The organism is Streptomyces sp. NPDC111520 (genome assembly GCF_055635295.1).
On sequence record NZ_JBVKBW010000004.1, the window covers coordinates 169,052 to 284,394 of the forward strand.

The following is a 115,343-nucleotide window of genomic DNA, read 5'->3' on the forward strand; positions in this document are numbered from 1 at the left end:
TGCTGGAGGCGTTCCTCAGCACCTCGGAGGTGACCGCCGACGCGTCGTGGGCGGCGAGCCTGCGCCGCGTCCTCAGCAGTGGCGAGGCCCTGCCGGGCGCCGCCGCCGCGCGCTGGCAGGCGCTCACCGGAGTGCCGCTGCACAACCTCTACGGGCCCACCGAGGCCGCCGTCGACGTCACCCACCACCCCTTCGACGGCGCCCCCGGCACCACCGTGCCCATCGGCCGCCCCGTGTGGAACACGGGCCTGCGGGTCCTGGACGCCTGCCTGCACCCGGTGCCGGACGGCGTGCCCGGCGAGCTCTACCTGACCGGTGTGCAGCTCGCCCGCGGCTACCACGGGCGTTCCGCGCTCACCGCGGAGCGCTTCGTCGCCGACCCGTTCGGCGCGCCCGGAACCCGCATGTACCGCACCGGCGACCTGGTCCGCCGGCGTGCCGACGGGGTCGTGGAGTACCTGGGCCGCACCGACCGCCAGGTCAAGCTGCGCGGCAACCGCATCGAGCCCGGCGAGACCGAGGCCGCGCTCGTCCGCCTCCCGGACGTCGCCCAGGCCGCGGTGACGGTGCGCGAGCAGCGCCTCGTCGCGTACGTCGTGCCGACGCGCGGCGCCCGCCCCGACACCGGCGCCCTGCGTGCCGCCGTGGCCGAGGTGCTGCCCGCGCCGCTCGTCCCGGACGCCTTCGTCGTGCTGGACGCGCTGCCGCTGACCCCCAGCGGCAAGCTCGACCGTTCGGCGCTGCCCGCGCCCGAGGCGGAGCGGGCCCCCGCCCGTGCCCCGCGCACCGACCGCGAGCGGACGCTGACGGAGGTCTTCGCGGCCGTCCTGGGCCTACCCGACGCCGGTCCCGACGACGACTTCTTCCTCCTCGGCGGCGACAGCATCAGCTCCATCGGCGTGGCCAGCCGCGCCCGCGCCGCCGGACTCGAACTGACCCCGCGCGACGTCTTCGAGCACCGCACCCCCGCCGCCCTCGCCCTGGCCGCCCGCACCGGCGCCGCGACCACGGAGCGCACCGGCCCCGTCCGCCCCGAGCTGACCCCCGAGGAGACCGGGCGCGTCCAGCGGACCGCCGGGGGAGCGGTCGCCGAGATCTGGCCGCTCGCCCCGCTCCAGGAAGGCCTGTTCTTCCACTCCGCCTACGACGGCGGCGCCCTCGACGTCTACACCGTCCACGAGACCTTCGACTTCGCCGAGCGCCTGGACGAGGACCGGCTGCGGGCCGCCGCCCGCACCCTGCTCGCCCGCAACCCCGGACTGCGCGCCGGGTTCACCAGCGAAGGACTGCGCCAGCCCGTGCAGTTCATCGTCGACGAGCCCGAGGTGCCGCTGGAGACGGTGGACCTGTCGGCGCTCCCCGCCGACGAGCAGGAGGCGCGGCTGCGCGCCCTGATGGACGCCGAGCGCACCCGCCGCTTCGACCTGTCCGCGCCGCCCCTGTTCCGCATGCTGCTCGTGCGCCTCGGCGCCGAGCGCGGCGACCGCCTCGTCATCGGCCGTCACCTGATCCTTTGGGACGGCTGGTCCGCCTGGCTCTTCCTCGACCAGCTCTTCGCCCTCTACGCGACCGGCGGCGAGGACACCGGCCTGCCGCGCCCCGGCAGTTACGGGGACTACCTGGCCTGGCTGGGCACCCAGGACGACGCCGCGGCGACCGCCGCATGGCGTGCCGCCCTGGACGGCCTGGAGGAGCCCACCCTGCTCGTCCCGGCCGTCGCCGACGCGGGCCTGGAACCCGTCATCCCCGAGCAACTGGACGCGCTGCTGCCCGCGCAGCTCGGCGACTCGCTGCGTGACCGGGCACGGGCCCACGGCCTCACCCTCAACACGGTGCTCAACGCCGCCTGGGGCCTGACCCTGGCCTCCGCCACCGGCCGCACCGACGTCGTCTTCGGCACCACCGTCGCGGGCCGGCCCACCGAAGTCCCGGACGTCGAGAACGTCATCGGCATGTTCCTCAACACCGTCCCCGCCCGCGTCGCCCTCGACCCGGCGGAGACCGTCCTCGACCTGCTGCGGCGCATCCAGGGCGAACGGCTGGAACTCATGCCGTACGAGTACCTGGGCCTCGGGGTGCTGCAGGCCGAGACCGGCCACCGGCGGCTGTTCGACACCCTCTTCGTGCTGCGCAACAACGACACCGAGGACCGGCTGGAGCGGCTGCGCACCGAGCACGGCGCCACCGCCGTCGCCAACGTCGACGCCACGCACTACCCCGTCAACCTGATCGTGACGCCGGGGCAGCGTGTCCTGGTCACCCTCGCGCACCGCCCCGACGTCGTCCCGCACGAGGCCGCCCGCGCGCTGCTGGACCGCTTCACCCTGCTGCTGGAGGGCATGGCCGAGGACCTGACGGCCCCCGTCGGCCGTCTCGACCCGCTGCTGCCCGCCGAACACGCCGCGCTGGAGCGGGAGTGGGCCGGCAGCAGGGTGCCGGAGCCCACCGAGACCATCGCCGACCTGCTCGCCGCGCAGGCCGCCCGCACCCCGGACGCCACCGCCCTGGTCTTCGGCGACCGCACCCTGGACTACGCGGAGCTGGACGCCGCCGTGAACCGCACGGCCCGGCTGCTGCTCGCCCGCGGCGCGGGACCGGAGAAGGTCGTCGCGCTGGGACTGCCGCGCTCCGCGGAGATGGTCGTGGCCCTGTTCGCGGTGCTGCGCACCGGTGCCGCCTACCTGCCGCTGGAGCTCGACCACCCGGCCGACCGGCTCTCCCTGATGCTGGAGGACGCCCGGCCGCTGCTGCTCCTCACGAACGCCGCCGTCTCCGCGACCCTCGAAGCGGACACCCCGCGGGTGCTCCTCGACGACCCCGCCGTCGCCGCCGAGTTGGCGGAGCTGTCCGACGCCCCGGTCGTCGCGGACTTCAGCCTGGAGCACCCCGCGTACGTCATCTACACCTCCGGCTCCACCGGCCGCCCCAAGGGCGTCGTCACCCCCTACCGGGGCCTGACGAACATGCAGCTCAACCATCAGAAGGAGATCTTCGCCCCGGCCATCGCGTCGGCGGGCGGACGGCGGCTGCGCGTGGCGCACACCGTCTCCTTCGCCTTCGACATGTCGTGGGAGGAACTGCTGTGGCTGGTCGAGGGCCACGAGGTCCACGTCTGCGACGAGGAGCTGCGCCGTGACGCCCACGCCCTGACCGCCTACTGCGAGCGGCACCGCATCGACGTCGTCAACGTCACCCCGACCTACGCCCGTCTGCTCATCGAGGAGGGGCTGCTCGAAGGGCACGTCCCGCCGCTGGTGCTGCTCGGCGGCGAGGCCGTCCCCGAGACGGTCTGGACGCGGCTGCGCGACACCGAGGGCAGTTACGGCTACAACCTGTACGGCCCGACCGAGTACACCATCAACACCCTCGGCGGCGGCACCCACGACAGCGCCACCCCAACCGTCGGCCGCCCCATCCGCGGCACCCGCGCCCACATCCTCGACGCCTGGCTGCGGCCGGTGCCGGACGGCGTGCCCGGCGAGCTGTACATCGCGGGCGTCGGGCTGGCCCGCGGCTACCTGGACCGGCCGGGCCTGACCGCCGAGCGGTTCGTGGCCGACCCCTTCGGGGAGCCGGGCGAGCGCATGTACCGCACCGGCGACCTCGTACGCCGTAACTGGGGGTCCCCCCGGCCGGAGGCTGGGGGAGGCAACCTGGACTTCCTCGGCCGCACCGACGACCAGGTCAAGATCCGCGGCTACCGCGTCGAGCCCGGCGAGATCGAGACCGCCCTCAGCCGGCACCCGCGCGTCTCCCAGGCCGCCGTCGTCGTCCGCGACGACCGGCTGGTCGGCTACGTCGTCCCGGCCCCCGCTGATGCCGACGAACGCGCGTCCACCGAGCGCGCCCAGGTGGGCGAGTGGCAGGAGATCTACTCCGACGAGTACGAGGAGATCTCCACCGCCGTCTTCACCGAGGAGTACGCGGGCTGGGACAGCTCCTACGACGGGCAGCCCATCCCCTTCGACGACATGCACGAGTGGCGCGAGGCCACCCTCGCCCGCATCCGCGAACTGCGGCCCCGCCGCGTCCTGGAGATCGGCGTCGGCTCCGGCCTGCTGCTGTCCCGGCTGGCCCCGGACGCCGAGTCCTACTGGGCCACCGACTTCGCCGCCCCCGTCATCCGCAAGATCGGCGAGGAGCTGCGGCGCGACCCCGCCCTCGCCGCCAAGGTGGAGCTGCGCTGCCGTCCCGCGGACGACCTGGAGGGGCTGCCCACCGGGTACTTCGACACGGTCGTCATCAACTCCGTGATCCAGTACTTCCCGAGCGCGGCCTACCTGGAGTCGGTCGTGCGCGGCGCCATGGAACTGCTCGCCCCCGGCGGCGCGCTCTTCGTCGGCGACGTCCGCAACCTGCGGCTCGCCCGCACCTTCCACACCGAGATCCAGCACGCCCGCGGCACGGCCGGGGCCGGGTTCGAGCGGGCCGTGGAACGCGGCCTGCGCCTGGAGAAGGAACTCCTGGTCGACCCCGACTTCTTCGCGCGGCTCGGCTACGGACTCGACCTGCGCACCAAGCGCGGACGCCGCCACAACGAGCTGACCCGGCACCGCTACGACGCCGTGCTCTACCACGGCGAGCCCGCCGTGCGGCTGGGCGACGAGCCCCGTGCCGCGTGGTCGCCGGACCTCGCCGCGCACCTGCGCGAGCAGCGGCCGGAGCGGCTGCGCGTCACGGGCGTGCCGGACGGCCGGGTGAGGCCGGACGGCGTCGACCCGGAGACCCTGCACGACCTGGCCGCCGGTCTCGGCTACCGCGTGCTCACCACCTGGGGCGCCGAGACGGGCACCTGCGAGGCCGTGTTCGTCCCCGCCGGCACGGCGGGCACGACCGCCGGGCTCTACCGGCCGGGGGGCGGCACCGCCCCCTACGCCAACGACCCGGGCGCGGGCCGCGACGCGAGCGCCCTGGTCCGCGTGCTGCGCGAGGACCTCAAGCGCGAGCTGCCCGAGTACATGGTCCCGGCGGCCTTCGTCACCCTCGACCGGCTGCCGATGAACGCCAACGGCAAGCTCGACGTCAGGGCGCTGCCCGACGCCGAGCCCGCCGTGGCCCTCGGCGGCGGACGCGGACCGCGCACCCCCCAGGAAGAGGTGCTGTGCCGCCTCTTCGCGGAGGTCCTGGCCCTGCCGTCGGTCGGCGCCGAGGACGACTTCTTCGACCTGGGCGGCCACTCCCTGCTCGCCACCCGTCTGGTCAGCCGGGCCCGCACCGAGCTCGGCGCCGAACTCGCCATCCGCGACCTCTTCGAGGCCCCGACGCCCGCGCTGCTCGCGGGCCGCGCGGACGCCGGACGGCCCGTCCGCCCCGCGCTCACCGCGGCGGCGGAACGACCCGGCCGCGTCCCGCTCTCCGCCGCGCAGCGCCGCCTGTGGCTGGTGGAACGGCTCACCGGCGGCGGAGCCGCCTACAACTTCCCGCTCGTCTTCCGGCTGCGCGGCGCCCTCGACACCGACGCGCTGCGGCAGGCCCTGGCCGACGTCGCGGGCCGCCACGAGGCGCTGCGCACCCTCGTCGGCGAACAGGACGGCGAGCCCCACCAGCGCATCGTCCCCGCGGACGACGCCCGGCCCGGGTTCACGGTGGCCGACGCCGCCGAGTCCGACCTCCCCGGGCTCATCGAGGCGGCCCAGCGCCGTCCCTTCGACCTGACGGAGCAACTGCCCCTGCGCTGCGAGGTGTTCCGGGTCGGCGGCGACGACCACGTGGTGGCCGTCGTACTGCACCACATCACCACCGACGAATGGTCCGACCGCACCTTCATGGCGGATCTGACGACCGCCTACACCGCCCGCGCCGTGGGCTCCGCCCCGGCGTGGCGGCCGCTGCCCGTCCAGTACGCCGACTACACCCTCTGGCAGGAACGCCTCCTCGGCGCCGTGGGCGACACCCAACTCGCCTACTGGACCCGCCGGTTGCGCGACCTGCCCGAGGAGCTGCCGCTGCCCCTGGACCGGCCGCGTCCCGCCGCGCCCACCGGCGCCGGCGCCATCGTGCGCGGCGAGGTACCGGCCGTCCTCGGGCGGGAGCTGCGGGAGCTGTCCACGGCGACCGGCACCAGCATGTTCATGCTGTTCCAGGCCGCCACCGCCGCGCTGCTGCACCGCCTCGGCGCGGGCGAGGACGTCCCGCTGGGCGCGCCCATCGCCGGCCGCACCGACAGCGGCCTGGACGACCTCGTCGGCTTCTTCGTCAACACCCTCGTCCTGCGCACCGACCTGTCCGGCAATGCTTTGACGTTCCGTCAGTTGCTGCTTCGGGTCCGTGAGTCCGCCCTGGAGGCCTTCGAGCACCAGGACCTGCCCTTCGACCGGGTCGTGGAGGCGGTGAACCCGCCGCGCGCGGCGGGCCGCAACCCGCTCTTCCAGGTCATGCTCGGCTACCACCACCGCCCGGACGGCGACCCCGACGTCTTCGGACTGCCCACCGAGTGGTTCGACATGGACACCGGCACGGCCAAGTTCGACCTCGACTTCACCTTCGTCGACCACGGCGAGGCACGCCCGCTGGCGCTGCTGCTGGAGTACGCCACCGACCTGGCCGACGAGGCCACGGCCGCGCTGCTCGTCGCCCGGCTGGTCCTGCTGCTGCGGCAGGCCGCGGCCCACCCGGACCTCCCGCTGGCCGAGTTCGACCTGCTCACGCCCGCCGAGCACGAGGCCGCGGCCGTCGCCTGGAACGACACCGCGCGGTACGGCGCCGAGACCCGTGCCGTACCGGAGATCCTCGCCGACACCGTCCGGGCCCACCCGGAGCGGACGGCGCTGGTGACCGCCGAGGGCGCGCTGACCTTCGCCGGGCTGGGCGAGCGGGTCGACGCCCTCGCCGCCCTGCTGCGCCGGCACGGCGCGGCCGAGGGCAGCGTGGTCGGCCTCGCACTGCCGCGGCACGCCATGGTCCCGGCGATCCTCGGCGTCCTCGCCTCCGGCGCCGCCTACCTGCCGCTCGACCCCGCACTGCCCGCCGAACGCCTCGAGTTCATGCTCCGCGACGCAGGCCCGGTCTGCCTGCTGACCACCGCCGACCTCGCCGAACGCCTCCCGGCCGTGCCGGGCGCCGCGCGACTGCTGTACGACGCCCCGCTGCCCGCGGCCGAGCCCGCCGGCCCGGTCGTCCACCGGGCGGCGAGCGCCGCGTACACGATCTACACCTCGGGCTCCACCGGCACTCCCAAGGGCGTCATCGGCACCCACCAGGGCCTGTCCAACCTCTTCGGCGCGCACCTGCGCGACATGATCGAACCCGCCGTCCGCGCCACGGGCCGCGAGGTCCTGAAGGCCGCGCACACCGCCTCGTTCAGCTTCGACGCCTCCTGGGACCCGCTGCTGTGGCTGCTGGCGGGCCACGAACTGCACGTCGTCGACGAGACGACGATGACCGACCCGGCCGCCCTCCTGGCATACCTGGAGGCCTGCGCCGCCGACTACGTCGACCTCACCCCCACCTTCCTGGCCGAGCTCACGCACCACGGCTTCCTCACCCCGGGCGGATACGCGCCCGCCGTCCTCACCGTCGGCGGCGAGGCCACCCCGCCCGCCCTGTGGCAGCGGCTGTCCGCGCTCCCCGCCACGCGGGTCCACGACCTGTACGGGCCCACAGAGGCCTCCGTCGACGCCTACGGCCGACACAGCGGCGCCCCCGAGTGGGCGGCGCCGCTGGACAACCTGCGCGTGTACGTCCTCGACGAGCGGCTGCGCCCGACACCGCTCGGCGTGCCCGGCGAACTCCACCTCGCGGGCGCCGGCCTGGCCCGCGGCTACCTCGGCCGGCCCGGCCTGACGGCCGAGCGGTTCGTCGCCGACCCCTTCGGCGAACCCGGGAGCCGCATGTACCGCACCGGCGACCTGGCACGCCGCAGGGCCGATTCCTCACTGGAGTACCTGGGCCGCACCGACGACCAGGTCAAGATCCGCGGCTTCCGCGTGGAGCCGGGCGAGATCGAGTCCGTCCTCACCGCCGGCCCCGGTGTGTCGGCCGCTGCCGTCCTCGTCCGCGAGGACACCCCCGGCGTGCCGCGCCTCGTCGCGTACGTCGTCCCCGCCGCCGGCCACGACCCCGACCCGGCCGCGCTGCGCGCCCACGCCGCCGCCGCGCTGCCCGAGCACATGGTCCCCGCGGCGTTCGTCGCCCTGGCCGCCCTGCCGCGCACCGTCAACGGCAAGCTCGACCGGGCCGCGCTGCCCGCGCCCGACCTGTCGGCGGCCGTCGGGGGACGGCTGCCCCGCACCCCGCGCGAGGAACTGCTCGCCGGGCAGTTCGCCGCCGTGCTGGGCCTGGAACGGGTCGGCATCGACGACGACTTCTTCGCGCTCGGCGGCCACTCGCTGCTCGCGATGCGCCTGATCAGCCGTGTCCGCACCGCGCTCGGTGCCGAGGTCACGCTGCGGGCCGTCTTCGACGCGCCCACCGTCGCCCGGCTCGCCGCCCTGCTGGAAGGGGAGGGGGCCGCCGCACGCCCCGCCCTGACCGCCGGGAACGTCCTGCCCGAGCGGCTGCCGCTCTCCTCCGCCCAGCACCGGCTGTGGCTGCTGCACCAGGTCGACGCCGACGACCCCACCTACAACCTCCCCGCCGCCTGGCGCCTGACCGGGGCCCTCGACCGCGCCGCACTGGAGGCGGCGCTGAACGACCTCGTCGCCCGCCACTCCACCCTGCGCACGGTCTTCCCCGTCGTGGACGGCGTGGCCCACCAGCACGTACTGGCCCCGGAGCAGGCGCGCGTGACGCTCGACGCCGCCACCCCGGAGGAACTGCCCCGGATCGCGGCGCGCCCCTTCGACCTGGAGCGCGAACTGCCGCTGCGCGCCGCCCTGTCCGCGACCGGGCCGGACGAGCACGTACTGCAGCTGGTACTGCACCACATCGCCACCGACGAATGGTCGGACCGGGCCCTGCTCGCCGACCTCGGCGCCGCCTACGCCGCCCGCACCGCCGGCCGCGCCCCCGACCGGGCCCCGCTGCCGGTGAGCTACGCCGACTACACCCTCTGGCAGCGCGAACTGCTGGAGCACTCCGGCGACGACCTGCTCGCGTACTGGACCACCACCCTGCGGGGCCTGCCCGAGGAACTGACGCTGCCCACCGACCGGCCGCGCCCCCAGGAGTCCTCGCACACCGGCGGCACCGTCGGCTTCACGGTCCCGCCCGAGCTGGAACGCGCCCTGCGCGCGCTCGCCCGCCGCGAGGGCGCCAGCATGTTCATGGTCTCCCAGGCCGCCGTCGCCACCCTGCTGCACCGGCTCGGCGCCGGCGACGACATCCCGCTCGGCGCCCCCGTGTCCGGACGCGCGGACGAACGCCTGGAGGACCTGGTCGGCTTCTTCGTCAACTCCCTCGTGCTGCGCACCGACCTGTCCGGCGACCCGGGCTTCGCGGAGCTGCTGCGCCGCGTACGGGCGGCCGACCTCGCCGCGTACGAGCACCAGGACCTGCCCTTCGAGCGGCTCGTCGAAGCCCTCAACCCGGGCCGCTCGCTCGCCCGTCACCCACTGTTCCAGGTGATGGTCGTCCACCTCGCCGAGCGCGCCGGCACGCCCGCGCTGCCCGGCCTGACGGTGCGGCCGGAGCCGGTCGCCCAGGACACCGCCAAGTTCGACCTCAGCTTCGACTTCGTCGAGGAGGGCGAGGGCAACGGCATCCAGGGCTGGATCGAGTACAGCGCCGACCTCTTCGACCGGCCGACCGCCGAACTCCTCGCCCGCCGCATGGGACGGCTGCTGGAGCAGGTGGCCGCCGAACCCGGGCGGCCGGTCGGGCAGATCGACGTACTGGACGACGACGAGCGCGCCCGTGTCCTGACGGAGTGGAACGCCACCGGCCGCGCCGTGCCCGGCCTCACCCTCCCGGAGCTGTTCCGCGCCCAGGCCGCGGCCACCCCGTCCGCGACCGCCCTCGTGGTCGAGGACGCCGTCGTCACCTACGCGGAGCTCGACGCCCGCGTCGAACGCCTGGCCCACGTCCTCGCGGGCGCCGGCGTCGGCCCGGAGTCCACCGTGGCGGTCGCGCTGCCCCGTTCGGCCGCCCTGGTCGTCACCCTGCTCGCCGTCCACCGCGCGGGCGGCGCCTACCTGCCGCTGGACACCGGCTACCCGGCGGAGCGGCTGGCGTTCATGCTCGGCGACGCCCGCCCGGCGTGCGCCGTCACCACCGACGGCGTGGCCCTACCCGGCACCGGCGTCCCGCGCCTGACCGTCGACGCCGACGGCGCCCCCGCGGCGGGCGCCCCCACCGGCCCGCTCCCGCAGGCCCACGACCCGCGCCACCCGGCGTACGTCATCTACACCTCCGGCTCGACCGGCCGCCCCAAGGGCGTCGTCGTACCGCAGGAAGGCATCGTCAACCGCCTGCTGTGGATGCAGGACGCCTACGGCCTCACCCCCGGCGACCGCGTGCTGCAGAAGACGCCGGCCGGCTTCGACGTGTCGGTGTGGGAGTTCTTCTGGCCGCTGGTCACCGGCGCCGCGCTGGTCGTGGCCCGACCCGAGGGCCACAAGGACCCGGCGTACCTGGCCGGGTTGATCCAGCGGGCCGGCGTCACCACGGCGCACTTCGTGCCGTCGATGCTCCGCGCCTTCCTCGACGAGCCGGCCACCGCGGGCTGCACCGGCCTGCGCCGCGTGATCTGCAGCGGCGAGGCGCTGCCCGCCCCGCTCGCCGCCCGCTTCCACGAGGTGCTGGGCACGGCCGGGCTGCACAACCTGTACGGCCCGACGGAGGCCTCCGTCGACGTCACCGCCCACCAAGTCGCGCCGGGAGCCGGCACCGTCCCGATCGGCCGCCCCGTGTGGAACACCCGCACCCTCGTGCTGGACGCCTCGCTGCGTCCGGTCGCCCCGGGCGTGCCCGGTGAGCTGTACCTCGCCGGCGTCCAGCTGGCGCGCGGCTACCTCGGCCGCTCCGCACTGACCTCCGAGCGCTTCGTGGCCGACCCGTACGGGGAGCCCGGGAGCCGCATGTACCGCACCGGCGACCTGGCCCGCTGGACCCGCGACGGGGAGCTGGAGTACCTCGGCCGCGTCGACGACCAGGTCAAGCTGCGCGGCTTCCGCGTGGAACCGGGCGAGATCGAGGCCGTGCTGACCCGGCAACCCGCGGTCGCCTCGGCCACCGTCGTGCCGCGTGACGAGCGCCTGGTGGCCTACGTCGTCCCCGTCCCGGGGCAGGAGCCCGGCACCGCGGCCCTGCGCGCGGCAGCGGCGGCCGCGCTCCCCGAGCACATGGTGCCCGCCGCCTTCGTGGTTCTGGACGCGCTGCCGCTCACGCCGAACGGCAAGCTCGACCGCGCGGCCCTGCCCGCACCGGACTTCGCCGCCCAGGTCACCGCGACAGCGCCGCGCACCCCGCGCGAGGAGCGCATGTGCGAACTGGTCGCCGCCGTCCTCGGCCTCGAACGCGTCGGCGCGGACGACGACTTCTTCACCCTGGGCGGCGACAGCATCGTCGCCATGCAGCTCGTCGTCCGGGCGCGTGCCGCCGGGCTGACGATCACCCCGCGCGACGTCTTCCGCCACAAGACCCCCTCGGGTCTGGCGGCGGTCGCCACCGACACCGTCCACCAGGGCGGGGACACGGACACCGGAGCCGAGCTGCTGCCCGGCCTCACCGACGCCGAACGCGCCGAACTCTCCGGCGCCGGAACGGCCGAGCCACTGCCGCTCTCGCCGCTCCAGGCGGGCCTGCTCTTCCACGCCTCCTTCGACTCCGGCGACCAGGGCCCCGACGTCTACACCGTCCAGGTGTCGTACGACATCGACGGGGAACTCGACCCCGAGCGGCTGCGCGCCGCCGGGCAAGCCCTGCTCGACCGGCACGAGAGCCTGCGCGCGGGCTTCCGCTACCTCTCCTCCGGCCGTCCGGTGGCCCTGGTGCCGCGCTCGGTGCCGCTGCCCTGGCGCCACGTCGACCTCACGGCCGCCCCGGACGCCGAGGCGGAGTGGGAGCGCCTGCTGCTGCAGGAACGCCGCCGCTTCGACCCCGCAGAACCCCCGCTGCTGCGCCTGCTGCTGGCCAGTACGGGCGACGGCGGCCACCGCCTCGTCCTGTCCCACCAGCACCTGCTGCTGGACGGCTGGTCGGTGCCCCGGCTGATGGCGGAACTCACCGCCCTCCACGACGGGACCACCCCGCCCGCCACCGCCCCCTACCGCGACTACCTGCGCTGGCTCGCCGCGCAGGACCAGCCGGCCTCGGCGGCCGCCTGGGCCGCGGCCCTGGACGGCCTGGAGGAGCCCACCCACCTCGTGCCCGCCGACGCCAACCGGGCGCCGGCCGTGCCGCGCACCCGCACCGTCGAGGCCGGCGAGGAGCTGACGCGCGAGCTCGGCGCGCTCGCCCGGCACCGCGGGCTCACCGTCAACACGCTGGTGCAGGCGGCCTGGGGGGTCGTGCTGTCCCGGCTGACCGGCCGCGACGACGTGGTGTTCGGCGCCACCGTGGCCGGGCGCCCGCCGGAGCTGGACGGCGTCGAGTCCATGATCGGCCTGTTCATCAACACCGTGCCCGTGCGTGTCCGGCTGCGGCCGCAGGAGCCGGTCGGCGCCCTGCTGGACCGCCTCCAGGACGAGCAGTCGCGCCTGCTCCCGCACCAGCACCTGGGCCTGGCCGACATCCAGCGCGGCGCCGGGCTCGGCGACCTCTTCGACACGCTGGTGGTCTTCGAGTCCTACCCGGTGGCCGAGGAGGCGGACGCGGGCCTGCGCCTGTCCGTCCGCGAGCACGAGGACTCCACCCACTACCCCTTCGCCTGGGCCGTCGAGCCCGGCGAACGCCTCCGCCTCACGGCGGAGTTCCGCCCCGACCTGTTCACCCCGGCCGCCGCCGGGCGGATCGCCTCGGCCCTGCTCTCCGTGCTGGCGGCGATGGCCGCCGACCCGGACGTCGCGGTCGGACGGCTCGGCATCCTCACCGACGCCGACCGCCGGCTGCTGCTGGAGACCTGGAACGACACGGCCCTGCTCCCGCGGACCGGCGACGCCACCGTCCCCGCCCTGTTCGCCGCGCAGGCCGCCGCGTCACCTGACGCCGTGGCCGTCACCGACGGCTTTGTGACGTGGACGTTCGCCGAACTGGCCGCACGCACCGGCCGGCTGGCCCGCGTGCTGGCCGGCGCCGGTGCGGGCCCCGAGGGCATCGTGGCGCTGGCGCTGCCGCGCACCGCCGACCACATCACGGCGATCCTGGCCGTCATGACGGCGGGCGCCGCCTATCTGCCGCTCGACCCCGACCTGCCCGCCGACCGGGTGCTCGGCATGCTCGCCGACGCCCGCCCGCGGCTGATCCTCACCACGGACGCCCTCGCCGCGTCCCTCCCCGGCACCGACGTCCCGGTGCTCAGCCTGGACGCACTCGACGGGCTGCCGGAGGCCGCGCCGCAGGCACCGGCCCCCGACCACCCGGCGTACGTCATCTACACCTCGGGCTCGACGGGCCGCCCCAAGGGCGTCGTCGTCACCCAGCGCAGCCTCGCCAACCTCTTCCACAGCCACCGGCACGACCTGCACGACCGCGCCAAGGAACTGACCGGCCGCCGCCACCTGAGGGTCGGCCACGCCTGGTCGTTCTCCTTCGACGCCTCGTGGCAGCCGCAGCTGTGGCTGCTGGACGGCCACGCGCTGCACATCGTGGACGACGAGACGCGCCGCGACGCGGAACTGCTCGCCGAGCGGATCCGCGCCGAGGGGCTGGACTTCATCGAGGTCACCCCCTCGCTGCTCACGCAGATGGCCGACGCGGGCCTGGTCCAGGGCGGCCACTGCCCGCTGGCCGTGGTCGGCGTCGGCGGCGAGGCCGTGCCCGACGCCCTCTGGTCACGCCTGGCCGCGCTGGAGTCGACCGAGGCGTTCAACCTGTACGGGCCCACCGAGGCCACCGTCGACGCCCTCGTCGGCCGCGTCGCCGACAGCGACCGCCCCGTCGTCGGGCGCGCCGTGCACAACGCGCGCGCCTACGTCCTGGACGCCTCGCTGCGCCTGCTCCCGCCCGGCGTCACCGGCGAGCTGTACCTGTCCGGCGCCGGACTCGCCCGCGGCTACCTCGGGCGCCCCGACCTGACCGCGGAGCGCTTCGTCGCCGACCCGTACGGCCCGCCCGGCGCCCGCATGTACCGCACCGGCGACCTCGCCCGGTGGACCGAGGAGGGGCAGCTGGAGTACGCCGGACGCTCCGACGACCAGGTCAAGATCCGCGGCTACCGGGTCGAGCTCGCCGAGGTCGAGACCGCCCTCGCCGCGCACGACACCGTGGCCCAGGTGGTCGTCACCGCCCGCGAGGACCGGCCCCGCGTCCGGCAGCTCGTCGGCTACGTCGTCCCCGCCGAGGGCCGCGACGCCGACCCGGCCGCCCTGCGGGCCCACGTCGCCGCGAGCCTGCCGGAGTACATGGTCCCCGCGGCCGTGGTCGTCCTGGAGCGGCTGCCCCTGCTGTCCAACGGCAAGCTGGACCGCAAGGCGCTGCCCGCCCCGGACTTCACCGCGGGCACCGGCGGCCGCAGGCCAGGCAACGCCACCGAACGCACCCTGTGCGGCATCGTCGCCGAGGTGCTGGGACTGCCCGCGGAGGCCGTCGGCACCGACGACGACTTCTTCGCCCTCGGCGGCGACAGCATCGTCGCGATGCAGTTCGTCAGCCGGGCCCGCGCCGCGGGACTGCGGATCACCCCGCGCCAGGTCTTCCAGCACCGCGACGTGGCCTCCCTCGCCGAGGCCGCCGTCCCGCTCGCCGGCGACGAGTTGGTGCGCACCCACGACGACGGCACCGGCCTCGTCCCGCTCACCCCGATCATGCACGCCCTGCGCGAGCGCGGCGGCCCGATCTGGGGCTACCACCAGGCCGCCCTCCTGCAGACCCCGGCGGCCATGGACGGGGACGGACTGCTGTCGGTCCTGCGCGCCGTCGCCGGCCGGCACGACATGCTCCGCGCCCGGCTGGAACGCACCCGCACCCGGCCGTGCTCCGAGGGCGAGCGCGGCGAGCAGTGGGCGCTGCGCGTGCCCGCCCCGGGCACCGTCGACGTGACGTCCTGGCTCACCCGGGCCGACGTCGCCGGCGCGGACGACACCGCGCTGCGGGAGGCGGTCTCCGCCCACGCGGTCACCGCGCGCGCCGGACTCGACCCGGACACCGGCGACATGGTGCGCGCCGTCTGGTTCGACGCCGGGCCCGGGAAGCCGGGACGGCTGCTGCTGCTCCTGCACCACCTCGTCGTCGACGGCGTGACCTGGCGCATCCTCCTGCCCGACCTGGAGACCGCCTGGGCTGCCGTGGCGGCGGGACGCACGCCGGAACTGCCGCCCGTGGACGTCTCCTTCCGCCGCTGGTCCGAACTGCTCACCGCCCGGGCGCAGGACCCGTCCCGCGAGGACGAACTGCCCCGGTGGACCTCGGTCCTCGCGGACGGCGCCGGCCTGCCCCTGGCCCGGCCGCTGGACACGGCACGCGACACCGTCGAGAGCACCCGCTACCTGTCGCTGACCCTGCCCGCCGAGGTCACCGGCCCCCTGCTCGGGCGGGTGCCCGCCGCGTACGGGGCGAGCGTCAACGACGTGCTGCTGACCGCGTTCGCGCAGGCCGTCGCCGACTGGCGGACCCGGGTGCTCGGCGCCGGGCCCGGCAGCGCCGTCCTCGTCGACCTGGAGGGGCACGGCCGCGAGGAGGAACTCGCCGGCAACGCCGACCTGTCCCGCACCGTCGGCTGGTTCACCAGCGTCGTCCCGGTCCGTCTCGACCCGGGCCCCGCGGGCCTGGACCCCGACGAGGCCGTCGCCCGCGTCCGCGAGCACCTGACCGCCCCGCCCACCGGCGGCGTCGGACACGGCTTGCTGCGCCACCTCAACCCGGTCACCGGCCCCGAACTGGCCCGGCTCGCCGAACCGCAGATCGAGTTCAACTACATGGGCCGCTTCGACGTCCCCGAGGCCGCCGACTGGTCGTACGCGCCCGAGGGCGACGCCGCCGACCTCGACGCGGACCCCGGGATGCCCATGTCCCACGCCCTCACCCTCAACGCCCTCACCGAGGACCGCCCCGGCGGCCCCGAACTGAGCGCCCACTGGGCCTATGCCGGCGAACTCCTCACCGAGGAGGCCGTCCGGGATCTGGCGCAGACCTGGTTCCGGGCCCTTGCGGCCCTGGTCACACGGAAGGAATCCACCCGATGAGCAGCAACCCCTTCGAGAACCCCGACGGCGTCTACTCCGTCCTGGTCAACGCCGAGGGCCAGCACAGCCTGTGGCCCGACTTCGTCGACGTCCCGGCCGGCTGGACGGTCGCCCACGGCCCGGCGAGCCGCCAGGAGTGCCTGGAGTACGTGGAGACCCACTGGACGGACCTCCGCCCGAAGAGCCTCGTCGAGGGCTGCTGACCGCGACCGCCCACGCCGCAGGGGCCGTCCCGCACCGTGCGGGGCGGCCCCTGCGGCGTCCTGCGGAGGTCCTTCGGCGTCCGGGCCCTGGCGCCGGCGCACCGGCTCCGGAATGCCGCGCCGGCCCGGCCGTCCGTCCCATACGTTGCCCCCGTCCGCCCAGGTCCACAGCCACTGCCGCAGCGAGGGCGCCGCGTACCGCAGGCCGTCGTGAGGATCCTGGCCCCACTCCGGTACCCAGCCGTCGGCATCCCGGAGCAGTACCGGGTGGTCGACCGGTCAGTGACGCCGGGCCGCCTGCGGGCCCTTCGGCCTCGGCCATCGTGATCGGCGGGAAGGGCCGCTCCGGGAGGAGGCCGGGCGATGCAGGCACCTGCTCCGCGCCCCATGCGAGGGCGTGCAGCCGTTCGAGGAGCGCGTCGTCATCGGCGGCGGTCGGGCGGCGTCGGTCACGGGCCCGCACTGGAGTACGCGGGGGCGACAACCCCGGGCAACGGAACAGGCGGTGTGCGCCCGCGCGCACACCGCCTGCCTCCTTGACCGGCGCCATTGGCGCCGGGTGCCGTACGACGTCCGCTCAGGACGCGGGCTGCTCCACCTTCGTGGCCGGGTCGCCGTCCACCGCGGCGGCGAGCTGCGGGACGAGGCGGTCCAGGACGTAGGGGATGCTGAGCACGGTCGACAGGGAGACCGCGTTGCCGTAGTCGTCGGTCTCCTTGACGAAGACCTCGCGGCCCTCCTTCACGACCTTCAGGTCGGCGTACAGCTTGTCCTTGTGCAGCTTGGCGACGGCCGCCGTGGTGTCGGGCAGGATCCACACGGCGACGCCCTGGTCGAGCAGGTCGGTGCGCTCCTTGCTGATGTTGGCGCCGAACTGGTCGCCGATCACCTTGTCCAGGTCGGCGGGGAGCTTCAGCCCGAGGTCGGCCAGCAGGCGCGAACGCGCGTCCTGGCTGCCGTAGACGAAGGTGCCCTCGTACGGGGTGGCCATCACCGCGGTGGAGCCGGCGAAGGCCGGGTTGGCCTTCTTGGCTTCGGCGAACTTCGCCTCGACGCCCTCGACCAGCTTGGTGGCCTCCTCGGGCTTGCCCAGCGCCTTGCCGATCGTCTCGGTCTGCTTCTGCCACGGGATGCCGTAGTCGCTGAACTCCTTGGGCTGGGCCACGACCGGCGCGAACTTCGACAGCGTGTCGTACTGCGCCTTGGTCAGGCCCGAGTACAGGGCGAGGATCAGATCGGGCTTGAGGGCGGCGATCTTCTCGACCTGCGGCCCGGTGCCGGTGTCCTTCAGGACGGTCGGGACCGCGGCGGAACCCAGCTTGTCCTGGGCCCAGGGGCCGACGGCACCCTTGTAGCCGCCGATCCACTCGGTCGTGCCGACCGGGACGGTGCCGAGCGCGAGGACGGCGTCCTGGTCGGTGAGGCCCACGGTGACCACGCGCTTGGGCTCGGACGTGACGGTCGTGCTGCCGTACTTGTGGGCGATCGTGACGGGGAAGGCGCTGCTCGCCGACGCCTTGGTGGAGCCGGCGCCAGGCTTCGACGCGTCGGAGGAGGAGTCGGAGGAGCCGCAGGCGGCTACCGCGCCGACGAGCACGAGTACGGAGGCGAGCAGTCCGGCGAACCGGGTGGCTCTGTTGGCGCGGGGCATCGGGTGTTCCTTCTGTTCGTTCCGGTTGTGGAAGGGTTGGTCCGGGCGGTGGCCGGGCTACGGCCGGGGGGTGCTGCGGTGCTCCGCCCACGCCCGCCACAGGGCGGCGTACGGCCCCCCTGCGGCGCGCAGTTCGTCATGGGTGCCGCTCTCGGCGACGCGGCCGTCCTCCATCACCACCACACGGTCGGCGGCGGCGGCCTGGCTGAGCCGGTGCGCGACGACCAGGGCCGTACGGCCCTCCAGCGCGCGCTCAGCGGCCTCCTCCAGCAGCCCGGCGCCGGAGCTTCCGGCCTCCGCCGTCGCCTCGTCGAGGACGGCGACCGGCGGGTCGGCCAGCACCAGCCGGGCGAGGGCGAGTTGCTGCGAGCGGTCCGGGGTCAGCCGGTGGCCGCCCTCGCCGACGACGGTGTCCAGGCCCTCGGGCAGTGCCTGCGCCCAGCCGAGCGCGCCGACCCGCTCCAGGGCCTCGCGCAGTTCCTCGTCGGTGGCGTCGGGACGGGCCAGCCGCAGGTCGTCCGCGAGCGGGCCGGAGAAGACGTGCACCTCCTGCGTGACCAGCGCGACCGTGCGGCCGGTCGCCGCGGGTCCTGCCCCGCCGACGTCGACCCGGCCCGAGGACGGCCGGTGGATACCGACGACGATCTTGGCCAGCGTGGTCTTGCCGGCGCCGCTGGCACCGACGAGCGCGACCTTCTCCTTGGGCCGCAGCACCAGGTCCACGTCGCTGAGCACCGGCCGCCCCGGCACGTAGGCGTGGCCCACGCCCTCCACGGTCACGGCCGGGACACCGGGGACGTCCCGCGGTAGCGCCTCCTCCGGGGCGGCGGGCGCCGGCTCGTCGACGACGCCGACCAGCCGGGCCAGGGCGGCGGTGGCGGACTGGGCGTCGTCCAGCAGCACCAGCGCGGTGTTCACCGGGCCGAACAGGCTGTGGAAGTACAGGGCCGCCGCCGTCGCCGTGCCGATCGACGCGGAACCGCCGCGCACCAGCAGGAACCCGGTGACCAGCACGGCCGCCAGCCCGGTGTACTCGGCCACGTGCAGCCGGCTGTAGAAGCGCAGCACCAGCTGCACCCCGCGCAGCGTCAGGTCGACGGCGGCGCGGGAGCGTTCGGTGACCCGCCCGGTGTGCGCGTCCTCGGCCCGGTAGGCCCGTACGGTCGCCGCGCCGCCGATCGTGTCGAGCAGCTGCTGCTGCTGGGCGCCGGTGGCGATGCGCTCCTTCGCGTACAGCGGGGTGGCGTTGCGGACGTACCAGCGGGCGGTGTGCGCCTGCACCGGCACCGCGAGCAGCGCCGCCAGCAGGAACCGCCAGTCCAGCACCGCGAGGGCGGCCAGCGTCAGGACGATGGACAGCGCCGACCGCACCAGCTCCGGCAGCGCGCTCCGCACGGCCTCGGCCACGCGGGACACGTCGCGCGTCACCCGGGAGTTGAGGTCCCCGGAGCCGGCCCGCTCCAGCCGCTCCAGCGGCAGCGACAGCGCCCGTTCGACGAAGCGCTCGCGCAGCCCGGCCAGCACGGTCTCACCCAGCCGTGAGACCAGCGACATGCCGAAGGCGGTGGTCGCGCCCTGTGCCACGGCGACCAGCACCAGCAGCACCACGGGCAGCGTGAGGGCACCGGCCGGCCGCCGGTCGGTCACCAGGTCGACGACGTACCCCAGCAGCGGCTGCGTCAGCAGACCGACCGTGGTCGCCGCGACCATCACCACGGCTCCGCCCACGGCCAGGGCCCGGTGCGGTCGCAGCAGTTCGAGGACCGCGGCCCTGGTCCGGGCGGGCGTCGCGGTGGGCAGCAGCTCGCGTGCCGCGGGTGCCGTCGCCGTCGTCATGCCAGTACCGCCGTCCGGTAGGTCGGGTCGCCGTGCACGAGGTCGCCGTGCAGGCCGTCGGCGGCCACCCGGCCGCCGTCGAGGAGGACGACGCGGTCGGCCACGGACAGCAGCGCCGGGCTGTTGGTGACCAGGAGCGTGGTGCGGCCGCGGCGGTGCTCGCGCAGTCCGCCGGCGATGCGGGCCTCGGTGACCGCGTCGACCGCCGTCGTGGGGTCGTGGACGACGAGCACGGAGCGGTCGGCGACCAGGGCGCGGGCGAGCGCGACGCGCTGGCGCTGGCCGCCGGAGAGCGAGCGGCCGCCCTCGGTGACCTCGGTCGCGGTGCCCTGCGGCAGGGCCCGGGCCACCTCGTCGGCGCCGGCGGCGGCCAGCGCCGGGCCGGTGTCCCCGGTGCCGCCCAGGTTGTCGGTGAGGGTGCCCTCGAAGAGGTCGGCGTCGTGCGCCGCGACGAGGACGGCGGTGCGCAGCAGCGCGGGGTCGAGCTCCGGCAGGGGCACGCCGTCGAGTTCGACCACGCCGGCCTCGGGGTCCGCGGTGCGGCCGAGGCAGGCGAGCAGCGCCTGCGCGGCGGCCGGGTCGGTGGTGGCCACGCCGAGCAGCTCGCCCGGCCGTACGTCGAGTTCGGCCTCGCGCAGGGCGCCGAGGGTGACGCCGCGCAGCCGCAGGCCCCCGAGGACCGGTTCCGGCAGGGCGCGCCCGCCGGGCAGGACGTCGGGCTCCGCGGCGAGCACGGCCGCGATGCGTCCTGCGGAGGCCCGGCCCTGGGCGAACTCGGCGTTGACCCAGGCGAAGACCTCCAGCGGGCCGAGCAGGAAGAACGCCAGGCCGACCGCCGACACGAGCTGACCCAGCGTGATGTCGCCCGCCGTGGCGAGCCGTCCGCCGATCAGCGCGACCAGTGCGATGAAGACACCGGTGAGGGTGAGCACCACCCCGCTCTGCCACGCCTCGGCGCGCGCCGCCCGCACCGTCGCGCCGAGCGAGGCGCGGCTGGTGCGGCGGTAGCGTTCGACGGCGGCGGCCTGCGCCCCGATGCCCTTGAGCACCCGCAGTCCGGCCACCAGGTCGGCGGCGATCCCGGAGGCGTACGCGGCGCGTTCCTGCTCGGCCTCGCTGCGCCGCTCCAGGGGCTTGCTCAGCAGGTGCCCGAGCCAGAGCAGCACCGGCGTGCCGAGGAGGACGACCAGGCCGAGCGGCACGGAGATGCGCAGCAGCGCCACGGCGCTGACCAGGAGTCCGGTCAGGGCCGAGACCCCGGTCATGACGGCCATGTTGACGGCGCCGACGCGCTTGGCGTCCTCGGTGGCGATGTTCGCCAGCTCGCCGGGCAAGTGGCCGCGTTCGGCGCCGCCGCGGGGGTCCAGGATCCGGCGTACGAGGCCGATCCGCAGGTCGTGCGCGGCCTGTTCGGCGGCGCGTTCGCCGGCGCGGGCGCCGAAGCGGAAGCTGAAGGAGAGTCCCACGTAGACCACGGCGAGCACCGCGAGCCAGCCCAACAAGGCCCGTCCGTCGCCGTCGGAGACGGCCCGGTCGATGACGATGCCGATGAGGACGGGGACGAGCGCCTCCCCGAACTGGTGGCCGGCGCCGAGCACGGCGCCCACGGCGACGTCCCTCCGCCGGCTCCTGACCGTCCGTAGCAGCACATCCCGCCCCGACGGCGCCTTCGTTCCCACCCCGCGAACCCTTCCGGTACCCAGCCGACGGCGATCAGCACCCCATGTCTGGAGTTTAGGTAAGGCTACACTAAGTCGCCTTCGGGGGTAGGCCCCCCGCACACCCCCGGGACCGTGACCCGCGACGCGCCGGAGCCGGGGCGAAGTGACCCCGGGCACGTCCGCACCCCACGCTTGACCTCAAGCGCTTGAGGTTCCGGAGACTGAGGACGTGGCAATGACGGAAGCCCCGCCGGTGTCGATCCAGGAGGTGTCGCGACGCAGCGGCCTCTCGGAGCCGACACTGCGCTACTACGAGAAGATCGGCCTCATCGGGCCCGTGCCCCGCGACGAGAGCAGCGGCCACCGCCGCTACGGCGCTCGTGCGGTGGAGCGGATCGAGGCCCTGAGCTGTCTGAAGGCGACCGGGATGAGCGTGCACGACATGCGCGCCTACCTGCGGCACCTCGACGCCGAGGCGGACGCCGACCGGGCCGTGCGGCTGCGCGAGTTGTTCCGGCGCAACGCCGAACGGGCGGCGGACGAACTCGGCAGGATGCGCGTCCGCCTGCGGTACCTGCAGCTCAAGACCGACCTGTGGGACGCGCGGGAGCGGGGCGACGACGAGGCGGAGCAGCGTGCCGTGGACGAACTCACGCGCACGGTGCCCGAACTGAGACAGGGAAAGAGAGCACCATGCACGACCTGACCCCCGGCTCCGCACCCGTCCTCGTGACGGGAGGCAGCGGCTACCTCGGCTCGCACGTCGTCGACGCGCTGCTGAAGGCCGGCCACCGCGTACGCACCACCGTCCGGTCGGCCGACCGCGCGGACGGCGTCCGCGCGACGGCCGCCCGGGCGGGCGCCGACCCCGGCGGACGGCTGGAGGTCGTCCTGGCCGACCTGGCCTCGGACGACGGCTGGGACGAGGCGGTGAAGGGCAGCGCGTACGTCCTGCACGTCGCCTCGCCGTTCCCGGCCCGGCAGCCCCGCGACGAGGACGAGGTCGTCGTCCCGGCCCGGGACGGCGCGCTGCGCGTCCTGCGGGCGGCGCGGGACCACGGCGTCCGCCGCGTGGTCCTGACCTCGTCCTTCGCCGCCGTCGGCTACAGCCGCGGCAGCGACGGCGGCGCCTACGACGAGAGCGACTGGACCGACCCCGCGGACGACCTGGCCCCCTACGTCAGGTCCAAGGCCGTCGCCGAGCGCGCCGCCTGGGACTTCGTCGCGGCCGAGGGGGAGGGGCTCGAACTGTCCGTGATCAATCCGCCGGGGATCTTCGGCCCCGTGCTGGGCCGGCAGATCTCCGCCTCGGTGGCGCTGGTCAAGGCGATGCTGGAAGGAGCCCTGCCGGTGGTCCTGCCGCAGTGGTTCGACCTGGCCGACGTGCGCGACGTGGCACGGGCCCATCTGCGGGCCATGACGGAACCGGCCGCCGCGGGCGAGCGGTTCCTGGTCGGCAGCGGCACGCCGACGAGTTTCCTCGGGATGGCCCGCGTGCTGGCGGAAGGGCTGGGCGAGCGCGCCGCGAAGGTGCCGGCCCGGGAGCTGAGCGCCGAGGAGGTGCGCGCGGGCGCGCGGACCGATCCCGCGCTGCGGGAGGCGGCGAGCCGCCTGAACGAGATGCCGGTGCTGCGCACGGACAAGGCGCGCGCGGTGCTGGGCTGGGCGCCGCGCCCGGTGCGCACGACCGTCCTCGAGACCGCCGAGAGCCTGTTCCGGCTGGGACTGGTCGAGGCCTGAAGGCCCCGTACGGGTCACGTCTCCCAGTGGTACCCGAGGGTGAAGTTGACCACCACGGCGAAGGTCAGGTACAGCAGCCAGACGGCGGTCAGCAGGCGGAACAGCCCCATCACGCGTTCGGCGAGCGGCACCCCGAGGGACATCGCGAACTTGCTGAGGTAGACGGCGAACAGGCCGACGAAGACCAGCCCCACGGGCCAGTCGTCAACGGCGAAGAACACCGTCGCGCCGAGGGCCGACAGGACCATGTAGGCCACGCCGACACCGGCGTTGACGCGTGCGTCGTTGCCGCGGTACCGGTCCCAGCCGAGCGCGAACCAGTGGATGCCGTAGGCCGAGAAGGCGAGGGCGGCCATGTAGAGCGGCGGTTCCTTGAAGACCTCGAACCAGGTGAGGCCCACGAAGAGGATGATGCCGGCCAGGAGCTGGCAGAGGCCCGGCAGCCAGATGCCCCAGACGCCCATCGCCCGGTCGACCTTCTCGTCCCTCTTGGGCCAGCCGAACAGTTCCTGGGATCCCCAGATCAGATAGCCGGTCGCCAGACCGAAGAAGCCGAGTGCGAGCGGTGGGTACACCGAAGGTTCAAACATCACGTCCATTAGTCCAGTATTCACCCAAATGGGTCATATTGCACATTCCACCCATAGGGTCTGACCTGCGGATTCTGCGAGGATGCGGTGACGTTCCGGCCCCGCCGCGCTACCGGCCGTCACCCTCCGTCGCGGGGCGCCGCCGTACTGGCAGCGCGGCGTTCACCTGCACCGCTCCCTGACCACCGCCCCGGCGGAAGGCCGCTCTCCGCCGCCTTCCGCCGGGGCAGCTCAGGGTCGGTCAAAAGACGTTGCCGAGGCTCACCGGGGTGGAGAAGGATCTCCTCCCGGGTCGCGTGAGAGGCCGAAGCCCGGCCTCCCGCGGACCGCTCGACCGCCCCCAGGCGTTCAAGCGGTGTGCCCGGCAACGAGGGAGGACGTCATGGAGCCGTCGCAACTCCGCCGCGCGGTCGAGGCGGCACGGTCGACCGCTTCGGAGCTGGGCCTGGAGGTCGACGACGTGGTCGTTGTCCACGACTCGGACCGCGTCGCGCTGCACCTCGTCCCGTGCGGTGTACTGGCCAGGGTCGCCCCCTCGGGGCAGCTGGCCGATTCCGCGTTCGAAGTGGCGGTCGCCCGCCTCCTCGCCGACGTCGGCGCCCCCGTGGCCGAGCTCGACCCCAGGGTCGCCCCCCGCGTCCATGTGCGTGACGCCTTCGCCGTCTCGCTCTGGACGTACTACGAAACCGTGGGCTCGCGGATCGCGCCGGCCGACTACGCGGACGCGCTCCTGCGGCACCATGCCGCCCTGCGCCGGATCGACCTGGCCGCACCGCACGTCACCGACCGGGTCGCCGTGGCACTGGGAGAGGTCGGCGACCGGGAGCGGTCCCCGGAGCTGTCCGACGCCGACCGGGAACTCCTCCGCGGCACACTGGCCGGTCTGAGCGCGGCGGTCGGCACCGGCAGGGCCGGCGAGCAGCTGCTGCACGGCGAACCGCATCCGGGCAATCTCCTCAACACGAGGAGGGGCCCGCTCTTCGTGGACCTCGCCACGTGCTGCCGCGGTCCCGTCGAGTTCGACCTCGCCCACGCGCCGGAAGAAGTGGCAGCGCACTACGCGGGGGCCGACCACGAGCTGATCCACCGGTGCCGCGCCCTGAACTGGGCGATGTTCTCGGCCTGGCGCTGGCGCCGGGACGACCGGATGCCCGACCGGGACCACTGGAGGGCGGAGGGGCTCCGCAGGGTTCGTGCCGCACTCGACCGCTGCGGACCGGGCTGAACCCGGCACGCGGGGTCCCGCTCACACCTGCCGCGCCGGGGTACCGTCCGGTCGGCCCCCCTCCATGCCGAACGAGTCGTGGACGGGCCGCACCTCGACCGCCACGACATGGAAATCGACGACGCGCCCGGCGATCTCCAGCGCGCGCTCCGGGCTCGCGCAGTCGATGACGTAGTAGGCGGTCACCTGCTCGGTCGCCGTGGAGAGCGGCCCGGGCGTCGTCGCCGGGCGCGCTCCGTCCCCGTGCCCGCGGACCGTCGTGGTGTCCCTGGGGAGGGCGAGTCCGGCGCCGTTCAGCATCTCGCCGGTGCCCGCGAGGTCCTCGTGGAGCCGGTCGTGCCTGCGGAACACCTCGGCGCGCTCCTCGGCCGTCATCGCCTCGGTCGCCGCGGGGTCGGCGTACATCAGCACCATGTACTTCATGCCACCACCCTGGCAGAGGGCCGCTCACCGCGGCCCCCTGCCGGGGCACGTCACCCCGCCGTGATCCGGAGCCCGATCGTGCGGGCCTGCGGGCGCAGCGCGAACTCCGGCGACACGTCCGGCCCGCAGGCCCGGGAGCCGAGGCCGTGCTGGGCCGCGTCGACGAAGAGGTGGCTGGTCGCCGACCGGGGGAGCTCGAACGGGTGCGCCGCACGGGCGATCTGCTGCGGCGTGTGACGGCTGAGCGTGAAGCCGGGGAGCCGGCCCCGCACGTCCGGGACGGCCACGAGGCGCAGCACCGCGGCGCCGCCGCTGGTCAGCGCCAGCTCCCGCCACTGGGAACGGTGCCCCGTCTCCTGCGGGCGCGCGTAGTCGACGGAGAGTTCGCCGACGCCCGCGGAGAACCGGCCGGTGCGCGCCGCGCGCAGGCTGTCCGGGTAGGACTCGTGCGGTCCGAGGCCGAACCACTCGGCGCCGTCGACCGGGGCGCCGGCGTCGGGCAGGTCGAAACGGAGGCCGATCCGCGGCCACACCGTTCCCCAGCCACGGGACGGCTCGATCTCCACCCGCAGTTCGAGTTCCTCCCCCCGCAGGGACCAGACGGTCTCCACGGTCACCGACGACGCGGAGTCCGCCGCGGAGACCCTGGCGACGGTCCGCAGGGCGTCCGCCGCGGTCTCCACCGACACCAGACGCGAGGTCAGCCGGTCCAGGCCGTCGCCCCGCCACAGCTCGGCGTTGGAGACCCCGGGGACGTGGGCGTCGCTCTCCGCGGCCACCCCCGAGGTGCCCTCGTCGTTGTCGGTCGGGGCACGGAACAGCTCCAGCCGCGGGCCCGTCACGGCGCGGCCGGCGAGCCGCACCAGGGCTCCGCCGGCGAACTCGGCGATGCCGAGAGTCAGCGTCCCGTCGCTCCGCCGCCAGTCGGCGGGGAGCCGGACGGTGGGCACGGTGCGCCGCGCCGAACGGTCCAGCTGGGCGGTCGCCACCACGTGGCCCTCGTCCGCCCACGCCGTGCCGGCCGCCAGGACCGCGTCCAGGGTGAGCCAGGTCTCCGCGTCCGGCGACACCGTGATCGGCGGCAGCGGCACGCGCGCCGAGCCGCCGGCCGCGATGACCGGCACCTCCAAGTCCCCGGAGGCCACGGGCCTGCCGTCGTGCTCGACGCGCCAGCGGAAGCGCAGGTCGGAGGTGTCCGCCGAGTGCCGCAGACTGGTGACCTCGACCGTTCCGTCGTCACCGCCACCGTCGCCGCCGTCACCGTCGTGGAAGGTGAAGCGGATCGGCTGGACGACGGCCTTGAACTCGTGGAGGCCGGGGGTCGGCACGCCGTCGCTGAGCACCATCCCGTCCATCACGAAGTTGCCGTCGTGCACGACCTCCCCGAAGTCGCCGCCGTAGGCGTAGTAGGACGCGCCGTCCGGGGCGGCCGCCAGGATGCCGTGGTCGCGCCACTCCCACACGAAGCCGCCGTGCAGACGCGGGTGCCGGTGCACCAGGTCCTCGTACTGGTCGAGGGCACCGGGTCCGTTGCCCATCGCGTGGGCGTACTCGCACAGCAGGAAGGGCTTGGTGCGCTGCCGTGCCCCCTGCGCGGGGGTGCACCCCTGCAGCGGGGCGCGCGAGCCGTCGGTCCCGATCTGCTCGGTCTCCGCCACCGAGGCGTACATGCGGGAGTAGACGTCCGTGTACTCGCCGGTGTGGTCGCCCTCGTAGTGCACCGGACGTCCCGCGTCCCGGGCGTGGACCCAGGCCGACATCGCGGCGAGGTTGGCGCCGGTGCCCGCCTCGTTGCCGAGCGACCACAGCACGACGCTGGGGTGGTTCTTGTCCCGCTCGACGGTGCGCTCGACGCGGTCCAGGTACGCCTCGCGCCACGCCGGGTCGTCGCTGGGGTTGCCGGCCCAACTGCCGTCCTTGTCGAAGCCGTGCGTCTCCAGGTCGCACTCGAGCACGACCCAGAACCCGAGTTCGTCGGCGAGGTCGAGCAGCCGCGGGTGCGGCGGGTAGTGGCTGGTGCGGATCGCGTTGACGTTGAACCGCTTCATCAGGGCCAGGTCCTCGCGCGCGTGCGCCTCGTCGAAGACACGGCCGCGCTCGGGGTGGGTCTCGTGGCGGTTCATCCCGTGGAAGACGACGCGGCGGCCGTTGACCAGGAACCGGTCGCCGCGGATCTCGACGGTACGGAAGCCCGTCCGCACGGTGACGGTCTCGGCGGCCGAGGCCACCGTGACCTCGTACAGCCGCGGGACCTCGGCCGACCAGGGCTGCACGCCGTCCACCTCGAACGGGGCCACCTCGGCGGGGGAGTCCCAGACCCGTTCCACGCCGAGTTCGGGGATGCGGAGGGTGACCGGGAACGCCGCCGCGTCCGCGGTGACCTCCGGGTCGATCCGTCCGCGACCCGCATCGAATCCGGTGCGCAGCCAGACGTCCTCGATGCCGCCGGCCGGCCGCGCGATCAGGGTGACGTCGCGGAAGATGCCCGGCAGCCACCACTGGTCCTGGTCCTCGAGGTAGCTCCCCGCCGACCACTGGTGCACCCGTACGGCGACCACGTTGTCGCCGGCGCGCACGGACGAGGTCACGTCGAACTCGTGGGCGAGCCTGCTGCCGGAGGCGCCGCCGACCTCGTCGCCGTTCACCCAGACCCTGAAGAGCGACTCGACCCCGTCGAACCGCAGCACGACCCGCTCGGCCTCCGTCCACCGCTCGGGCAGTTCGAAGTGGCGGCGGTAGTCGCCGGTCGGGTTCTCGTCCGGCACGTGGGGCGGGTCGAGGGGGAAGGGGTACCGGATGTTGGTGTAGATCGGCCGGCCGTGGGCCCCGTCCCCCTGGAGCACCCAGTGGGAGGGCACCGGGATGTCGTCCCACCCGCCGTCGTCGAATCCTTCGGCCGCGAAGTCCTCTGGTGCCGTCGCGGTGGGCGACAGCCGGAACCGCCACTGCCCGTCGAGCGAGCGGGAGGGGGCGTCGGAGTGCAGCCACGAGCGCGCCGGGCGCAGCGCGCCACGCCCTGGGGTGGTGTCCGAAACATACGCGGAGAGCTGGGAGAGCTGGGAGGGCAAGAGGTCACAACTCTTTCTTGGTAGCGGTGGGGGGATCCGGGGTGCGGTGGCGGTCGGTTCCGCGACCGCTACCGGAGCACGACCGTCCGGATCTCCCACGGGCCGAGGGCGAGTTCGAGGCCGCCCTCCGCGGGTTCGGTGGTCAGCGGCCGGCCGAGCAGGTCGACCGTGGTCACCCGGGTGAAGTCACCGGTGACGCGGGCCGTGGCGCCCGTGTCGCCCATCGCCACCAGCCGCACCTCGGTGCCGGGAGCGGGGTCGTCGCCGGTGACGCGGCGGACGCTCGAGACGAACACGTCCGTGCCGTCGACCCGCACCCCCGACGCGTCGGGCGGCAGGTCGCCCCCGGCGGGCGCGGTGCCCCGGGCGACCAGCACGTCGTTGCGGAACTCCTCGGCGAGGGCGACCGCGTCCGCGGCCTGCCAGCCGCCCGCCGAGGGCAGGACGGCGAACCGGTTCTCCACGCGGACCCCGAGGTCCTGCGCGCCCGGCGTGGGGATCTCGCTCGCCGCCGGCTCGTCGCGCAGCGGATGGATGTTGACGCTGATCGAGCCGATCGCCCGCAGCAGGGTCACGGCCAGTTCGGCGCCCCCGTCGGTGAGTTCGTACTCGGTGGCGTGGTCGAGCAGCACGGTGGCCGCGCCGGCCGAGACGAAGGTGCTCGCCGGGAAGGTCGGGATCGGGTACTCGCCCCAGCCGCCCTCGGCGGTGAGCCCGCGCTCGGTGACGGCGAACTGCCCGGCCGACGCCGAGACGTCCACGGGCCGGGGGAGCGGGACGTGGAAGCGCAGCCGGTGGTCGGCGGCCTGGTTCAGGAAGGACGTCGTGACGCGTACGAAGGGCTCGCCCGCGCGCACCTCCACCAGGGTCTCCACGGGCGTCGCGACGGTCCGGCCGGCGCGCACGTCGCGGTCGGGGGAGAGGGCGGCCGGCCACGCGTACACCCGGGTGATGCGCACCCGCGACCGCAGCGGGCCGTTCTCGGCGAGTTCGACGGTGACCTCCGCCGGCTCCGAGACCAGCAGATCCCGCGCCGGGGGGCCGTAGTTGTAGCTGTCGCCGCGGTCACCGCCGTCGACCAGACGGCCGACCCCGCGCAGCACGGTGCCGTCCGCGCCGGTCACCTCCAGGGTGCCGTCGGCGGCGATGACGACCTCGACCAGCCCGTTCGACAGCGTCCCGGCGGTCGCCGTCGCCGGCGCGAACGCCGTGCCCGGCGCGGCCGCCCGGTCGGCGGGTGCCACCGTGAAGCTCGCGAGCCCGGAGGCGGGGACGGCGACCGGCACCAGCGCGGTCGCCCGTGCCTCCTCCAGTGTCAGGACCCGCCACTCGCCCGGGTGCGCGGCCGCCGCGTCGGCGACCTCGCGGCGCAGGATCAGCAGGTCGAACGGTCCGCTGGTGGGCACCTCGGCCAGGTGGAAGACGAGGGAGCCCGCGGTGAGTTCGTAGTGGTCGATCTGCCGGCCGAACAGCTCGCGGCGGTGGATGCGGCGCAGCACGCGTTCGAGCTGCGAGGCGTCCATGCGCTCGTCGCTGAGCACGGTCGGCGCCTGCGCGACCAGCTGTACGGGGTGCTCCGAGCCGTCGGCCGCGGTCGCGACCAGCACGGTGCCCTCGGGCGGGGCCATGACGTCGACCTCGACCAGCGCCGTGCGCGGGGTGGCGAGCGGGTTGGCGACCAGGTGGCCGTCGCTCGGGACACGGGCCGCCGGTCCGGCCAGGGCCGCGTCCCGGACGGCGCGTGCGGCGTGCGCGGCCTCGGCGAGCCGTGCCTCGACCTGGTCGGCGGTCTCGTCCGTACCGGAGCCGACGACCGAGTCGTGGGCGCTCGACTCGATGATCTTGTGCCAGGCGAGCGCGAGGAACGGCGAGTCGTCCCGCGTGGACCACAGCGCGTTCATCCGCTCGGCGTGGTCGACGATGCGCTCGGCCACCGCCATCCGGCGCTTGAGCCCGCGCCGCACCGAGAGCACGCCCGGCAGGATGTTGCCGCGCACATGGCTGCGCAGCTCGCCGGTGACGACCGCCGTGACCTCGTCCCGTGCGTGCTCGCGGATGTACTCGCCGAGCGTGGCGATGGTGATGGCGCCCCCCTCACCGGAGGCCTGCCGAAGCCACTCCGCCAGCCGCGGGTCCGGCGCGTTGTGGTCGGTGCCCGCCATCGCGAGCACCGGGTCGCCGCCCCACCGCCCGGCCGTCATCTCCGCGTACTCGCCGAGCGCGCGGCCGATCTGGTCGGGCACCAGCAGGACGTCCAGGCCGTTGTCGTAGCCGTCGAAGAGGAACTCGGTGCGCACCTCGGAGCCGTCGGGGGCACGCCAGCGGAAGGCGTGGCCGTCGACGGAGCCCGGCACGCCGCGCCACAGCGCCGCGTGCTCGATGCCGGCGCGGGCCAGGATCTGCGGCATCTGGGCGACGTGGCCGAACATGTCCGGCAGGTAGCCGACGGTCATGGAGCCGCCCAGCTCCGCCGCGGCCGCCCACCCCATCTGCAGGTTGCGGACGATGGTCTCGCCCGAGCAGAGGAACTCGTCGAGCAGGATCAGCCAGGGGCCGATCGCCAGCCGGCCCTCGGTGACCAGCGCGGTGACGCGCTCGCGGTTCTCCGGCCGCATCTCCAGGTAGTCCTCGACCGCGGCCATCTGCCCGTCGACGGTGAAGCGGAAGTCCGGGTTCGTCTCGGCGGTCTCCAGCACGGTGTCGAGGGCGGTGACGAGCCGGTGCCGGAACACCTGGAAGGGCTCGTACCATTCGCGGTCCCAGTGGAAGTGGGGCACGAAGACGGCGGAACGGCGCATGGGAACGGGACCTTCTGTGCTGTGGGGCGGCGGGGAAGGGAACACGGGAGGACGCGTGGACAGGGGTGGGCGCGGCTAGCGCAGCGAGCCGGCGGCGAGTCCGGTGCGCCAGAACCGCTGGAGCAGGATGAACACGACGATCACCGGCACGATCGAGACCAGCGAACCGGTGATCACCGACTCCTGCAGCAGCGGGGCGCGGGCGGTCTGGCCGTTCCACTGGTAGAGGCCGAGCGTGATCGGGAAGAGCGACTCCTTCTGCAGCATCACCATCGGCAGGAAGAAGTTGTTCCAGATGGCGACGAACTGGAACAGGAAGATGGTCACCAGGGAGGGCGTCATCAGCTTGAACGCCACCGAGAAGAACGTCCGGAACTCCCCGGCCCCGTCCAGCCGCGCCGACTCCAGGATCTCCTGGGGGACGGCGGACGCGGCGAAGATCCGCGCCAGGTAGACGCCGAACGGACTGACGATGCTGGGCAGGAACACCGCCAGGTAGGTGTTGACCAGCCCAGTCGCCGAGAACAGCAGGAACAGCGGCAGCGCGAGCGCGGTGGTGGGCACCAGGATCCCGCCGAGGATGACGGAGAACAGGAACTCACGGCCCCGGAAGCGGAACTTGGCGAGCGCGTAGCCGCACAGCGCCGAGATCAACGTGCCCACGGCCGCGCCGACCACCGCGTACAGCACGCTGTTGAGCGCCCAGCGCCCGAAGATGCCGTCGCTGCGGGTGAAGAGGGTGTCGAGGTTGCCGAACAGGTCGAAGTGCGAGAACGCCAGGCCGTTCGTGGAGGCCAGGTCGCCCTGCGGCTTGGTCGCCGCGACGACCAGGAAGTACACCGGCAGCAGGAAGTAGACCGCCAGCAGGAACATCAGGCCCATGGCCGCCGTGCGGCTGATCCGGCTCTCGCGGACGGGGGTTCGGTCGTCGCTCACAGTCCCGCCTTCCTGGAGGTCAGTCGCATGAACCCGAAGCTCAGGACGAAGGTGATGACGGCGATGACCACGGAGATCGCGGCCGCCTGCTGGTAGTTGTTCCCGGAGGCCACCGTGTACGCGAGCATGTTCGGGGTGTAGGTGCTGGAGATGTTCGAGGAGATCTGCCGCAGCACCGCCGGCTCGGCGTACAACTGCAGGGTGCCGATGATGGAGAACACCGTCGTGAGGACGACCGACGGGGCGATGATCGGCACCTTGATGCGCCACGCGATGGCCCAGTTGCTCGCACCGTCGAGCTTGGCCGCCTCGTAGAGCTCCTGCGGTATCGACTGCAGCGCCGAGAACATGATCAGCATGTTGTAGCCGGTCCACAGCCAGGTCGACACGTTCGCCGTCGACCACAGCACGGCACCCGGGCCGAGGAAGTCGGGCTGCAGACCGACGCCCTTGAGTACGTCGACGACCGGGCTGATCTGCGGCGAGTAGAGGTACGACCACATGATCGCGGCGATGACGCCGGGCACGGCGTACGGCATGAACGCCGCGATCCGGAAGAAGGACTTGAGCTTGAGCAGCGGGGTGTCGAGCAGCAGCGCCATGGCCAGGGCGAGGAAGAGCATCACCGGCACCTGCACGACGCCGAACAGCCCGATGCGCCCGATGCTGCCCCAGAACTCGGTGTTCCGGAAGACCTGCGCGTACTGCTCCAGGCCGCCGAAGGTCGTGTACGACGTGCCGTACTGGCCGCCGGTGCGGCGCACCACGAGCAGGCTCTGCCAGAGCGCGTAGCCGATCGGCACCAGGTAGAAGAGGACGAACGGCAGGAAGAACGGGGTCACGAACGCGGCGATGGTGCCCGCCCGGGGGCCGCCGCCGTTGTGCCGGCGGCGGCGGCCCTCGGTGGTCGCCACCCCACGCGTCGCGCGGGTTGCGAGGTCGGTCATGCGACGGTCACTTGCCCGCCGTGGCCGGGATCGCCTGGTCCTTCATGGACTTCAGCGCGGAGTCCTGAGCGGCCGTCAGGGCGTCGGAGACCGTGCCGTCACCGGCGGCCGCCTTGGCCATCGCGTCCTGGAGCGCCAGGTTCACCGTCTTCTGGGTCGGGCCCCAGGTGAAGCCGGTGTCGATGTTCTTGGACGAGTCGGCGAAGACGTCGAAGATCTTCTGGTTGTTGTAGTACGGCACGCCCTGGGACAGCGCGGGCAGCGAGAGACCGGCGGTGGCCGCCGGGTAGAGGCCGCCCAGCTTGTTCTCCAGCGCCAGGGCCTCCGGGTCGGTGTTCAGCCAGGTGTTGAACTTGACCGCCTCGTAGGGGTGCTTGCCGCCCTTCATGAACGCGACGGTGGAGCCGCCCCAGTCACCGGACGCGGCGTTCGTACCCCAGGTCGGCATCGGCACGATCGACCACTTGCCGGCCTGCTTGGGCAGGTTGTCGCGGAACATGCTGTAGCCCCAGGCGGCGCCCACGTAGGTGGCGATCTGGTCCTTCTGGTACGCCGTGTACATCTGGGTGGAGCCGTGGGCGAGGTCGGTGCGCACCAGCTTGGCGTCGATCAGCTTCTGCCAGTACTCGGCGACCTGCTTGCTCTGCTCGGACTCGACGGTGACGTGCCACTTGTCGCCGGAGTAGGAGTACATCTCGGCGCTGTTCTGCCAGAGGAGCCCGTTGAACCACTCGGCGTTGTTCGGGTCGAAGAACGTCATGCTGAGGTTCGGGTCCGCCTGGTGCAGCTTCTGCGCCTCGGTCGCGTACTCGTCCCAGGTCTTGGGGATCTCCAGGCCGTGCTTCTTGAAGATGTCGCTGCGCACGTACAGGGCCATCGGGCCGGTGTCCTGCGGGATGGCGAACACCCCGGTGCCGCCGAAGCTGGCCTGCGACCAGGTCCAGGGCACGAACGCCGACTTGGCGTCGGTGGCCGCCTTGCAGGCCGAGGCGTCCGCGAAGGCGTCCTGGCTGCGCAGGTTGGGCAGTTCGTCGTAGCCGACCTGGGCGAGGTCCGGCGCCTTGCCCGCCTTGAGGGCGTTGCCGATGGTGCCGTACTGGTCGTTGGAGATGTTCTTCGTCTCGACCTGGATGTTCGGGTTCTTCTTGTTCCACAGCGCGACGACTTCGTCCATGCCGGGAACGGTGTTCCAGTACTGGAGGGTGACTTTGCCCTTCGCGGGAGCGCAGGACTCGGCCGAGGCGCTCTTACCCGAAGGGGCCGGCGATGAGCATCCGGCGAGTACGGCGATGCTGGCTGCCGCGGCGACGGCGGCGAGGCGGATGCGCGTGACTGTGCTGCTCATGGTTTCCGTTCCGGAGGACGACTAGCGAGTGGCTAGGCGGGTCGACGTTGACACCTCAGGCGGGACGTGCTCGTGAGAAGGGACGGGACGACGGCTCCCGGCGCGTGCGCCGGAGGCCATCGCAAGATGGGGCAAAACTGTTCGTACCGGTCCCGTGAGCGTTCACGTGAGCGTTCACGTGAACGCTCACGGGGCCATTGAGAATTGTTCGGAAGTGTGCGCTCCGGTGCCTTCAAGTGTCAAGACTTTGCGGCGCACACGGGTCCGGGAGGTTAAGCGGAACCACTCAGCCGCAGTTCGGCGCGCACGACGAGGTCGTCGGCGGCGAGCGGTTCCGTCCCGGTCAGCAGGCGTGCGACCTGGTCGATGGCGAGCGCGCCGAGGCGGCGCGTGTCGAGCGCGACGCTGGAGAGCGGGGGTTCGACGAGCGTACCGAGCTGCAGGCCGTCGAAGCCGACCACGGCGAGCTCCTCGGGGACGCTCCTGCCGAGCCGCCGTGCCTCGCGCAGGGCGCCGATCGCGATGATGTCGTTGAAGGTGAAGACCGCGGTGACCTCGGGGTGCGCGCCGAGCAGCTTCCTGAGCGCCGTCCCGCCGCCGTCCGCCGACTGCGTCGCCCCGACCACCCGGTCCGCGGCGATGCCCTGGGCCGCCGCGGCCGCCGCGAACCACTCGCGCCGGATGCTCGGCTCGGCGCGCCCGTCGTGGTCGAGCATGCCGATGTGCCGGTGGCCGGCGGCGGTCAGGTGCGCGACCGCGGCCCGCACGCCCTCCTCGCCGTCGATGCGGATCGAGCTGAACCGTGCCGTGTGGTGTTCGCGGCCGATGAGCACGACGGGCAGCCCCCGGGTGAACCGCTCGAGGTCGAGCTCGGAGCAGCTGAAGTAGCCGACGACCGCGTCCACCTGCGAGGCGATCACCTGCAGGGTGCCGAACTCCTCCTCGGCCCGGTCCGCGGTGTCGTAGACGACGACGTGCCAGCCGCGCGCCCGGGCCGCCTCCAGCGCGGCCGCGGCGACCTCGGTGAAGAACGGGTTCAGCAGGTCGGGGATGACCAGGCCGATGGTCGTGGTGTCCTGCCGGACCAGGCCGCGGGCGAAGCGGCTCGGACGGTAGCCGAGCTCACGGGCGGCGTCGAGGACCCGCTGCTTGGTCGCGCCGTCGATCTCGTCCTTGTCGTTGAGCGCCCGCGACACGGTCTGCCGGGAGACCCCGGCGGACCGGGCGACGTCATGGATCGTGACCCTCCGGGATTCCGTCCCTGACGACGACACCATCGCGCACCTCCCGATCGTCGCGGGTGCCGGCGCGCCCGCAGGGCCTGAGTATGCACGTCCGGGACGCGGCGGCGCGAGATCAGGTCCCGGCTCGGAAGCGGTGGCTCCGGCCCGTCCACCCGGGCCCTGACCTCGGGAAAGGCCGAGGGTCAGAGGGCGACCCCGCGCAGCGCCGCGCTGAGCGCCCGCAGGTCCAGGCCCGTGAGGTGGTCCAGGAAGTGGCGGCGCATGGAGGCGAGGTGGGCCGGCCAGGCCTCCTCGAGCCGGGTCAGCCCGGAGGCGGTGAGGACGGCGTTCCAGCCCCGGCCGTCCCGGGGGCACTTGACGCGCCGGACGAACCCCTGGTCCTCCAGCCGGCGCACCACCCCGGTCATCCCGCTGAGCGACATCTCGCAGGCGGTGGCGAGCTCGCTCATTCGCAGTTGCCGGTCCGGAGCCTCCGAGAGGTGCATCAGTGCCTGGTACTCGACGAGGGGCAACCGCCGCTCGCGCGCCAAGTCGGCGTCCAGCGCGCGGGGCAGTGCGTAGATGATGCGGCTGAGGGACCGGACCACTTCTTCTTCGTCCGGATTGAGTGGATTTGTAGGCTCCGGTGCGGGTTCCGGGTGGTGGGGGGCATCCGACATGCCGCCCACTTTACTTGCTACGCGAAGGATATATATTTGCTACGCGAAGCAATTACGTCAGACCGGTCGCCCGGCACGACACCCCTGCCCGCGCCGACCGACCGACCCCGCACGCCATCCCGGAAAGAGACGCACATGCCTCAGTCGCTGACGAACGCCCAGCCCGCCGCGGGAATCCCGTACGCCGGGACCGGCCCGGGCGCCGGGCGGCACCGGGGCCGGCGCGCCGACGGCGAGCCGAACCAGCAGGGGAGCGGTGCGGCCTCCGGGGGCGGTCGCCACCGCAGGGCCGTCCACACCGTGCAGCCCGGGCCGGACGCCGACGCACCCGTACGGCGGACCGTCGGCGGCGAGGGGGGTGCCCTCGGGCGCGAGGCCGGCTTCGAGCGCGACGTGCTCTCCCTCCTGGACCCGGTGTACCGGGCCGCGTCGGGCGTCACCGGCGACCCGGCCGAGGCGGAGGCCCTCGTCCTGGAGGTCTTCACGCGGGCCTACGCCGCGTTCCCGCGGCTCCTCGACGGCGTCGACCACCGGGCCTGGCTCTTCGACCTGCTGGCCGGTGCCTTCGTCGACCCCCACCCCGAGGTGTGCGTGCTGCCGCCGGAGGCCACCGGGGCCGCCGCCCTGGAAGGGGTGCGCGCCTCGGCCCTGGACGAGTTCGTGCTGCTCCCGGAGCCGGACGTCCGGGCCGCGCTCCTCACGCTGCCCAAGGAGCAGCGGTTCGCCGTGTACCTCGCGGCGGTTGAGGGCTTCGCATATCAGGAGATAGCGGACATCATGGATGTTCCGCCCTCCATCGCGGCGTACTGGCTCCACGACGCGCGACTGCGGTTGTGGGCGGCCGAAGGACCGCGCGTGCCGGTGTCCGGGCGGGAGGAGCACGTGCCCGGGGGCCTCGTCGGCGCCGGGCGGGCCCGGCCGGCGTGACGCGACGTCGTGCGGGCCGGCCGCGCTCCGGGCCCGGCGGACCGGCGCGTCACCCGCGCAAGGTGTGATCTTCGTCGCCTCGTCACATCCCCGGGGCCCGCGCGGTCATGCCCGCGGGGTGGGATACCTCCGTCACCTGCGGAAACGCCGCCCCACGCAGTCGGGAATCCTTTGGGGCCCCACGCGGTTGACGCGAGCGCAGAAAGAAGATGATCACAGTGAACCAAGAAGCAACCGCAACCGCGGAACCGTTGCAGCGTCTGGCCCCCGAGGGGGTCTCGGTCTGGCTCGACGACCTGTCGCGCAGACGCATCGCCTCCGGCGACCTGGCCGAACTGCTGCAGGCCGTCGCAACCGCACTGAACGGCAAGGGAGCCGACGCGCGATGAGCAAGGACACGACCGGACCCGGCACTCCGTGGTCCAACCCCCTGCGCGACCCGTCCGACCGGCGGCTGCCGCGCATCGCGGGGCCGTCCGGGCTGGTGATCTTCGGCGTGACGGGTGACCTGTCCCGCAAGAAGCTGATGCCGGCCGTGTACGACCTCGCCAACCGCGGGCTGCTGCCGCCGGGCTTCTCGCTCGTCGGCTTCGCCCGCCGCGACTGGGCGGACCAGGACTTCGCCCAGGTCGTGCACGACTCGGTGCGCGAGTACGCCCGTACGCCGTTCCGCGAGGAGGTGTGGCAGCAACTCGCCGAGGGCATGCGCTTCATTCCCGGCGACTTCGACGACGACGTCGCGTTCAAGCAACTGGCCGTCACCGTCGACGAGCTGGACGCCGCCCGCGGGACCAGCGGCAACTACGCGTTCTACCTCTCGGTGCCGCCGAAGTTCTTCCCCAAGGTCGTGCGGCAGCTGAAGAAGCACGGGCTCGCCGACGCCCCCGAGGGCTCCTGGCGGCGCGCTGTCATCGAGAAGCCCTTCGGCCACGACCTGGCCAGCGCCCGCGAACTGAACGCGCTCGTCCACGAGGTGTTCGCCCCGGAGCAGGTCTTCCGGATCGACCACTACCTCGGCAAGGAGACCGTCCAGAACGTCCTGGCGCTGCGCTTCGCGAACACCATGTTCGAGCCGCTGTGGAACCGCTCCTACGTCGACCACGTGCAGATCACGATGGCCGAGGACATCGGCATCGGCGGCCGCGCGGGCTACTACGACGGCATCGGCGCCGCCCGCGACGTCATCCAGAACCACCTCCTCCAACTCCTCGCGCTGACCGCGATGGAGGAGCCCGCCTCCTTCGACGCCGAGTCCCTCCTCACCGAGAAGCTGAACGTGCTGCGCGCGGTACGGCTCCCCGGCGACCTGGGCGCGCACACCGTGCGCGGCCAGTACGCGCACGGCTGGCAGGGCGGCCAGGAGGTGAACGGCTACCTGGAGGAGGAGGGCATCGACCCCGGCTCCATCACCGACACCTACGCCGCCGTCAAGCTGGAGATCGACAACCGCCGCTGGGCGGGCGTCCCCTTCTACCTGCGGGCCGGCAAGCGCCTCGGCCGCCGCGTCACCGAGATCGCGGTCGTCTTCCAGCGCGCCCCGCACTCCCCGTTCGACCCGGAGGCCACCCAGGAACTCGGGCAGAACGCCATCGTCATCCGCGTCCAGCCGGACGAGGGAATCACGGTGCGCTTCGGCTCGAAGGTGCCCGGGACGTCGATGGAGATACGCGACGTGACCATGGACTTCGCCTACGGCGAGTCCTTCACCGAGTCCAGCCCCGAGGCGTACGAGCGGCTCATCCTCGACGTGCTGCTCGGCGACGCCAACCTCTTCCCCCGCCACCAGGAGGTCGAGGAGTCCTGGAAGATCCTCGACCCGATCGAGCGGTACTGGGACACCCACGGACGGCCGGCGCAGTACACCGCGGGCAGCTGGGGCCCCGCGGAAGCCGACGAGATGCTCGCACGAGACGGACGGAGCTGGCGCAGGCCATGAGGATCGATCTGACCGACACCACGGCGAGCCACATCAACAAGGCCCTGGTGCGGGGCCGCCGCGCCATCGGCTCACCCGCCGTCGGCATGGTGCTGACGATGGTCATCGTGACCGACGAGGAGAACGCCCACGACGCCCTCAAGGCGGCGGAGCAGGCGGCGCAGGAGCACCCCTCGCGCACCCTCGTCGTCATCAGGCGGCCGTCGCGCACCACCCGCCGGCACACCCCCTCCCGCGTCGACGCCGAGGTCCGCGTCGGCTCGGACGCCGGATCCGGCGAGGCGGTGCTGCTGCGGCTGTTCGGCGAAGTCGCCGAGCACGCCGACTCCGTGGTGCTGCCGCTGCTGCTGCCCGACGCCCCCGTCGTCGTTTGGTGGCCCGCCGACGCCCCCGACACACCGGCGAAGGACCCGCTGGGCGCGCTCGCCCAGCGCCGCATCACGGACGCGTACGCCGTCGACCGCCCGCTGGAGCGGCTGGCGGCCCGGGCCGGCTCGTACGCACCCGGTGACACCGACCTCGCCTGGACCCGGCTGACGCCCTGGCGCTCCATGCTCGCCGCCGCGCTCGACCAGGCCCCGGCCCGGGTCACCTCCGCGGTCGTGGAGAGCGAGTCCGACAACCCCAGCGCCGAACTGCTGGCCCGCTGGTTCGCCGACCGGCTGCGGGTGCCCGTCGAACAGGTCGTCACCGACGGCCCCGTCGTCACCGCGGTCCGGCTGCGCACCCCGGACGGCGACATCCTCATCGACCGCCCCGAGGGCGCCGTGGCCCGGCTGTCCATCCCCGGCCAGCCCACCCGCGTCCTCGCCCTGAAGGTCCGGTCCACCGCGGAGCTCATCGCGGAGGAACTCCGCCGCCTCGACCCCGACGAGGCCTACGCCGCCGCGCTCCGGGCCCAGGTCAAGGCGCCCCGCACCAAGGCCGCCGCCCCGCCGAAGGCCTCCGCCGTGAAGCCCCCGAAGCCCGGCCCCGCGAAGGCCGCACCGGTGCCGCCGCAGCGCGCGCACCAGCACGAGAACCAGGAGAAGCACGATGCCTGACACCCCCGGACCGAGCCACCGCCCGCAGTGGGCAGCACTGGCGGAGCACCGCGACGCCACCGGGCCGGGACCGCACCTGCGCGAGCTGTTCGCGGCGGACCCCGCACGCGCGGGGCGGTACACCGTGGAGGTCGGCGACCTGCGCATCGACTACTCCAAGAACCTCGTCACGGACGAGACCCTCGCCCTGCTGCGTGAACTGGCGGACGCCACCGGCGTGTTCGAGCTTCGCGACGCCATGTTCCGCGGCGAGAAGATCAACGTCACCGAGCGCAGGGCCGTCCTCCACACCGCCCTGCGCGCGCCCCGGGACGCCGTGATCGAGGTGGACGGCGAGAACGTCGTGCCGCAGGTCCACGCGGTGCTCGACAGGATGTCCGCCTTCGCGGACCGGGTGCGCTCCGGCGAGTGGACCGGCCACACCGGCAAGCGGATCAGGAACGTCGTCAACATCGGCATCGGCGGCTCCGACCTCGGACCCGCCATGGCGTACGAGGCACTGCGGCCCCACACCGACCGCTCGTTGACGTTCCGTTTCGTCTCCAACGTCGACGGCGCGGACCTCCACGAGGCCCTGCAGGGCCTCGACCCGGCCGAGACGCTGTTCGTCGTCGCGTCCAAGACCTTCACCACCATCGAGACGATCAGCAACGCCACCTCGGCGCGCGGCTGGCTGCTGGCCGGGCTCGGCGGGGACGAGAAGGCCGTCGCCCGGCACTTCGTCGCCCTGTCGACCAACACCGGCAAGGTCCGTGAGTTCGGCATCGACCCGGACAACATGTTCGAGTTCTGGGACTGGGTGGGCGGCCGCTACTCCTACGACTCGGCGATCGGCCTCTCCCTGATGATCGCCATCGGCCCGTTGCGGTTCCGCGAGATGCTCGACGGCTTCCGCACCGTCGACGAGCACTTCCGCACCGCGCCCGCCGAGTCCAACGCCCCGCTGATCCTCGGTCTGCTCGGCGTCTGGTACGGCAACTTCCTCGGCGCCCAGTCGCACGCCGTCCTGCCGTACTCCCACTACCTGTCCAAGTTCACGGCCTACCTCCAGCAACTCGACATGGAGTCCAACGGCAAGTCCGTGGACCGCGACGGGCGGGCCGTGGAGTGGGAGACCGGCCCCGTCGTGTGGGGCACGCCCGGCACCAACGGGCAGCACGCCTACTACCAGCTGATCCACCAGGGCACGAAGCTGATCCCGGCGGACCTCATCGGCTTCGCCCGCCCGGCCGCCGAACTCGCCCCGGAACTCGCCGCCCAGCACGACCTGCTGATGGCCAACCTGTTCGCACAGGGCCAGGCGCTCGCCTTCGGCAAGACCGCCGACGAGGTCCGCGCCGAGGGCGTGCCCGAGGAGCAGGTCCCGCACCGCACCTTCCGCGGCGACCACCCGACGACCACCGTCCTGGCGACCGAACTGACCCCCTCGGTCCTCGGCCAGCTCATCGCTCTCTACGAGCACAAGGTCTTCGTCCAGGGCGCCCTGTGGAACATCGACTCCTTCGACCAGTGGGGCGTCGAGCTCGGCAAGGTCCTGGCCAAGCGCGTCGAACCCGCCCTGACCGGGGACGCCGACGTACCCGGCCTCGACCCCTCCACCGCGGCCCTGGTGGCCGCCTACCGCACCCTCCGGGGCAACTGACCGGGGGAAACCCCACGGCGGCGCCTGCCCGGCCCCGGATGGGCGCCGCCCGCCGGCCACCCCCCACACGACACACAGAAGGAGCACCTGACATGCAACTCGGACTCGTCGGCCTCGGCAAGATGGGCGGCAACATGCGCGAGCGGATCCGCCGCGCGGGCCACACCGTCGTCGGCTACGACCGGGACCCCGACCTGGCCGACGTCGGCAGCCTCACCGAACTGGTCGACAAGCTCGACGCACCGCGCGTGGTCTGGGTGATGGTGCCGGCCGGCGCCGCCACCCAGTCCGTGGTCGACGAGCTCGGCGGCCTCCTCGCACCGGGCGACATCGTTGTCGACGGCGGCAACTCCCGCTGGACGGACGACGAGAAGCACGCAGGGGAACTGGCCGCCAAGGGCATCGGCTTCGTCGACGCCGGCGTCTCCGGCGGCGTCTGGGGCCTGAAGAACGGCTACGCCCTCATGGTCGGCGGCCGGGCCGAGGACGTCGAGAAGGTGCGGCCGGTCTTCGACGCCCTCAAGCCCGAGGGCGACTTCGGCTTCGTCCACGCGGGTGCGGTCGGCGCCGGCCACTTCGCGAAGATGGTCCACAACGGCATCGAGTACGCCATGATGCAGGCCTACGCCGAGGGCTGGGAGCTGCTGGAGAAGGTCGACTCCGTCACGGACGTGCGCGAGGTGTTCCGCTCCTGGCAGGAGGGCACCGTCATCCGCTCCTGGCTGTTGGACCTCGCCGTGAACGCCCTCGACCAGGACGAGCACCTGCACGAACTCAGGGGTCGCGCCGAGGACTCCGGCGAGGGCCGCTGGACGGTCGAGGCCGCCATCGACAACGCCGTGCCGCTGCCCGCGATCACGGCCTCCCTCTTCGCGCGCTTCGCCTCCCGCCAGGACGACTCCCCGCAGATGAAGATGATCGCCGCGCTCCGCAACCAGTTCGGCGGCCACGCCGTCACCTCCGCGGCCGACCAGGCCTAGTCAGCGCCGGAGCCCGCGCCGGCCGGCGCGGGCTCCGCACCGCCTCCCCGCACCGCACCGCCCCACCCGCACCGCCCCTCCTCCGTGCCGAAAGTGGATGAACGACCATGGGCGACCTGCTCCTGCTCCGCCACGGCGAAACCGCGTGGACCCTGTCCCGGCAGCACACCAGCCACACCGACCTCCCCCTGACACCGCACGGCGAGGGCGAGGCCGCCCGGGTCGCCCCGCTGCTGCGCGGGCACGACATCGCCCTCGCCCTGAGCAGCCCCCTGCGCCGCGCCGTACGCACCGCGGAACTCGCCGGGGTCACCGTCGCCGGGATCGACCCGGACCTCAGCGAATGGGACTACGGGGGCTACGAGGGCGTCACCACGGCGGAGATCCACCGCACCCGACCGACGTGGAACCTGTGGACCGACGGCGTCGCCCCCGGCGGCGCGGAACATCCCGGCGAGAGCCCCGAGGACGTCGGCCGCCGCGCCGACCGCGTGCTCGCCCGTGTCGAGCCGTTGCTGCTCGACCCCGACGCGGGCGACGTGCTGCTCGTCGCCCACGGCCACATCCTGCGCGTCCTCACCGCCCGCCGCCTCGGCCTGCCGCCGTCCGCCGGTTCGCTGTTCGCCCTGGACACCGGCACCGTCAGCCGGCTCGGCACCGAGCACGGCCGCCCCGTCATCAAGGCCTGGAACACCACGCACGCCCGAGCCGGCGCAGCCGCCTCCCTCTCCGCCGTCGTCCCCCGGCAACGACGCCCCGCACACGACACGCCCCCGGCCGGCTGAGCGGACGCCGGCGCGTCAGGAACGCCTGGGGGCGCCACGAACCGCAGCTCGCCGGTCGGCGGCGGCACGGCGACACAGCGGTCGGCCACCGCGCCGGACCCCCGGCCCATCCTTGCGAGGCGACGAGCACGGCCGCCGGCCCCGGCCCCCTGCGAGGACGACCCTCCCCGGACCGCGACCGCGCGCCGGCCGTCTCCCGCACCGCGCCGCCCGTCACGACGTCGGCGAACGGTCCCAGGAGGGGGCGGCAGGGCGCCGCCGCGGCAGGTTCCCGGGGACGGACGGGTCCCACGGCCGCGCGGCTGCCCTACGGTGGGGCCCGTGAAGGTCCTCATCGTCGGCGGCAGCGGCTTCCTGGGCAGGGAACTCGTACGGCAGGCCGTGGCCGCGGGCCTCGACACGGCCGCGACGTACCGCTCCCGCCGTCCCGGTGGCGTTCCCGGCGTCCCGTGGCACCACCTGGACCTCCGCGCTCCCGGCGACCCCGCCGAGCTGCTGGCCGAGGTCGCGCCCGACATCGTCGTCAACGCCACCAGCGGCTACAGCGACTGGGAGGTCACCGCCGACGGCGCGGTGCTGCTGGCACTGGCCACGGCGGAACACGGCTGCCGCCTCGTCCACGTCTCCAGCGACGCCGTCTTCTCCGGGTCCCGCGTCCACTACGACGAGACCTGCCTGCCCGACCCCGTCACCCCGTACGGCGCGGCGAAGGCGGCGGCCGAGACCGCGGTGCGGCTCCTGGTGCCGTCCGCCGTCGTCGCGCGCACCTCGCTGATCATCGGCGACGGCGGGTCGGTGCACGAGCGCCTGGTCCACGACCTGGCCGCCGGCGTACGCGACGGCGCGCTGTTCACCGACGACGTCCGCTGCCCGGTACACGTCGCGGACCTCGCCGCCGCCTTGTGGGAACTCGCCGCCTCCGACGCCTCCGGGGTGTTCCACCTCGCCGGGACGGACGCCCTCAGCCGCCACGAACTCGGTGCCCTCATCGCCCGGCGCGACGGCCTCGACGCCACCGCGCTGCCCGCCGGGCGCCGTGCCGACGGCCCCGTGCCCGGCCCCCTCGACGTCCGCCTCGACAGCGCCGCCACCCGGCGGCTCATACGGACCCGGCTGCGCGGCGCCCGGGAGTTCCTCGCCCCGCGGTAGGACGGGAGCCTGACGGCCCATCGGATGGAACCGGAGGCCACCCGGGCCGTGTCTGCGGCAGTGCCCGCCGCCCACGGGCCAAGCTGGTGTGCCAGTGATCCCGGCACACGGAAGGGCACGCCATGGAGGGCATCGCCGACATGGGGGGTACCCGGGGATGGGGGCCCGTCCGGCCGCCACGACCCGGCGAACCGGTCTTCGCGGAACCCTGGCAGGCGCGGGCGTTCGCGCTCGCGCTCCTCTCCATCCGGGTGGCCGGCTACAACGTGGACGCCTTCCGGCACGCCACGGAACGGCTGGACCGGGCCGCCTACCTGGACGAGGGCTACTACGGCCGGTGGCTGAACGCCGCGGAGCTGGTGCTCACCGAGACCGCCGTCCTCGCGCCCAGCGCGGTCGGGACCCGCGCCCGCAACCTGCGTGGCGAGCGCCTCGCGGAGCCGCCGTTCCCCGAACCGGTCCGCCCCGACTACACCCCCACCGCCCCGGGGTCGCTCCGCACGGTGGACACCCCGCCGGCCTTCGCCGTCGACGAGCCGGTCCGGGCGAAGGACATGTCCCCGCCCGGGCACACGCGGCTGCCGGGCTACCTGCGCGGACGCGCCGGCGTCGTCGAACGGGTGCAGCCCGCCGCGCTGTTGCCGGACACCCACGCGCACTTCCTGGGCGAGAACCCGCAGCACGTCTACTCGGTCCGGTTCGACTCCCGCGAACTGTGGGGCCCCGGCACCGAACCCTTCTCCGTCACCGCCGAGCTGTTCGAGAGCTACCTGGAGCCCCGTTCATGACCCCCACCAGCGGCCCGGACGACCGCCCCTCCCCGGCCCTGCGCACCGAGGCGCTCGAGCAACTGCTCACCGAGCGCGGCCTGATCGACCCGGCGGCGATGGACACGATCATCGCCACCTACGAGACCCAGGTGGGCCCGCTCAACGGGGCCAAGGTGGTCGCCCGGGCGTGGACCGACCCGCAGTACAGGCGCCGGCTGCTCCAGGACGGCACCGCGGCCATCGCGGAACTGGGCTTCTCCGGTCCGCAGGGCGAGCACATCGTCGTCGTCGAGAACACCCCCACCACCCACAACGTGGTGGTCTGCACCCTGTGCTCCTGCTACCCGTGGCCGGTGCTCGGGCTGCCGCCGAGCTGGTACAAGGATCCCGCCTACCGCTCGCGTGTGGTGCGCGAACCGCGCGCGGTGCTCTCGGAGATGGGCCTCGACCTCGCCGACGACGTCGCGATCACCGTCCGCGACTCCACCAGCGAGGTGCGCTGGCTGGTGCTGCCCGAACGCCCGGCCGGCACGGAGCACCTGACCGAGGAGGAACTCGTGCCGCTGGTGACCCGGGACGCCATGGTCGGCGTGGCGAAGGTGACGGCGCCGTGACCGCGCCCCTGGACGTCGACGGCCCGGCCGCCCCGCCCCGCGCCAACGGCGAGCTGGTCTTCGCCGAGCCCTGGGAGAGCCGCGCCTTCGGCATGGCCGTCGGCCTCCACGAGGCGGGTGCCTTCGACTGGCCGCGGTTCCGGGCCGCGCTGATCGCCCGCATCCGCGCATGGGAGAACGGACTTGCCGGTGACGAGCCATGGCACTACTACCGGCTGTGGCTCGCCGCCCTGGAGGACGTGCTCACCGAACGGGACGTGGTCCGCGCGGACGAGGTCACCACGCGCGCCCGCACCCTGTCCGGCCGGCCCGCCGGCCACGACCACGCCGCCCACGACCACGCCGCCCACGACCACGCCGCCCACGACGACGCCCACCACAACCACGTCCGTCCGCACTGACGGCTCCGCGGGCCGGTCCGCCGCTCCGCCCGGCCCGGTCAGGCGCCCGGTACGGGCAGGTCCAGGGAGACGGTCTTGCCGCGCCCGTTGGGCGAGGTGTTCCACTGCCCGGCGAGGGCCTCCACGATGAGCAGGCCCCGGCCGTGCTCGGCCTCGGCGTTCTCCTCCTCGTCCAGGGTCAGCGGCGAGGGCACGGGCGGATTGCCGTCGGAGTCCCGCACCTCCAGCCGCACGCGGTCCTCGAAGGCCCGCAGCCGGACGTCGACGTCGCTGCCGGCGTGGACGAGGGCGTTGGTCACGATCTCGGACGCGATCAGCCGGAGGGCGTCCGACAGGTCCGCCAGCCCCCACGAGCGCAAATGCTCGTCGACGAACTCCCGTGCCGCCTTGACCCCGTGCAGGTCGCGGCGCTGTACGTGCAGGCAGGCCGTCCGCGGCGCGCCCTCGCCCACGGCGCCCTCGTAGCGGGCCAGGAGCAGCACCGCGTCGTCGCCGCGCCACCGGGGGGCGGAGACCTCGGCGACCAGGCGGTCGGCCAGCTGCTCCAGGTCGGCCCCCGCCTCCCGGCCGCCCGCGCGCAGCAGTTCTAGGGCGCACGCGCCGGGATCGCCGGTGGCGGAGCCCGTCAGGCCGTTGGAGTAGAGCATCAGGACCGACCCCGGCGCCAGCCTGTGCTCGCAACTGCGGTACGGGTGCCGGGCGGTGACGCCCAGCGGGAGGTTGGCCGGCGCGTCCAGGGTGTCGACGCTCCCGTCGGGCCGCCGTACGACCGGCGCGGGATGCCCGGCAAGGGCCACCTCGGCCATGCCGTCGCCGGTGTCCAGGGCGATGACGCAGCACGTCACGAGCTGCTCCGTGCCGAGTTCGGCGAGCAGCCGGCCCGTCCGGTCGATCACCACGGCGGGAGGGTGGCCCTCGGTGGCGTACGCGGTGAGGGCGGTGCGTGCCTGGCCCATGACGGCGGCGCTGTCCAGGTCGTGGCCCTCGACGTCGCCGACGACGAGCACCATCCGCTCGTCCGACACCTTGATCACGTCGTACCAGTCGCCGCCCACCTGGACGGTGGTGAGGGCGGGACGGTAGCGCGCGGTGGTGGCGAGCCCCGGCAACTCGGAGAGGACCGGGGGCAGCAGCCTGCGCTGCAGGTGCTCCGCGACCTCGCGCTGCCTGGCGCCCAGTTCGACCCGCTCCACCGCGGCGCCCAGCATCCCGGCCATCATGCTGAGCACCGTGCGCTCCTCGGGCGGGAACGCGCGGGGGCCCGCGAACTCCAGGCAGCACACGCCGACGACGTGCGGGTTCGCGTCGGACGCCACGGCGAAGGACCTGCCCCCGACGACGAGCGGCAGGTAGGCCGCGGCGGGCGGCCCGGCACGCTGCCGGCCCGAGCCCGTCTCCGGCGGCGGCCCCTCGGGCAGGAAGAGCGCGTGCCCGCGGACGGCCTCCACCGCCGGGGTGCGCGCGCCGAGCCGGGCGCCGTGGAGCTCGCGGACCATGGCCGAGGACGGTCCGTCGTGCCCCAGCACCCACAGCCGGCCCGCGCTCACCGAGGCCAGCACCAGGGCCCGGGCGCCGAACGGGGACAGGACGGCGTCCCGGGCCGCCGCGATGAGCTGGTCCACGCTCATCGCCTCGTTGAGCCGTTCCGCGAAGTGCCGCAGGGGGTACATCAGGCTGGCGCCGGCCGAGCCGGGGACACCGCGCACCCCCCAGCCCGGGGTGCGGATGCTCGAGTGGAACACCGGTACGAGGGCGGGCGAGGGGCCGGCCGTGATGGGGGTGCCGGCGCGTGCGAGCCCGGCGAGAGCCGTGGCCAGCGCGTCCGCGACCTCCTGGAGCACCCGGCGGTCCGCGGGGCCGAAGCCGCCGTGGCTCTCCACGCGCAGCACGGTGAGCGCGCCGAAGCACCGCCCGTCGGCGGTGACCGGCGCGGCCATCGCCGCGTAGGGGTAGGGCAGGGCGTACGTCTCGCCCGGTTCGGCCGGGTCGGGATCGGGCAGGACCGCCACCTTGCCCGTGGCGACGGCCCGGGTCGAGGCGCGCGGCATGTCCATGGCCATACGGCACGGCATCGTGTAGCAGGACGGCGGGCTGCCGGCGATCATCGCCGCGCGCACCTCGGAGGCTTCCCGGCCCAGCAGGTAGACCGCCGCGGACACGGCGTCCATCCGGAACAGGGTCTCGCGCACGGCACCGTGCAGGACCTCCTCGAGACCCGTGCCCCCGGTCCGTGCGGGCCCGCCCTCGCGGCGGTGTTCTCCGAGCGTGCTGTTGCTCGTCATCGAACGGCTCCCTCCCCGCGAGTATAGGTGCGCGGATGGCCGGTCGCCCTTGGGCGGCACACCGCCCGCGTCCCGTCCGGAGCGGCCCGCACCGGTGGCCGCCGCCTCGCCGTCCGGGAGGTAGGAGCGACCGGACGTCGGACGACGTCGAGCGCGCCACGGGCGTGCCCGCCCGGACCGTCGAGCAGTTCGGCGCCGCCCGCCGGGACTTCTACCTGGGCTGAGCCTGCGCCCTCCGTTCCGGCGTCCGCCACGGGACGCCGGAACGGAGGGCGCAGGACCCCCGCCCGTCCGGCGCGGCCGCGGCCCGTTTGATGGCGCATCAAGCTACTTGCACGTACAAGTGATCGAATGTTCTACTTGCTTGACCGAGCAAATAATTTGCGGGGAAGCTCGGCACCGGCCGGGAGACCGCCCGGGTACGAGTGCCGCACCGAGGTGGCGAACCCACCGCGACGATGCGCGCTCATCAGGCGCCGGACCGGCAGGAACCCTGCCGGGACCGCCGGCAGGCCCGCGTACCCGCCCTGACACGGGACGCCGGGCCGCCGGCGGCACCGACCGCGTCCGCCCCGTACCGCACCTCCCGAGGGCGCCCGTCGTCCGTTCGGCACCGCCGCGCCGCCCGCAGACGCGCGGAACACCGCTCCCCGGACCCGGGGGAGTACCTGCGCGGCCCTTCGCGGCCCGGCCCCCCGCACCCGTACCACCCAGAACAGGATGAGCACTCTCATGTCAACGACCAGCAGGCGGACCGTCCTCGGCATGGCCGGGGCCACCGCTGCCGCCGTCGCCGTCGCCGGGACCGGTGTCCTCGCCTCCACCGGCGTCCTCCAGGGCACGGCGGAGGCGGCCGACGCGCTGCAGGGCGTGAACGAGCCCACGTTCACGACGCTGAAGCCGTTCCTCGACCCGCTGCGGGTACCCCCGACGCTGCGCCCCAAGAGCCATGGGATCACGGAGATCGACATGGTCGAGTCCCGGGTCCGGATGCACTCCCAGATGCCGGCCACCCGGATGTGGACCTACGCCGGCCACTTCCCCGGCCCGACCCTCGAGGTCCGTAGCGGCGAGCGCGTCCGCATCGCCTGGAACAACAAGCTCAAGGGCAGGACGCCGCTCAAGGCGGTGTGGGTGGAGGCGGAGGGCCCCGGCCCCGGTCTGCTGCCCTACAACCGGCCCGGCTCCGAGGGCGCGTCCCCCCGCCCCGAGGTCGAGCGGCTCACCGCCTGGACCACCGTCCACGTGCACGGCGGTCACCAGAACGCCCTGAGCGACGGCGCCGCGGAGTACGGAGTCACCGCAGGCAACGGGCAGTTGGGCGAGTACGCCAACGACCAGGCGGCGACGCACCTCTTCTACCACGACCACGCCATGGCGGTGACCTCGCTCAACGTCCAGTCCGGCCTGGTCGGCAACTACCTGGTGCGCGACGCGGAGGAGGACCGGCTCGGTCTGCCCCGCGGCGAGTACGAGATCCCGCTGACCATCCAGGACGTGAACTTCGACACCGACGCCCAGGGCCGGCTCACCGGCCAGGTGCTCGCCAAGCGGATCCTGGGCCCCGGCTCGATGCCGATGCCGGGCACCATCCCGCCCGCCCTGGCGAGCCTGGCGCCGTTCACCATGGTCAACGGCGTGGTGTGGCCGTACCTGGACGTCCAGGCCCGCGCCTACCGCTTCCGGCTGGTGAACGTCTCCGGTGCCCGCATCTACCGCCTCGTCGTCGTCGACGAGGAGACCGGCAGGGTCGTGCGCGGCGCCATGAAGCTCATCGGCACCGACATGGGCCTGCTCGGCAGGCCGCAGACGATCGACGAGGCGCTCTCGCTCTCGCCCGCCGAACGCGCCGACGTCGTCGTCGACTTCGCGGCCTTCCCCGGCAGGAAGCTCAAGCTCGTCAACACGATCCCGGGTCAGACCGCCGGCGCCGACCTGCCCGACTTCCTGATCCCCCACGCCGAGGTCATGCAGTTCCGCGTCGAGAAGAAGCGCCGCGCGCTCCACCCGCTCCCGACAACGTTGTCGAAGTCGTTCCGCAAGCTCTCCCTCGCCGACGTGCCCAAGGACGCCACCGAGCGCTTCGTCCTGCTGGGCTTCGACACGACCGGTGCCATGCCCCAGATCTGGGAGATGGAGGAGGTTCCGTCCGGCACGGCACCGGGGACCGGCATCGTCACCGTCGACATGCCGGGCGGCACCCGGACGCTGCGCCGCACGGGCACCATGTTCGAGGACACCACCACCTTCTTCGCCGCCGCAGGCACCTGGGAGAAGTGGCACTTCATCAGCGCAGCCCCCGAGGGCGTGCCCATCTACCACCCGATGCACATCCACCTGATGAACTTCCAGGTCGTCGACCGGCGGGCCGCCGACACCTCCGGGCTGGACTTCGCCACCGCGCGGACCAGGAAGCCCATCACCCTCGGCGCGCCGGTGCCGGTCGCCCCCGAGGAGTCCGGCTGGAAGGACACCATCACCGTCAACGCCAACACCCTGGTCACCGTGGCGGGACGGCTCGCCGACCAGACCGGCAAGGTGATGTACCACTGCCACCTCCTCGACCACGAGGACGAGGGCATGATGCGGCCCTTCGTCGTCATGCCGTCGCCGGTCCACGACATCCACCGGATGCTGATGGACATGGGCCGGGGAATGGACACGCACGACATGAAGCACATGCAGAGCGGCATGAAGATGTAGCCCGCGGAGCTGCCACGGCATGACCCGGAGCGGTCCCGTCTCGGGCGGGACCGTTCCGGGCCGGCTCGGGTTACAGCTCCAGCAGCGCCTGTTCTACGGCCTCGGTGAGCGCCGGGTGGATGTACAGCACGTCCCGGCCGACCTGGTCGGCCGTCTGCCCCAGCGCCATGGCCTGGATCAGCGGCTGGATGAGCGTCGCGGCCTGGGGACCGATGATGTGCGCGCCCAGGATCCTGCGGTCGCGGGGGTCGGCGAGGACCTTCACGAAACTGGTGGTGTCCTCCAGGGCCCACCCGTAGGCGGTGTCCGCGTAGTCGCGGACGCTCACCAGGTACTCGACGCCACGGCGGCGCGCCTCCTGCTCGGTCAGCCCGAAGCCGGCGATCTGCGGGCTGGTGAAGACCGCGTGCGGAGCGATCCGGTTGGAGAGGGTGCGCAGGTCGCCGGGGTGCAGCAGGTTGTGCTGCACGACCCGGGACTCGGCGTTGGCCATGTGCTTGAGCTGGAAGTGGTTCACCACGTCGCCCAGCGCCCACACCCCCGGCACGGACGTGCGGTAGCTGTCGTCGGTCACGATGTGGCCGTGCTCGTCGAGTTCCAGCCCGCCGGCGGTCGCGTCCAGCCGGTCGCTGTTGGGCCGGCGGCCGGTGCACACCAGCAGCGTCTCGGCCTGGACGACGTGGTCGCCGTCGGGGCAGGTCACGCTCACCTCGACCCCGCCGGGGCTGCGCTCGACGGAGGCGACGGTGGCGCCGAGCAGGAGGCGGTGCCGCCGGGCCGCGAGCTCGGTGAACCGCTCCGACACCTGCTCGTCCTCCGCCATCAGCAGGCGGGGCCCCCGCTGGACGATCGTCACCTCCGAACCGAACGCGGCGAAGACGTGGCCGAACTCGGCCGCGATGAAGCCGCCGCCGATGACGGCCAGGGACGCGGGGGCGTCCTCGATCCGCATGATGGTGTCGGAGGTGTGGAACGGCACGGAGTCCAGTCCGGGGATGTCCGGCACGTCGGGACGCGAGCCGACCGCGACGACGAAGGTGTCGGCGGTGATCCGCTCCCCGCCCACCTGCAGCACCTTCGGTGCGACGAAGCGCGCCTCGTCGGTGTAGACGTCGATGCCGTGGTCGCGGCGGTAGTCCACGGCGGAGGCGTGCAGCGGGTCGATACGGCGGAACACCCGGTCGCGGACGGTCTTCCAGTCCACCGGTTCGACGGTGGCGCGGACCCCGAGCCGCGCCGCCGCCCGGGCGCTCTCGGCGGCGTCGGCGGCGACGACGAACATCTTGCTGGGGATGCAGCCCCGGTTCAGGCACGTACCGCCGAACCGGCCAGGTTCGACGATCGCACGGCGCAGGTGCGCGAACTCCTCCCCGAGCAGCATGTTGCCGCTTCCCGCCCCGAGGACCACCAGATCGTAGTGCGGCATGCCCACCCGCCTTCCGCCCGTCGGCTGTCCGGGCGTCGACCCAGAGCCCGCCCGATTTGTGCCAGTTCCGTCCTGCGAGGTTCATATCACGGGCGTGGGGGACGGCGGACGCACCACCGGCGCGACACAGCGTGCGCGGCTCAGTCCGCCGCCGTTCCGGCGGCCTGTTCCTTCCTGCGCCGCCGGTAGGCGCGCATCGACGCGCGGGAGGCGCACCTCGGGCCGCAGTAGCCGGCCGAACTGTTGCGTGTCCGGTCGAAGAAGCAGAAGTGGCAGGGCTCGTGACGGCACGCGCGCAGCCTGTCCCACACGCCGGCGTGGGCGAGTGCCGTGACGCTCGCGAGTACGGTCCCGAACAGCCCGGGGACGCCGGTCTGCGTGCTGGTCAAGGTGGCGCCGGTGGCGGTGACGACCGTGGTCAGCGGATACCGGGCCGCCACGCCGCGCAGGTGCTCCTCCGCCCCCGCGAGGGCCTCGGGGGTGGTGTTCGCGTCGCCCGCGTGCGCCAGCAGCACGGTGATCAGCGCGTCGCGCAGTTCGCGCGCGCCGGCGGCGTCGGCCTCGGTGACGTGGGTGGTGCCGGTGTCCGGAGCGTGCTCCCGCAGCCATGCCTGGAGGGAACCGGCGTCGGCGAAGCGCTCGGGGAGCTGCCGGGGTCCCGAAGCGTGCGTGTTGAGGAAGCGCAGGAGTGCGTCGGCGGCCTCGGGCTGGGTCAGCGGACTGCGCTCGGTCGTGGGTGCGGGCATCGTACGGGTCTCCCTTCGCGGACAGTCTAGACGCTTCTCGTTAAGGGGGTAACGGTTACGGTCCTCGCTCGTCGTCGGTGGTGAGCTGTGTCACGAACGCCGGATTTCTGCTGGTTCGCCTTTGCTCGTTAGGGTCGAATCGCCTACGGTCATCACCACGAGGCAGGCCGAGCCGCTCCTGACGGCGACTCGAGGCCCTCGGCGGCCCGGCCGGTGACCGGATCACGGCACCGGCGCGGGACCGCCGTCCTCGTCCCCCGGAACGGTGGCCCGCCCGCGTGCGGCGCACCGTCGTCAACCAAGAAGGACCTCCCCATGTACATGAAGCTGGAACTGATCGTGCTGCCCGTGTCCGACGTCGACCGGGCCAAGGCGTTCTACGAGGCGGCGGGCTTCCGCCTGGACCTGGACAAGTCCCCCAGTGCCGACTGGCGCGCCGTGCACCTCACCCCGCCGGGCTCTGAGTGCTCGGTGATGTTCGGCACGGGGCTCACCTCCGCCGAGCCGGGCTCCGTCCAGGGCCTCTACCTGGCCGTCCTCGACATCGAGGAGGCCCGGGCCGAGCTGCTCGCCCGTGGCGTCGAGGTGAGCGAGGTGTTCCACGACGCCGGCGGGCTGCTCTTCCACGGCCACGGGGGCGGCGACGTCACCCACGGGCTGGACGGCCAGGGGCGGCTCGCGGGCCCGCAGCCCGAGCGCGCCTCGTACGGCTCGTTCGCCACCTTCAGCGACCCGGACGGCAACGGCTGGGTGCTCCAGGAGATCTCGCAGCGCTTCCCCGGCCGCTGACGCCGGCTCCCTCCCACGGGGCGCACGGAGCCGTACCGACGCGGCCCTGACCCGCCCCGATACGAGCACCTGCTCGTTCACAGTGAAAGGAATCCCCGTGAACATGCCCCCCGTCGAGCCGTCCGGGCAGGACGGCCCCGCCCGGGAGCCGGCGTCGCACCGCGCCCCGCGCGGACTGTCACGACGCACCTTCGTCGGCGGCGCGGCCGCCTCGGCCGCCACCGTCGCCGGCCTCTCACTGGCCGGAGGACTGCCCTCGGCCTCGGCCTCGCCCGCCCGGGCCCCGCGGACGCCGGACGGGCCCGGCACCGTCTCCTCGGCGCCCCGGCTGTCGGCCGGCTTCGCCAGGACCTTCCGCAGCCGCTTCGTACGGGCCGGCGGGCTGCGCCAGCACGTCGTCATCGGAGGCGACGGGCCGCCGCTGCTCCTGGTGCACGGCTGGCCGCAGAACTGGTACGCGTGGCGGATGCTGATGCCGGAACTGGCCCGGCACCACACCGTCATCGCCGTCGACCAGCGCGGCATGGGGCTCACCGACAAGCCCATGAGCGGGTACGACACCCGCACCCTGGCGGGCGACCTGATCGCCCTGATGGACGCCCTCGGACACGAACGGTTCGCCGTCGTCGGCCACGACACCGGGATGATCATCAGCTACGCGCTGGCGGCCGACCATCCGGACCGGGTCGCCCGAGTGGCCCTCGCCGAGGTCCCCGGCCCCCCGCGCCCGTCCGCCTCGCCGATCCTGTTCGTGGACGAGCAGCACAACGAACGGCTCTGGCACATCCCGTTCAACCGGGTCGACCACGAGCTGATCGAAAGGCTGGTGAGGGGCCGCGAAGCGGACTTCTACGGCTACGAGTTCGACATCCAGGGCGGCGAGCGGCTGCCCCGGTACGCACGCGACTACTACGTCCGCCTCTTCTCCGACCCCGCGACCCTGCGCGGCAGCTTCGGCCTCTACCGCGCCTGGGACGCCACCGGCCGGCAGAACGAGGAACGCGCGAAGAAGAAGCTGACGATGCCGGTCCTGGCGATCGGCGGATCCGAGAGCTGGGGCGGCGCCGTCGGGGGCGCGATGCAGGACCTGGCGGAGGACGTCCGGGGCGTGGTCGTCCGCGGCGCCGGCCACTGGGTGGCCGAACAGGCGCCCCAGGAGATGCTGGCGGAACTCGGCACCTTCCTCGCCCCCTACCGCCGCGCCGCCGGTGCGCCGGCCCGTTAGCCCGTAACCCCTCGGCCGGGGCCGACCCGGGCGGATCCACCCACAGACGGGAGGCACGGTGTTCTCCGACATCGGCCCGCTGGAAGTCCTGACGCTGCTCGTGGTGGCGGTCGTCCTCGTCGGTCCCGACAAGCTCCCCGGGCTGGTCTCCGACACCGTGCGTGCCCTGCGCGGCCTCCGTGAGCTCGCGCAGGGCGCCCGGGCGGGCCTGCGGGACGAACTCCCGCAGGAACTGCGGGACCTGGACCTCACGGGCCTCGACCCGCGCGATCCGCCCGCCGAAACCCGGCGGCGGTGACGGGGCCGTCCCCCGGCCCCGTCACCGCGCACCACGACCGCAGAACCTCAGCACCCCAGAACCCGGAACCCCAGAACCCCAGAACCGCGAAGCAACTCGGCACCACAGAAAGGAAACACTTATGTTCGGCAGGCTCGGAGCACCCGAGATCCTCCTCGTCCTCGTCGTCGTCCTCCTCCTCTTCGGCGCCAAACGGCTCCCCGACATGGCCCGTTCCTTCGGGCAGTCGCTCCGGATCCTGCGGAGCGAGACCAAGGCCATGCGGGAGGACGTCACCGACGAAGCCGCGGACACCGTGCGGACCGCGGCCCTCGAACCCGGGGCCGGGACCCCGCACGCGGCGCCGGAGGCCACCGCGGCGGACGTGCCCCACGGGCGCTGAAGCGCCCGGGACGGACCGCCCATGACCACCGGCACCCCGCGTGACCCCGACCTGATGCCGCTGCGGGAGCACCTGCGCGAACTGCGCAACCGGCTGCTCAAGGCCGTCGGCTCGATCCTGCTCGTCACCGTCGGCGCGGCCCTCTTCCACCGGCAACTGATCGGGTTCCTCATCGACCCGCTGCCCGGCTGTGCGCCCGGCCGTCTGACCGGTGCCGCCGCGGCGGACGGCTCGGGTCACTGCGGTGTGATCTCCCTCAACGGCCTGCTCTCGCCGTTCACCCTCGCGCTGAAGGTGTCGATCACCGCGGGGATGGTCGGCGCGAGCCCGGTGTGGCTCTACCAGGTGTGGGCCTTCGTCGCGCCGGGACTGCACCGCGGCGAGCGCAGGTACACCCTGGCCTTCCTGGGGGCGGGGATCCCGCTGTTCCTGACCGGTGCCGCGGTGGCGTACCGGACGCTGCCGACGACCGCCCGGGTGCTGATCTCCTTCACCCCGGACAACGCCACCAACATCCTGCCCGTCGACGACTTCCTCGACCTGGCCACCCGCATGGTCCTCGTCTTCGGGCTCTCCTTCGAACTCCCCCTGCTCCTCGTGCTGCTGAACCTGGGCGGGGTGATCAGCGCCCGGCGGATGGCCGGCTGGTGGCGCGGCATGCTCATGGGCGTAGCCGTCTTCGCGGCGATCGCCACCCCCAGCACGGACCCGGTCAGCATGCTGCTGCTCGCCGCGCCGATCAGCCTGCTGTACGGGGCCGCGTGCGCGGTCGCCTGGTGCAACGACCGGCGGCGGCGCCGGCGCGGCACCGCACCCGGCGCCGTGGAGGCCGCCGAGGCCGCGGACGGCGTGGCCGTCACCAGGTCATGACGTGCCGCGGCGCCGGCCGCTCACTCCGCCCAGGGTGCGAAACCGGTGTCCAGGACGGCTACCAGGAAACCGCGCAGCCGGGCCGCGTCCTCTGGGCCGAAGCGCTCCTCGAACCGGGACTGCACCTCGTTCCACAGGGGGATCGCCGCCTTCATCCGGTCGAGGCCGTCCGGTGTGATCGCGACGATCCGCGCACGGCGGTCGGCCGCCGACGTCTCGACGGTGACCAGGCCCTCCCGGGCGAGCGGCTTGAGGTTGGAGGCCATGGTCGTGCGGTCCATGGCGATCGTGTCGGCGAGGGCGGTGATCGTCGTCTCGCCGCGCTCGCCGAGGTGCTGCAGGATGCTGAACTGCGTCGCGCGGAGGCCGACCGGGGCGAGGGCCTTGTCGTAGGTCGCGCTGAGGTAGCGGGCCGCCTTGCGCAGCGCCAGGTTGTTGCACGAGTCGGCTTTCGACGGCGCAGCGCTCATGGTTTCCTCCCGGACGTCCACCCCATGATACGAGCAGCTGCTCCCACACGGAGCGCGCCGTCGAACGGCGGACAAAAGGGGCGACACGCCCGATGATCTCAAGTTCATGAAGATTCCGGGTCCCCGCTGTTAGGGGGCGTTCACTTCCTTCGCTGTGCAAGTAAAGTAGGGGCATGTCAGACGTCATGCCGCGGCAGGAAGCGGCCCCTGAAGCGATGGTGCCGCTCACCCCCGACGAGGAGGCGGTCGTCCGGTCGCTGAGCCGTGTCATCTACGCCCTGCCCCGCGCCCTGGACGCTGACATGGTCCGCGAGCAGCGACTGCCGCTCATCGAGTACATGGCCCTGGTGCACCTCTCCGAGGCCCGCGACCGGCAGATGCGCATGAGCGACCTCGCCGGGGCCTGCGAGCTGTCCGTGAGCGGGATGACACGCGTCGTCCACCGGCTGGAGAACGACGGACTGGTCCAGCGCGTCAAGTGCACCCAGGACGCGCGCGGCTGGAACGCGGTCCTCACCGACGAGGGCCTCGCCCGGCTTCGGGAGGCGTGGCGGACCAACCTGTCGTCCGTGCGCCGGCACTTCCTCGACCACCTCGAGGGCCTGGACCTCCAGGCGCTCGGCGCGGCACTGAGGAACGTCGCGACCTGACCGTTCCGTGCCGCCCCCGCGCACACACCGTCGCCGAGGGCGACCATGCGCCGTGGCAGAGGCAGGCCCCTGCCACGGCGTCCGGTCAGGCCGGCGCGGGGACCGGTTCCCCGGCCTCGGACGCGGGCGCGTCCGCACCGGTGCCGCCGCCTCCGGCCGACGGGGCGACCGGTGTGTAGAAGACGCTGCCCTGGCGACGGGACCGCTCGGCGAGCCCCTTCGCGACCAGCGCCTCCAGGGCGTTGCGCACGACGGGGGCGCTCGGTGCGGAGCGGTCCGGGTGCCGCTTGGCCAGCGCGTCGACGAACTCGCTGACCATGCGGGGTTCGTCGTCCGCTGCGAGGACGTCGGCGACGAGGCCGCGCAGGGTCGGCTTGTCCTTGTCCTCGTCCTTGGTCCTGTCCGCGGCCGGCGCCGCCTTCTTGCCGGTCTTCCTGGCCTTCGTCCCGCCGGCCGGCTTCCGTGCGCGGGGACGTGGAACGGCCCGGGCCTTGCCCGTCTGTGGCGGGGCGGCCGCGACGGGGGCCGGCGCCTCCTCGGCGGGGAGTTCCTCGGCCTCGGCCTCCTCCGCGGTGACCTCCCCGGCCGGCTCGGCGTCCGGTGCGCCGGTCGTCACGGTGCCCTGCAGCCGGGTCAGCCAGGCCCGCTCGTCCTCGAGCCGGGTCAGCCGCGACTGGAGCTCCGCGACCTGCTCCCGGACCGCTTCCTGTTCCTTGGCGTTGCTCTCCAGGTCCTCTGCGAGACGCGTCGCATACCGGTCCTGAATGGTTGTGTTGTGGGACACGACAGCCGCTTTCTCGTGTATCGGATGTTGCTGCCGGATGCTACCCATCCTTCGCCCTCATCGTCCGGAACCGCCCCGTTCTCCGCGAGTTGGGACGTCGTCAACCCTGGAGGCGCGGGTCGAGCGCCCCCGCCTCCGCAAGTTCCAGTCCCAGCAGGCTCGCGGACAGTCCGTGCCAGGTGTGCACGTCCCAACCGGTGAGTTCACGCCAGCGGTTGAGGCGGTACTTCACCGTGTTGGGATGCAGGTGCAGCGCCCTGCCTGTCGCGGTGAGGGAGAAGCCGTTGTCGGCGAACCCGCGCACGGTCAGGGCCAGTTCGGGATGCGACGCGACGGGGCCCGCAGCGGCTTCCAGCAGCGGCACCAGTCTGCCGGCCTGCGGGAACAGCGTCGCCGCCAGCCACGCGCCGTCGAAGGGGACGGCCGGCCCGTCGGCGTGGGCCAGGGCGAGCGCCGCCTGGGCGTCGACGACGGTGGCGGCCGCGCCGGCCAGTCCCGGGCGCGCCAGCCCGGTGCCGATCGGCAGCCGCGGGACCAGGTCGCGCATCGCCCCGGTCACGGCGTCGGCGGCCATGCCCTGCACCAGGGCCACCGTCGTGGCGCCCTGGTTGGCGCACCGGGCGGTGCCCGTAGGGCGGTTGAGCCGGCCGCGCAGCTCGGTGAGCTGCTCGTCGGTCCACGCGGACGCCGGGGCGCACACGGCCTGGAAGGTGCCGGCCGGGGCGTAGCCCAGCGCGAGCGCCAGCTGCGCCATGTCCGGCTCGGTACCCGGCGAACGGGCGTACAGGCCCTGGAAGAACCGGTAGGTCAGGCTCAGTTGGACGGCGTCCCGGGCCCGCAGCGCCTCGTTGTACGCCTCGGCCGCGGCGCCGGTGATCTGCTCGACCCAGGTCCACACGGTGCCGACGAGACGCACCAGTTGCCGGCTCGTGCCGTCCTCGCCGTCCGTCCCGGCGCGGGAGAGCAGGAGGTTCCAGACCTCCCGGTAGCCCACGTGGAAGGCGGCGATCAGGGCATGCAGCGGGAGGCCCTCACGGGCCCGCTCGCGCCCCAGCGCCCTGACGCGCTCGCGCTCCTCCGCGGACGGGCCCCGGCGGGTGAGCAGGCCGGTGAGCAGTCCCTCGCTCTGCTGGAGGACGCCCGCCTCGTGCTCGGCGCGCGGTACGAGGTGGTAGTCGGGGATCTCCTCGCGGATGCGGTCGGTGATGCCCGCGGTCAGCACGGGCAGCTCCGCCCGTACCGACGAGCACAACGCTGCCAGGTCCCGCCAGTCCTCACGCGGTGAACCAGCGGGCGGGGAAGGAGCCGCCATGAGCGTCCACCGCCTTCCCGGTGCCCGGTCCACCTTGGCCACGCCATTGCCGGTCCGATCGGCCGCCCTTTCACCATAAGTCCCATACGCCGCCGACGCGCGGCCGTGACCTGCGCATTTGCGGATTCCACAGGGTGACGTCGGTGGGATTCTCGCTTTCCGGGGGCTCGGTGGACGCTCCGCGGAGGAAGCCTGGAAGGGCGCATCCCGGCACCTTGGAGGCGACTCGCATGGCACACGACCCCCCGGCCACCGTTGCCGACCACCTGCTGGACCGGCTCGCCGACCTCGGCGTCTCCCACGTCTTCGGAGTCCCCGGCGACTACAACCTCGCGTTCCTGGACCGCGTCCTCGCCCATCCCCGCATCACCTGGGTCGGCACCGCCAACGAATTGGGAGCCGCCTACGCGGCCGACGGCTACGCGCGGATCGCCGGATTCGGGGCGCTGCTGACGACGTACGGGGTGGGCGAGCTCAGCGCGATCAACGCGGTGGCCGGCAGCTACGCCGAGTACGTCCCGCTGCTGCACATCGCGGGCGGTCCCGCGCTGGCCGCGGAACGCACCGGCGCCCATCTGCACCACACCTTCGGCGACGCCGACTTCGAGCGGTTCGCCCGCGCCCAGGCGGAGGTCGTCTGCGCGCACGCCACCTTGCGTCCCGGCACCGCGGCGGCCACGATCGACCGGGTCCTCGGCACCGCCGTCCGCAGCAGCCGCCCCGCCTACCTGCGGCTGCCCTCGGACGTCGTGGCCGCCCCGGTCGCCGTCCTGGCGGCGCCGGAGCGCACGTCGCGGCCCGGGCCCGCGGCCGACGGCGGCGGCACGGCCGCGTTCCGCCGGGCCGCGCGGGCACGGCTGGAGCGGGCACGAACGGTCACCGTGCTCGCGGACTTCCTCGTCGACCGCTTCGGGGCGCGCGCCGAGCTCGCCCGCCTGGTGGCCGCCGGGCCCCTGCCGCACGCCACCCTCGTCTCCGGCAAGGACCTCGCCGACGAGGGGAACCCGTTCCACCTCGGGGTGTACGCCGGAGCCTTCAGCGACCCCGTGGTCCGCCACCTCGTGGACGACGCCGACCTGCTGATCAGGGCCGGAGTCGTCCTCGCCGACACCACCAGCGGCGGATTCAGCCACGGCTTCGACACCTCGGCCGGCATCGCGCTCGGCCCCGCGAGCGCCACCGTCGACGGCGAGGTCTTCCACGAGGTGCCCCTGCGCGCGGGGCTTGCCGTGCTCGCCGGGCTCGTCGCGGACCGGGAGGCGCCGCCCGCGCCCCGCCCGCCCCGCCCGCCCCGCCCGGCCGCCTCCGCCGCCGGGGCGACACCGGGGGACGCCCCGCTGACGCAGGACCACCTGTGGAACGCCGTGGCCGCCGCGGTGCGGCCCGGGGACGTCGTCGCGGCGGACCAGGGCACCGCGTACTACGGCATGGCCACGCGGCGGCTGCCGGCCGGGACGCGCTTCATCGGGCAGCCCCTGTGGGGCTCGATCGGCTACACCCTCCCCGCGCTGCTGGGCGCCATGCTGGCCGACCGGTCACGCCGCGGCATCCTGCTCATCGGGGACGGCTCGGCCCAGATGACGGTGCAGGAACTGGGCACCTTCGGGCGGCACGGCCTCGCGCCCGTGGTCGTCCTGGTCAACAACCGGGGCTACACCGTCGAGCGGGTCATCCACGGCGCCCGCGCCGCCTACAACGACATCGCCGCCTGGGACTGGACCGCCGTCCCGGCCGCGCTCGGCGTGCGCGACGCGTTCGTCGCCACCGTACGCACCGGGGACGAGTTCGACGCGGCACTCGCGCGCGCCGCGCGGACCCCGGGCCGGCCGGCCCTCATCGAGGCGGTCACCGGCCGCGACGACGTCCCGCCGCTGCTCGGCGACATCGCGCACTCCCTGAACGACCGGAACACCGCCCCCTCCCGCACCCCGGGCTGACGCGGGCGCCGCCGCAGCGGTCATCGCGGGGCACGGTGACCTGGTCGAGGGAGCGCGCCCGTGGCGCCGCACCGGCTGGGGCGGTCGGACGGAACGGTCGCCGTCGGCGTCACGCCTACCTCGGCGCCGCGGGCCGCCCGGTGAAGGCGGGGGCGCTCGTCGACGTGTCGCGCCGCGACGACCGCAGCGTGCCGGGCCTGGTGGCGCCGCTGCGTTCCCGGCGCCGGCGCCGTCAGGCCCGCCAGATGTTGTCGAAGGCCGCGTTCTCGATGTCCTTGCGCTGCCGCACCGACTGCAGCTCCTCGACGGCGTCGTGCACCGCGGCCAGCACGGTCGCCACGGCGTCGTCGGTGACGCCGGCGGACTCGGCGGCGCCCTCGCCGGCTCGGCTGTCCCCGGAGATCCCCGCGGCGCCGGCCAGGGCGGTCAGGACCGGCTCCCCGGACGCCCGGCGGCCCAGCGCCTCCCCACGGGCGGGGGAGTCCAGCAGCACCGGCTCCCCGGCGGCCCAGGGCCGCCAGCGGGGGGTGCTCACGGCGGTGAGGCCGGTCGCCCGCAGCCCTGCGCGGTAGACGGAGGAGAGGTTGCGGCCCCTGCGCCACAGCCAGTCCTCCACCGACTCGTACGGTTCCCGGTCGACGAGCGCGGACGCCGCCTGGTCCAGGAGGTGGTCACCGGTGGCCGGCGCGCTTCGCGGCACCAGGCGGTCGCCGTCCAGGGTGATGGCCCCGGCGCGGAGGAGGTCGATCACCTCGGCCCCGGCGAGCGCGAGTGACAGGTCGCCCGCCTCGACGGGAGGGCTCGAGGCCACGTCCATGCTGACGATCATCAGGTCCTGCGGCGTGCTCATGGCGGCTCCCGTCGAAGAGATCGACAACGATACGGCGCCGCGCGCCGCCGCCCGGCGCTCCCTGGTCACGGCGAGCCGCCGCGCTGTGCGTACCGCGTGGTCCGCCCGGGCTGAGATCCGCGCGGGCGCGTCATCCCGTCGGGGCCCGGTGTCCCGCGGCGGTCCTGCGGATGGCGACGCAGGCGATGTCGTCGTTGAGGCTGCCGTTGCCGTGCCGGAGGAGGGCCTGGTGGAGCAGCCGCAGGAGCCCGGCCGGCGAGGTGCCGGCGGGTTGCCGGGTCGTCCAGTCGGTGAGCGGGAAGAAGTCGCCGGCCGGGTCGCGGGTCTCGCTGACCCCGTCGGTGTAGAGGAGCAGCAGGTCGCCGACGGCGAAGGGGACGCGGTCCACGTGGTACTCGGCGCCCAGGAGATCGGCCAGGCTGACCGGTGGTGAGGGGGCGGCCGGTTCGATCGTCCGGGTGCGGCCGTCGTGCCGCAGCAGTGCCGGCGGATGGCCGCAACTGAGCACGGAGACGTGGCCGGCGGCGGGCGGGATCTCCACGATGACGGCGGTGGCGAAGCGTTCGGAGTCGTCCTCGGCGGGCACCGCCGCGGTGTACCGGGCGATGGAGTTCTCCAGGCGGCGTGCGAGGTGCGTCAGGTCGGGCGCGTCGTAGGCCGCTTCGTGGATCGAGCCGAGGAGCGCGGCCGAGACGCCGACGGCGGGCAGGCCCTTGCCGCGGACGTCCCCGAGGATGAGGCGCAGTCCGTGGGAGGTGTCGGCCACGGCGTAGAAGTCGCCGCCGATGCGGGCGTGGGGCGCCGCCGCGAGGTAGAAGGTGGCGATCTCCAGGTTCCTGATCCGCTCGGGCACCGGGCGGAGGAGGACCTCCTGCGTCGCGTCGGCCACGGCGCGGACCTGGGCGAGGGTGTGCTCGCGCTGCAGGCGCAGATGGCTGGCGTAGGCCGCGGCCAGGCTGACGGCGCCGATCGCGCCCGCGGTGTAGAGGGCGGACATGTCGGAGAAGGCCAGGGCGTAGCCGATGACCGGCAGCAGGCAGACCAGCCCCAGGGTGAGGGTCGACCGTACGGACCAGAGCGAGGCGGCGAGCGCGGGCGCCGCCGGGAGCAGGCGGGTGAAGGGGACGTCCTGCGGGGTGAGGACCGCCAGGACCCCGATGACGGCGGTCAGGACGGCGGGGGCCAGCAGCACGGGGTCCCGCCGCCGCAGATCCGCCCACATCGCCCGATGTCCCGCCAGAGCGCTCATGGCTGGATCGTAGGCGATCCTTGATCGTCTCCCGCGGACGCGACATACGATGCCGCGTCCGCTCCGGGACGCCACGCGTTCCGCCGCGGCCGTCGTCGCGGAGCGCCCCCCCCGGCACCGGCCCCTGTTCCGGGGCCCGACGTCGTGGCCCGGTGCTCCAAGGGCACTCCGGGCGACGCGACGGCCGGGGCCTCCAGTAGGGTTCCGACGCCGTGATCACTACGGTCGCGTCCATGTCGTCCCGTGAGCAAGGGGGTTGGGTGGGGAACCGCTCGAGCCTCACCACGCGAACGTCCCGCGCGGCGCGCGTGCCGGGACGTCAGGGGGCCGGATGACGCGCCGACTCGCCCTCTGGGAACGCCTCTTCGGCGCGGGCGCGGGCGCGGGCGCGGGCTCGGGCTCGGGCGCGGAGCCAGGGCCGCTCCGCCCGGTGCTGCCGTCCGTTCGGCGTGGCGCGTTCGACTCATGCGAAGGGATGTGCCGTGATCGTGTCCGCTGAGGCCTCCGAGGTGAACGCCTGCTCGGCGTGGGCCGTTGTCGACTGGTTCTCCGACGCCCTGGACAAGACCCGCTTCGAGGGCAGGTTCGTCGGCAACATGTCGGCCCTGGCGGTCGGCCCCGGGGGACGCGTGGCCGCCCTCGCGGACCGCTCCTTGCTCTTCCACCTGGACGCCGTCACCCACCAGCCCGTCGACGTCGTGGCGTTGTACGACGAGGACGGGAAGGAGACGGACTTCGAGGCCCTGGTCTTCGACGAGGACGGCACGCTGCTGATCGCGTCCGAGGAACCGGCCGTTCGCCGCTTCACCCCGGAGGGGAAGTTCCTCGAACGGCTGCCGGTGCCGGACGGCCTCCTCGTCGGGCCCGCGGGCCGGGCCGTGGTCAACGAGACCTTCGAGGGTCTCGCGATGCAGCCCGGCAGCCTCACCCTGGTGGCCTCGATGGAGGGCGCGCTGAGGGGTGACGGGAGGGCCTACGTGCGTTTCCAGACGTGGGAACGCGCAACGGCCGGCGACGGGTTCCGCACGGGCGTGCAATGGGGCTACGAGCGCGACGGGGGCCTGGCGCTGTCGGACATCTGCGCGGCCGGCGACGGCAGGCTCCTCGTCCTGGAGCGGGGCTTCGACAAGAGCGTCGGCAACATCGTCCGGCTCTACCTCGCCGACCCGCGCCGGGCGGACGACGTCACCGCCGTCGAGAACCTGTCCGGCCAGGAGGACGTCCGCCTGATGGGCAAGACCCTGCTGGTCGACATGGCCGACTGCCCGTCGCTCGGAGCCACGAACAAGCAGCCGCAGGCCAACCCCCTGCTCGGCAACATCGAGGGCATGACGATCACCGGGACCACCCCGGACGGCCGTCTGAAGGTCCTCATGGTCACCGACGACAACCAGAGCGCCCTGCAGACCACCCGCCTGTACGGGCTGACCGTACGGCTGCCCGGGCTCTGAGCCCCGCCGCGACCACGAACCCGTTGTCGGTGGCGGGTGGGACACTGCCCGGCATGAACGGACCGAATCCCAAGGCGGATCTCCTGCGGTACCTGCAGGACGCGCGTGACACCCTGCTGTGGAAGATGGAGGGGCTCCCGGAGTACGACGTGCGCCGCCCCCTGACCCCGACGGGGACCAACCTCCTGGGGCTGGTCAAGCACGCCGCCGGTATCGAGCTGGGCTACCTCGGCGACACCTTCGGGCGGCCGTTCTTCGGGGACGAACGGCCCTCCTGGTACCGGGAGGACGCCGAGGCCAACGCGGACATGTGGGCCACGGCGGAGGAGTCGCGCGAGGAGGTCTCCGGGCTCTACCGCCGTGCCTGGGAGCACGCGGACGCGACGATCGACGCGCTGCCGCTCGACGCGGTCGGCCACGTCCCCTGGTGGCCGCGGGAGCGGCGGGAGGTGACCCTGAACCACGTCGTGGTGCGGGTGATCGCGGACACCCAGCGGCACGCCGGCCACGCCGACATCCTCCGCGAGCTCCTCGACGGCAGCGTCGGCTTCCTCCAGGGCAACGACGCCGTCCCGCCGGGCGACAGGGCATGGTGGGAGGAGCACCGCAGCCGGCTCGAACGCGTCGCACGCGAGGCGGGCGGGGCCGCAGGGTCCGGCGGGGCCGGCCGCTGACGCGGGCGCACCGGCCGGTCCGCTCACTACCCTGACGGCATGACGATGCGCAGGACCGACCCGGTGAGTACCGACGCGATGCTCGAGGACCTCAGGACACTCGTCGAGGTCGAGTCGCCGTCGCGCGACGTCGACGCCCTGACGGCGTCGGCCAAGGCCGTCGCCGGGGTCGTCGAGCGGCGCCTCGGCGGCGAGGCGGTGTGTGTGGAGAGTCCCGGCGGACCGCACGTGCGCTGGTCCGGCGGCGGGGAGCCCCGGGTGCTGCTCCTGGGGCACCACGACACGGTGTTCCCGCTCGGCACCCTCGCACGGCGCCCGTTCACCGTCGCCGGCGGCCGCGCCACCGGCCCCGGCGTCTTCGACATGCTGGGCGGGCTGGTGCAGGCCGTCCACGGCCTGGCGCTGCTGGACGACCGGTCGGGCGTGGAGATCCTGGTGACCTCCGACGAGGAGGTCGGCTCCCCGTACTCACGGGCGCTCATCGAGGAGCGGGCCCTCGCGTGCGGCGCCGCGCTCGTTTTCGAGGGAGCCGCCGACGGCGGCGCCCTCAAGACCGGCCGAAAGGGCTGCGGCTCGTTCGAGGTCACCGTCACGGGCCGCGCCTCGCACGCCGGGCTGGAGCCCGAGGCAGGGGTCAACGCCCTGGTCGAGGCGGCGCACCAGGTGCTCGCCGTCGCGGCGCTCGGCCGGCCGGAGGCCGGTACGACCGTCACCCCGACGGTGGCGTCGGCGGGCACGGCCGACAACGTGGTGCCCGCCCGGGCGACCGTCGTCGCCGACGTACGGGTCGCGACGGCCGAGGAGAGGGACCGCGTCGAGGCCGGCTTCGCGGCCCTGGCCCCGCATGTCGCGGGCGCGGCGGTCTCGGTGAGCGGCGGCGTACGGCGGCCCCCGATGCCGGAGTCGGCGTCCGCCGGACTCTTCGCCCTGGCGCGGCGGTTGCTCCCGGGCATCGAGGGCAGGTCGGTGGGCGGCGGCAGCGACGGCAACTTCACCGCCGCGCTGGGCGTGCCGACCCTCGACGGCCTCGGGGCCGTCGGGGGCGGGGCGCACGCCGACCACGAGTACGTCCTGGTCGACGCCATGGCCGAACGGGCGGCGCTCGTCGCGGGCCTGGTGGACGCCATCCGCAAGGCGTAGCCGGGGCCTCCCGGTGCCGGGCCCGCGTGCCGAGCGCGCCCGGCTGCCCGGGGTCCTTCCGCGGCCGACGTCACGGAAACCGCGGCTGTCCGGTCCTGGTGGTACGGGCCCACGTGCCGCCGTACGTCATCACCGAACCCGGTGATCCGCCCGGCGGAACGCCGCAGCGGACCGGGCGGACCCGCCCGCGGGCCGCCGTGGCGGTGGGCGTAATGTGACGGACCTGGACAACTGGGAGAGGGATTCTCGATGCGGACGGTGGACCTCGGCAGTCAGGGACTGCGCGTGCCGGTGCAGGGCCTCGGCGCGATGGGGATGAGCGTGGACTACGGGGTGGGCGACGAGCGGGAATCCGTGAGCACGCTCAACCGCGCGGTGGACCTGGGCGTCACCTTCATCGACACGGCCGAGTCCTACGGCCCCTTCGAGAACGAGAAGCTGATCGCCCGCGCCCTCGGGCACCGCCGGGACGAGATCGTCCTGGCGACGAAGTTCGGCCTCGACTTCGCCGACGACGGCACGCCCGGCCCCCTGGACGGGCGGCCGGAGCACGTCCGCCGTGCCGTCGAGCGTTCGCTGCGCCACCTGGGCACGGACGTGATCGACCTCTACTACATGCACCGGATCGATCCCGGCACGCCCGTCGAGGACACGGTCGGCGCGATGGGGGAGCTGGTCGCCGCCGGCAAGGTCCGCTACATCGGGCTGTCCGAGGTCTCCGCGGAGACCATCCGCCGGGCCCACGCCGTGCACCCCCTCACCGCGGTCCAGTCGGAGATGTCGCTGTTCACCCAGGACCTGCTGGACAACGGCCGCAAGGCGACGATGGACGAACTGGGCATCGGCCTGGTCGCCTCCTCGCCCATGGGCCGCGGCTTCCTCAGCGGGGCTATCCGCAGCGTCGACGACCTGGCGCCGGACGACGCGCGGCGTGAACTGCCGCGCTTCTCGGCGGAGAACATCGCCGCCAACCTCGTCCTGGTGGAGCGGGTACGGGAGATCGCCGGGGCGCGCGGCGCGACGCCGGCGCAGGTCGCGCTCGCCTGGGTCGACGCGCAGGGGGGCGTCGCCATCCCCGGCACGAAGCGCCGGAAGTACCTCGAGGAGAACGCCGCGGCCGCCGGACTCGTGCTGTCGCAGGACGAGCTCGCCGCCCTCGGCGCCGCCGTGCCGGCCCGGGAGGTGAGCGGCGCGCGCTACACCGCGCGGGCGCTGGAGTCCACCAACCGCTGACCGTCCGCGCGCCGCGGCGGCGGCCCCCGGTGGGGGTGCCGCCGCCGTGTCGTGCGGTGCCCGGGTCAGAGCCCGGCGAGTACCGCGAACGGGTCGGCCGCGCCGCCGTTGTCGACGGCCGCGATCCGGCGGCGCAGCGTGAACGCCGCGCCCGGGTCGATCGTCACCTGACGCTGGGTCATCACCCAGATCCCGCAGGCGTACGCGGTGAAGCCCGGCTCGTCGTAGAGCAGCCCGTACGTCTGGCCGTCGGATCCGGTCATGCCCACCCACGGCGCCGCCGGCTCGAAGTCGGCCGGGGCGGACGCGGTCACGGTGCCGTGTCCGGCGACCCCGCTGCGCTGGCCGGCGCCGTCGTGGTCCAGTACGTCGCCCAGCCAGAAGGTGCGGGCCTGCGTCCCGCGGTTGGTGAAGACGCTCTCCGCGGTGACCCAGGGCTCGCCCTCGCCGATCGTGAAGGTCGTGACCACCTCGACATCGGGGACCTGGGTGGTGGCGCCGGTGGCCCGCGCGGAGGCGACCGGGCCGCCCGCGGAGAGCACCTCCAGGGCGGTGGACCGCACGGTCAGTTGCTGCCAGGCGTTGCTCCCGCGCGGCCGCGCCGTCGAGGCGTACGGCAGGTTCATCCAGTCCAGCTGGTCCAGGTGGCCGACGGCCGCCAGGTCCAGCGGCTTGCCCAGGGTGACCGCGGGCAGCTGGGGGTCCTGGGAGCCCGCCGAAACGGCCAGTGACAGCATGCCGTTGGACAGCGTGACGTCCGTGGCCGCCGCCTGCGACTGCGGACCGGGCACCGGACGACCGGCGCCGGCCCGAACGGCCGCGCGCGTCAGGGCCACGTCGCCCCGGGTCTGCACCCCCGCGCGCACGGTGGCCATGGCGGCCGCCGGTTCGTAGCCGACGCCGTTGACGGCGACCCCGTACTGTCCGGGCGGCGCGAAGGCCAGGTACTCGCCGGTGGTGTCGGTGGTGACGGACGCGAACCGGGTGCCGTCCGCCGCCGTGACCGTCACCTGGACGTTGGCGAGCGGTTTGCCGGTCACCTTGTCGGTGATACGGCCCACCAGGCCGTCGCCGGCGTCGATCCGCCGGGCCCCGGGGAGCCCGTCGCGCACCTCGAAGGCGGCGATGGTGAAGGCAGGGGAGGCCGCGTCGTCGCCCTTGAGGACGATGCGCAGGTCGGCACGCCAGCAGTCGGGCGTCACGTCGCACATCACGTAGCCACGGTAGGTGCCGTTGTAGAACTTCACGTGCGGGTTGGCGACGAGACCCGCACGGACGTCGGCGTCCCAGCCGGCGCCGGAGGAGATCGACGTGCCGACGAACTCGGTTGCGACGACGGGGGAGTGGGGGTCGTCGAAGTCGGTCTTGAGGTCGTTGACCCAGTGCGTGTGCCAGTCGCCGCTCAGGACCACCGGGTTGGCGACGTCGTGACCGGCGAGGAAGTCGAGGATGCGGGCGCGGGCACCGGCGTAACCGTCCCACTGGTCGAGATTGACGATCTTCCCCGGGCCGAGGTCGTAGTCGAAGGCGGCCATGATGGTCTGCTGGGCGATGACGTTCCACCGCGCCTTGGAGTGGTCCAGATTGCCGAGCAGCCACTTCTCCTGCTCCGGACCGGTCATCGTACGCTCCGGGTTCCAGACCTCGGGTCCCGGCTCCTTGCGTCCGTCCCCGTACGCCTGGTCGGTGCGGTACTGGCGGGTGTCGAGCACGCTGAACTCGGCGAGCTTCCCGAACCGCACCTGACGGTACATCAGGGCATCCGGGCCGGTGGGACGCTGCTCGGGGCGCAGCGGCAGGTGCTCGTAGTACGCCTGGTAGCCGTTGGCTCGGCGCTCCAGGAAGGGCCGGCCGTCGCCTGAGCCGCCGGGCACGCCGGCCGCGTAGTTGTTCTGGACCTCGTGGTCGTCCCAGGTGACGAAGAAGGGGAACCGGGCGTGCGCCGCCCGCAGTTCGGGCGAGGTCTTGTACAGGGCGTGCAGCCGGCGGAACTCGGTGAGGCTGCCGCCCGTGGTCTCGTAGATGTAGTCGCCGAGGTGCAGGACGAAGTCGAGGTCCTGTTCCGCCAGGTCGCGGTAGGCCGGGTAGGCGCCGCCCGTCCACGACTGGCACGACACGAACGCGAACCGCATCCGGTCGGCCTTCGCGCCGGGCGGCGGCATGGTCCGGGTGCGGCCGGTGCGGCTGCGGACCTCGCCGTACTGGAAGCGGTACCAGTACCAGCGGTCTGGGGCCAGGTCGTCCACGACGACGTGCACGGTGTGCGCGGACTCCGGCAGCGCCGTCACCGCGCCGCTCGCGACGACCTTCCGGAACGACTCGTCCTTCGCCACCTCCCACCGCACCTCGACGGGCGTCGCGGGCATGCCGCCGGTCTCCGCGTCGAGCGGGTCGGGCACCAGGCGGGTCCACAGCACGACGCTGTGGTGGTCCGGGTCACCGGAGGCGACGCCGAGTGAGAAGGGCGCGGGGTCCAGTTCCGCGGCGCGCGCGGAGAGCGCCTGGGTCAACTGGCCCGCGGCCAGGACGCCGAAGGTGCCGCCCGCGAGGGCGAGGAACCGGCGGCGGTCGAGGGTGCGAAGGGCAGGGCTGGTAGTCACGTCCGAAGATCGTGCAGCAGGCATGCGTCCGGACGGGTGTCGCCGCCGGGAAGGGAGGGTGTCCACCACATGTCGGACGGGTCGGCGACGTGCCTTGACCTGGCATCCTGGAAAGGCGGTTCACCCGTGACTCCCGATCGCGAAGCACCCTGGTCGCCGCGCGTTCAGCCGCGGCGTCGGCCCGGCGCCGGCCCCGGCTGCTCGATGCGGAACCCGGCGCGCGACTCCGTCGGGACCTGCGGCACCGCCGCCGGCGGCCGGCACCGAGGTCCTGCCGCACGTCGACTGCGACGGCGACGCCCGACCGCAAGGCCGGCAGTCGCGACCACGGTTCGCCGTACTGCTCCGGCCGTGCAGCGGCGGCCCGACCGAGGGCCCGAACGCCCGCGGGTCGCCGCCCGGCCGGTGTGTGGCCGGGGACCTATGCCGCCGTCGGCACCGACGGCGTTGCTACCGTTGCCGCGTGCCGCTTCTGGGACCCGCCGACCCGCTGCCCCACCGACCGCGGCGGGTGCTGGTCGCCGGCACCTCCGGGGCGGGCAAGACGACGCTCGCCGCGCGTGTCTCCGCCGCGCTGCGGGTGCCGCACATCGAGATCGACGCGCTCTTCCACGGCCCCGGCTGGACCAGGCGTCCCTCCTTCGAGGCCGACGTCCACCGCTTCAGCGCGGAGCCCGGCTGGGTGACGGAGTGGCAGTACGGCTCGGTCCGCGCCCACCTCGCCGCCCGCGCCGACCTGCTGCTCTGGCTGGACCTGCCCCGGCACCGCGTCATGCGCCAGGTCGTACGGCGCACCCTGCTGCGCCGTCTGCGCCGCCAGGCCCTGTGGAACGGCAACATCGAGCCGCCGCTGTGGACGGTGTTCACCGACCGCGAGCACATCGTGCGCTGGGCCTGGAACACCCACGGCGAGTCGGCGGCGCGGGTGCGGCGACTGCTGCACGACCGGCCGGAACTGACGGTCGTGCGCATCCGGAGCCGGGCCGAGGCGGCACGCTGGGCCGACGGGCCGCTGCGGGAGTCGGCCGCCACGCTTCCGTAGGACGCGGCGGCGCGGCGGCGGCCGGCGGAGCAGCGGTCACCGGGCCTTCCCAAGTGTCACCGAGCAGTGGCCGACCGGTTACGGTTCGACTCAACTCATGGTCTGGACAAGCCCGTTGGCGCACCATGGCATGTGCACGCGGCAAGCGGCGCGCGGTGTTCGACGAGACGGTGCGACGAATGGGGTGGGTGGGAGTGAGCGCACGCAGACCGGTCCTGCTCGCGGCGGCAGGGGCGCTGCTGCTGGTGGGGTGCACCAGCGAGGGGTCGCCGGGCGAGGGCGCGGCGAAGCCGTCGGGTGCGAGCCCGAGCGGGCGCGGCAGCGCGGATCCGGCCCCGTCGGCGTCGGCGTCGGCGGTGAACGACCCGTTCACCCTGGCCGAGAGCGCGGCGCCCAAGACCCGGGCCCAGGCGGCCGCCTTCGTCCGGGGGCTGACCGTGCGGCCGGACTACTTCGGCTCCGGGTTCCGCAAGCGCGATCCGTACGAGACCGGGCCAGCCACCTGGACCGTGCTGGGCGAGGACTGCGTGTGGCGCCGCGATCCGCTCGCCGGCTCCGTCCTGGCCAGCCTCACCCGCTCCTTCGTCCGGCCGGACACCGACGGCAAGGGCCCGGTGTACGTGTCCCTGACGGTCACCGTGCACACCTCGGTGGTGGGCGCGCGCCGGGACATGGCGGTGTCGCTGGAGGAACCCCTGCGCTGTCCGAAGCAGCAGCTGACCGCGACCGAGTGGGTCCAGGGCATGACCTCGCGGGGAGACCCGTACGACGAGCAGCGGACCGCCACGTCCGACGACGACCTCGCCGAGTTCGGCGAGTACGTGGTGGAAGGCGACGGGAAGCCGCGCCGCTTCGACTGGTTCAAGCACCGGCTCGGCCCGGTCACGGTGGCCGCGACCGTGCGGCACGCCGCCGGCGCGAGTGAGGCGGAGAAGACGAAGGTCACGCAGGACGCGCTGGAGGGGGTCACCAACATCACCGCCGACATCGACCGGCTCGGTGCCGTCGAGGCCAAGGAGGCCGGGGTGTCCGGCGAGGGGACGGAGGGTGCGGGCGATGAGTGAGCCGATGCGTCCCACCGACCCGGCGTCCGTCGGCGGCTTCCGGCTGCTGCGGCGGCTCGGCGCCGGCGGCATGGGGGTGGTGTACCTGGGGCGTTCCGAGGCGGGCGCGCTGGCCGCCGTGAAGGTGATCCGGGTCGAGAGCGCCACGGACGACGGGTTCCGGGCCCGGTTCGCGCGGGAGGCGCAGCTCGCGGCGCGCGTGGCGAGCCCCTGGGTGGTGCCCGTGCTCGGTGCGGACGCCACCGCGCACGAGCCGTGGCTTGCGACCGCGTTCGTCCCCGGCCCCTCCCTCGGCGAGGCGGTGGCCGAGCACGGTCCTCTGCCGCCGGCCGCCGTGCGGGTCCTCGGGGCCCTGCTGGCCGAGGCACTGGGCGCCGTGCACGGGGCCGGGCTGGTGCACCGCGACGTCAAGCCCGGCAACGTCCTGCTGGCCGTGAACGGCCCCCGGCTGATCGACTTCGGCATCGCCCGCGCCGCGGACGACACCGCGCTCACCGCCTCGGGCCTGGTGATCGGCACGCCCGGCTTCCTCTCGCCCGAACAGGCCCGCGGCGAACAGGCCGGCCCCGCCGGCGACGTCTTCGCCCTCGGCTGCGTCCTCGCGTACGCGGCCACCGGCCGCCCGCCGTTCGGCACCGGCACCCCCGACGCCCTGCTCTACCGGACCGTCCACGACGAGCCCGACCTCGACGGCGTCACCGGTGAGCTGCGCGAGGTCCTCGACACATGCCTCGCCAAGGACCCGCGGGACCGGCCCGCCCCGGAGGAGCTGCGGCGGCGGCTGTCCGGGGACGACACCGAGGACGCCGTCCCCGAGGGCGCGGCCGCGTCGCCGCCGGCCTGGCTGCCGGACCCGGTGGCCCGTACGGTCGCCGCGCGCGCCGCGGAGAGCCTCGCGCTGCCGGCCGTCGAACCCACCGTGGTGGACGAACCCGGTGAGACCCCGCCGGCGCCGCACCGGCTGTCGACGTCCCGGCGCCGGCTGCTGGCCGTCGGAGGGGCCCTGCTGCTGGCGGGCGCCGGTTCGGGAGCGGCCCTGTGGGCCGCGGGACGCGACGACGCCGAGGGCGAGCCCGGCACGCCCGGCAGGCCCACGTACGTGCTCGGCGTGCAGGTCACCCGAGTCGGCCCGGACGCGGCTCTGGCCGGCGCCTGCGAGCGGGCCGCGCGGCTGGCCGCGGCCCAGCACAACGCGAACCCGAAGCGCGCGTTCTCCGTCCGGGTACGCGTCCTCGACGACGGAGGCACCGTCGACCGGGCCACCGCGGTCGCCCACGAATTCGCCGCCGACCACGAGGTGTTCGCCGTCCTCGGCCCCACCGGCGAGGTGACCCTGCGGGCCGCCGCGCGCGTCTACGCCGCCGCGAAGCTGACGCACGTCTCCAGCACCACCGGGCAGAACGACTACTTCGTGTGGTCCCCGGACGTCACCTTCCAGACCGGCGCGCCCCACCAGGCCGAGGGCACCGCCATCGCCTTCAGCGCGCTCGTGACGGGCCGGCTGGGCCGTGCCGGGATCGTCATCGACCGTTCCGGTGGATCCGCCATGCACGACCAGGGCGGCGTCCTGGTGACCCAGTGGCGCGACACCCTCGGGGGCGAGGTGGTGCCCCGTGTCGTCGCGGAGGGCACCGGGGACGCCGTCGGCGCGGTCCGCGAACTGCTCTCCCGTGACCTCGACGCCTTCGTGTACCTCGGTCCCCTGGAGGCGACCGTCGCCGCGGCCCGGCAGCTGGCCCGGGCGGGCTTCACGGGCCGGCGCTGGATGTCCCACCTGCTGTACGGCTCGGACTTCCCGCGCCTGGCCGGCGCGGCGGGCGAGGGCTGGTACGCCGTGACGCCCGCCGTCGACCCGGCCCAGCTCACGACCGAGGAGGCCGGGCGGCTCACCGCCGCCTGGCGCAAGGAGTACGGGGGCACCCCCGAGCCGTACGCCACCGAGGCCTACGACAGCACGCGCATGCTGCTGCAGGAGTTCGCCCGCACGCTGCCCTCCGGAGGCGGGCGCCCCGCCCGGCCCGCGCTCGCCCAGCGGCTGGCCAAGGCGACGTACCACGGCGTCGCGCGCACCTACACCTTCAACGCCTACCACCAGTACGCGATCACGAACGAGACCCTGGGCGGCGAGACGTACGTGCACCAGGTGCACGACGGACGCTTCCGGCAGCTCGGGCCGATCGTGCCGAAGCAGGGGGACCAGTAGGGCCATGGACCGGTTGCTGCCCGCCGACCCGTCGTGGATCGGCGGGCACCGGCTCGTGGCGCGGCTCGGGGCCGGCGGGATGGGCGTCGTCTACCTGGCGCGCTCCCCGCACGGCGCCTGGGTCGCGCTGAAGGTGATCCGCACGGAATTCGCCGAGGACGCGGGCTTCCTGGCCCGGTTCCGCCGCGAGACGGAGCTGGCGACCCGTCTGTCGAGCCGCTGGACCGTGCCCGTGCTGACGGCCGACGCGGACGCGCGTTCGCCCTGGCTGGCCACCGCCTACGTCCCCGGGCTGCCCCTCAACGAGGCCCTCGCCCTGCACGGGCATTGGCCGCCGGCGCAGGTCCGCACCCTGGCCGCCGCGCTGGCCGCGGCCCTGGAGGACGTGCACGGCGCCGGCCTCGTCCACCGCGACGTCAAGCCCGCCAACGTGCTGCTCGCCGCCGACGGGCCGCGGCTGATCGACTTCGGCATCGCCCGGGCCGTCGGCGCGACCGCGCTCACCACGGACGGCACCGTCATCGGCTCGCCCGGCTACCTGTCCCCGGAGCAGGCCCGCGGCACGGCCGTCGGGACCGCGAGCGACGTCTTCTCGCTGGGCTGCGTGCTCGCCCACGCCGCCACCGGCAGGGCCCCGTTCGGCACCGGGGGAGCGGCCGCGGTCCTGTTCAGGACCGTGCACGAGGAACCCGACCTGACCGGCCTGCCCCACGAACTCGACGCGCCCCTGCGGGCCTGCCTCGCCAAGGACGCCGGTGGACGCCCCACGGTGACCGAACTGCGCGGTCTCTTCGGCGTGTTCGACCCCGGGTCGTGGCTGCCCGGCGGGCTGCCGGCGGTGGTCGCCGACCGTGCCGGCCGCGTCCTGGACCTGCCGGTGCCCGAACCGACCGAGCTGTCCGCCGCCGGTTCGCCCCTGCCGTCCGCCGTGCCCGCCGTGCCCACCGGGCCCCCGGTCTCCCGGCGGCGGCTGCTCGCCACGTCCGCCGCGCTCGGCGTCGCCGCGGTCGGCGGTGGCACCGCGTGGTGGCAGTGGGGACGGTCCCGCGGGACGGGCGGCACCGGGCGGTCGCTGCCGACCCGCGTCATCGGCCTCCTCGGCGACCGCTCGGCCGCGGCCGTCCTGGCCCAGGAACGCGGGGCGGGCCTCGCGGTGGCCGAGCACAACGCCCGTCCCGACCGGGCCTTCGACCTCGCGCTGCGCACCGCCGACGACGGCGGCACCGCGGAGGGCTCCGCGGCAGCCGCCCGCCGGCTGGCCGCCGACCCCGGCGTGCACGCCGTCATCGCGGCGGGCGACAACCGGGCCGTGCCCGCCGCCGTGCCGGTCTGCACCGAGGCCGGCGTCTGCCTGCTGGTGACCCGCGCGGACACCGAGCGGCTCAACGCCGTCAACGCGACGACGGCACTCGTGCTGCGCCCCACCCGCACCGCGGGGCCCGGAGCCGTCGACCGCTACCTCAACCGCGTCGTCCGGCCCCGGCGCACGGTCGTCGTCCACGACCTCGCCGACGAGGAGGAGGGCCGGCCCACCGTCGAGATCGTCACCGTCCACGGCAAGCTGGACGGGAAGGTCGACGTGCTGGAGGTCGCCGCCGACGAGGACTTCGACGCCGCCGCGCACACCGTCGCGGCCCGCCCCGACGACGCCGTCCTCTTCGCCGGCGTCACCCCGGCCCGCGCCGCCGCCTGTGCGAAGGCCCTGCGCACCGCCGGTCACCGCGGTGTCCGGGCCGCCGACGAGAACGTGCTGTCCGCGGGCTTCCTCCGCGAGGCCGAGGGCTGGTGGATCAGCACCGCCCGCACCGACGCCGCCGCCGACCCCCGGACCCGGGCGTTCGCCACCGCCTACACCGCCCGCCACCGCACCGCCCCCGGGCCCTGGGCCGCCGAGGCCTACGACGCCGTCCGTTTCGCCGCGCACGGCCTCGCCGCGCTCGGCGGCGAGGGCCGCGAGTCCCTGCGCGCGGAACTCCTGCGCGCCCCCTGGCAGGGCATCACCCGCCGCTACAGCTACGAGAGCCAGTCCCAGTTCCTGGAGACCGGCCAGGACGGCGGATGGTTCCTCTTCCACGTCGAGGACGGGCGGGCGCGCTTCGTGTCCCGCCACGACGACATCGGTACGGGCACATGACGTCCCTGCCCACCGCCGGAGCCGCCCCCCGGCGGGCGGTCAGTGCGCGGTGCCGTCCGCGCGGATGCCCGGGCGGTAGCCGAGGGAGCGGGACGCGTCCTCGGCGGCCTCGACGACGACGGGGGCGAGCCGGCCCACCTCGGCGGGGGTGAGCCGTTGCGTCGGCGCGCCGATGCCGATGGCGGCCGCCAGCTCGCCGGTGCTGCCGAACACGGGGGCGCTGACGGAGGCCGCGCCGATGTCGCGTTCCTCGAAGGAGGCGGAGTAGCCGTTGCGGCGGATCTCCTCCAACTGGTCGTCCAGCAGGTCGATGTCCACCACGGTCCGCGGGGTGTGCCGGGTCAGGCCGTGGCCCACCGCGTCGCGGCGGGCGATGGGGTCGAAGGCCATGAAGACCTTCCCGGCCGAGCCCGCGTGCAGGGACATCACCATGCCCACCGCGAACATCCGCATCACCACGTGGTGGGCCTCCGCCAGCGACACCACCGTGCGGTGGGCGCCGTCGCGCACGTACAGGCAGGCGGTCTCCCCGGTCCGGTCGCGCAGCCGCCGCAGTGCGGGCCGGGTGAGCCTGACCATGTCCAGGCCGAAGGTGCCCGGCGCCGCCCACTGCACGAAGTGCAGCCCGATGCGGTACACGTCCCCGTCACGGTCGAGGAAGCCCTCCCGCAGCAGGTTGTGCACCAGGCGCTGGCAGGTGCTCGCGGGCAGCCCGGTGGCCCGGGTGATCTCCTGGAGGTTCAGCTCCGGGCGCTCGATGGTGAAGCACTCCAGGATCTGGCGGATCTTTTGCAGCACCAGCAGCGGCGCGGTCCCCGCCTTCTCGCCCATGCGCACCACCGCGTCCTTCCCGCCCCCGGCCGGGGGCGTCCCGTACGAGGACTCACCGTACGTCAGTCGGCGCGAGGGCGGTGCGCAGCGGCACCGGCGCGGCCGGCACCGCGGACAGGGCGGAGTCCAGCCGGTGCCCGAGCAGCACCCGCAACTCCTCGCGCACCGCGGTGAGGCGGCGGACGTCGACGCCGGTCGCGACGCCGGCGTGGTGGCAGAGGTTGACCAGGTCGTCCGTCCCCAGGTTCCCCGCGGCGCCGGGCGCGAACGGGCACCCCCCGATCCCGCCGAGTGCCGCGTCGAAGCGCCGCACGCCCAGTCGCAGCGCCTCCCAGACGTCGGCGGACGCCATCCCGTAGGTGTTGTGCAGGTGCAGGCCGAGGGGGAGTTCCGGCAGCGCGTCGCGGACGGCGATGACGGTCCGCCGGACGTGGCAGGGGCCGGCCGCGCCGATGGTGTCGGCGAGGTGCAGCACGCGGATGCCGAACGCGTCGAGCCGCCGGGCGAGTTCCACCACGGTGCCCGGGTCCGTCTCGCCGTCGAAGGGGCAGACGAAGGCGGTCGCGACGGTGGCCTCCAGCCGTACCCGGTGTGCCTTCAGCACGTCCACGGCGGGCCGCAGGCGCTCCAGTGCCTCGTCCCGCGGCACCCCGGCGTTGGCGCGGCTGTGGCCGTCGCTCGCGGAGACGGTGAGCCGTACGTCGCGTGCCCCGGCCGCGATCGCCCGGCGTGCGCCGCGCTCGTTGAAGACCAATGTGTGCAGCAGCACGGACTCCCCGGGTCGCAGCCGCGCCACCAGCCGGTCGGTGTCGGCCAGTTGCGGGACCTTCTCCGGGTGGACGAAGGAGCCGATCTCCAGCGAGGTCAGCCCCGCTTCCAGCAGCCCGTAGGCCAGCCGCAGCTTGTCCGCGAGGGGCAGCACGGCGGCCTCGTTCTGCAGACCGTCGCGGAGCATCACGTCGGTGATCACCACCTGGTCGGGCAGGGCGGTCACGTCACACCACCCCCCGGGCCCGCAGGCCGGCGCGGCGGTCCGCCCCGATGCCCAGTTCGGCGAGGACGGCGTCGGTGTGCTCGCCCAGGTCCGGGCCGAGCCAGCGCGTGCCGCCGGGCGCCTCGGCCAGCTTGGGGACGACGCCGGGGAAGGCCACGTCCTGGTCCCAACCCGGTGCGATGGCCACGCGGTGCCGTTCGAGCATGCCGCGTGCCGCGAAGTGCGGGTCCTCGGCGATCTCGGCCGCGGTGTAGATCGGGCCGGCCGGGATCTCGCCCTCCCCCAACAGCTTCATGACCTCCTCGTACGGCAGCCCGCCGGTCCACGCCGCTATCGCGTCGTCCAGTTCGGCGGCGTGCCGCACCCGGCCCGCGTTGTCGGCCAGCCGCGGGTCGTCGGCCAGTTCCGGACGGCCGATGACGGCCGCCAGGCGCTTGAAGACGGCGTCGCCGTTGCCGCTGATCACCACGGACACCCCGTCCCGGCACGCGTAGGTGTTGGACGGCGCGGCCCCGGGCAGGGCGCCGCCGGCGCGTTCGCGTTCGACGCCGAAGGCGTCGTGGTCGGGGGTCAGGGACTCCATCAGGGAGTACACCGCCTCGTACAGGGCCACGTCGACGACCTCCCCGCGTCCGGTCGCGGCGCGGCGGTGGAGCGCGGCGAGGGCGCCGATCACGGCGTACAGGCCGGCCACCGAGTCGGCGAGGCTGATGCCCACCCGGGTGGGGGGACGGTCGGGGTCGCCGGTGAGGTGGCGCAGTCCGCCGACGGCCTCCGCCACGCCGCCGAAGCCCGGCCGGTCGCGGTAGGGCCCGGTCTGCCCGTAGCCGGAGATCCGCACGAGGACCACCGACGGGTTGACCTCGCGCATGCGTTCCGGGCCGAGGCCCCAGCGCTCCAGGGTGCCCGGCCGGAAGTTCTCCAGCACCACGTCGGTGCGCCGGATCAGGGCCAGGGCCAGGTCCCGGCCCTCCGGGCGCCGCAGGTCCAGCGTGAGGGACCGCTTGTTGCGGTTCATCGCGCGGAAGAGCAGGGAGGTGTCGCCCCCGTGCAGCCGCCAGCGGCGCAGTTCGTCCCCGACGCGCGGCCGTTCGACCTTGACGACGTCGGCGCCGAAGTCCGCCATGAGGCGGCCGGCGGACGGAGCGGCGATGAAATTGCCCAGCTCCAGGACTCGCAACCCGGTGAGAGGACCGGACGGCGCTCGGCTGTCCGGCGGGAAGGGTTCGGGCATCTGCCATCACCTCGCTGACCCATATCGTGATGTCTCATTCCATGATGTGGGGCAAGGAGGACTGCGTCAATAAGTCCCATATGTTCCTCTCGATGGGTGAGACGTGCTCTTTTATCCGCGTGGTGAGTACGGGTGGCGCATGCGAGTGCATGTGCCGGAGGGGCGGAGTACCCTCATGATGAGTCGCCGTCTCACTCAGAGCCGGTCCTGGACGAGCCCGCTTCCGCACCGCGATGGGGCGCCTGCCCGTACTCGCCTCCCGGCGCCGTGTGTGCAAGGGAGCGCGGATGTCCGAAGTCCCCGTACTGGCCAACACCGCCGTGGCGATCGTCGGCATCGTCGCGCTGATCGTCCGCTTCCGTGTGAACCCGGTGATCTCCCTGGTGGTGGGGTCGCTCTACCTCGGCCTCGCGACCGGCCTCGGGGTGACCCGGACGATCAGGACCATCACCACCGGCTTCGGCGACATCATGGCGGAGGTCGGTCTGCTGATCGCCTTCGGCGTCCTCATGGGCGCGGTCCTCCAGGAGATGGGCGCCGTCGAGCAGCTCGTCGACCGCCTGCTGCGCGTCTTCGGCCCACGGCGCCTCCCGCACTCCATGGCGCTCACCATCGGCACCCTGCTGCAGGCCATCTACCTGGACGTGCTCCTGGTCATCTGCGCGCCGCTGGCCCGTACCGCCTCCCGCAGGCTCGGTCCGCTCGGTTCCGCCCGCATGGGCGCCGCCCTGGCGATCGGCCTCGAGAGCGGCATCGTCCTCATGGTGCCCGGTGTCGGCGCGCTGGCCCTCGCGGCGCTGCTGCACGTACCCCTGGGCACGATGCTGCTGTGGGGGCTGGTGCTGATCGTCCCCACCGTCCTCGTGTCGGTGACGATCATGTCCTTCCTGTTCCGGCGGGGGCTCTGGAACAGCGCCACCGACGAGGACGCCGCCGTCGGCGCCGGTACGGAGACGGGCACGGGGACGGGTACGGGGACGGAGACCGCGCGGCCGGCGAAGGAGCCGGAGCCGGAGGCCGAGCCGGAGCCGGGGACGGCGCGTCCGGCTGAAGCGGCGCGGGTCCGCCCCGTCCCGGTCGTCGCCGTGGCCGGTGCCCCCGCCCCGGCACGAGCGCGCCCCGGGACCGGCCGCCTCCTGAGGCACCGTCCCGCCCCGGGGCCGCGGACGGCGCCCGTGGCCGGCCCGCCCCCGGCCGGCGCAGGGAGGGAGCCGAGCCTGCTCGTACGGTTCGCCCCGCTCGTGACCGCGCTGCTGCTGATCGGCGGCGGCGCGGTCGCCCAGGCCACCCACACCCGCAGCCCGGTACTGACCTTCGTCTCCAGCCCGGTGGTGGCGCTGCTCACCGGGCTCGCCGGAACGCTGCTCGTCGCACGGTTCACCGTCGGCCGCGAACGCGTGGAACGCGCCCTCGTCCGCGGCTTCAAGGACAGCGGCCAGATCCTCGTCCTGACCGCGGTGGGCGGCTCGCTGGCCGCCGTCGTGGCCGCGTCCGGCCTCGGCGGCATCCTGCGCGGCTCCTTCACCACCGGCGGCCACATCGCACCGCTGCTGCTGGTCTGGGCCGTCGCCGCCGCGCTCCACCTCGCCGTCGGCTCGGTGACCATCTCCGCCATCACCACGGCCGGCGTCCTCGCCCCCGTCGCCCACGGCCTCGGCATCGACCCGGTGCTGGTCGCGCTGGCCATCGGCGCGGGGTCGCTGTTCGCGGTGCACGTCACGAGCAACACCTTCTGGCTGCTCCAGTCCCTGATGGGCCAGACCACCCGCGGCACGCTCAAGAACTGCACGCTCGGCGTCTCCGTCGCTTCGGTCGTCGCCCTCCTGCTGCTCCTGCCGATGTCGTTGTTGCTGTGAACCCCGGCGTCATGCCCTCAGAACCGCCAGAAGGGCGCGGGCGGCGGCGCGGAACTCCTCGTCGTCACGGATCATGTCGACCTGGACGCCCGCGGCGTGGCGCCTCAGCGGTGACAGTTCGGCCACGACGGCGGCCAGTCCGTCGTGCCACGGCCGCCCGGTGTCCACGACGGCGAGCAGCGCCGCCACACGGACCTGAGGGGGCTCGTTCGTCCGCGACGCGGCAGCGCACAGGTCGTCGGCCGCGTCGGCCGCGTCGGCCGCGTCGGCGCCGACCGCGACGCACGCGGTCAGCACCGCGGCACGCTCGGCCGGCCCGGTCTCGGTCTCCCATCGCCGGCGCAGCGCCGCCAGGGCCTCCGCTCCGGCCTCCGGCCCGCACCGGGCGACCACCCACGCCGCCCACCGCCGGCTCTCGGCGTCGTCGTCCGACAACAGGGGCAGCAGCAGCGGCAGTTGCTCGACAACCGCGGCATGCGCGGCGCCGGGCCGTTCCGGATCGTACTCGTCCGCGCTCTCGGCCACCGCGCCCACCATGCACAGCAACTCCGCGCGCCGCACACCCGCCACGGCGAGACGCACCAGGAAGGGCACGGCCGGCACCGTCGCCCGGTACACCGTGCCCTGGTGCACGAGGCTGTCCCACAGCTCCTCCGCGGCCTCGTCCGCGGTCTCCTGATCCGCGGACGTCAACGCCCGCAGCAGGCCGGGGACGTCTTCGGCGGGGCCGAAGGCGTGGTGCAGCTCCGGCCAGGCGATCCGGTCCAGGCCGGCGAAGACGGTGTCGTGGTCCATGGCCCGGACCCTGTCACGCGGGTCCGACAAGGCCGGGCCCGGGCGGGGGAACACGACCTCCTGCCCGGGCCAGCCGGTCCCCGGCCGCTACACGCGCGCCTCGGCCACGGTCCGTCCGCGATCGGTCTGCGGGAAGCGGTCGAGCATGGCGCGCAGTTCGGTGCCGTCGACGTTGGCGCCGAAGGGCTCGGTGCCCGGTTCGAGGCGGACGCCCTCGGCGAGGGGGCCGGCGACGACGGGGTCGAAGCCGAGCGCGTCCACGAGGCGGGCCACCTCGGCGAGGTCTCCGGGGTCGTCGCCGGCGATGGCGATCGCCTTGCGCCCGGGCGTCCCGGCGGGCCGGGCGCCGTCCTCCAGGTCGTGGTAGCCCATGTGGTTGAAGGCCTTCACCACGCGCGACCCCGGCAGGAAGGCCTGCACGGTCTCGCTCGACGACGTGCGCGGGTCGGTGAGGTCGTCGCGTATCCCGTCGACCTCCCACCAGTAGTTCATCGCGTCGATCACGAGCTTGCCGCGCAGCGGCTCGGCCGGGATGCCGCGGTACTTGCCCAGGGGGAGGGCGAGGACCGCGATGTCCGCCCGGGCCGCGGCCTCGGCGGCGGTCACCGCGACCGCGCCCGGGGTGAGGACCTCCACCGTGAGCGCGATGGCCGCGGGGTCGCCCGAGCCCGCGACCAGCACGCGGTGGCCCGCGGCCAGGGCCAGCCGGGCCAGCACGGTCCCGACCTTGCCCGCGCCCAGGATGCCGATCGTGCGCACGCCCTCGGTGTCCATGTCGTCTCCGTTCCGTTCCTGCGTGGGTGTGGGCGTCGGGGTCAGCCCGCGAGGATGTCGCGGACCATGGGGATGACCTTCGTGCCGTAGAGCTCCACGGCGCGCATGCGGGGTCCGACCGGCTGGGGGCCCACGGTGTAGATCAGGTCGAACCGGCCGACCCCGAGGTCACCAACGGCCGCCGCGATCTTGCGGGCCACGGTCTCGGGCGACCCGACGTACATGGAGCCGTGCTCGATCTCGGCGTCGAACTCCTCGCGGCGGACCGGCGGCCAGCCGCGCAGCTTGCCGATGCGGTCGCGCATCACCTTGTAGCCGGGCCAGAACCCCTCCCGGGCCTCCTCGTCGGTGTCCGCGACGAAGCCGGGCGAGTGCATGCCCACCGGGTGGGCGGTCGTGCCGAACTGCTCCGCCGCCCTCCGGTACAGGTCGATGTACGGCGCGAAGCGCGTGGGGGCGCCGCCGATGATGGCGAGCATCAGCGGGAAGCCGTAGCGCGCGGTGCGGACGACCGACTGCGGCGAGCCGCCCACGCCGACCCAGGTCCTGAGCCGGCCCGACTCGGTCTTCGGGAAGACGTCGGCGTCCTTCAGCGGCGCCCGCGTGGTGCCGCTCCAGGTCACCGGCTCCTCGTCGAGGAGCTTCGCGAAGAGCTCGATCTTCTCCTCGAAGAGCACGTCGTAGTCGCTGAGGTCGTAACCGAACAGCGGGAACGACTCGGTGAAGGAGCCGCGGCCCAGGATCACCTCGGCCCGCCCGTTGGAGAGGGCGTCGACGGTCGAGAAGCGCTGGAAGACGCGGACGGGGTCGTCGGAGCTGAGGACGGTCACCCCGGAGCCGAGCTTGATCCGCTCGGTGCGAGTGGCGATCCCGGCAAGCACCGTCTCCGGGGTCGACACCGAGTACTCGGGGCGGTGGTGCTCCCCGAGCGCGATGGCGTCGACGCCGATCCGGTCGGCCATGACGGCCTCGTCGAGTACCTGCCGGATGGCGGCCGCGTGGGAGACGGGGGCGCCGGTGTCGTCCACCGGTACGTCGCCGAACGTGTCGAGGCCGAAGACGAGGTCAGACATCAGCGGGTTCCTTCGTGAGCAGTTCGCGCACCATCGGCGCCACTTCCCGGCCCAGCAGTTCGATCGTGCGGGCGCGGGCCTGGCGGGGCAGGCGCATGATGTCGTACTTCAGGTCGAAGCGGTTCAGGTGGAGGTCGCGGGCGACCCGGGCGATCTTGTGTGCCACGGTGGCGGGGGAGCCGACGAAGAGCGCGCCGTCGGCGACCTCCGCCAGGTAGCGCTCGTACGTGGGCGCGTAGAAGCCGCGTTCCTCGGAGAGCGCGGTCATGACCGGCTGCCAGTACCGCCACCAGGTCTCGACGGCCTCCTCGTCGGTGTCCGCGACGAGGCCCAGGGAGTGCTGGCCGACGGGCTGGGCGGGGTGCCCGGCCTGCTGGAGGCCGCGGTGGAAGAGGTCCACGTGTCCGGCGAACCGCTGCGGGCGGCCGCCGATGATCGCCAGCATCAGCGGCAGGCCGTAACGGGCCGCGCGGAGGGTGGAGTTGGGGCTGCCGCCGACGCCGATCCAGGTGGGGATGCCGCCCTCCCGCATGCGCGGCCGCAGGAGCTGGCCGGCCAGCGGGGTCCGGACGGTCCCGGACCAGGTGACCTCCTCCTCCCGCTGCAGGCGCATGAACAGTTCGAGCTTCTCGTCGAAGAGCCGGTCGTAGTCGGAGACGTCGTGGCCGAACAGGGCGAACGACTCGGTGACCGAGGCCCGTCCGAGGACGAGCTGGGCGCGGCCGTCCGACACCGCGTCCAGGGTGGAGAACGCGTGGTAGAGCCGCACGGGGTCGTTGGTGCTGAGCACGGTGACCGAGGTGCCGAGTTTGATGCGCTCGGTGGCGGTGGCCATCGCCGACAGGAGGACCGGGGTGGCGGTGTCCATGTGTCCGGGCCGGTAGTGCTCGCCGACGCTGAAGACGTCGACCCCCGCGGCGTCGGCGAGCGCGGCCTCCTCGACGAGCAGCCGGACGGTCTCGGCGTCGCTCAGGACGCGGCCGTCGTCGGTCGCGATCTCTCCGAACGAGTTCAGACCCAGTTCGAAGGCAGTGGGCTGCATGGTCCCCTCCTCCCGCCTCCGGAACGGTTCCGCGTCCGGCGGCCAAGTGATTGACGCGTCAAGCATGCATCGATATGATTGACATGTCAAACAGAGGGGTGCTCATGGGACGCGGACACGGGCCTTTGCCCACCACCGAAGAACTCCGGATCTGGCGCGACTTCATCGAGACCACCGAACGGCTCCGCGCCCACCTGGCGTCGCGCCTGCAGGCCGACTCCGCGCTGTCCCCCGGGGACTACGCGGTCCTGCTCGCGCTGCACGAGGCCGAGGGGCACCGCCTGCGCTCCTCCGAGCTCGCGGCGGCGATCGGCTGGGAACGCAGCCGCCTGTCGCACCACCTCGGCCGCATGGAACGCCGCGGGCTGATCCGGCGGGTGGAGTGCACCACGGACAACCGCGGCGCCGAGGCCGTCCGCACCGACGACGGCGCCCGGGCCTTCCGGCACGCCACGCTGCCGCACCTCGGCGCCGTCCGGGAGATGTTCGTCGACGCCCTCACGCCGGAGCAGACGGCCGCCGCGGGAGAGATCGCCGAGGCCCTGCGCGCCCGGCTGGACGCGGCGTCCGGCGCCCCGTGACGTCCGGCCGGGCGGGCCCGCGGGTCAGGGCCGGGCGTAACGGTCGCTGATCACGCCGCGCAGGCCGGCGGCGTTCCGCAGGGCCTGCCCGCGCGCCGCCTCGTCCTCCCAGGGGGTCATGTCGGGCAGGGTGGGGATGCAGACGAGTTCGCCCATGTCCAGGCCCACCAGCGCGGCGCGGACGAAGTCGTCGGCGTCCACGAACGACTCCTGCGGGAACATCGCGGAGTCCACGCCGGAGGCCTCGAAGAACTCGGTGCGCACCGGACCCGGCAGGACGACCTGCACACGGATGCCGCTGCCCTCCACCTCGCGTTGCAGGGCCCGCGAGAAGTGCAGGTCGTAGGCCTTGCTCGCGGCGTAAGCGGTGCCCCCGGGCGGCGCGTGGAACGCGCCGATCGACGACAGGTTGATCAACGTGCCCGAGCCGTGCCGGCCGAAGGAGAGCAGCGCCGCCCGGGACAGCCGGGTCAGCGCGAGCACGTTCACCGCCACGAGCCGGTCCAGGTCCGCGGGCGCCGCCTCGCGCAGCGGCCCGAGGGCCCCGAGGCCGGCCGCGTTGACGACGACGGCGAGGTGCTCGTGGTCGAGGACGGCCCGCTCCACCCGCGCGAGGCCGTCCGGGTCGGCCAGGTCGGCGGCGAGGACGGTCGCCTCGAGGCCGGTCTCCCGGTGGACGGACTCGGCGAGCGCGGCCAGCCGGTCGGCGCGGCGGGCGACCAGGACCGGCGCGTAGCCGCGCCGGGCCAGCTGCTCGGCGTAGCAGCGCCCGATCCCCGAGGACGCGCCGGTGATCAGTGCGGCGGGGGTGCGGTCTGCCTGGGCATGGGGCATGGGCGGCCTTCCGGGAGCGGGCCCGTCCCCTCGACGGACCCGGTCCTCCCATCGTCGTGCCCGGGGGACCGCCGCGCCGCAGGGACGGCGGACGCGTCGCGACCGTCCGCGCCCTCTCACGCCCCGGTCGAGGACCGCCAGACCCAGTTGCGGCGCTCGTAGGCCACCTGGAAGCCGAGCCGGAGCATGTTGTGCAGCGAGGAGTTGTGGGTGCCGGGTGCCTCGGCTCCGGTCTCGGCGACCAGCACACGGCAGCCGAGGTCCCGGGCCTTCAGGGCCCGGGCGGCCAGCAGGGCGGTCTGGCCGCCGCGCTTGCGGGCGTGCGGCAGCACCGCTCCGGCGAACATCTGGGCCGCCTCGCCGCGGACGTGCATCGTGCCCGTGCCGACGATCTCCCCGTCCAGCCAGGCCGCGAACGGATGCCATCCCGGCCGCACCGCCGAGGCGGCGGTCATCGGCGCGTAGTGCTCTTCCGGCATGCCGAACGCACGGGTCACCACCGCGCCCCACTCCTGGGCCCGGTCCGCCTCCACCGGGGCGACCCGGATCCCGGCGGGCGGCTCCAGCGCCTGCGCGCGGGCCACGGCCTCCTCGACGGGGCAGACCAGCTTCACCCAGGACGAGCCCGCCGTGATGCCCTCGCGGGCGCAGATGTCGTCCCAGTCCTCCGGGAGGAAGGCGGGCGCGATCTGGAGGACGGCCTGAGCCGTCCCCTCGGCGCGGTAGAAGTCGCACACCTCGTGGATCACCTCGGCCGTGACCGGTGTGGAGACACCGAACCCCAGCGCCTTGCTCCAGTACTGGGTGGGGTCGTTGCGCATCGACAGCACGACGCCGCCGCCGATCCGCGCGGCGTTCATCCCGAGCGCCGCCCGGACGGAGCCGGGCACCTCCGTCTCGAACCGGTACATCGCCTCGGCCTCGGACCGCTCCGCGACCGCCGGGGGGACCACTGCGTTCATGTGAGGCCTGGCTCTCTTCTCTGGTACACGTCGCCCGCGGGCCGGAACACGACCCCTGGCGGGTGGGGCCGCGCGGATCATATATCGACAAAGTGACGTACGGGATTCCCGTCACGCTGCCGGTGCGGTTCGCGAGCGGGTGTCCCTGACGACGCCTGGCATCAGTCCGTCCGGCTCCGGGTGGTGGGCGCGTTCTCGGCGCGGGCGCCGGCCGTGCGCATGGCGGGCGTACCGGGAAGTAAGGCGTGAAAGTGCGGAATAGAATGGGTCGTGATCATTGGGGCATCGCTCGATGATTGACAGGGAGCGCTGATGGACGCCTCGGACGACCTCCTTCGATGGGCTACCCCGTCGGCTCTTCTGGCCGTGGACGGCACCATCCGCTCCCTCAACGCACCGATGGCCGCGACGCTGGGCACGCCCGTCGAGCAGTGCGTGGGCCGGGACTTCTCCGATCTGCTGCCCGAGAGCCAGCGTACGTCTGCTGAGAACCTGCTGACGATCGGGGCCACGACGAAGACAGTCGCGATGCGTGTGCTGGAGTTCTCCGCGCCGGGGAGAGCATCCGTGGTGAGCCTCATCGAAGCCCGCCCAGTGACCGATCCCGCGGGTTCTGAGCGGCTGGTCTGGTTGCACTCGGTGGACGCGCGAAACGACCCGGGCGGCCTGCTGATCCCGTTCAGGCTGGCGGCCGCGGCTGCGGACCTCGGCCTGTGGATGTACTCACCGAGGGAGAACGAGCTCGAGTGGTTGGGTGGCGCACCCGCGCTGGCCCTGCTGTTCCCGCAAGCCAAGGCGTCCTTGTCCAGGGTGGTCAGGGGGTGCCACCCGGACGACCGGGAGGTCCTGAGACGGCTCGTACGCTCGACTGCCACCCAGTCTCCCTGGATCAGCCTGCAGTTCCGTTCCGGGAGCGACGGATGGCAGCATCTGGCCTGCCAGATCCGGCGGATCCAGCTGGGCTACGCCGGCCCCGAACAGATCTTCGGAGTGATCCGGGACGACACCAAGTTGGAGGCCGGTCGGCAGGCAGCGGCGGCCACGCTGTCCGCGGAGCGTCAGCGTGCGGACGAGATCGCCGCGTTCTCCGCCGCTCTGATCACCGCAGCCACCGAGCAGGAACTGCAGCAGGTCGTCCTGACGCGGGTCGCCGCCACCTTCGGGGGCACGGGCGCCGTGCTCACGCTCCTCGACCAGGAGACAGGGCTTCTCCACGCCTCCTCCGACGCCAGGGTCGATCCGCAGCAGATGGACGCCATGGACGGGATGTCCCTCGAGCAACCGCAACCGCTGACCTGTGCGATCCGAACCGGCGTGCCGTATTTCATCCCCAACCATGCCGAGCTCATTCGCGACTGGCCGCAGAGCGCCACCATCCCGTGGCTTGACTCCTTCGTCGGGATATCGATCGCTCCCCTCAGTCCGGTCGGCGACCAACCGCTCGGGGCCTGGGCGGTGATCTACGACAGGGAGCACCACTCACCCCCCGACGAGCGTGCCCTCATGAGCACTCTGGCGGACCTGGCGGGGCAAGCACTCAGACGCATCCGATTGCAGCAGGCCCGCGTCGAGTTGGCCGCGGCTCTCCAGCAGAGCATGCTGCCCACCCTGCCCGAGTGTCTCCCGGGCTTGGAGGTCGCCGCTCGGTACCAGCCGAGCCGGGACGGGCTCGACATCGGCGGGGACTGGTACGACGCCTTCGTGACGCCCGACGGTGCGGTGGCCCTGGAAATCGGCGACAGTCAAGGGCATGACGTCGATGCCGCCGCCTTCATGGGGCAGGTGCGCACTTCCATCCGCGCGATCGCCTCACACGAACCGGACCCGGCGACCGTGCTGACGCGCACCAACGAATTGCTGGTCACCATGAACGCGGCACGATTCGCCAGCTGCACCATGCTGTACATCGGTCCAGGAGAAGGGCAGGTCACCGGCGCCAGCGCAGGCCACGTACCCTTGCTGTGCGTACGCGACGACGGCAGCAGCACCATCCGCGAGCTGCCGGGCGGTCCGGTGCTGGGCGTCCTGCCGGGAACGGACTACCGCGAGGAGACCTTCATGCTCGACGAGGGCACCGCACTGGTCATGGTCACCGACGGAGTGGTCGAAGGGCCGGGCCTGACGCTGGACGCCGGTCTGGAGCGGGCCGGGATGCTGGCTGCCCACGCCCTCCACGACGGATTGAACGCCGATGCGATCGCCGACCAGATCCTCGACGCCGCGGTCGCGGTGGACCACCTCGACGATGTGGCCGTCCTCGTCATCAGGCGCGTATAGCGGCACCGAACCGTGGGACACCCCGTTGCCGTCGGCAGGAGGCGACGGCGACGGGGGCGCGAAGCGCTGTCCTAACGCGGTTGGGCGACCGGCGGTCGGTGATCCGCGTGCACGACGCAACCTCGGTGATCGCCGGCGGCCTGGGGTGGACACAGATCATCTGCGTGCGAGGATGCGCAGGGCAGGTCTTGATCGACCCAGACGAGCTTGCCGCCCGTCGCGGACCGAAAGCCCCACCTGTGGGACAGCTGAGCGATCATGAACAGGCCCCGGCCGCTCTCGTCGACGAAGCGAGCGTGGCGCAGGCGGGGGTGGCAACTGCCGCTGTCGAAGACTTCACAGGTCAGGACTTGGTGCTGGATGAGCCTGAGACGGATGGGGCCGGCGCCGTGGCGGATGGCGTTGGTGACCAGCTCACTGACGATGAGTTCCGTGTTGGGCACGAGGTGATCCAGCCCCCAGTCCCTGAGTTGCCGGGCGGCCTTGTGCCGTGCCGTCCGGACGACCGTCGGGTCAGCCGGGAGGTCCCAGGAGGCGATCTGGGCGGCGTTGAGCGTGCGGGTCCGGACGAGGAGCAAGGTGACGTCGTCCGACGGTGCCTGGGTCGGCAAGGTCTCGATCACCGAGGAGCACAGGTCCTCCAGGGACTGACCGGACCGCGAGAGGACGGAGCCCAGGCGGCGCATCCCCGCCTCGATGTCGTCGTCCCGGGACTCGACCAGGCCGTCGGTGTAGAACGCGAGCAGACTTCCCTCTGGGAGCTCCACTTCCACGGAGCCGAAGGGAACCAGGCCGAGGCCGAGGCCGAGCGGGGCGCCGGTGGGCAGGTCGGGGAAGGCGACCCGGCCCCGCGGGTCGATGATCGCGGGCGGCAGGTGCCCGGCCCGTGCCATGGTGCACTTACGGGTGACCGGGTCGTAGACGGCGTACAGGCAGGTGGCGCCGACGACCGCGGGAGGCTGGTCGGAGGCGTCGGCGTCCTCCTCGGTCAGCCGTCGGACGGTGTCGTCGAGGTGGGCCAGCAGCTCGTCCGGGGGCAGCTCCAGGTCGGCCAGGGTGTGTACGGCGGTACGGAGCCGGCCCATGGTTGCCGCGGCGTTGATGCCGTGGCCGACCACGTCGCCGACGACGAGGGCCACCCGGGCGCCGGAGAGCGGGATCACGTCGAACCAGTCGCCCCCGACGCCGGCATCGATGTCGGCCGGGAGGTAACGCGAGGCCGCCTCCACCGCTGCGCCGCCCCTCAAGCGGCGGGGGAGCAGGTTGCGTTGGAGTGCCAGGGCCGCGCTGCGTTCACGCGCGTACTGGCGGGCGTTGTCCAAAGAGAGGGCTGCCCGGCTGACCAACTCCTCGGCCAGCAGCAGGTCGTCCTCCTGGAAGGGCACCGGGTTCTCCGTGCGTGCGAAGACGGCCATGCCCAGCATGGAGCGCCGCGCGCGAATGGGCACGACCATGAGGGAGTGCACCCCGTTCTCACGGATCTTCTCCGCCCGGCACGGATCACGGTCGATCCATGTTCCGGCAGAGGTGTCCAGCACGGCTTCAAGGTGAGACCGCCCTGTGAGCAGGACCCCGGCGAACGGCGAGGACGGTGAGACCGGAACGGGCTCGCCGCGCGCCCACCACGACTCCGGGACTCCCGGGTGGATCGAGGCCAGGCCGACACGGCGGCAGGCGCGGGGGAGACCGCTCGTGGTGTCGGAACGCGCCGAGGGCTCCTCGCCGAACGGAACCGAATCCGCGAGGTCGACGATCGCGTAGTCGGCCAGCAGCGGCACCGCGACGTCGGCCAGTTCCTGCCCGGTCTGCACGACGTCCAGCGAGTTACCGATGCGCGTGCTGGCCTCGTTGAGAACCGCACGGCGCTCACAGACGCCCTGGCTTCCGGTGACGTCCACGATCACCGCGCAGACTCCCAGCGGCCGGCCCTTCGCGTCCTGAAGGCAGAAGAAGGACGCCGAGAACGCGTGCTCGCGGCGCGGATCGCCCGGCGGCCACGCCTGGTACTCGTGGACCGCGGTGCTGCCGCTCTCCAGTACCTGCCGCATGACGGCTTCGAGCCGTTCGGCGTCGAAGCCGGGCATCGATTCGGTGAGCCGACGTCCGAACCGGCGGTCGCGGGGAATGCCGTCGTGACGTTCCATGACGTCGTTCACCCAAGCGCACAGGAGTTGCGGGCTGTGAACGACGATGCCGATGGGTGCGCGGATGAGGAGCGACTGTCGTACCGATCCGTTGATCGTCCCCGAGGAGAGTGCGTCTATGTCGGTCAGGGACACCAGCCATCGCAGGGTGGCGCCCTGTCCCCGGAGCAGGGAGATGCGCAGGCTCAGGTTGAGGGTGTGGCCGTCTCGGTGGCGGACCGTTGCGGTACCGGACCAGCCACCCCGAGCACGGCACTGCTCGGCGAACGCCGAGTCTCCCAGGACCTCCTCGAAGGACGGCAGCACGAATGCGGCGGACTGGCCCAGCACGTCCTCGGCCCGGTGGCCGACAAGCCGCTGAGCCGCTTGCGTCCACGCGACCACCGCCCCTCGCCTGTCGATCATCGCTATTGCGGAGTCGGATATCTCCCGGGGCTTCGGGGGCTTAATGAGTTCGGCCTTTTCAGTGGTCATCATCGCGGTTTATCCCTTCAGGCGTGCGACGCGGGGAATAGCCGGTCCTCGTGCGATTCCAGCGAACCAGCCGGAGGGGTGTCCGAGGGGGGTCAAGCAGGCCCTCCTCGGACATGGCCTGCCGGTCCGGGTACTGGCAGGCCCCCTGTCCCGCGCCGACAGGTCCCCGAGGGATGTCCGGGGATCAAGCGGATCGACCTTCGGGCGGTGGCCGCCCTGTCGCCCGTGCCGGCGGGAATTTCCGGGGTACTGGTTCCGGTTGAATGGCGGCGCTTTCGGGGATTTCCTTCGATGCCTTTCTTTTCGCCGGGTGGCGGTAGGGCGTTTGCCTTGAAACATGGGCATGGAAGCGTCCAGTGCGGGCGTTACCGGCACCCGCTGCTCGGGGAAGTCGTGCTCGACTACGAGACCCTCGTATTTCCCGGTGACCCTGACCAATGGCTGTACGTCTGTACGGCCCCACCCGGCTCACCGTCTTCCGCGGCGTTGCATTCCCTGGCCGACCGGATCGGTGACCCGGACGGCGATCCGGGCCGGAGGCCACCCCGGGCCGGTCCGCCCTGATGTGGGCCGGCTTGGCCGACGGTAGGCAACAGCGCCTGTGCCAGTGCCCGTTCGTGATCGGACGGCCGGCAGGCCGGACGTCGGGAACGTCGTTGTGGGGCGTCACTTACGTCCGCACACGCGTGAAGACCCCGCATCCAGCGTTCTGGCTGGTGGCGGGGCCTTCAGGCACCTCGTGCGCGGTGCCCCCGAACGCCTTCGCGTCCTCGTCGGACGCCCATTCGTCGACGCGGTCTGCCTGTCGGAGGGCTCGGTCAAGTTGGCCGCTGCAGCCACTCTGCGGGCCGTGGAAGCTGATCCGGCCATCGTGGTGTCCCTGCGGACCGACCACCCTGCCGTGGGACGCGCGTCACCCCGTGTGGTGGTGCTCGTGCTCCCCGCCGGAGGACGTCTTCGCGCCACTCTTCCCGGACTTCGCCGCGCCCGCCGGGTGGTCCGGGTGGTGCGGTTCGTAGCCGGGGATCGTGCCGTCGGGCTTGGCGACCAGGAACAGCCCGGCCATCCCCATGTCGGAGTGGCTCTGGACGTGGCAGTGGTACATCCAGGCGCCTGCGCCCACGTGTTCACCCGCGATGACCTGGAAGCCGAAGGAGTCCGCCGGCCCGGTGATCTTGTTGTCGATCACCCGGCTGGGGTCGTCCGGGCCGGTCAGCAGGCCCGTCCTGTTGTCGGCCCAGCGGTGACCGTGCATGTGGAACGTGTGGTAGTACTCGCCGTGCGTGATCATGATGATCTCGACGCGGTCGCCCACCGTCGCCTCGAAGTCCGGGGTGTCGGCGCCGGTCCTGTTGTTGATGGTCATGTCGTTGAAGACGATCGTGAACTGCTTGTCCGGCAGGATGTCGCCCTTCCGCCGCACGACCACCGGCCCGTACAGGCCCTTGCGGATCCCGCCCGTTCCGTGGTCGGTGCCCACGACGTGGTCGTGGTAGTGCCAGTAGCCCGCGCTGCCCGGCCGCCACGTGCCGTCCTTGCGCCGGCCCGGGGCGTGGGTGCGCCAGGTGTACGTCCGTGTGCCGCCAGGCTCCACGTGACTGCGCGTCATGCGCGTGCCGTCGCTGGAGATGTCGTAGTCCATGCCGTGCACGTGGAGGCTGGCGTCCACGTCGGAGGCGTTCTCGAACTCGATGTGCAGGGTGTCGCCCTCGACCAGTTCGATCAGCGGACCCGGCACGGTGGCCTTGCCCTTCTCCAGGCCGTACCCCATCTGCCCGTTCGGCAGCGTCTCGGCGTAGAGCTTGAGGTGGCGCACCTGGCCGCCGGCCGGTGCGGTGGGCGGTGCGGGCTCCGCGGAGGAAGCCGTGGGGGCGGAGGCCACCGCCAGCGTGGCCGTCCCGGTGGCGGCGACCACGCCACCGGCCAGCAGCCGCCGGTTGAAGCTCCTTCTGTCCAAAGCCATACCGGTCTCTCCAGTGCCGTGAGGAGACGGTCGGGGCGCGAGGGTCCCCGGGGACGGCCACACGGTAGACCAGTGATCTCCGTTTATCCACACCCGGGACAAAGTTGGTGAGATTCCGTCCATAGCTGTTGGCGGACCGTCAAAAGCCGTCTAGCTTCAGGCGCTGTTGCTGTGACCACGGAGGGTGGGTGAACCATGCACACCGCACCACATCACCGGTCGAGATCCCGGCGCGGCACGGCCGCGGTCCTGGTGGCGGGGACCCTGGCGGCATCGCTGCTGGGCGGCACCGCCGCAACGGCCAGACCGTATCCGGAGCCTGAGCCGACAACGTTATCCCTGCCGTCCCCACCGGGCGGCGCGAACGTCAAGGTCCTGCTGTTCCACGCCTCGGCCACCGAGGAGTCCCCGACCGTCGACGCGGGCATCGAGGCGATCGAGGCGATCGGCCTGTCCGGGCCGGCCGCGCAGCGCTTCAAGACCGTGGCGACGGACGACGCCTCGGTCTTCACCAACGCCAAGCGGCTGGGCACCTTCAACGCGGTCGTCTTCCTGACCGGGGGCGGCGACGTCCTCGACCCCGAGCAGGAAGCCGGCCTGGAGGCCTACATGGAGGCCGGTGGCGGCTTCCTCGGCATCCACGACGCGGCGCGGACCGAGCCGTACTCCGACTGGTTCGCCGGCCTGATCGGCGCCCGGCCCGCCGCCACCAGCCCGGCCGCCGTCCAGCGCGCCGTCGTCGAGACACCGGACCGCGTCAATCCGGCCACGAAGGACCTGCCGCTGGAGTGGAAGCGGCCCGACAAGTGGCTCAACTGGGCGAGCAACCCGACCGGCACGGTGCACACCGTCGCCAAGGTCAGGGAGAGCAGCTACAAGCCGGGCACCGGCGCCAACGGCGTCGACCACCCGGTCTCCTGGTGTCGTGACTACGACGGCGGCCGGTCCTTCTACACCGGGATGGGCGGTACGGCGGAGTCGTTCGCCGAGACCGACTTCCGCGACCACCTGCGCGGCGCCCTGCAGTGGACCACCCGGCTCTCCCGCGCCGACTGCAAGGCGACCATCGACGCCAACTACAGCGCGGTGAAGGTCACCCAGCCCAACCAGCCAGGGCAGCAGGACCAGATCGGCGAGCCGCACGGCATGGTCGTCGCCCCCGACGGGCGGGTGCTGTACATCGGCCGCGGCGGCGGCGCCAACGGCTCCCCGGTCGTGACCGACTGGAACGACCCCGCCATGGGCAAGGGCCTCGGCCAGGTCCACGTCTACGACCCGGCGACGAAGAAGGTGACCCTCGCGGGCGCCCTGACCGTCTTCGGCAACAAGGGCGGCGGCGACGAACTCACCAAGGTCGAGGAAGGGCTGCTCGGCATCGAGCTCGACCCGGCCTTCGAGACCAACGGCTGGGTGTACCTCCACTACACCCCGCACTCCGGCCTCGACCGCGACAAGCACGTCGCGGAGCGGCGCGTGTCCCGCTTCACGCTGGACCTCGCGAGCAACAAGCTGGACCTCGCCTCCGAGAAGGTCCTGCTCAAGTGGCCCGTCCAGGTCCACAGCTGCTGCCACGCGGGCGGCGGCATGGCCTGGGACTCCAAGGGCAACCTGTACGTCGCGACCGGCGACAACAACTCGTCCGGATTCAGCGACGGATACTCCGGCAACAACCCGCAGCCCAACTTCAAGGGCCTGTCCTTCGCCGACGCCCGCCGCACCGCGGGCAACACCAACAACCTCAACGGCAAGATCCTGCGCATCCACCCGGAGCCGGACGGCACCTACACCCTGCCCGAGGGCAACCTCTTCACCGGCAAGGAGCAGGACGAGGGCGGCGGCAAGACCCGCGGCGAGATCTACGTGATGGGCGTGCGCAACCCGGCGCGGATCTCCGTCGACAAGGCCACCGACATCCTCTACGCGGGCTGGGTCGGCCCCGACGCGGGCGCGCCGAGCACGACCTGGGGACCGGCGAAGTACGACACGTTCGCCGCCATCACCAAGGCCGGGAACCACGGCTGGCCGTTCTGCATGGGCAACAAGCAGCCCTACCGCGACCGCAACCTGCCCGACCCGAGCAAGCCGCTCGGCTGGTACGACTGCGACGCCCCCAAGAACGAGTCGCCGAACAACGACGGCCTGGTGAACCTGCCGCCCGTCACCGGCAACACCATCTGGTACTCCCCGCAGGGCGGCGCCCCCGACTTCCCCCGGAACGCCGCCGGGGTCCCCAGCTACAAGAACGAGGAGGCCACCTACCTCCTGCCGTGGCTCAAGGGCGGCGGCCAGGCCACCATGGACGGCCCGGTCTACCGCTACGACGCCGCGACCGCGGGTGACGGCGCGTGGCCGCGGTACTGGGACGGCAAGTGGTTCGTCGGCGACTTCTACGACGCCGACAACCCGCGCCACGCCGTGCTGACCGACCCCAAGACCGTCGGCAAGGGCGGGCTGCCCGTCACCGCCGGGTCGCTGAAGAAGATCATCCCGGTCGGCCAGGGCGGCATCCGCAACCTCATGGACTGGAAGTTCGCGCCGGACGGCTCACTCTACGTCCTCGACTACGGGCGCGGCTTCTTCACCTCCGACTCCCAGTCCGCGCTCTGGCGCGTGACCTACAAGGGCGGCGCGGCCACTCCCGCCGCGAAGGACCTGGTCAGGAAGGCGGCACAGTGAGACAGCGACCTCTACGCCCACTCGTGGCCCTGCTGGGCGCGCTGCTGTTGGTGCTGGGGCTCACCTCGACCGTCGCGTACGGGCGCACCGACGACCGTGCGGCCGGCGGGACCACGGCCGCCGCGCAGGTGCTCACCTGGACGGCCAGTTCGCGCACCGACCGGTACGCGAGCTTCCCCACGACGGCGGTGGCAGGCCCGGCGACGCTCGTCTTCGAGAACAGCGCGGCGACCGGCAACGACATCGGCATGCCGCACACGCTCACCTTCGACGTGTCGGACCCCGAGTACAACCACGACGTCCCGCTCAACATCCTGGCCAACCCGAACGACGACACCGGCGGCCGGCACACCGCCGAGGTCGTCCTCACCCCCGGCCGCTACCGCTTCTTCTGCAGCATCCCCGGCCACGGCCAGATGCAGGGCATCCTGACGGTGACCGAGGCCGGCGGTGAGGACACCACCGCGCCGGCCACGGCGGCCGAGGTCACGGGCCAGAAGAACGCCGACGGCGCCTACGTGGGCTCCGCCACGGTCACCGTCACCGCGACCGACGACGCGTCCGGCGTGCAGACGGTGGAGTACGCGGTCGGCGAGGACGGCCCGTGGCAGCCCTACACCACGCCCGTGGTCGTCGACCAGGTCGGCTCCCACACCGTCCGCTACCGCGCCGCCGACCAGGCGGGCAACGTCGCGGCCGAGAAGTCCGTCGCCTTCGACGTGGTCGCGCCGCCCACCGACGACACCACCGCGCCGGAGACCTCCGCGACCGTCAGCGGGGAGAAGGACGCCGAGGGCAACTACCTGACGATGGCCACGGTCACCGTCACCGCGTCGGACACCGGGTCCGGCGTCAACACCATCGAGTACGCGATCGGGGCCGCCGGCGCCTGGCAGCCGTACACCGCGCCGGTGATGGTGCACCAGGTCGGCTCCCACACCGTCCGCTACCGCGCCACCGACAAGGCGGGCAACGTGGCCGCCGAGAAGTCCGTAGCCTTCACCGTCGTGGCACCGCCCGCCCAGGACACCACCGCGCCGGAGACCTCGGCGACCGTGACCGGCACCAAGAATTCCAACGGCGCGTACATCACCAGCGCCAAGGTCACCGTCACCGCGACCGACGCGGGCTCCGGGGTGGACCGCGTCGAGTACTCCCTCGACGGCGGCCCGTACCTCGCGTACTCCGCCCCCGTCATCGTCGACCGGATCGGCTCCCACACGCTCGCCTACCGCGCCACGGACAAGGCGGGCAACACCGCGGCCGCCCGAGAGGTGACGTTCACCGTCGCGCAGGGCGGCGGCGTCCCGCCGCCCAACTGCCCCGAGTACGACGAGCGGCTGACCGTCATCGTCGGCACCGTGGACTCGGGCGTGCCGAACCGGCTCACCCGCGACCGCTGCACCATCAACGAGCTGATCGAGGACGAGAAGGACTGGTCCTCGCACGCCCTGTTCCTCAAGCACGTCGACGGCGTGCTCGACCGGCTGCTCGCCGACAACGTCATCGACCGGCGCGAGTTCAACAGGATCACCAAGGCGGCCAAGCAGTCGAAGATCGGCAAGCCCGGTCAGACGAAGGGCTACCGCGACCTGTTCGACGGCACCGAGGCCTCCCTCGCGCAGTGGGAGCAGGTCGGCGGCGGCCGCTTCACCCTCTCCGGCGACGGCGCCATCACCAGCAGCACGACCGTCCCCGGCATGGGCATGCTGTGGTTCCCGGAGCGCAAGTACGGCGACTTCTCGCTCAAGCTCCAGTTCCGCGACGACGCCCCCGGCACGGGCAACGCCAACGGCGGAGTCTTCATCCGCTTCCCGGACGTCCACGACCACCCCGAGGAGTCCCGCCCCGAGTGGGTCGCCATCAACTACGGGCACGAGATCCAGATCCTCGACCGCCCCGACGGCGACATGTACAAGACCGGCTCCGTCTACGGCTTCGACCGCGTGGGCCTCGGCGGTGCCGGCGTCACCCCCAAGGGCACCTGGAACGACTACGAGATCCGCGCCGAGGGCCAGCACTTCACGGTCCTGCGCAACGGCGTCGTCATCAACGAGTTCGACAACGTCGGCGGCCAGGTCTTCGCCCCGCCGCGCGCCGGGGACCCGGGCACCGACGGCCGGCGCTACGCCACCGGCTACATCGGCCTCCAGGTCCACAGCACGACGGACGTGATCTCCTACCGCGACATCCGCGTCAAGGAGCTCTGACCCGGCACGACCGCCCGAGCGCCACGCGGACCCCCACCGCATCCGCGGTGGGGGCCCGTTCCGCCGCCCGGCGTCACATGAAGTTCCGGGTGTGCAGGGCTGACAGCGCCGCGGCCTCGTCGTCGGGGAAGCCCAGCCGGGACAGCCGGTGCCGGCGGCCCTCGTCCATGCCCGACTGGAGCCCCCGCACGGCGCGCCACCCGCGGGCGATCGCGGCCGGTTCCCACGATCCGGCCGCCAGGAGGACGAGGGCGTCGAACACGTCCTGGTTCAGCCCCGACGTCCCCGCGAGCGCGTCATGCCGGCGCTCCACGGCGGCGCGCAGCCGCCCACGCAACTGCGGCTCCACCGCCGCCCGGTGCTCCAGGTGGCCCAGCCCGAAGGCGACGTGCCGGGCCTCGTCCTGACGGACCAGCCGGCAGATCCGGCGGGTGACCGGGTCCGGCCCGTGCCGCTCCAGGAACGACAGCAGGTGCAGGAAGCTGCCCTCCCCGAGCACGGACAACAGGAAGGACGCGAGGGAGAAGTCCGCCTCCGTGAGCAGTGTGGCCAGCGACGCCCGGCCGCCGACCGTCGACGTGCCCATCGTGCCGCCCCTGAGCAGGGCCCGCCGGGTGAACACCTCGACGTGCCGTGCCTCGTCCGCGGCCTGGACGGCGAGCAGTTGAAGCACCTCGCGGAAGTGCGGGTGCACCTGGACGAGCAGACGGGCCGGCACGACGAGGGCGGCCTGCTCGTTCTCGACCAGGTACGTCATCACCTGTACGACGGCGGCCTCCACCTCGTCCGGCAGGGCGAAGGGGGCGTTCCACGGCACGGCCGTCAGCGGATCCCACTGCGAGGCCGCCGCCTGCAGGTAGAGCCGCGGCGCCAGGTCCGACCAGGCCACGTCGCGTTCGGTGACCGCGAAGTGCGTCTGCGGCCCCCCGGCCTCCACCAGCGCTCCCCGCGCGGCCAGTCCCCAGTGCAACGGCGCCCGCCCTGCGACCTGCCCGGGCCCGGGCCCGCCGGCCCGCTCGGCACCCGCCCACCGGGCGGACTCCCCGGCCCCGGCCTGTACGTGGGCGCGTACCGCGGTCTCGCCCGGCGCCGCGGGGGAGACGTGGTGCCCCTCACGCCGGCACCAGGCGGTGAGGTGTGTGACGAGGGTGGGGTCCGTGCCGGCGACGGCGACCCGGCCACCCGCCCCCGCCTGCCGCAACGCCCGGCTCACCAGTAGATGGGCGCCCTCGGCGAAGCCCGTCCCGGCCAGGTCCAGCACGATGGCGTCCGGCTGCCGGACCGGGCTCACGGCCGGTAATCGTCGGCGGCGATGCCGCCCGCGGCGTCGTAGAAGCCCGTCTCCTCCACCGCGGCCGTCAGGTCTCCGAAGCCGGACTCCCGTCCTGGCAGCCACTGCCGCAGCCCCTCCAGGTCCAAGAGGTGGCGCACACCGGGGTCGGCGTAGGACATGGACAGCAGCGACGCCGCGAACCGCTCGCCGAGCCGGGGGTCGAGCGATGGGCCCGCCGCGAGGACGCAGTGGTCGTAGGGCGCGGTACGCGCCAGGACCCGCGTGGTTCCAGCGGGCAGCGTCCCGTCCATGGCGAACGCCAGGTAGGAGCCGTCGCTCATGCAGGCGGCCGCGACGTCCCCCGCCAGCAGGGCGCGGGCGGCGTCGCGTTCGCCGCCGATGTGGTCGCCGTGCAGCCCGACGCCCGTGTCGTGGCGGCGGACGCGGAAGTCGGCGCCCGCCACCAGGCCCGCCTCCTTGAGGCGGTGCAGCGGCAGCAGGGTCGCCTGGGGCGAGTCGACCGCTCCGACGGCGACGGTCTCGCCCTTGAGGTCGGCCACCGACGCGACCGGGCCGTCCACCCTGACCACGACGACCGAGGTGAGGTCGCGGTCGGTGTCGCGCATCACGAGCGGCCGGACGTCCGCCGCCGTGGTGTGCGCCAGGCGGCGGGTCCGCAGCCACGCCAGAGGGGACTGCCACGCGGCGTCGACACGGCCGCGGACCAGGTCCTCGGTCTGCCGCTCGTAGTGGGCGTAGAGCACGAAGTCCAGGTCGAGTTCGTGCTCGCGCAGCCAGGAGCGGAATCCGGACCAGATCGTGACGACCTTCGGGTCGTACGCCACGGCGCCGAGGAGGAGGGTGCTCACTCCGCCTCCCCGAACAGCGGCAGGCCGAGTTCGGCGCGCCCGCAGAAGTCGTACAGGGCCTCGGTGGTGGGTGCCATGACGCGCGCTGCCAGTGCGTCCCGGAACCTGCGCTCCACACCCATGTCCCGGCGGAAGGCGGACCCGCCGCACAGGCGCATCACGCCGTCCGCCACCTCGGCGGCGGCCTCGCCGGCCAGCGCCTTCGCCTGCAGGACCCGTACCGTCGCCTCCGGGCTCCCGTCGGCCACGGCGCGCAGGGTGTCGTCGAGGAAGGCGCGCGTGGCGTCGGTGCGCAGCCGCAGCTGCGCGAACTGCCGCCGGGTGAGTGGCTGTTGTGCCAGGGTGCGGTCCAGGTGCTCCAGCCGGACGGTGGTCAGGTGCCCGGCGGCCAGGTCCACCAAGGTCCCCATTACCCCGAGCGAGAAGGCGGCACTCAGGAGGAGGAAGCAGGGCAGTGCCAGCTCCAGAGCGGTCTCCAGCCCCTGCCCGTCCGTCCCGAGCATCGCCTGCTCCGGTACGGACACCCCGTCGGCGACCACCGGGCAGGACGCGTTGCCGCGCAGCCCGAAGCCGTCGTAACCGCCGCTCACGGACAGCCCGTCGCGGTCGGAGGGCACCAGCCACAGCGTCATCGGCCCCTCGGCCCGCAACGGAGTGCTGGACCAGACGTTGCTGTCGGCCTCGCCCGCCGCGGTGACCCACGACTTCGCCGCGTCCAGCCGCACGCTGCCCGGGCCCTCGGGCACGGCGGTGCCCACCGGGGCCCAGAAGTGGCTCCGTGAACCGCGCTCGGAGAACGCCAGGGTGCTCAGGTGGCGCCCCTCGGCGATCGCCCGGCGCACCTCCTCGGGGCCGTGGCGTTCGATGACCGTCACGGCCGAGTAGTGCATCAGCAGGACCATCGCCGTCGATCCGCAGGTCCCCGCGAGCCGTTCGACGACCGACGCGGCCTGCCGGAGGTCGCCGCCGCTCCCGCCGACGGCCGGGGAACTGAGCAGACCCAGCAACCCCGTGCCGGCGAGGGCGCGGACGCTCTCCCGGGGGAACCGGCCCGCGCGGTCGACCTCCTCGGCGTGCGGTGCGACGCACTCGCGGAGGACCGTCCCGACGTCCGGGCCGGCGGGGGCGCCCGATGGCGACGGCTCGGTGGCTTGCAGCATGTGTTCCCCAAGGAGGTGGTGCGGTGCGGTTGCCGCTCACCACCCAAGCAGCGCTTCCCGGGCACGGGCGGCAGCGCGCGCCGGGCCCGGAGAAGAGTGATCATCGGTACGGCGCGACGAGGTCGTGCGCGAGGGCGGCCAGGACCGGGGCGAGTTCGTGGCGGCCGAGCAGCTCGGCGGGCAGGGCCCCGGCCCCGTGCGCGGCGCCGAGGAAGGCGCCGGTGACGCACGCGACGGAGGCGCCGTTCGGTGCCGCGGCGGCGAAGTGCAGTGCCTCGCCGACCTGGTGACGGTGGGGGAAGGAGGCGGCGCAGTACAGCGCGCCGCGCAGCGCCGAGGGGGCGGTGGCGTCGGGGGCGAGTGCCGCGAGCCGTCGTGGGTCGGCCGGATCGCCGGCGGCCTGCCGGTACGCGGTGCGGAGGTGGCCGGTCCCGTCGGCGTCGCCGAGGGCGTCCAGCCCGGCCCGCAGGGCGATGTGCAGCTGCGACTGCTCGGCGAACAGGGGTTCCTGGAGGTCCGCGGTGCCGGTCAGGCAGTGGTGGAGCAGGACGGTCGCCTGGGCGCCCGCGGGATGGGTGGCGGATTCCCGGGCGGCCGCCGGGACCACACCGTGGGCGGCGGTGATGACGGCGACCGGGAGCACGGCGGTGAGCAGGCCCGGCTCCTCGCCGCGAGGGGCGGCTCCTTCTGGGTGGGCGAGCCGTACGGCCGGCGTGAGGTCACCGGGGGCGCGCACGATGTTCTCGACGGTGGCACGGGCCAGGCGGGTGCCGGCCTCCGCCCGCAGCGGGCCGCGGTGCGGGAGCGTCCCGCGGGCGGCGCCCAGCGTCTCGCCGAGGGCCAGGCCGAGCAGCAGCCCGCGTACCCGGGGCAACGCGTCCTCCCGTAGTTGCGGACGCTCCCTCCCGGACTCCGGCTCCGGGGCCGTGTCGCCGTCGTCGGCGGTCCCGTCCTCCGCCTCCGGGGCGGGGATGTGCCTTGCGGCCACGGGAGTTGCGGCGGCATCCGTCTCGTACGCGTCGGCCGGGGCCGGCGCCGCGGTCAGGGCCCGTACGGCGTCGCGCAGTCCGGGGTGGGCCGGCGCGGGGGGCCACCCGTACGTCCCGCCGCCGGTGAGATGGCCGTAGACGGCGGCGACGGCGGCGACGGCGGAGACCGGGGGCCACGCGGCCGCCGAGTGGAGCAGCACCCTCCTGCCGTCCCCGCGCAGCCGCAGCACCAGCCGGGCGGCCTGGTCCAGCACATAGGCGAGGTTGGCGTCGTCCGCCGGGTCGCCGGAGAGCCACACCCGTAGGTGCTCCACGTCGCCACCCGCCGGCACCGGCAGGGTTCCCGGGCGGCCGAGCGACACCACGGCGTCGACCGGGACGGGGACGGTGCCCGGGCCGGGACCGCCCAGGAGCACACCGTGGTCGTGCGGATGCGGAACCGTGCGGCCGGCCGGGAAGCCGGGCGGAGCCGGTGTGGGCGGTGCCGGGGGCCGGCCGTCACCGTCGTCCACGGCCCCCTTCCGCGCGGTGCGGACCGCCAGCCGTACCAGGTCCGGCCCGGTCAGCCCCGGCCAGCCGTGCACGGCACGCTGCCAGTCCTGCGGGACGGCGGAGCAGCCCCAGCGCGCGCCGAGGAGGGCGCCGGCGATCGCGGCGACCGTGTCGGTGTCGTGTCCGGCCCGCACCGCCGCCTCCAGGGCGAGCCGCAGGTGCCCGGCGGGGAAGCGGCCCCGGCCGGGGTCGAGTTCGGGGACGGCGGTACGGGTGATCGCCGACCAGGCCGCCTGCAGCGCCCCGACGACCCAGCCGTTGGCGGCGAAGTGCCGGGGCGGCTCGGCCTCGGCCTCGTCCAGCCGCTTCGCCCACACGTCCCGCCGTCCCGCCGGGAGGAGTCCGAGTCCCTCGCGCACCCCGTCGAAGGTCCCGTGCAGCACGGCGGTGCGGATGCCGGAGCACCACAGGACGCAGGCGTCGGCGCACTCGGGGTCCGGGTGGGTGAGCGCGCCGACCGCGACGGCGGCCTCGGCCATCGCCGCGGCGTCATCGAGATGCGCGAGCGCCACGACCCCGGTGCGCATCAACGAGCCGTTCCCCGCGGTGAGCCGGTGGCCCGCGGCGTACCGGCGGGCGGCCTCCCGCAGCGCCTCGGCCGGGCTTCCGGGCAGCCGTCCGGCGGCGCCCAGCACCGTACGGGTCTGGGCGCCGACGTCGGTGGCGCCGCCCTCCACCCAGCGCCGGAAGCCGGTGGCGATCGCGTCCAGGGCCTCGGCGCCGCGCAGGTCCGCCCCGGTCGCCGCGACCTGGGCGACGCAGACCTGCATCTGGGTGTCGTCGGAGTACTCACCGGGCCGGTACGGCCCCAGACCGCCGCCGGTCATGCCCGGCCGCTGGTCCTCGCGCAGCGTCTCCGCGAACTCGTACGGCACCCCCAGCGCGTCGCCGACGGCCGCGCCGAGCAGCACCCCGGCCGCGCGGTCGATGCCCTGTGAGTCGAGGCGGAGGCCGGGAGTACGGGTCATGGGGCGAGAGCCTCGCACGTCACCCCGCCTCCCGCCAAGGAGCGCGCGTCCGGTGACCCGGCCCGCCCGGCGGACTCCGTACCCGGGTGATCCGACGATCCGTCAGCTAACTTGGGAGGCGTGATCAAGGAAGCCCCCGGGGAAGGCCGTGCGCGCAGCGCGTACGTCGCGGCGGCGGGTGTCTTCGCCGTCGGCATGGCGGGGACCACACTGCCGACCCCGCTGTACGGCCTCTACCGCGAGCGGATCGGGTTCTCCGAACTGGTCGTCACCGTCGTCTTCGCGGTCTACGCGATCGGGGTGATCGCCGCCCTGCTGGTCGCCGGCGACTTCTCGGACGTCCTCGGCCGCCGGCCGGTGCTGCTGGCCGCGCTCGGGCTGTCGCTGCTGAGCGCGGTGTGCTTCCTGTTCCAGGGCGGCCTGCCGCTGCTGTTCGCCGGACGGCTGCTGTCGGGCTTCTCCGCCGGGCTCCTCAGCGGGGCGGCCACGGCCGCCGTGCTCGAACTGGCCCCACCCGGCCTGCGCGCACGCGCGGGACTCGCGGCCACCGCCGCCAACATGGGCGGCCTCGGGTGCGGCCCGCTGCTGTCGGGAGTGCTCGCACAGTACGCGCCCTGGCCGCTGCGGCTGCCCTTCCTGGCGCACATCGCCCTGTTGCTGGCCGCGTTCGCCGTCACCCGTGCCCTGCCCGAGACGGTGGCGGTGCGCAGCCCGCGGTCCCCGCTGCGTCCCCAGGGCATGGTCGTGCCGCCGCAGGTGCGCGCGGCCTTCGTGCCGGCCGGACTCGCCGCCTTCGCGGGCTTCTCGATGCTCGGGCTGTTCACCGCGGTCGCGCCGAGCTTCCTCGCCCTGACGCTGAGGGAGGACAACCTGGCCGTCACGGGCCTCGTCGTCTTCTCGGTGTTCTGCGCCTCCACGGCGGGCCAGATGCTGATGGGCCGTCTGGGCGTGCGGCGCGCACTGCCGGCCGGGTGCCTGGCGCTCACGGCCGGCATGGCCGTGGTCGCCGCGTCGCTGGTGGTGGAGTCCCTGCCGGTGCTGGTCGTCGGCGCCCTGACCGGTGGCCTCGGCCAGGGCCTGTCGTTCCGCGCGGGCCTGACGGGCGTGAGCGCCGTGGCCCCCGAGGAGCACCGCGGCGCCACGATCTCGGCCTTCTTCGTCGTCGCCTACGTCGGCATCTCCGTTCCGGTGGTCGGCGTCGGCGCCCTCACCCTCGTACTCGGACTGCGGGACGCGGGAGTCGCGTTCGCGGTGTACGTGATCCTGGTGTCCGCCGCCGTGGGCGTGTTCCTCCTGCGCCGCCCGCCGCGTACGGATTGACGGCCCGGCGGCTCACCGGCTCGCTCCGGTACGAACGCGATCAGCCGGAGCGGTACGCCGCCCGCGCCGGTCCTTCGCGCGGCGCCGCCACCCCCAGGCGTATCGGTGACGGACGCTGTCGCCCCGCGCCGGTCGGCGGCGCGCCCGCCCGGGCGTCGGTCCGTGGGCGCTCCGGACATCAACGCGCCTGCTCTGCCTGGCTGGTGACGGCTGTCAAGATCTGTTCGAAATCTCAAGGATGTGATCGTATTCGCCCAGGAAATCACAAGGAGGAACAGTGTTGTTCTCCACGGCTCGAAGAGCGGGCTTCGCGGCTCTGGGCACCGCGTCCGCCGTACTCGTCACGCTCCTGAGTCCCGCTTCGGCGGGGGCGGCCGCGTCCGCCCCACCACCGCGGGGGCCGTCATCCTCCGTGGGTGGTCCGGTGCGGAGCGTCACCCTCATCACCGGGGACAAGGTCGTCGTCACCCCCGCCGGCGGCGGGCGTGACACGCTGAGCGTCGAGCGCCGTCCCGGGGCCGCGGGTTCGGTGCGGATCGTCACCGAGGGCGGCGACACCTACGTCTACCCTGACGAAGCCCTCCCGTACGTGGCCGCGGACCGCCTCGACAAGCGGCTCTTCAACGTCACCGGGCTGATCGCGCAGGGCTACGACGATGCACGGGCCCCGCGGTTGCCCCTGATCATCACCGGCGGTGACGCCGCCGCCCTGCGCCGCAGCGGCGATGCCCTGCCCGGCGCGCAGACCCGACGGGACCTGCCCTCGGTCGGCGGCGCGGCGGTCGCGGCCGGCCGGTCGGAGGCGGCGGACGCCTGGGTCGCGCTGACCGCGGGAGGCACCGGTTCCTCCGCGGCGGACGGCACGGGGTCCCGACGGGCGGCCGCGGCCCCGTCGTTCACCGGTGGCATCGGCAAGATATGGCTGGACGGCAGGACGAAGGCGAACCTCGCCGACACCACGGCCCAGATCGGCGCCCCGCAGGCATGGGAGTCGGGTGACACCGGCGCCGGCGTCAAGGTCGCCGTGCTGGACACCGGCGTCGACCCCGGGCACCCGGACCTCGAGGATCGGATCGTCGGCACCCGCAGCTTCGTTCCCGACCAGGACGTGCCGGACGGCGACGGCCACGGGACGCATGTGGCCTCCACCGTCGCCGGCACCGGCGCCGCGTCGGACGGCAGGGAGAAGGGCGTGGCCCCCGGTGCCGACCTGGTGGTCGGCAAGGTGCTCGGCAACCGTGGCGAGGGACAGGAGTCCTGGGTCATCGGCGGCATGGAGTGGGCCGCGCGCACCGAGCACGCCAAGGTCGTCAACATGAGCCTGGGCAGCGCCGAACCCAGCGACGGCACCGACCTGATGAGCCGGAGCCTCAACGCCCTGAGCGCCGAGACCGGCACGCTGTTCGTCGTCGCGGCCGGCAACAGCGGGCGCGGGGCCACCCCCTACACCATCGGTTCCCCGGCCGCCGCCGAGGCCGCGCTGACCGTGGGCGCGGTCGGCCCCTCCGACGACCTCGCGAGCTTCTCCAGCGTCGGACCCCGCGTCGGTGACGAGGGCCTCAAGCCCGACCTGACGGCCCCCGGCGTGGACGTCCTGGCCGCCCGGTCGCAGTTCTCGGGGGAGGGGGAGGGTCCCTACACGACGATGAGCGGAACCTCGATGGCCTCCCCGCACGTCGCCGGTGCCGCGGTCCTGCTGGCGCAGCGGCACCCCGACTGGCCGGCCGGCCGGTTGAAGGACGCCCTGATGAGCACCAGCAAGGCGACGCCGTACCTGACCGTGTATCAGGGCGGTTCGGGCCGCGTCGACGTCGCGGCCGCGGTCCGTGCCCGGGTCACCGCGACCGGCTCGGCCTTCCGCTTCCTCGCGTGGCCGAACACGGACACCGGCACCGTCGAGCAGGAGCTCACGTACAGCAACTCCGGCGACGAGCCGGTGACGCTGCGGCTCGCGGTGGAGGCGGGCGCCTCCGAAGCCGGCGTGTTCACCCTCTCCACCGGCCAGATCACCGTACCGGCCCACGCCAGCACCGCCGTCGGGGTCGACGCCGACCCCACGGGTCTGGCACGGGGCAACCACACCGCCATGGTCGTCGCCCGCGACGCCGGCGGGGCGGTGGTCGCCCACACGGTCGCCGGCGTCGGACTCGAACCGGAGCGCTACGACCTCGACATCGCCATGAAGGACCGTACGGGCCGGCCGATGACCGGCTGGATCCACCTCAAGAGCGCCCTCGGCAGGTCGACCGCCGCCTACGAGATACCCGCGACCGGGGAGCTGACCCTGCGTCTGCCCGCCGACAGCTACACGGTGGTGTCGTACGCGGACGTCCAGGGCACCCACGGCCCGGCCTCCCGGGGCATCGCCCTGCTGAGCGCCCCCGAGGTGGACCTGACGGCCGACCGGCGGGTCGTCCTCGACGCCTCGAAGGCGCACCAGGTGCGTGCCGTCACACCGAAGCCCACCACGCTGGTGAACACGCGGCTGGACTTCTTCCGCTCCTTCACCTCCACCGAGCCCAGCCCGGGCGACTACGGCGCGATGAGGGAGAACGTGATCGTCGGCGCGGGCTACGACAGCGTGTGGGCCCAGCCGACCGGCGCCGGAGTCCGGCACGGCAGCTTCGTGTTCGCCACCCGCCTGCGCGCCCAGCAGACGCCGCTCGACCTCTCCTACGCCGGCGGCAGGATCGACGACGCGCTCGCCCAGCAGGGCAGCGCCGCCCTCCCCGACGGCACGTCGGCACTGGACGCGGTGTTCGCCGGGACCGGTTCGCCGCAGGACTTCGCGAAGGTGCGGGCCCGCGGCAAGGTCGCCGTGGTCCGCCACAGCGCGGAGGTCGCGCCCTCGACGCAGGCCTCCGCGGCGAAGGCCGCCGGGGTGCGGCTGCTGCTCGTCGTCAACGACGGGGTGGGACGGCTCGCCACGTGGTACGGAGAACCGGACTACAGCGCCGCCACGGACGTGCCGGTCGTCTCGGTGGGCAGGGACGAGGGCGAGGCACTGATCGCGAGGGTCGACACGGCGCGTGAGCACCGGGTGCGGCTCCGGGTGGCGGCGCACCCGTCCCCGTCCTACGTCTACGACCTGGTCAAGTACCACGCCGGCGCCGTACCGCAGGACGTGACCTACCGCGCGGACCCGGACCGCCTGGCCCGCGTCGACCTGGACTTCGCCCAGCCGCGGGGCAAGCAGGCCATGGAGCGCAGGACGGACTTCCCCGCGTACGAGTGGGCCACGGGATACTCCTTCGGACTGGAGCCTATGGCCGCCGGACGGCGCACCGACTGGGTGACCGCGGGAGACGACGTCACCTGGCAGCAGACCGCCTCGGTCACCGGCTGGGTGGGCGCGACCGACAGCCCCGCGTCCTACCGGCCGGGCAGCGTCCAGCGGGAGCGCTGGCTGGGCCCGGTCCTGCGGCCCCGCATGTCGGACAGCGACTCCCAGCTGCGTGACGAGACCTCGCTCTCGCTCGTCGTCTCCGGCTGGAGTGACTCGGGAGCCGCGCACACGGGCTCCGCGGGAACCGAGACGATGACCGCGCGCACCACACTCCTCCAGGGCGGCAGCACCGTGCTGACGACGGACAGCGCCTACGTCAACGCCTTCGACCTGCCGGCCGAGTCGCTGCCGTACCGGCTCGTCGTCGACACCGCCGGCGATCCGGCGCTGAGCCCGTACTCGTCGAAGACCCGGACGGAGTGGGACTTCGTGTCGGGCAAGGCGCAGTCGGGGACCGTGCCGCTGGTGCAGCTCGACTACGGCACGGAGCTGGACGCCGTGGGCAGGGCGCACCGGTCCGGGGAGGTCTCCATCACTCCCTCGGCGCTCGGCACTTCGGCGAAGGACGCGGTGTCCTCGGTCCGGCTCGAGGTCTCCTACGACGACGGGGTGTCCTGGCACCGGCAGGACCTGAAGGATCGTCAGGGGACCTGGCGCACCACCCTGCACGCCCCGTCTTCGGCCGCGTTCGTGTCGCTGCGCACCCGCGCCACGGCACGCGCCGGAGGGTCGGTCGCGCAGACCGTCATCCGGGCCTTCGGCCTGAAGTGACGCCCGGGGGCAGGTGCCGCGGACACTCCGCGGCACCGGCCCCCGCCGGCCGTCCGCCTCGGCGCGATCCGGCGTACGCGACCGGCATACGCACCGGCGCTTCCGTGCCCGCGCGGTGGCATACTGCGCCGCATGCGGGGGGATTTCGTCAAGGCGGTGCCCAAACTGCCCTGTATCGTCGGCGGTTGCTGCCTGTTGCTGGTCCTGGGCCTTGCCTGGGGCCTGTACGGCCAGGTCCGGGCCGCCGACCGGATCGACGCCTCGCCCGTGCGCGTGGACGGCGTGGTCGAGGAGTTCATCCCCGGCAAGGGCGGCGGGGACGCGCGTGTCGGGTACGACGTCGCCGGACGGCACCATTCCGACGGCGACCTCCCCGTGCCGCGCATGCCCGGCCGTGTCGCGGTGGTTGTCCACCTGTGCCTGGAGGCCGCCGCCGACGACCCGGAGTCCGTGCGCCTGTGCGGCCTGCGCTACCCGGCGGGCGACGACATGCCGCCGACCGCCGCCCTGAGCATCGTCGCCGGCATGGCGGGCGCACTCTGCGCCGCCGGTTTCGCCGTGTCCGGGTACCGCGCGCGCCGCCCGCGCGCCCCCGGATCTCCATCCCCGGTCGGTGCGCAGGCCGCGAGGACCGGCGCCCCGTGACCCTGCCGGGCGGGACGGAGGAGCCCCGAGTGCTCCTCGCGTGGGCGGCCGGCATGGCCGCGGCGACGCCGCCCGCCATCGGCGCCTTCCTCGCGGGCGGCCTCGTCAGCGGGCTCTCCCGGGCCGCCGGCGCCGCCACGGCCGGCGTCCTTCCCGCCTATGGCTCGCCCGCGACTGGCGCAGCCGCGACCACCGCACCCCGGGCCGCCTGACCCACCTGGCCGCCGCCCTCGTCCGGTCCGCGGCCCTGTCGTCGCTCGCCACTGTCGTGCTCATGGGACCGCCCCACGCATGGGACACGGCCCTCTCCCGGGACGACATCGTCCCGCGCGCCAAACGGATCGCCGCCGTCGTGGTCCCGTGCGCCCTCGGCGCCTACGTCGCGACCGTGACCGTCCCTGCCGCGGAGCCGCCGTCTTTGACGTGCGATATCCGGATGTTTAGTATCCAGGTATGCGAACGGGCAAAGGTGTCGAGTGGGCGGTGCACACACTGCTCAACCTGGCGTGGCTCGGGGAGGGCGAGCCGGTCCCGACGGCGCGACTGGCCGCCGGTCACGATCTGTCGGCGTCCTACCTGAACAAGCAGCTCCAGCAGCTCGTCAAGGCGGGCCTGCTGGAATCGGTCCCGGGCGCGCGGGGCGGCTTCCGGACGGCCCGCCCGCTGGAGGCCGTGTCGATGCTGGACGTGGTCCTGGCCGTGGAGGGGGACGACCCCCTGTTCCGCTGTGCGGAGATCCGCCGCTGCGGCACCATCGGCGAGCGGGTGCCGGACGGCGGCTTCAGCCGCCCGTGCGCGGTGAACACCGCCATGGGACGGGCCGAGCTGGCCTGGCGCAAGGCACTGGCCCAGCAGAGCCTCGCCGACGTGCGGGCGGAGGCCGAGGCGCACGCTCCCGCGGTGGGCTCGTACGTGCGCGCCGGGCTCGGGCAGGACTGAGCTGCCCGCCCGTGCGGGGCTCCGCCGCTGTCACGGGCCCCCGATTCAGGACAGAAGACATCTCGATTCCACAGGTGGGGGTGAAGGAGGTCCCGTCAGCATGAGTCCCACGCCCACGCCCGGGCCGCCCGCGACGCTCGAGGCCGAGTGGGAGACGCACCGGCCCGCCGTCTTCGGGGTGGCGTACCGCTTGCTGGGAACCGTCGCCGACGCCGAGGACGTGGCACAGGACGTGTGGCTGCGGGCGGCCGGAGCGGATCTGCGCGCCGTCGTCGATCTGCGGGCCTGGCTGATCACGGTGGCCGCCCGGCGTTCGTACGACATCCTGAAGTCCGCGCGCGTCCGCCGGGAGACCTATGTGGGGCCGTGGCTCCCCGCGCCGTTGCTGACGGGACCGGACGCTTCGGAGCCGGTGCTCGTCGACGAGTCCGTGGGGTCGGCGATGCTCCTGGTCATGGAGGCGCTGACCCCGCCGGAAAGGGTGGCCTTCATCCTCCACGACGTCTTCGGCCTCCCGTTCGCCCGGATCGCCGACGTGCTGGACGCCTCCGGGCCCGCCGCCCGCCAACTCGCCTCGCGGGCACGGCGGAAGGTGGCCGAGGCGAGGCAGTCCACTCCGCAGGCGTCCCGGGCGGAGCGGGAACGGCTGCTCATCGCGTTCCGCGCCGCCTACGAGGCCGGGGACCTGGCGGGCCTGGTGCGGCTGCTCCACCCGGAGGCCGTGTACGTCACCGACGGCGGAGGCAGGGTCGTCACCGCGCGCAAGCTCGTCCACGGCGGCGCCCGCATCGCCCGGCTGATGTTGGGGTTGCTGTCCCGGTGGCGTCCGGAGCGCATCGACCTCGTCGAGGTCGGCGGCGAACCCGCCCTCCTGCACCGCCGCGCGGGCCGGGTCTTCTCGGTGGACACGGTGGAGATCCGGGACGGCCTGATCACCGCGTACCGCAGGGTGGTCAACCCCGACAAGATCGCGCACCTCTGAACTGCCACGTCCTACGGGCGCCCCCGACACCGCACCGGACGGAACGCCGTCGTGCGCGGGGCCCGGCCCTGGACGAGGCTTACCCGACAGAAGACCCCCAGGAGGAGACACCCATGAGCGAGCAGCAGCGCGTCAACATCGGGAAGCAGGACCCGGCCAGCTACCAGGCGCTTCTCGCCCTGTCCGAGACGGTGCAGGAGAGCGCCGCCGCGGCGGGTCTCGACCCGCTGCTGGTCGAACTGCTGAAGATCCGCACGTCGCAGCTGAACGGCTGCGCGTTCTGCCTGCGGATGCACACCCGCGACGCGCTCAAGAAGGGCGAGGACCCGGACCGCATCGCGGTGCTGCCCGCGTGGGGGGAGGCCGGCTACTTCTCCGCGACCGACCGCGCCGCCCTGCGCCTGACCGAGGCGATCACGCACGTCGCGGACGGGCACGTGAGCGACGCGGAGTACGAGGCGGCCGCGGCCGTGCTCTCCGCTGACCAGGTCGCGGCGGTCGCCTGGCTGGCGACGGTGATGAACGCCTTCAACCGCGTCGCGATCACCAGCCGCTACCGGGTCGCCGGCTGAGCCGGTCACCGGCTCCCGGGCGGCGCCGGCCGGTCCGGACGTACCGTTGACCC

80 protein-coding genes and 1 pseudogene (1 of these 81 cut by a window edge) are annotated in these 115,343 nt (G+C 73.7%); 45 read left to right on the forward strand and 36 right to left on the reverse strand.

Features of this window, described 5'->3' with window-relative positions; translation table 11 throughout:
* On the forward strand, positions 1-16,157 hold the 3' portion of the coding sequence (locus tag ACZ7MY_RS11180) for a non-ribosomal peptide synthase/polyketide synthase (RefSeq protein WP_499601086.1). The gene continues 5,698 nt to the left of window position 1, outside the view; only the last 16,157 of its 21,855 coding nucleotides appear in the window; the start codon falls outside the window, past its left edge; its stop codon occupies positions 16,155-16,157.
* Positions 16,154-16,360: an MbtH family protein gene (locus ACZ7MY_RS11185; protein ID WP_499601087.1), complete on the forward strand. Its 207-nt coding sequence runs from the start codon at positions 16,154-16,156 to the stop codon at positions 16,358-16,360. Before ACZ7MY_RS11180 ends, ACZ7MY_RS11185 begins: the two co-directional genes overlap by 4 nt.
* Positions 16,361-16,937: 577 nt before the next feature.
* Here the strand turns inward: ACZ7MY_RS11185 and ACZ7MY_RS11190 are convergent.
* The 3 genes from ACZ7MY_RS11190 to ACZ7MY_RS11200 are packed head-to-tail and all read right to left on the reverse strand — an operon-like array spanning position 16,938 to position 21,526.
* Complete coding sequence (locus ACZ7MY_RS11190) at positions 16,938-18,011, reverse strand: iron-siderophore ABC transporter substrate-binding protein (RefSeq protein WP_499601088.1); 1,074 nt, start codon at positions 18,009-18,011, stop codon at positions 16,938-16,940.
* A 57-nt stretch (positions 18,012-18,068) separates the two neighbouring features.
* Entirely contained in the window at positions 18,069-19,847 is a 1,779-nt protein-coding gene (locus tag ACZ7MY_RS11195) for an ABC transporter ATP-binding protein (protein ID WP_499601089.1), read from the reverse strand.
* Positions 19,844-21,526: an ABC transporter ATP-binding protein gene (locus ACZ7MY_RS11200; RefSeq protein WP_499601090.1), complete on the reverse strand. Its 1,683-nt coding sequence runs from the start codon at positions 21,524-21,526 to the stop codon at positions 19,844-19,846. The genes ACZ7MY_RS11195 and ACZ7MY_RS11200 overlap by 4 nt, the downstream gene beginning before the upstream one ends.
* Before the next feature lie 217 nt (positions 21,527-21,743).
* Between ACZ7MY_RS11200 and ACZ7MY_RS11205 the strand changes: the two genes are divergently transcribed.
* Together ACZ7MY_RS11205 and ACZ7MY_RS11210 are read left to right on the forward strand one after the other, a co-directional pair.
* Complete coding sequence (locus tag ACZ7MY_RS11205; protein WP_499601091.1) at positions 21,744-22,214, forward strand: MerR family transcriptional regulator; 471 nt, start codon at positions 21,744-21,746, stop codon at positions 22,212-22,214.
* Entirely contained in the window at positions 22,202-23,248 is a 1,047-nt protein-coding gene (locus tag ACZ7MY_RS11210) for an SDR family oxidoreductase (RefSeq protein WP_499601092.1), read from the forward strand. Before ACZ7MY_RS11205 ends, ACZ7MY_RS11210 begins: the two co-directional genes overlap by 13 nt.
* Before the next feature lie 14 nt (positions 23,249-23,262).
* On the opposite strand, the gene ACZ7MY_RS11215 is transcribed toward ACZ7MY_RS11210, so the two are convergent.
* Positions 23,263-23,847, reverse strand: a complete 585-nt coding sequence (locus tag ACZ7MY_RS11215; RefSeq protein ID WP_499601093.1) for a hypothetical protein — start codon at positions 23,845-23,847, stop codon at positions 23,263-23,265.
* 373 nt (positions 23,848-24,220) lie between these two features.
* On the opposite strand from ACZ7MY_RS11215, the gene ACZ7MY_RS11220 reads away from it, so the two are divergent.
* A complete protein-coding gene (locus tag ACZ7MY_RS11220; protein WP_499601094.1) occupies positions 24,221-25,063 on the forward strand; it encodes an aminoglycoside phosphotransferase/kinase family protein in 843 nt (280 codons plus the stop codon).
* 21 nt (positions 25,064-25,084) lie between these two features.
* On the opposite strand, the gene ACZ7MY_RS11225 is transcribed toward ACZ7MY_RS11220, so the two are convergent.
* The 8 genes from ACZ7MY_RS11225 to ACZ7MY_RS11260 all read right to left on the reverse strand — a co-directional run bounded on the left by ACZ7MY_RS11225 (position 25,085) and on the right by ACZ7MY_RS11260 (position 36,411).
* Positions 25,085-25,486 carry a YciI family protein gene (locus tag ACZ7MY_RS11225; protein WP_499601095.1) on the reverse strand — a complete coding sequence of 134 codons (402 nt, stop codon included), beginning with the start codon at positions 25,484-25,486 and terminating at the stop codon, positions 25,085-25,087.
* A gap of 50 nt (positions 25,487-25,536) precedes the next feature.
* On the reverse strand, positions 25,537-28,554 hold the full coding sequence (locus ACZ7MY_RS11230) for a glycoside hydrolase family 2 TIM barrel-domain containing protein (RefSeq protein WP_499601096.1): 3,018 nt from the start codon (positions 28,552-28,554) through the stop codon (positions 25,537-25,539).
* A gap of 68 nt (positions 28,555-28,622) precedes the next feature.
* Positions 28,623-31,352: a glycoside hydrolase family 38 N-terminal domain-containing protein gene (locus tag ACZ7MY_RS11235; RefSeq protein ID WP_499601097.1), complete on the reverse strand. Its 2,730-nt coding sequence runs from the start codon at positions 31,350-31,352 to the stop codon at positions 28,623-28,625.
* A 75-nt stretch (positions 31,353-31,427) separates the two neighbouring features.
* On the reverse strand, positions 31,428-32,234 hold the full coding sequence (locus tag ACZ7MY_RS11240; protein ID WP_499601318.1) for a carbohydrate ABC transporter permease: 807 nt from the start codon (positions 32,232-32,234) through the stop codon (positions 31,428-31,430).
* Positions 32,235-32,284: 50 nt separating this feature from the next.
* A complete protein-coding gene (locus ACZ7MY_RS11245) occupies positions 32,285-33,235 on the reverse strand; it encodes a carbohydrate ABC transporter permease (protein WP_499601098.1) in 951 nt (316 codons plus the stop codon).
* Positions 33,236-33,242: 7 nt separating this feature from the next.
* Positions 33,243-34,580 carry an ABC transporter substrate-binding protein gene (locus ACZ7MY_RS11250; RefSeq protein WP_499601099.1) on the reverse strand — a complete coding sequence of 446 codons (1,338 nt, stop codon included), beginning with the start codon at positions 34,578-34,580 and terminating at the stop codon, positions 33,243-33,245.
* 272 nt (positions 34,581-34,852) lie between these two features.
* Complete coding sequence (locus ACZ7MY_RS11255; RefSeq protein ID WP_499601100.1) at positions 34,853-35,857, reverse strand: LacI family DNA-binding transcriptional regulator; 1,005 nt, start codon at positions 35,855-35,857, stop codon at positions 34,853-34,855.
* Between the two features lie 149 nt (positions 35,858-36,006).
* Positions 36,007-36,411, reverse strand: coding sequence for a MarR family winged helix-turn-helix transcriptional regulator (locus ACZ7MY_RS11260; protein WP_499601101.1), 405 nt, complete (start codon positions 36,409-36,411; stop codon positions 36,007-36,009).
* A 207-nt stretch (positions 36,412-36,618) separates the two neighbouring features.
* On the opposite strand from ACZ7MY_RS11260, the gene ACZ7MY_RS11265 reads away from it, so the two are divergent.
* From ACZ7MY_RS11265 to ACZ7MY_RS11315, 11 genes and pseudogenes are all read left to right on the forward strand, one after another.
* Positions 36,619-37,410 (forward strand): sigma factor-like helix-turn-helix DNA-binding protein, encoded by a 792-nt coding sequence (locus tag ACZ7MY_RS11265; RefSeq protein WP_499601103.1) that lies wholly within the window; start codon positions 36,619-36,621, stop codon positions 37,408-37,410.
* Positions 37,411-37,619: 209 nt separating this feature from the next.
* Positions 37,620-37,754 (forward strand): annotated as a pseudogene (locus ACZ7MY_RS11270) (transaldolase); the annotation flags it as partial.
* Between the two features lie 41 nt (positions 37,755-37,795).
* Positions 37,796-39,346 (forward strand): glucose-6-phosphate dehydrogenase, encoded by a 1,551-nt coding sequence (gene zwf, locus ACZ7MY_RS11275; protein WP_499601104.1) that lies wholly within the window; start codon positions 37,796-37,798, stop codon positions 39,344-39,346.
* Complete coding sequence (gene opcA / locus ACZ7MY_RS11280) at positions 39,343-40,389, forward strand: glucose-6-phosphate dehydrogenase assembly protein OpcA (protein ID WP_499601105.1); 1,047 nt, start codon at positions 39,343-39,345, stop codon at positions 40,387-40,389. Before zwf ends, opcA begins: the two co-directional genes overlap by 4 nt.
* Positions 40,382-42,031 carry a glucose-6-phosphate isomerase gene (pgi, locus tag ACZ7MY_RS11285; protein WP_499601106.1) on the forward strand — a complete coding sequence of 550 codons (1,650 nt, stop codon included), beginning with the start codon at positions 40,382-40,384 and terminating at the stop codon, positions 42,029-42,031. The genes opcA and pgi overlap by 8 nt, the downstream gene beginning before the upstream one ends.
* Before the next feature lie 92 nt (positions 42,032-42,123).
* Positions 42,124-43,011 (forward strand): phosphogluconate dehydrogenase (NAD(+)-dependent, decarboxylating), encoded by an 888-nt coding sequence (gene gnd / locus ACZ7MY_RS11290; RefSeq protein ID WP_499601107.1) that lies wholly within the window; start codon positions 42,124-42,126, stop codon positions 43,009-43,011.
* Positions 43,012-43,118: 107 nt separating this feature from the next.
* A complete protein-coding gene (locus ACZ7MY_RS11295) occupies positions 43,119-43,796 on the forward strand; it encodes a histidine phosphatase family protein (protein WP_499601108.1) in 678 nt (225 codons plus the stop codon).
* Positions 43,797-44,117: 321 nt separating this feature from the next.
* Entirely contained in the window at positions 44,118-44,945 is an 828-nt protein-coding gene (locus ACZ7MY_RS11300) for an SDR family oxidoreductase (protein ID WP_499601109.1), read from the forward strand.
* Between the two features lie 122 nt (positions 44,946-45,067).
* Positions 45,068-45,733 (forward strand): nitrile hydratase subunit beta, encoded by a 666-nt coding sequence (nthB, locus tag ACZ7MY_RS11305; protein WP_499601110.1) that lies wholly within the window; start codon positions 45,068-45,070, stop codon positions 45,731-45,733.
* Positions 45,730-46,329, forward strand: a complete 600-nt coding sequence (nthA, locus tag ACZ7MY_RS11310; protein WP_499601111.1) for a nitrile hydratase subunit alpha — start codon at positions 45,730-45,732, stop codon at positions 46,327-46,329. The genes nthB and nthA overlap by 4 nt, the downstream gene beginning before the upstream one ends.
* The gene (locus ACZ7MY_RS11315; RefSeq protein ID WP_499601112.1) at positions 46,326-46,730 is read left to right on the forward strand and encodes a nitrile hydratase accessory protein; all 405 of its coding nucleotides are present in this window, start codon (positions 46,326-46,328) and stop codon (positions 46,728-46,730) included. The genes nthA and ACZ7MY_RS11315 overlap by 4 nt, the downstream gene beginning before the upstream one ends.
* 38 nt (positions 46,731-46,768) lie before the next feature.
* On the opposite strand, the gene ACZ7MY_RS11320 is transcribed toward ACZ7MY_RS11315, so the two are convergent.
* Entirely contained in the window at positions 46,769-49,012 is a 2,244-nt protein-coding gene (locus ACZ7MY_RS11320) for a SpoIIE family protein phosphatase (RefSeq protein WP_499601113.1), read from the reverse strand.
* A 732-nt stretch (positions 49,013-49,744) separates the two neighbouring features.
* On the opposite strand from ACZ7MY_RS11320, the gene ACZ7MY_RS11325 reads away from it, so the two are divergent.
* Positions 49,745-51,715 carry a multicopper oxidase family protein gene (locus ACZ7MY_RS11325; RefSeq protein ID WP_499601114.1) on the forward strand — a complete coding sequence of 657 codons (1,971 nt, stop codon included), beginning with the start codon at positions 49,745-49,747 and terminating at the stop codon, positions 51,713-51,715.
* A 70-nt stretch (positions 51,716-51,785) separates the two neighbouring features.
* Here ACZ7MY_RS11325 and ACZ7MY_RS11330 read toward each other — a convergent pair whose 3' ends face one another.
* A complete protein-coding gene (locus ACZ7MY_RS11330; protein ID WP_499601115.1) occupies positions 51,786-53,141 on the reverse strand; it encodes a mycothione reductase in 1,356 nt (451 codons plus the stop codon).
* A gap of 140 nt (positions 53,142-53,281) precedes the next feature.
* On the reverse strand, positions 53,282-53,887 hold the full coding sequence (locus tag ACZ7MY_RS11335; RefSeq protein WP_499601116.1) for a CGNR zinc finger domain-containing protein: 606 nt from the start codon (positions 53,885-53,887) through the stop codon (positions 53,282-53,284).
* 315 nt (positions 53,888-54,202) lie between these two features.
* On the opposite strand from ACZ7MY_RS11335, the gene ACZ7MY_RS11340 reads away from it, so the two are divergent.
* The 5 genes from ACZ7MY_RS11340 to tatC all read left to right on the forward strand — a co-directional run bounded on the left by ACZ7MY_RS11340 (position 54,203) and on the right by tatC (position 57,451).
* Positions 54,203-54,676: a VOC family protein gene (locus ACZ7MY_RS11340; protein WP_499601117.1), complete on the forward strand. Its 474-nt coding sequence runs from the start codon at positions 54,203-54,205 to the stop codon at positions 54,674-54,676.
* Between the two features lie 103 nt (positions 54,677-54,779).
* Positions 54,780-55,901, forward strand: a complete 1,122-nt coding sequence (locus ACZ7MY_RS11345) for an alpha/beta fold hydrolase (protein ID WP_499601319.1) — start codon at positions 54,780-54,782, stop codon at positions 55,899-55,901.
* 58 nt (positions 55,902-55,959) lie between these two features.
* Positions 55,960-56,199: a twin-arginine translocase TatA/TatE family subunit gene (locus ACZ7MY_RS11350; RefSeq protein WP_499601118.1), complete on the forward strand. Its 240-nt coding sequence runs from the start codon at positions 55,960-55,962 to the stop codon at positions 56,197-56,199.
* A 121-nt stretch (positions 56,200-56,320) separates the two neighbouring features.
* Positions 56,321-56,581, forward strand: a complete 261-nt coding sequence (tatA, locus tag ACZ7MY_RS11355) for a Sec-independent protein translocase subunit TatA (protein WP_499601119.1) — start codon at positions 56,321-56,323, stop codon at positions 56,579-56,581.
* A 21-nt stretch (positions 56,582-56,602) separates the two neighbouring features.
* On the forward strand, positions 56,603-57,451 hold the full coding sequence (gene tatC / locus ACZ7MY_RS11360; RefSeq protein WP_499601121.1) for a twin-arginine translocase subunit TatC: 849 nt from the start codon (positions 56,603-56,605) through the stop codon (positions 57,449-57,451).
* Positions 57,452-57,471: 20 nt separating this feature from the next.
* On the opposite strand, the gene ACZ7MY_RS11365 is transcribed toward tatC, so the two are convergent.
* Entirely contained in the window at positions 57,472-57,921 is a 450-nt protein-coding gene (locus ACZ7MY_RS11365) for a MarR family winged helix-turn-helix transcriptional regulator (protein WP_499601122.1), read from the reverse strand.
* A gap of 173 nt (positions 57,922-58,094) precedes the next feature.
* On the opposite strand from ACZ7MY_RS11365, the gene ACZ7MY_RS11370 reads away from it, so the two are divergent.
* On the forward strand, positions 58,095-58,571 hold the full coding sequence (locus tag ACZ7MY_RS11370; RefSeq protein ID WP_499601123.1) for a MarR family winged helix-turn-helix transcriptional regulator: 477 nt from the start codon (positions 58,095-58,097) through the stop codon (positions 58,569-58,571).
* Positions 58,572-58,656: 85 nt separating this feature from the next.
* On the opposite strand, the gene ACZ7MY_RS11375 is transcribed toward ACZ7MY_RS11370, so the two are convergent.
* Positions 58,657-59,355 (reverse strand): hypothetical protein, encoded by a 699-nt coding sequence (locus tag ACZ7MY_RS11375; protein ID WP_499601124.1) that lies wholly within the window; start codon positions 59,353-59,355, stop codon positions 58,657-58,659.
* Positions 59,356-59,455: 100 nt separating this feature from the next.
* Positions 59,456-60,667, reverse strand: a complete 1,212-nt coding sequence (locus ACZ7MY_RS11380) for a PucR family transcriptional regulator (protein ID WP_499601125.1) — start codon at positions 60,665-60,667, stop codon at positions 59,456-59,458.
* 230 nt (positions 60,668-60,897) lie between these two features.
* Between ACZ7MY_RS11380 and ACZ7MY_RS11385 the strand changes: the two genes are divergently transcribed.
* The gene (locus ACZ7MY_RS11385) at positions 60,898-62,604 is read left to right on the forward strand and encodes an alpha-keto acid decarboxylase family protein (RefSeq protein WP_499601126.1); all 1,707 of its coding nucleotides are present in this window, start codon (positions 60,898-60,900) and stop codon (positions 62,602-62,604) included.
* Between the two features lie 232 nt (positions 62,605-62,836).
* Here the strand turns inward: ACZ7MY_RS11385 and ACZ7MY_RS11390 are convergent, their stop codons facing one another.
* Entirely contained in the window at positions 62,837-63,454 is a 618-nt protein-coding gene (locus ACZ7MY_RS11390) for a GOLPH3/VPS74 family protein (RefSeq protein WP_499601127.1), read from the reverse strand.
* 130 nt (positions 63,455-63,584) lie between these two features.
* A complete protein-coding gene (locus tag ACZ7MY_RS11395) occupies positions 63,585-64,703 on the reverse strand; it encodes a PP2C family protein-serine/threonine phosphatase (protein ID WP_499601128.1) in 1,119 nt (372 codons plus the stop codon).
* Positions 64,704-65,185: 482 nt separating this feature from the next.
* On the opposite strand from ACZ7MY_RS11395, the gene ACZ7MY_RS11400 reads away from it, so the two are divergent.
* The 4 genes from ACZ7MY_RS11400 to ACZ7MY_RS11415 all read left to right on the forward strand — a co-directional run bounded on the left by ACZ7MY_RS11400 (position 65,186) and on the right by ACZ7MY_RS11415 (position 69,201).
* The gene (locus ACZ7MY_RS11400; RefSeq protein WP_499601129.1) at positions 65,186-66,154 is read left to right on the forward strand and encodes an esterase-like activity of phytase family protein; all 969 of its coding nucleotides are present in this window, start codon (positions 65,186-65,188) and stop codon (positions 66,152-66,154) included.
* Between the two features lie 53 nt (positions 66,155-66,207).
* Complete coding sequence (locus ACZ7MY_RS11405; protein WP_499601130.1) at positions 66,208-66,828, forward strand: DinB family protein; 621 nt, start codon at positions 66,208-66,210, stop codon at positions 66,826-66,828.
* A gap of 39 nt (positions 66,829-66,867) precedes the next feature.
* The gene (locus tag ACZ7MY_RS11410; RefSeq protein ID WP_499601131.1) at positions 66,868-67,968 is read left to right on the forward strand and encodes a M20 family metallopeptidase; all 1,101 of its coding nucleotides are present in this window, start codon (positions 66,868-66,870) and stop codon (positions 67,966-67,968) included.
* 249 nt (positions 67,969-68,217) lie between these two features.
* On the forward strand, positions 68,218-69,201 hold the full coding sequence (locus ACZ7MY_RS11415) for an aldo/keto reductase (protein WP_499601132.1): 984 nt from the start codon (positions 68,218-68,220) through the stop codon (positions 69,199-69,201).
* 65 nt (positions 69,202-69,266) lie between these two features.
* Here ACZ7MY_RS11415 and ACZ7MY_RS11420 read toward each other — a convergent pair whose 3' ends face one another.
* Positions 69,267-71,801, reverse strand: a complete 2,535-nt coding sequence (locus ACZ7MY_RS11420) for an alkaline phosphatase D family protein (RefSeq protein ID WP_499601133.1) — start codon at positions 71,799-71,801, stop codon at positions 69,267-69,269.
* A 463-nt stretch (positions 71,802-72,264) separates the two neighbouring features.
* Here ACZ7MY_RS11420 and ACZ7MY_RS11425 point away from each other — a divergent pair, with 463 nt between their 5' ends.
* The 4 genes from ACZ7MY_RS11425 (at position 72,265) to ACZ7MY_RS11440 (ending at position 78,244) form a co-directional block, all read left to right on the forward strand.
* On the forward strand, positions 72,265-72,843 hold the full coding sequence (locus ACZ7MY_RS11425) for a P-loop NTPase family protein (protein ID WP_499601134.1): 579 nt from the start codon (positions 72,265-72,267) through the stop codon (positions 72,841-72,843).
* 194 nt (positions 72,844-73,037) lie between these two features.
* The gene (locus ACZ7MY_RS11430; RefSeq protein WP_499601135.1) at positions 73,038-73,907 is read left to right on the forward strand and encodes a hypothetical protein; all 870 of its coding nucleotides are present in this window, start codon (positions 73,038-73,040) and stop codon (positions 73,905-73,907) included.
* Complete coding sequence (locus ACZ7MY_RS11435; RefSeq protein WP_499601136.1) at positions 73,900-76,110, forward strand: bifunctional serine/threonine-protein kinase/ABC transporter substrate-binding protein; 2,211 nt, start codon at positions 73,900-73,902, stop codon at positions 76,108-76,110. The genes ACZ7MY_RS11430 and ACZ7MY_RS11435 overlap by 8 nt, the downstream gene beginning before the upstream one ends.
* 4 nt (positions 76,111-76,114) lie before the next feature.
* The gene (locus tag ACZ7MY_RS11440; protein WP_499601137.1) at positions 76,115-78,244 is read left to right on the forward strand and encodes a protein kinase domain-containing protein; all 2,130 of its coding nucleotides are present in this window, start codon (positions 76,115-76,117) and stop codon (positions 78,242-78,244) included.
* 39 nt (positions 78,245-78,283) lie between these two features.
* Here the strand turns inward: ACZ7MY_RS11440 and ACZ7MY_RS11445 are convergent, their stop codons facing one another.
* Genes ACZ7MY_RS11445 through ACZ7MY_RS11455 form a run of 3 tightly spaced genes read right to left on the reverse strand, consistent with a single transcriptional unit; the run spans position 78,284 to position 81,303 of the window.
* Positions 78,284-79,075, reverse strand: coding sequence for an IclR family transcriptional regulator (locus tag ACZ7MY_RS11445; protein ID WP_499601138.1), 792 nt, complete (start codon positions 79,073-79,075; stop codon positions 78,284-78,286).
* Between the two features lie 52 nt (positions 79,076-79,127).
* Positions 79,128-80,069, reverse strand: a complete 942-nt coding sequence (locus ACZ7MY_RS11450; protein WP_499601139.1) for a hydroxymethylglutaryl-CoA lyase — start codon at positions 80,067-80,069, stop codon at positions 79,128-79,130.
* Position 80,070: 1 nt separating this feature from the next.
* Positions 80,071-81,303 carry a CaiB/BaiF CoA transferase family protein gene (locus tag ACZ7MY_RS11455; protein ID WP_499601140.1) on the reverse strand — a complete coding sequence of 411 codons (1,233 nt, stop codon included), beginning with the start codon at positions 81,301-81,303 and terminating at the stop codon, positions 80,071-80,073.
* A gap of 287 nt (positions 81,304-81,590) precedes the next feature.
* Here ACZ7MY_RS11455 and ACZ7MY_RS11460 point away from each other — a divergent pair, with 287 nt between their 5' ends.
* Complete coding sequence (locus tag ACZ7MY_RS11460) at positions 81,591-83,159, forward strand: GntP family permease (protein WP_499601141.1); 1,569 nt, start codon at positions 81,591-81,593, stop codon at positions 83,157-83,159.
* 9 nt (positions 83,160-83,168) lie between these two features.
* Here ACZ7MY_RS11460 and ACZ7MY_RS11465 read toward each other — a convergent pair whose 3' ends face one another.
* The 4 genes from ACZ7MY_RS11465 to ACZ7MY_RS11480 all read right to left on the reverse strand — a co-directional run bounded on the left by ACZ7MY_RS11465 (position 83,169) and on the right by ACZ7MY_RS11480 (position 86,843).
* Positions 83,169-83,954: a hypothetical protein gene (locus ACZ7MY_RS11465; protein WP_499601142.1), complete on the reverse strand. Its 786-nt coding sequence runs from the start codon at positions 83,952-83,954 to the stop codon at positions 83,169-83,171.
* Between the two features lie 87 nt (positions 83,955-84,041).
* Positions 84,042-84,728, reverse strand: a complete 687-nt coding sequence (locus ACZ7MY_RS11470) for an NADPH-dependent F420 reductase (protein ID WP_499601143.1) — start codon at positions 84,726-84,728, stop codon at positions 84,042-84,044.
* Positions 84,729-84,769: 41 nt separating this feature from the next.
* Positions 84,770-85,801, reverse strand: a complete 1,032-nt coding sequence (locus ACZ7MY_RS11475) for an LLM class flavin-dependent oxidoreductase (protein ID WP_499601145.1) — start codon at positions 85,799-85,801, stop codon at positions 84,770-84,772.
* A complete protein-coding gene (locus ACZ7MY_RS11480; RefSeq protein ID WP_499601146.1) occupies positions 85,794-86,843 on the reverse strand; it encodes an LLM class flavin-dependent oxidoreductase in 1,050 nt (349 codons plus the stop codon). Before ACZ7MY_RS11480 ends, ACZ7MY_RS11475 begins: the two co-directional genes overlap by 8 nt.
* A 125-nt stretch (positions 86,844-86,968) precedes the next feature.
* Between ACZ7MY_RS11480 and ACZ7MY_RS11485 the strand changes: the two genes are divergently transcribed.
* Complete coding sequence (locus tag ACZ7MY_RS11485; RefSeq protein WP_499601147.1) at positions 86,969-87,424, forward strand: MarR family winged helix-turn-helix transcriptional regulator; 456 nt, start codon at positions 86,969-86,971, stop codon at positions 87,422-87,424.
* Between the two features lie 24 nt (positions 87,425-87,448).
* Here the strand turns inward: ACZ7MY_RS11485 and ACZ7MY_RS11490 are convergent, their stop codons facing one another.
* Together ACZ7MY_RS11490 and ACZ7MY_RS11495 are read right to left on the reverse strand one after the other, a co-directional pair.
* The gene (locus tag ACZ7MY_RS11490) at positions 87,449-88,258 is read right to left on the reverse strand and encodes an SDR family NAD(P)-dependent oxidoreductase (protein ID WP_499601148.1); all 810 of its coding nucleotides are present in this window, start codon (positions 88,256-88,258) and stop codon (positions 87,449-87,451) included.
* A 116-nt stretch (positions 88,259-88,374) separates the two neighbouring features.
* Positions 88,375-89,220 (reverse strand): GNAT family N-acetyltransferase, encoded by an 846-nt coding sequence (locus ACZ7MY_RS11495; RefSeq protein ID WP_499601149.1) that lies wholly within the window; start codon positions 89,218-89,220, stop codon positions 88,375-88,377.
* A 312-nt stretch (positions 89,221-89,532) separates the two neighbouring features.
* Between ACZ7MY_RS11495 and ACZ7MY_RS11500 the strand changes: the two genes are divergently transcribed.
* Complete coding sequence (locus ACZ7MY_RS11500) at positions 89,533-91,497, forward strand: SpoIIE family protein phosphatase (RefSeq protein WP_499601150.1); 1,965 nt, start codon at positions 89,533-89,535, stop codon at positions 91,495-91,497.
* A 71-nt stretch (positions 91,498-91,568) separates the two neighbouring features.
* Here the strand turns inward: ACZ7MY_RS11500 and ACZ7MY_RS11505 are convergent, their stop codons facing one another.
* Complete coding sequence (locus ACZ7MY_RS11505; RefSeq protein ID WP_499601151.1) at positions 91,569-94,118, reverse strand: SpoIIE family protein phosphatase; 2,550 nt, start codon at positions 94,116-94,118, stop codon at positions 91,569-91,571.
* A gap of 288 nt (positions 94,119-94,406) precedes the next feature.
* Between ACZ7MY_RS11505 and ACZ7MY_RS11510 the strand changes: the two genes are divergently transcribed.
* Positions 94,407-94,679, forward strand: coding sequence for an MmyB family transcriptional regulator (locus ACZ7MY_RS11510; RefSeq protein ID WP_499601320.1), 273 nt, complete (start codon positions 94,407-94,409; stop codon positions 94,677-94,679).
* 349 nt (positions 94,680-95,028) lie between these two features.
* On the opposite strand, the gene ACZ7MY_RS11515 is transcribed toward ACZ7MY_RS11510, so the two are convergent.
* A complete protein-coding gene (locus ACZ7MY_RS11515; protein ID WP_499601321.1) occupies positions 95,029-96,072 on the reverse strand; it encodes a multicopper oxidase domain-containing protein in 1,044 nt (347 codons plus the stop codon).
* 201 nt (positions 96,073-96,273) lie between these two features.
* On the opposite strand from ACZ7MY_RS11515, the gene ACZ7MY_RS11520 reads away from it, so the two are divergent.
* Both ACZ7MY_RS11520 and ACZ7MY_RS11525 read left to right on the forward strand, forming a co-directional pair.
* Positions 96,274-98,754 (forward strand): ThuA domain-containing protein, encoded by a 2,481-nt coding sequence (locus ACZ7MY_RS11520; protein ID WP_499601152.1) that lies wholly within the window; start codon positions 96,274-96,276, stop codon positions 98,752-98,754.
* Entirely contained in the window at positions 98,751-100,964 is a 2,214-nt protein-coding gene (locus ACZ7MY_RS11525) for an OmpL47-type beta-barrel domain-containing protein (RefSeq protein WP_499601153.1), read from the forward strand. Before ACZ7MY_RS11520 ends, ACZ7MY_RS11525 begins: the two co-directional genes overlap by 4 nt.
* A 73-nt stretch (positions 100,965-101,037) precedes the next feature.
* On the opposite strand, the gene ACZ7MY_RS11530 is transcribed toward ACZ7MY_RS11525, so the two are convergent.
* From ACZ7MY_RS11530 to ACZ7MY_RS11545, 4 genes are all read right to left on the reverse strand, one after another.
* Positions 101,038-102,255 carry a ferritin-like domain-containing protein gene (locus tag ACZ7MY_RS11530; RefSeq protein WP_499601154.1) on the reverse strand — a complete coding sequence of 406 codons (1,218 nt, stop codon included), beginning with the start codon at positions 102,253-102,255 and terminating at the stop codon, positions 101,038-101,040.
* Positions 102,252-103,106, reverse strand: a complete 855-nt coding sequence (locus ACZ7MY_RS11535; protein WP_499601155.1) for a phosphate/phosphite/phosphonate ABC transporter substrate-binding protein — start codon at positions 103,104-103,106, stop codon at positions 102,252-102,254. The genes ACZ7MY_RS11530 and ACZ7MY_RS11535 overlap by 4 nt, the downstream gene beginning before the upstream one ends.
* Positions 103,103-104,266, reverse strand: a complete 1,164-nt coding sequence (locus ACZ7MY_RS11540) for an acyl-CoA dehydrogenase family protein (RefSeq protein ID WP_499601156.1) — start codon at positions 104,264-104,266, stop codon at positions 103,103-103,105. The genes ACZ7MY_RS11535 and ACZ7MY_RS11540 overlap by 4 nt, the downstream gene beginning before the upstream one ends.
* Positions 104,267-104,366: 100 nt before the next feature.
* Entirely contained in the window at positions 104,367-106,775 is a 2,409-nt protein-coding gene (locus tag ACZ7MY_RS11545; protein ID WP_499601157.1) for an ADP-ribosylglycohydrolase family protein, read from the reverse strand.
* 195 nt (positions 106,776-106,970) lie between these two features.
* On the opposite strand from ACZ7MY_RS11545, the gene ACZ7MY_RS11550 reads away from it, so the two are divergent.
* The 7 genes from ACZ7MY_RS11550 to ACZ7MY_RS11580 all read left to right on the forward strand — a co-directional run bounded on the left by ACZ7MY_RS11550 (position 106,971) and on the right by ACZ7MY_RS11580 (position 115,290).
* The gene (locus ACZ7MY_RS11550) at positions 106,971-108,095 is read left to right on the forward strand and encodes an MFS transporter (protein WP_499601322.1); all 1,125 of its coding nucleotides are present in this window, start codon (positions 106,971-106,973) and stop codon (positions 108,093-108,095) included.
* A gap of 424 nt (positions 108,096-108,519) precedes the next feature.
* The gene (locus ACZ7MY_RS11555; RefSeq protein WP_499601158.1) at positions 108,520-112,152 is read left to right on the forward strand and encodes a S8 family serine peptidase; all 3,633 of its coding nucleotides are present in this window, start codon (positions 108,520-108,522) and stop codon (positions 112,150-112,152) included.
* 132 nt (positions 112,153-112,284) lie between these two features.
* Positions 112,285-112,797: a hypothetical protein gene (locus ACZ7MY_RS11560; RefSeq protein ID WP_499601159.1), complete on the forward strand. Its 513-nt coding sequence runs from the start codon at positions 112,285-112,287 to the stop codon at positions 112,795-112,797.
* Positions 112,794-113,009 carry a hypothetical protein gene (locus ACZ7MY_RS11565; protein WP_499601160.1) on the forward strand — a complete coding sequence of 72 codons (216 nt, stop codon included), beginning with the start codon at positions 112,794-112,796 and terminating at the stop codon, positions 113,007-113,009. Before ACZ7MY_RS11560 ends, ACZ7MY_RS11565 begins: the two co-directional genes overlap by 4 nt.
* Positions 113,010-113,250: 241 nt before the next feature.
* Positions 113,251-113,736 (forward strand): RrF2 family transcriptional regulator, encoded by a 486-nt coding sequence (locus ACZ7MY_RS11570; RefSeq protein ID WP_499601161.1) that lies wholly within the window; start codon positions 113,251-113,253, stop codon positions 113,734-113,736.
* Positions 113,737-113,836: 100 nt separating this feature from the next.
* Complete coding sequence (gene sigJ / locus ACZ7MY_RS11575; protein ID WP_499601162.1) at positions 113,837-114,718, forward strand: RNA polymerase sigma factor SigJ; 882 nt, start codon at positions 113,837-113,839, stop codon at positions 114,716-114,718.
* A gap of 113 nt (positions 114,719-114,831) precedes the next feature.
* On the forward strand, positions 114,832-115,290 hold the full coding sequence (locus ACZ7MY_RS11580; protein WP_499601163.1) for a carboxymuconolactone decarboxylase family protein: 459 nt from the start codon (positions 114,832-114,834) through the stop codon (positions 115,288-115,290).
* The last annotated feature ends 53 nt before the right edge of the window (positions 115,291-115,343 follow it).

Excerpts from the sequence above, each read along its gene's own strand:
- ACZ7MY_RS11570 (WP_499601161.1), top strand. The coding sequence starts at position 113,251 with ATGCGAACGGGCAAAGGTGTCGAGTGGGCGGTGCACACACTGCTCAAC.
- ACZ7MY_RS11255 (WP_499601100.1), bottom strand. The coding sequence starts at position 35,857 with ATGGTGTCGTCGTCAGGGACGGAATCCCGGAGGGTCACGATCCATGAC.
- gnd (WP_499601107.1), top strand. The coding sequence starts at position 42,124 with ATGCAACTCGGACTCGTCGGCCTCGGCAAGATGGGCGGCAACATGCGC.
- ACZ7MY_RS11510 (WP_499601320.1), top strand. The coding sequence starts at position 94,407 with ATGCCTTTCTTTTCGCCGGGTGGCGGTAGGGCGTTTGCCTTGAAACAT.
- ACZ7MY_RS11445 (WP_499601138.1), bottom strand. The coding sequence starts at position 79,075 with ATGGGCGAGAAGGCGGGGACCGCGCCGCTGCTGGTGCTGCAAAAGATC.
- ACZ7MY_RS11385 (WP_499601126.1), top strand. The coding sequence starts at position 60,898 with ATGGCACACGACCCCCCGGCCACCGTTGCCGACCACCTGCTGGACCGG.
- nthA (WP_499601111.1), top strand. The coding sequence starts at position 45,730 with ATGACCCCCACCAGCGGCCCGGACGACCGCCCCTCCCCGGCCCTGCGC.
- nthB (WP_499601110.1), top strand. The coding sequence starts at position 45,068 with ATGGAGGGCATCGCCGACATGGGGGGTACCCGGGGATGGGGGCCCGTC.
- ACZ7MY_RS11235 (WP_499601097.1), bottom strand. The coding sequence starts at position 31,352 with ATGCGCCGTTCCGCCGTCTTCGTGCCCCACTTCCACTGGGACCGCGAA.
- tatC (WP_499601121.1), top strand. The coding sequence starts at position 56,603 with ATGACCACCGGCACCCCGCGTGACCCCGACCTGATGCCGCTGCGGGAG.
- opcA (WP_499601105.1), top strand. The coding sequence starts at position 39,343 with ATGAGGATCGATCTGACCGACACCACGGCGAGCCACATCAACAAGGCC.
- sigJ (WP_499601162.1), top strand. The coding sequence starts at position 113,837 with ATGAGTCCCACGCCCACGCCCGGGCCGCCCGCGACGCTCGAGGCCGAG.
- ACZ7MY_RS11410 (WP_499601131.1), top strand. The coding sequence starts at position 66,868 with ATGACGATGCGCAGGACCGACCCGGTGAGTACCGACGCGATGCTCGAG.
- pgi (WP_499601106.1), top strand. The coding sequence starts at position 40,382 with ATGCCTGACACCCCCGGACCGAGCCACCGCCCGCAGTGGGCAGCACTG.
- ACZ7MY_RS11320 (WP_499601113.1), bottom strand. The coding sequence starts at position 49,012 with ATGACGAGCAACAGCACGCTCGGAGAACACCGCCGCGAGGGCGGGCCC.
- ACZ7MY_RS11210 (WP_499601092.1), top strand. The coding sequence starts at position 22,202 with ATGCACGACCTGACCCCCGGCTCCGCACCCGTCCTCGTGACGGGAGGC.
- ACZ7MY_RS11325 (WP_499601114.1), top strand. The coding sequence starts at position 49,745 with ATGTCAACGACCAGCAGGCGGACCGTCCTCGGCATGGCCGGGGCCACC.
- ACZ7MY_RS11405 (WP_499601130.1), top strand. The coding sequence starts at position 66,208 with ATGAACGGACCGAATCCCAAGGCGGATCTCCTGCGGTACCTGCAGGAC.
- ACZ7MY_RS11185 (WP_499601087.1), top strand. The coding sequence starts at position 16,154 with ATGAGCAGCAACCCCTTCGAGAACCCCGACGGCGTCTACTCCGTCCTG.
- ACZ7MY_RS11460 (WP_499601141.1), top strand. The coding sequence starts at position 81,591 with ATGTCCGAAGTCCCCGTACTGGCCAACACCGCCGTGGCGATCGTCGGC.
- ACZ7MY_RS11490 (WP_499601148.1), bottom strand. The coding sequence starts at position 88,258 with ATGCCCCATGCCCAGGCAGACCGCACCCCCGCCGCACTGATCACCGGC.
- ACZ7MY_RS11465 (WP_499601142.1), bottom strand. The coding sequence starts at position 83,954 with ATGGACCACGACACCGTCTTCGCCGGCCTGGACCGGATCGCCTGGCCG.
- ACZ7MY_RS11225 (WP_499601095.1), bottom strand. The coding sequence starts at position 25,486 with ATGAAGTACATGGTGCTGATGTACGCCGACCCCGCGGCGACCGAGGCG.
- ACZ7MY_RS11335 (WP_499601116.1), bottom strand. The coding sequence starts at position 53,887 with ATGCCCGCACCCACGACCGAGCGCAGTCCGCTGACCCAGCCCGAGGCC.
- ACZ7MY_RS11370 (WP_499601123.1), top strand. The coding sequence starts at position 58,095 with ATGTCAGACGTCATGCCGCGGCAGGAAGCGGCCCCTGAAGCGATGGTG.
- ACZ7MY_RS11505 (WP_499601151.1), bottom strand. The coding sequence starts at position 94,118 with ATGATGACCACTGAAAAGGCCGAACTCATTAAGCCCCCGAAGCCCCGG.
- ACZ7MY_RS11475 (WP_499601145.1), bottom strand. The coding sequence starts at position 85,801 with ATGTCTGACCTCGTCTTCGGCCTCGACACGTTCGGCGACGTACCGGTG.
- zwf (WP_499601104.1), top strand. The coding sequence starts at position 37,796 with ATGAGCAAGGACACGACCGGACCCGGCACTCCGTGGTCCAACCCCCTG.
- ACZ7MY_RS11455 (WP_499601140.1), bottom strand. The coding sequence starts at position 81,303 with ATGCCCGAACCCTTCCCGCCGGACAGCCGAGCGCCGTCCGGTCCTCTC.
- ACZ7MY_RS11435 (WP_499601136.1), top strand. The coding sequence starts at position 73,900 with ATGAGTGAGCCGATGCGTCCCACCGACCCGGCGTCCGTCGGCGGCTTC.
- ACZ7MY_RS11295 (WP_499601108.1), top strand. The coding sequence starts at position 43,119 with ATGGGCGACCTGCTCCTGCTCCGCCACGGCGAAACCGCGTGGACCCTG.
- ACZ7MY_RS11560 (WP_499601159.1), top strand. The coding sequence starts at position 112,285 with ATGCGGGGGGATTTCGTCAAGGCGGTGCCCAAACTGCCCTGTATCGTC.
- ACZ7MY_RS11380 (WP_499601125.1), bottom strand. The coding sequence starts at position 60,667 with ATGGCGGCTCCTTCCCCGCCCGCTGGTTCACCGCGTGAGGACTGGCGG.
- ACZ7MY_RS11365 (WP_499601122.1), bottom strand. The coding sequence starts at position 57,921 with ATGAGCGCTGCGCCGTCGAAAGCCGACTCGTGCAACAACCTGGCGCTG.
- ACZ7MY_RS11245 (WP_499601098.1), bottom strand. The coding sequence starts at position 33,235 with ATGACCGACCTCGCAACCCGCGCGACGCGTGGGGTGGCGACCACCGAG.
- ACZ7MY_RS11540 (WP_499601156.1), bottom strand. The coding sequence starts at position 104,266 with ATGCTGCAAGCCACCGAGCCGTCGCCATCGGGCGCCCCCGCCGGCCCG.
- ACZ7MY_RS11545 (WP_499601157.1), bottom strand. The coding sequence starts at position 106,775 with ATGACCCGTACTCCCGGCCTCCGCCTCGACTCACAGGGCATCGACCGC.
- ACZ7MY_RS11215 (WP_499601093.1), bottom strand. The coding sequence starts at position 23,847 with ATGGACGTGATGTTTGAACCTTCGGTGTACCCACCGCTCGCACTCGGC.
- ACZ7MY_RS11495 (WP_499601149.1), bottom strand. The coding sequence starts at position 89,220 with ATGAACGCAGTGGTCCCCCCGGCGGTCGCGGAGCGGTCCGAGGCCGAG.
- ACZ7MY_RS11265 (WP_499601103.1), top strand. The coding sequence starts at position 36,619 with ATGCCTCAGTCGCTGACGAACGCCCAGCCCGCCGCGGGAATCCCGTAC.
- ACZ7MY_RS11345 (WP_499601319.1), top strand. The coding sequence starts at position 54,780 with ATGCCCCCCGTCGAGCCGTCCGGGCAGGACGGCCCCGCCCGGGAGCCG.
- ACZ7MY_RS11580 (WP_499601163.1), top strand. The coding sequence starts at position 114,832 with ATGAGCGAGCAGCAGCGCGTCAACATCGGGAAGCAGGACCCGGCCAGC.
- tatA (WP_499601119.1), top strand. The coding sequence starts at position 56,321 with ATGTTCGGCAGGCTCGGAGCACCCGAGATCCTCCTCGTCCTCGTCGTC.
- ACZ7MY_RS11250 (WP_499601099.1), bottom strand. The coding sequence starts at position 34,580 with ATGAGCAGCACAGTCACGCGCATCCGCCTCGCCGCCGTCGCCGCGGCA.
- ACZ7MY_RS11330 (WP_499601115.1), bottom strand. The coding sequence starts at position 53,141 with ATGCCGCACTACGATCTGGTGGTCCTCGGGGCGGGAAGCGGCAACATG.
- ACZ7MY_RS11240 (WP_499601318.1), bottom strand. The coding sequence starts at position 32,234 with ATGGGCCTGATGTTCCTGCTGGCGGTCTACTTCCTGCTGCCGGTGTAC.
- ACZ7MY_RS11440 (WP_499601137.1), top strand. The coding sequence starts at position 76,115 with ATGGACCGGTTGCTGCCCGCCGACCCGTCGTGGATCGGCGGGCACCGG.
- ACZ7MY_RS11390 (WP_499601127.1), bottom strand. The coding sequence starts at position 63,454 with ATGAGCACGCCGCAGGACCTGATGATCGTCAGCATGGACGTGGCCTCG.
- ACZ7MY_RS11480 (WP_499601146.1), bottom strand. The coding sequence starts at position 86,843 with ATGCAGCCCACTGCCTTCGAACTGGGTCTGAACTCGTTCGGAGAGATC.
- ACZ7MY_RS11220 (WP_499601094.1), top strand. The coding sequence starts at position 24,221 with ATGGAGCCGTCGCAACTCCGCCGCGCGGTCGAGGCGGCACGGTCGACC.
- ACZ7MY_RS11195 (WP_499601089.1), bottom strand. The coding sequence starts at position 19,847 with ATGACGACGGCGACGGCACCCGCGGCACGCGAGCTGCTGCCCACCGCG.
- ACZ7MY_RS11500 (WP_499601150.1), top strand. The coding sequence starts at position 89,533 with ATGGACGCCTCGGACGACCTCCTTCGATGGGCTACCCCGTCGGCTCTT.
- ACZ7MY_RS11520 (WP_499601152.1), top strand. The coding sequence starts at position 96,274 with ATGCACACCGCACCACATCACCGGTCGAGATCCCGGCGCGGCACGGCC.
- ACZ7MY_RS11550 (WP_499601322.1), top strand. The coding sequence starts at position 106,971 with ATGGCGGGGACCACACTGCCGACCCCGCTGTACGGCCTCTACCGCGAG.
- ACZ7MY_RS11415 (WP_499601132.1), top strand. The coding sequence starts at position 68,218 with ATGCGGACGGTGGACCTCGGCAGTCAGGGACTGCGCGTGCCGGTGCAG.
- ACZ7MY_RS11190 (WP_499601088.1), bottom strand. The coding sequence starts at position 18,011 with ATGCCCCGCGCCAACAGAGCCACCCGGTTCGCCGGACTGCTCGCCTCC.
- ACZ7MY_RS11340 (WP_499601117.1), top strand. The coding sequence starts at position 54,203 with ATGTACATGAAGCTGGAACTGATCGTGCTGCCCGTGTCCGACGTCGAC.
- ACZ7MY_RS11205 (WP_499601091.1), top strand. The coding sequence starts at position 21,744 with ATGACGGAAGCCCCGCCGGTGTCGATCCAGGAGGTGTCGCGACGCAGC.
- ACZ7MY_RS11470 (WP_499601143.1), bottom strand. The coding sequence starts at position 84,728 with ATGGACACCGAGGGCGTGCGCACGATCGGCATCCTGGGCGCGGGCAAG.
- ACZ7MY_RS11395 (WP_499601128.1), bottom strand. The coding sequence starts at position 64,703 with ATGAGCGCTCTGGCGGGACATCGGGCGATGTGGGCGGATCTGCGGCGG.